Origin of the sequence: Streptomyces sp. WAC 06738, from assembly GCF_003945505.1 — a bacterium.
Lineage (GTDB): Bacteria > Actinomycetota > Actinomycetes > Streptomycetales > Streptomycetaceae > Streptomyces.
This window is the reverse complement of record NZ_CP029618.1, coordinates 113,600-228,942: the sequence shown is the minus strand read 5'-3', so window position 1 is coordinate 228,942 and position 115,343 is coordinate 113,600. Positions and strand designations below refer to the sequence as shown.

Below are 115,343 nucleotides of genomic sequence, written 5' to 3'. Positions count from 1 at the left end.
CCGAAGGTGTTCGGCATGGTGAAGAGGGCGAACCAGTAGCCGAGATAGCGGTGGAACCGCTTCTCGGGGCCGAACAGCGCCTCCCGGGTGCGCGAGTGCATGCCGTCCGCGCCGATCACCAGGTCGTACGTCCGCCGCAGCCCGCTGCGGAAGGTCACGTCGGCGCCGCCGCCGGACTGGTCCAGGCGCTCGACGGAGTCGCCGAAGCGGAACTCCACGTCGTCCCGGACGAGCGCGTACAGGCGCGCGGCCAGATCCCCGCGGCGTACCTCCAGGTCGCTGCCCTGCGCATCGCCGGTGACGGCCCGTGCGCCGACCGCGGCCACCTCGCCGCCGTCGGCGTCGAGGAAGGTGAAGCGGCGCGCGTCGATGTGCGCCTCCCGCAGGTGCGGGAGGATGCCCATCCGCCGCACCACTTCGACCGCCGTGCCGCGGACGTCGACCGGATAGCCGCCGGCCCGCAGTGCGGCGGCCCTCTCCACCACCGTGACGGCGAATCCGGCCCGGTGCAGCCAGTACGCCAGCGCGGGTCCTGACACACTCGCGCCGGAGATCAGCACCGTGCGCTTCCCGTTCGTACTCATACGCGGGCTCCCTTCTTCGTGATACGGACAGCGAGCAGCGACAGCGCGGCGACGACCCCGGCGACGGCGAATCCCGTGGTGAACGCCGACTCGGCCGGCAGACCCGCGGGGCCGGTGCCGGCGTCGAGGATCGCGCCGGCGATCTGGGCGCCCAGCGCGACGCCGATCACCCGCGTCACCACGAGCAGACCGGTGGCGATGCCGGTGTCCCGTGGGTCGACGGCCGCCGCGGTGTGGGCGACCAGCGCCGTAGTGCCGACCCCCGCGGCGAAGGCCGTCAGCACCTTCGCGAGGACGAGGTGCCACGCCGACGAATGCAGCGCGGCGAGTGCGGTCATCGTCGCCGCGGTGACGACGGCGCCCGCGAGAACCACGGCGCGCGGCCCGAACCGGCGCGCCGCGAGCCCGCCGACGGAGTCGCTCACCGCCCCGGCGATGGCGCCGGGGAGCAGGTACCAGCCGATGCCGGTGGTGTCGGCCCCGAAGCCGTACCCGCCGGCCGGCAGCGCGAACAACTGCGGCAGCAGGAAGACCACCATCCCGAGGCTGCTGGTGATGACGAACGTGAGCAGGCACGCCTGCCACATGACGGGCCTCGCCAGCATGCGCAGGTCGACCATCGGCGAGACCGCCCGGCGCTCCACGGCGACCCACCCGGTGGCGAGGACGACCACGAGCACGGCGAGGGCGCCGATCGCGTACGGCGGCAGGCTGTGCCGCGCCACCGACACGAGCCCGACCATGAAGGCGAGCAACGTGCCGCTCAGCAGCGCGACTCCGGGCCAGTCGATCCGTTCGCCCGAGGCGGCCGGCGGATCGTGCGGCAGCAGCCGGGCCACGGCCGGCGTCGTCGCGACGACCGCGATCGTCGGCAGCAGGAACATCCACTGCCACGACAGGGCGTCCGCGACCGGCCCGGCGAGCATCGTGCCCGCGATGCCGCCGCCGGTGAAGAGCGCGATGACGAAGCCGATGGCGGCCTGCGACTGCGCCGCCGGGAGGTGGGTGCGTACGAGGATGAACGAGAGCGGCAGCGCGCCGACCATGACGCCCTGGAGCACCTGGCCCAGCAGCAGCACCGGCAGGTTCGGTGCCAGACCGGCCAGCAGACCGCCGGCCGACACCAGGGCCATCAGGGCGAGCAGCACCCGCTTCCCGCCGTAGCGGTCGCCGAGCTTGCCCGCGACGGGGGTGACGACCGCGCCGGTGACGAGCAACGTGTTGGCGACCAGCGCCCCTTCGGAGGGGCTGACCCCCAACTTCCGCTGCAGCAGCGGGAGCGCGGGCTCCACCACCGACTGCAGGGTGCCGAGGGCCAGGGCCAGTAAGCCGAGGGCGCCGATCGGCAGCCACCCGATACGGGCAGGGGGAACCGCCACCTGTGGATCACTCCAGATACCGTGGGGAAGGGAGGAAGCGCGGTTTGGGCGCGCTTTCCACACTTCCTTCCGGCGCCCCGAGGGGCATCGTCAGGCGTCACCGGTTTCCCCTGGTGCCCCCGGACCAGCCCGCTGCGCGTCCTGGTCCCCACGCACCACGGCGCGGGCGCTCAGCCGGCGCCGAACGCCGCCTCGAACGCGGCCCTGTTGGCCGACCGCGGCTGCCGGTCCCAGACGGCGAACACCAGCCGCGGGAACCGCCCCGCGAAGCGTCCGCCGGGCTCCAGGTGCGTACGGAACGCCGCCGCCACCTGTGCCGGATCGTTGCGGAACACCCCGCAGCCCCACGCGCCCAGCACCAGCGCCGTCACCCCCGCGACGGCCGCCACCTCCAGCACCCGCTCCGCGCGCCCCGCCAGCGCGGCGGGGATCCGGTCCGTCTCCTCCGGCGTGCGCTGGGCGATGACGCCCGCGTTGGGGGCGGGGGAGGTGAGGAAGTAAACGGCGTACGGCTCGGGGAGGAGCGCGCCGGCGTCGTCGCGGAAGACCGGGACGGCGGGGGAGTGGATGACGCGGTCGGTGTAGAAGGGGCTGCGATCGGCGCGGTGGGCGGCGTAGAACTCCGGGGCGCGCAGCAGCGCCGGGTAGAGCGCGGAGGCGCGGCACAGCTCCTCCTCCTGCGCCCGGGCGCCGTTGACGTACCCGCCGCCGGGGTTCCGGGCGGAGGAGAAGTTGAGCACGCCGACGCGGTCGGCCCCTTCACCGGCCAGCCGCCGCGCGGCGGCCAGCGAGGTCTCGGCGGTGACTTCGGCGGGCGTGTCCCGCGGCCCGTCCGCGGGGGCGCCGCCGGCGCCCGCGACCGGCCCGGGACCGTACATCCGGGTGCCGTCCGCGGCCCTCGCGGCGGCCTCGCCCAGCGGCACCCACCGGCCCGCGGCCTCGTACCCGCCGGCGGCGAGGATCCGCTCGTTGTCGCGCGCCACTTCGCGCAGCCGTGCGCTCACCGGGCACCGCCGCGGCCGGTCCGTACCGTGCCGCGGGCCGCCGGGGCGGCGCGGTCCGCTGTCCTCGTCATGCCAGGACGGTACGCACCGGGGCCGGGCCGCGACCACCGGGTTTCCGCGGGGCGTCCCTCAGGCCGCGGCCGGCGGCTTCTTCTTCGCGGCCTCCTGCTCGGCCTTGACCTCTTGGGCGTAGCGGTCGACGTACTCCTGGTCCGACATGCTGAGGATCGCGTACATGATCTCGTCGGTGACGGCCCGCAGCACGGCCTTGTGGTCCTCCATCCCCTCGTACCGGGAGAACTCCAGCGGCTCGCCGAAGCGGATGGTGACCCGGCCGAGGCTGGGGAGCTTCTGCCCGGGCGGCTGGACTTCGCGGGTGCCGATCATCGCGCACGGGATGACCGGCACGCCCGCCCGCAGCGCCATCGCCGCCACCCCGACCCGGCCCTTGTACAGCCGGCCGTCGTGCGAGCGCGTGCCCTCGGGGTAGATGCCCAGCAACTCGCCCTTGGCGAGCACGGCCAGGCCCTCTTCGATGGCGGCCTGCGCCGCCTTGCGGCCCCGGCGGTCGACCGGGATCTGGCCGATGCTGTGGAAGAACCCGGCGGTCAGCCGCCCCTTGAGGCCGGGGCCGTTGAAGTACTCGGCCTTGGCGAGGAACGTGATGCGCCGTTTCAGCATCACGGGCATGAGGAAGTGGTCCGCGAACGACAGGTGGTTGCCCGCGACGATCGCCGCCCCCTCCTCCGGAATGTGCTCCAGGCCCTCGATCCGCGGCCGGAACAGCGGCCGCAGCAGCGGCCCGAAGAACAGGTACTTCAGCAGGTGGTAGAACACCGCGGCCTCGCCTTTCCCCCGGTCGGTCGTCGTGCGCTCGCAGAGTAGCCGCGTGCCGCCCGCCGGGGGGAGAGGGGCGGCCGAAGTCAGCGGATCGGGACACCGGCCAGGGTACGGGCGATCACCAGCCGCTGGATCTCGCTCGTTCCCTCGAAGATCGTGTAGATGGCGGCGTCGCGGTGCATCCGCTCCACCGGGTACTCGCGGGTGAAGCCGTTGCCGCCGAGGATCTGCATCGCCCGCGCGGTGACGTCCTTGGCCACCTCGCCCGCGTACAGCTTCGACATCGAGCCCTCGGCCGAGGTGAACCCCTTGCCCGCGCTGGCCATCCAGGACGCCCGCCAGACCAGCAGCCGGGCGGCGTCGATCTGGGTGCGCATGTCGGCGAGCTGGAAGGCGACGCCCTGGTTGTCGATGATCGGGCGGCCGAACTGGACCCGCGTCTTGGCGTACTCCAGCGCCGTCTCGTACGCCGCGCGCGCGATGCCCACGGCCTGCGCGCCCACCGCGGGGCGGGACGCCTCGAAGGTGGCCATCGCGGCGTTCTTGACCCGCTCGCCGCCGGACTTCGCCCGCTCGCGCGCCCTGGCCAGCCGCTCCTGGAGCCGGTCCCGGCCGCCGAGCAGGCACGAGCCGGGCACGCGCACGTCCTCCAGCACCACCTCGGCGGTGTGCGAGGCGCGGATGCCGTGCTTCTTGAACTTCTGGCCCTGCGACAGCCCCGGCGTGCCCGGCGGGACGATGAACGAGGCGTGCCCCTTGGTGCCCAGCTCCGGGTCGACGACGGCGACGACGACGTGCACGGCGGCGATGCCGCCGTTGGTGGCCCAGGTCTTGGTGCCGTTGAGCACCCACTCGTCCTTGGCCTCGTCGTAGACGGCGCGGGTGCGCATCGCGGAGACGTCGGAGCCGGCGTCCGGCTCGGAGGAGCAGAAGGCGGCCAGTTGGACGTTGTCGACGTCGCCGTACATCTGCGGGATCCAGGTGCCGATCTGCTCCTCGGTGCCGTTGGCCAGCACGCCGACGGCGGCGAGGCCCGTACCGACGATCGACAGGGCGATGCCCGCGTCGCCCCAGAACAGCTCCTCCATGACCATCGGGATGCTCAGCCCGGTGGGGTCGAAGTACTGCTGGGCGTAGAAGTCCAGTGAGTACAGGCCGATCTTGGCCGCCTCCTGGATCACCGGCCAGGGGGTCTCCTCGCGCTCGTCCCACTCGGCGGCGGCGGGGCGGATGACGTCGGCGGCGAAGCCGTGCACCCACTCCTGGACGGACCTCTGGTCCTCGTTGAGCTCGAACGTGAACTCAGACATGGCGCCTCCGCAGCCTTCGCAATTCGTTACCGTCGGTAACGTAAGTCTGTTACCCACGAGTAGACCATGTCAACTCCCGTACGCCCGCGGGGGGCCCGTCACGGGGGTGCTAGGTTGCGCAGGCATTCGGGCATCGACCAGCAGGGGAGCGGTCTCCATGGACAACCGGCGCGGCGAGAAGGAGCAGGCGGCCGAGGACCGGCGCCGCGAGCTGCTCGAAGCCGCGGACCGGGTGGTCCTGCGCGAAGGACCCGGCGCCTCGATGAACGCGATCGCCGCCGAGGCCGGCATCACCAAGCCCATCCTCTACCGCCACTTCGGCGACAAGGGCGGCCTCTACCGCGCGCTCGCCGTACGCCACACCGACGCCCTCCTCGCCGCCCTGCGCGCCGCGCTCGACGCCCCCACCGGCCGGCGCGAGCGCGTCGAGGCCACCCTCGACACGTACCTCTCCGCCATCGAGGCGCGCCCGCAGGTCTACCGCTTCCTCATGCACCCCGCCGACGGCGGCGCCGCCGAGATCCCGGAGCCGGACGCGTCCCCCGAGGCCGGCGAGCGCGGCTTCGAGGTCGGCCGCCACTCCGCGCCGCTGCTCCGCCGGCTGGGCGAGGAGCTTGCCCAGGTCATAGCCGACCGCATCGACTTCGGCCCCGGCGGCGCGGTGATCGCCCGCGCCTGGGGCCACGGCATCGTCGGCATGATGCACGCCGCCGGCGACTGGTGGCTGCACGAGCGGCCCTGCACCCGCGCGGAATTGGTGCAGAGCCTCGCCGATCTGCTCTGGGGCCGGCTCGCCGCCGCCGCGGACAAGGCCGGCGGACCCGGCCTCTAGGGGCCTCCGGGCCGCTACGGGACCGGCCCCCGACCGCCGCGACGTGCCGCGATTCGGGGCCGGGCGCGGATCTCGGTAGGCTGGCCGCTACCGCGCCGCGCCGCAGGCCGGGCAGCGGACGAAGCACACCGGAGCACCGCGGCGTACCACGCACGGGCACGCGAGGAGGAGCTACGACGATGGCAGGCAACACGGAACCGCTGTCGCCACGGTCCAAGCTGGCCGTCACGGCGGGCAGGGCGGCAGCAGCGGTGTCCCGCGCCGCGGGCAAGGGCAGCGGCTCCGTGATCGGCGGCAAGGTCGCGCTCAGGCTGGACCCCGACCTGCTCGGCCGGCTCGCCGGCCATCTCGACGTCGTCCTCGTCTCCGCCACCAACGGCAAGACGACCACCACCAGGCTGATCGCCGAGGCCCTGCGTGCCTCCGGTCCCGTCGTCTCCAACGCCCTCGGCGCCAACATGCCCGCCGGCATCACCTCGGCGCTCGCCGGCGGCTCCGACGCCCGCTACGGCGTCATCGAGGTCGACGAGAAGTACCTGGCCGGCGTCGCCCGCGACGTCACGCCGAAGGCCATCGCGCTGCTCAACCTCTCCCGCGACCAGCTCGACCGCGCCGCCGAGACCCGCATGCTCGCCGAGCGCTGGCGCGAGGGCCTCGCCGGCAACAAGGCCCTCGTCGTCGCCAACGCCGACGACCCCCTCGTGGTCTGGGCCGCCTCCTCCAGCCCGAACGTCGTCTGGGTCGCCGTCGGCCAGGAGTGGAAGGACGACGCCTGGTCCTGCCCCTCCTGCGGCGGCGTGCTCCAGCGCCCCGGCGAGGACTGGCTCTGCGCCGAGTGCGGCTTCCGCCGCCCCGTGCCCAGTTGGGCCCTCTCCGGCGAGCACGTGCTCGACCCGCACGGTGCCGCCTGGCCGATCCGCCTCCAGCTCCCCGGCCGGGCCAACCGGGCCAACGCCACCACCGCCGCCGCCGTGGCCGCCGCCTTCGGCGTGCACCCGCAGACGGCGCTGGAGCGGATGTGGGAGGTCACCGCCGTCGCCGGGCGGTACGACACGGTGCAGTTCGGCGGCCGCGACCTGCGGCTGCTGCTGGCGAAGAACCCGGCCGGCTGGCTGGAGACCTTCTCCCTCATCGACCCGCCGCCCACCCCCGTGGTGCTCTCCGTCAACGCCCGCGGCGCCGACGGCACGGACACCTCCTGGCTGTGGGACGTCGACTACACCCGGCTGACCGGGCACCCGCTGTACGTCATCGGCGACCGCAAGCTCGACCTCGCCGTCCGTCTCGAGGTGGCGAACCAGAGCTTCCGGGTGTGCGAGCACGTCGACGAGGCCGTCGCCGCCGCGCCGCCCGGCCGGATCGAGGTCATCGCCAATTACACCGCGTTCCAGGACCTGCGCCGCCGCGTCGGCAACTGACCCGCACGAGACGCCAAGGAGCCATCGCATGAACGACACCAGCCTGCGCCTCGTCTGGGTCTACCCCGACCTGCTGTCCACCTACGGCGACCAGGGCAACGCCCTCGTCGTCGAGCGCCGCGCGCGGCAGCGCGGCTACGACGTCACGCGCGTCGACGTCCGCTCCGACCAGCCCGTGCCCGCCTCCGCCGACATCTACCTCATCGGCGGCGGCGAGGACCGCCCGCAGCGGCTCGCCGCCGAGCGGCTGCGCCGCGACGGCGGCCTCAACCGGGCCGCGGGCAACGGCGCGATCATCTTCTCCGTCTGTGCCGGTTACCAGATCCTCGGCCACGAGTTCATCAACGACCTCGACCGGCAGGAGCCGGGCCTCGGCCTGCTCGACGTCACCAGCGGCCGCGGCCAGGCCGGCCGCTGCGTCGGCGACGTGCTCGCCGACATCGACCCGCAGCTCGGCCTCCCCCAGCTCACCGGCTTCGAGAACCACCAGGGCGTCACGCACCTCGGCCCGACCGCCAAGCCGCTCGCCCGGGTCCGCTTCGGCCACGGCAACGGCACCGGCGACGGTACCGAGGGCGCGTGGAACGGCAACGTCTTCGGCACGTACATGCACGGCCCGGTGCTCGCCCGCAACCCGCAGATCGCCGACCTGCTGATCCGGCTGGCGCTGGAGTCCCCGGGCCTGCCGCCGGTCGACGACCGCTGGTACGAGGCCCTGCGCAACGAGCGCATCGCCGCCGCCAGCGCCTCCCGCTGACGCCGTTGCCGGGGCCCCCGGCCCACCGCGCCGGGGTACCCCGGCGAAGAGGCGGAACGGGCCGGGTCTAGCCTGAGTGAGGGCATCACCGGCACAAGGAGCAGCACCGACATGGACCACGGCGGGCACGGCGGCCACCTGGACCTTCCGCCGTTCACCCTGGGGCGCGGGCTGGAGTGGACCGGCGAGCCGGTCTTCCTCATCGGCTCCCTCGTGGCCCTGGCCCTCTACGGGTACGGGGTCTTCCGGCTGCGCCGCCGCGGGGACGACTGGCCGATCGGGCGGACCGTCGCGTTCGCCGCCGGCGTGCTGACCATCGTCCTCGTCATGTGCACGGGCCTGAACGACTACGGCATGGTCATGTTCAGCGTGCACATGGTGCAGCACATGGTGATCAGCATGCTCTCGCCGATCCTGCTGCTCCTCGGCGCCCCCGTGACGCTGCTGCTGCGCGCGCTGCCGACGGGCCGCCCGCGCTCCGCGGTGGTCTCGGTACTGCACAGCCGCTATCTGATGGTGATCACGCACCCCGTGTTCACGATCCCGCTGTTCATCGCGAGCCTGTACGCGCTGTACTTCACCCCGCTCTTCGACACGCTCATGGAGAGCAAGGCCGGGCACGTCGGGATGATGATCCACTTCCTCGCGGTGGGCCTGGTCTTCTTCTGGCCGATCATGGGCGTCGACCCGGGGCCGAACCGGCCCACGCACGTGATGCGGATGCTGACGCTCTTCGCGGGGATGCCTTTCCACGCCTTCTTCGGCATCGCGCTGATGATGGGCAGCGAGCCCATGGTGGACGTCTACGGCAACCCGCCCGCGTCCCTCGGCATCGACGCCCTGGACGACCAGCAGGCCGCCGGCGGCATCGCCTGGGCGTTCAGCGAGATCCCGTCGGTGCTCGTCCTCATCGCGCTGGTCTACCAGTGGTACAACTCCGAGCAGCGCCGCGCCAAGCGCAGCGACCGCACCGCGGACCGTGACGGGGACCAGGAGCTGGCCGCGTACAACGCCTATCTGGCCTCGCTCCAGGCTCGCGAACAGTAGCCGCGCGGATACCCGCCGCTCTTCCGACTACCGCACCGCCCCCCGGCGAGGGACCATGGGGACAAGGTTGCGTGCGGTCGCGCGGGGACGGCCGTCGGCTGACGGCTGGTGGAGGCGGCATGGACAAGCCCGGTTCTGCGAAGGCCATGGTCGTGAGTACCGTGGCCGGTCTCGTGGTCATCACGGCGTACACGGTGTCGGTGGGCAGCAGCGGATGGCTCTGGTTCGGCTGGGTCATCCTCGGGCTGGCCGCCCTCGGCGTGGTGCTGACCGGCGGCTCCTGGCGATAGGCGGCAGCACCGCGGCCCGCGTCAGCCGGTGAGCAGGGTGCCGCAGCGGGTGCAGCGGACCGGGGGTGCGGTGTCGGCGAGCCGCCCGCACTCCGGGCAGACGCGTTCCAGCCAGCAGACGGACTCCCCGCCCTCGGGCCCGGCCGCGCCGGTGGCGGCGGGCCCGGCCGTCGTCGCGGGCTCCCGCTCGTCCTCGTCGCCCATCGGCACCCTTCCGTTCCGTACGGGATCACCTGGCGGATCCCGCTTACAGCCATTCACACCCTTCCCGTCGGAAGCGGCCGGAATTCGAGGCCAGTTCGACGTCAATTCGTTACGGTACCGTAATCTGAGGACGTATCTGCGACTGCATGCAACGACTCAGGTTGCCGAACCCCGCCGCGCGGCGGCGGGGTTCGGCTGTGGCCCGGTCCGCGGCGGCGCGCAGAGCCCAGTGCGTCGGTGTGAGACAGGGGTGACGGATGGCGGCCGGCACAGCGACTCTGGAGCGACCCACCTCCCTGCCGGTCCCGGCCGACCGGCGGGCCCCGGCGAGGCCGGTCGAGCGCAGAGCGGTGTGGTGGGCGGCCTGCCTGATCTGCGGTGGGCTCGCGGGGCTGCTCCTCGCGGTCGTCGGCACGCTGCGCGGTGCGCGTCCGTCGCGGCGGCGGGTGCTGATCGTCGTGTGGGGCACGGTGGTGCAGGCGGTGCTCGCGTGCGCCTTCGCCGTGCTCGGGTTCGGCGGCCAGATACGGCCGTGCGCGGCGCCGGGAGAGGGCGGCGGGGTGTGGCAGACGGCCCGCACGGTCCTCAACGCCCCCGTCTCCGGCGCCGCGTTGCTGTACGCGGCCGGGGAGGGCGGCGAGATGTACCGCTGTGCGGCGAACGGCACCACCGCGGTCATCCTCGACGACGGGTTCGCCCGCGCGGGCACGATGTACGGGACCGTCTTCCTCACCGACCAGCGGGCCGAGACGCAGTCGCCGCGGATGCGGAAGCTGTCGGAGCACGAGGCGCGCCACTCCGACCAGTGGGCGCTGGGGTCGCTGCTCGCGGGGCCGGCCGCGTTTCCCGCGCTGTACGCGGCGGACGAGGTGTTCTTCCCCGGCGCGTACAACCACTTCGAGCAGGCGGCGGGGCTGGAGGACGGGGGCTACGACCCGCCGCCCGACAGCCCGCCGGCCGCGGGGCGGCTCGCGGTCCTCTCGGTCGGCGTGCTCGTCGGCTACACGCTCGCGGCCAGCCCGGGGCGCCGCAGGCCGGCACCCGTCGTACGCCCCGGCCCGGTACCGGCCGCCCTGCACGACCCCGGCGCCGACCGCGGGCGGGAGACCGCGAAGCCCGCCGGGCGGCGGTGAGAGCCGGGTCGTCGCCCGTTCGAAAGTTTCGGTTCCCCGGGGGTACCGGGTGCCGTCAGCGCCCGGGCGGCGGGGCCGTGCTGTTGCGGGTGACGAGGCTCGTCGCCAGCTCGACGCGGCGCGTCACCGGCTCGTGGCCGCGGCCGATGTCGAGCACCAGCCGGGCCGCCGCCTCGGCCATCTCCGTCAGCGGCTGCCGCACGGTCGTCAGCGGCGGGCCGATCCAGCGGGCCACCGGCAGGTCGTCGAAGCCGACGACGCTGAGGTCGTCGGGGATGCGCAGGCCCAGCTCGCGCGCGGCCTCGTACAGGCCGAGGGCCTGGAGGTCGTTGCCGGTGAAGACGGCGGTGGGGCGGTCGCGCAGGGCGAGCAGCTCGCGCCCGGCGGCGTAGCCCGCCTCGTGGTGGAAGTCGCCCTCCCGGATCAGCTCGGGGTCCACCGGCAGCCCGGCGACGCCCAGCGCCGCGCGGTAGCCGTCGATACGGGCCCGGCTGCACATCATCTCCGGCGGCCCGCCGACGACGCCGATCCTGCGGTGGCCCAGGCCCACCAGGTGGCGGGTGGCGGCCAGGCCGCCCTGCCAGTTCGTGGCCCCGATGGACGGCACGTCCTCGGCGAGGTCGCCCGCCGGGTCCAGCACCGCGAACGGGATGCCGCGGCCGGTGAACTGCGCGCGCTGGTCCGCGGAGAGGTCAGAGAGCACCAGGATGACGCCCGCGGGCCGGCGCGCGAGCACGTCCTCCACCCACGTCTGCCCCGGCGTCAGCCGCCCCGCGCTCTCCGAGAGCACCACGCCGAGCCGCTCCGCCCTGGCCACGTTCTCCACGCCCCTGATGACCTCCATCGCCCACGCGCTCTCCAGCTCGTGGAAGACCAGGTCGAGCAGCGGGGCCTGGCGGGCGCCGCCGCCGCGGCGCCGGTAGCCGTGCTCGCGCAGCAGGTCCTGCACCCGGGCGCGGGTGCCGGGGGAGACGTCGGAGCGGCCGTTGAGGACCTTCGAAACTGTCGACGCCGACACGCCGGCGGCCTCCGCGATCGCCGCCAGCGTGGCGGTGGCCTGCGGCTCCTCGCCGGCCGCGGGGGCCTCTCCGTCGAACTGGACTCCAGCACCACTCATGGCGGGATGGTAGCCCCGCCACCCGCCGCCGCGCGATGTCTTGACCTTCCCATGGCCTCACCCTAGGTTGCGCTGAAACATTCGAGATGCTTTACGAAACATTGCCGCCCGCTTCTGACGGCTCGGCGAAGGAAGGCCCGGCATGGACAGCAGCGACTCCCGGCACGACCCGCCTCCCGCGTCCGACTCCCCGCCCGGCGACGGCGTCAGCAGGCGCCGCGTCCTCGGCGCCGGTCTCGGCCTCGGCGCGCTCTCCGCGACCGCCGGCGGGGTCCTCGGGCTGCCGGGCCCGGCCGCCGCCGCACCGCCGCAGGACCCGCCGCGGCCGACCGACCCCGGCGCGTACATCGCCCACGGCCCCGGCGCCGGCCGGTTCCCGCTCGTCGCCGGCGGCCGGGCCGCGCCGCTGGTCGCCGATGGCGGCGACTTCCCCGGTGTGCTGCGCGCGCTGGGCGACCTGCGCGCGGACCTGGAGCGGGTCACGGGCGTCCGTCCCGCGCTCACCCGCGACCGCGCGCCTTCCGGGCATACCGCCGTGCTCGTCGGCACCATCGGCCGCAGCCCGCTGATCGACGGCCTGATCGCCGCGGGCAAGCTCGACGTCAGCGGTATCGAGGGCCGGTGGGAGACCTCGCTGCATCAGGTCGTGACCGACCCGCTGCCCGGCCTGGACAGCGCCTTCGTCATCGCGGGCAGCGACCAGCGCGGCACCATCTTCGGCATCTACGACGTCTCCCGCGGCATCGGCGTCTCCCCCTGGCACTTCTGGGCCGACGTCCCGCCCCGCCGCCACGACGCGCTCTACGTGCTGCCCGGCCGGTTCTCGCAGGGCACGCCCGCGGTCAGGTACCGCGGGATCTTCATCAACGACGAGAACCCCGCCCTCGGCCGCTGGGCGCCCGGCTTCTTCGGCCCCGGCCACGCCGAGGGCCACCCCGGCGGCTTCAACAGCGCCTTCTTCGCCAAGGTCTTCGAGGCCATGCTGCGGCTCAAGGCCAACTACCTGTGGCCGGCCGTCTGGGGCCGCGCCTTCGCCGAGGACGACCCCGCCAACCACGCCACCGCCACCGCGTACGGCATCGTCATGGGCACCTCGCACGAGGCGCCCATGATGCGCGGCATCGAGGAGTGGAACCGGCACGCCGTCCCCGCGGTACGCGACGCGAACGGGAACATCGTCACCGAGGGCCACGACCCGTACGGCGGCACGGGGGAGTGGAGCTTCGTGCGCAACGAGGCCGCCATCCGGGCGTACTGGCGCGACGGCATCCGCCGGATGGCGGCCGAGGGCTTCGAGGGCGTGGTGACCCTCGGGATGCGGGGCAACGGCGACACCTCGCTCCCCGACGGCGACGGCATCGAGCTGATGGAGCGCATCATCGCCACCGAGCGCGGCATCCTCGCCGAGGAACTGGGCGACGCGGCCGCCGTGCCGCAGGTGTGGACCATGTACAAGGAGGTCCAGCACTACTGGGACAGCGGCATGCAGGCGCCCGACGACGTCACCGTCGTCTTCACCGACGACAACTGGGGCAACCTGCGCCGCGTACCGGACCCCTCGCTGCCGCCCCGGTCCGGCGGCTACGGGCTGTACTACCACTTCGACTACGTCGGCGGCGGCCGCAACTACAAGTGGGTCGACACCGCCAACCTCGCCAGCACGTGGGAGCAGTTGCACCAGACGTACGCGTACGGCATCCGCAACCTGTGGGTCGCCAACGTCGGCGACCTGAAGTCCAACGAGCTGCCCACCCAGTTCTTCCTGGACTACGCCTGGAACCCCGACCGCTGGCCGGCCGACGCCCTGCCCGAGTGGGAACGCCGCTACGCGGCCGAGAACTTCGGCCCCCGGCACGCCGCCGAGATCGCCGAGATCCTCCACGAGTACGGCCGCCTCCAGGCCCGGCGCAAGCCCGAACTGCTCAACCGGCGCATCACCCTCGACCCGGCCAGGGACCCCGCCACCGACCCCGCCGCCGTCGTCTACGACGACCAGGCCACCCCCTTCAGCCGCGTCAACTACGGCGAGCTGGACCGGGTCACCGACGAGTGGCAGGAGCTGGCCCGCAGGGCGGACCGCGTCGAGGCCCGCCTCGACCGCGCGGACCGGGCGGCCTACTTCCAGCTCGTCCGCTACGCCGTGCGCGGCACCGCCGTCGTCTACGCGCTGCGCCGCGCCGAGTTCACCAACCTCCTCTACGCCGCGCAGGGCCGCGCCGCCGCCAACCAGCTCGCCGCCGAGACCGACGCCCTGTTCGCCGAGGACCAGGCGCTCGCCGACTACTACAACCACACGCTCTCCGGCGGGAAGTGGCAGGGCTTCCAGACCCAGCCGAAGATCGGCTACGGCGACGTCGAGCGCTACGGTCCCAACGCCCCCTGGCAGCAGCCGGAGAAGGACAACGAGGCGCTGCCCGACGAGGTCTTCCCCGCGGTCAGGCGCATCGACCCGGTCGCCGGCGCGTTGCTGGGCGTGGCGGTGGAGGGCTCCGAGCAGTGGTGGCCGGACGCCGCGGGGCCCGCGGTGCTGCCGGAGGTCAGCCCGTACGACAGCGGCCCCGCCCCGTACATCGAGGTCTTCAACCGGGGCCGCAGCCCCTTCGGTTACGAGATCGAGCCCGCCGTGCCGTGGCTGCGCGTCGACCGTCCGCGCGGCCGGGTCACCTCCCAGATCCGCGCCACGCTGCGCGTCGACTTCGCCCGCGCGCCGCGGGGCACCACCACCGTGCCCATCGTCGTCAGCGGCGCCGGCCGCACCGTGGAGGTGCACGCCCGGGTGCACCGCCCGTCCGCGCGCCACTCCGCGCTCGCCGGCTCCGTCGAGGCGGGCGGCTGCGTCTCGGTGGAGGCCGACCGCCACACCCGCGCCGTCGCCGCCGCCGGGGTGGCCTGGCGCCGCATCCCCGGCATCGGGCGCACCGGCAGCGGCATGGCGCCGTTCCCGGTGACCGCCTCCCCGCGGCCGGCCGGCCAGGGGCCGAGGCTGGAGTACACGATGACGCTCTTCACCACCGGCACCCTGCGCGTGGCCGCGTACCTCTCGCCGCGCAACAGCGTCCTCACCCCGGACGGGCTGCGCTACGCCGTCGCCTTCGACGACGACGCCCCGCAGACGGTGAACGTCACCCGGGTCACGGGCGCCGACGACGGCCGGATGAACCGTCAGTGGGAGCGCAACACCTCGGACAACGCCACCGTCACGGTGACGGAGCACCGCGTGACCAGTCCGGGCGTGCACGTGCTGAAGCTGTGGATGGTGGACCCGACGGTGGTGGTGCAGAAGCTGGTGGTCGACACCGGCGGCGTACGCCACAGCTACCTCGGCCCGCCGCCGAGCAAGTTCGTCCAGCGGTGAGTCACGGTCCGGGCGGGGGCTGCGCGGAGCCGGGGGTGATCAGGCCCGTTTCGTAGGCGGCGATGACCGCCTGGGCGCGGTCGCGGAGCTGGAGCTTGGCGAGGATGCGGGCCACGTGCGTCTTCACGGTCGCCTCGCTGAGCCGGAATCTGGCGGCCAACTCCGCGTTGCTGTGGCCGCGCGCCAGGGACTCCAGCACCTCCAACTCGCGCCGGGTCAGCGCGGACAGGTCGCGGTGCAGCGCCACCGCGCGGTCGTCGCGGGTGGCGAAGCGCTCCACCAGGCGGCGGGTGATGGACGGCGCGAGGAGCGCGTCGCCGGAGCGGACGAGGCGGACGGCGGCGGCCAGATGCTCGGGGGTGACGTCCTTGAGCAGGAAGCCGCTGGCGCCGGCGGCCAGCGCGGCGTACACGTACTGGTCGAGGTCGTACGTGGTGAGGATGATGACCCGCGGCGCGCCCGGCCCGGAACCCGGCCCGGAACCCGGCCCGGGACCAGGGCCCGGCCCCGCCGCCGCTGCCCTGCCGTCCGCGCCGAGGAGGCGGCGGGTGGCCTCCAGGCCGTCCATCCCCGGCATGCGGATGTCCATCAGCACCACGTCGGGCAGGCTGCGGCGGACGGCGGCCACCGCCTCCTCGCCGTCGGTCGCCTCGCCGACGACGTCGATGCCGTCCGCGGCAAGGATCATCCGGAAGCCGGTGCGGACGAGCGCCTGGTCGTCGGCGATCACCACCCGCGGCGCCCGGTCCGCCCCGCCGGGCTCTGCCTGCGTGCCCACGTCCCCTCCACCGCCGTCCTCGCGGGACCGCGGACCCCGCCGCCCGCGGTCAGCGTACCCGTGCAGTCTGACAAGACGTCCGGCGCGGCGGATCGGCCCTGAGGCGCAATCCGTCTCGACTTCCCGACTACTCCGGAAGAATGACCCGCGGCACGCGACCGGATTCCGCCCGTACGAAATCGGCCGTGTGCGCCGCTCAGGGAATACAGAGGACCGCGCCGAGATGGCGTAAGAAGGTGAAATCTGCTGCCATTGCCGCCTCTTGTGGGCCGCGGAGCGCCGCTCCTACACTCGGGCCGACCCTTATCGGGGTCGCGCAGTAGTGCTCGATTCTCACACCAAGAGGAGGGCTCCCCGCATGCTGCGAAAGTTGGGTATCGGCGTTATGGCCGCTGCCGCAATCGTCACTCTGTCCTCGCCCCCGGGGCCACCGCCGCCCCCGCTCCCGCACCGGAGCGTACGGCCGTCGCCACCACGCTGTACTACGACGACAGCCAGGCCGGTGAATTCAAGGGCGCCGTCGCCGCGGGCGCGGAACAGTGGAATTCCACGGTGCAGAACGTCAAACTGGCGAAGGCCCCGGCGGGCACCCGCGCCGAGATCACGGTCATCGCCGACGACGGCTGGCCGCGGGCCACCCTCGGCCCGGTCCGCCCCGGCGGACGCGCCACGGTCTGGTTCGGCCGCCAGGCGGTGAACGAGGGGTACAACACGACCCGCATCGCCGCGCACGAACTGGGCCACAGCCTCGGGCTGCCCGACCGGAAGCCCGGTCCGTGCTCGTCGCTGATGTCCGGCTCGACGGCCGGCGTGAGCTGCACCAACCCGGTCCCGAACGCGACCGAGCGGGCGCAGGTCGAAGCCAACTACGGCGGCGGCTTCGCGAGCCTCGTGCCCATGGACGGGCGCATCGTCGTCGACGCGCCCTAACCGCCGGACCGCAGGTACGACACCTCCCGTGGCCGGGGCGGAGACTCCCCGGCCACGGGCCACGGGCCACGGGCCACGGCCGGGCCCGTACGCGCGCATTCCCGTTCGGAATGCGAGGGGAATTCACCGCGGGATACCGCAGACCGCCCGCGCGTGAATCACCCCCGTCCGCGTCCCCGCTGATCGTCGTGCGTGAGGTGGCGCCATGCAGAACACGCCGGCCTTCGTCCTCGTCCACGGGGCGTTCGCGAACTCCTTCTCCTTCGCGCCGCTCCAGGCCGGAACTCGCGCTGCGCGGACACCGCTCCCTCGCGATCGACCTGCCGGGCCACGGATTCTCCGCCACGCTCCCCGCCGCCTACCAGGCCCCGCAGGATCCCGGCGCGCTCGCCGCCACTCCCGGCGGCATCAAGGGGGTCACGGCCGGGGTGCGGCGCCCGGCCGTCACCAGCCGACGGCGACCACCATCCACTGCGGGTCCTGGACCGAGACGAACGACGACTGGTCGGCGACGTCGTCGTACGGGAAGCCGTACGCCAGGCCGCCGATCGCGCGCTGGTGCCAGAACTGGGCGTAGTAGTTGGCCGGAGCCTGCCGGTAGAAGCGGCTCGGGTCGCCCCACTGGTTCTGCGGCAGCTCGGCGACGTGCCGGTTGAGCGCCGCGCAGCCGGGGGCGTCGCCCGCGAGCGGGCCGGAGCAGCCGAAGACCTCCTGCGTCGTGACGTTCTTCCCGACCGACCTGGCGTAGTCGCTCATGTAGGCGGCGTGCTTCCCGCCGGGCTGGAAGTCCGGCACGTTGCCGGGGGAGGGGATGCGGTACGGCGCCTGCACCTGGCTCAGCGACGCGAACTCCGGCGGCATGGCGGCCGCGAACTTCTGCCACGTGGCCTCGCGGGACTCCTGGAACGTCGCGTAGTCCTCGCCGACCTGCCGGTCCGTGCCGTCGTGGCCGTGCACCCGCATGGCGAGCTTGAGCGCGAAGGCGTCGACGCGGGTGGTGTTGCCGTGGAAGGCGTCGGGGCCGACGGTGAACTCGATGAAGTCGGAGTACCGGCTGTCGGGCGAGCCGAGGTGGAAGTACATCCGGCCGGCGGAGTTGGCGGGCATGTCGACGTACCGCTGCTGGGCGATCGAGCGGGTCTGGCCGCCGAAGGACCAGAAGACCTGGTCGTCGGGGTACTGGCCGTTCGTCCTGTTGAGGATCTGCACGGTCAGCACGTTCCGCGCGGGCGGGATGGCGCCCGTGTCGCCCCAGAAGGAGGCGGGTGGCGGGTCACCCGCGGCCGCGGATGCCGCGGATGCCGGGCCGGACGCGGGCGGTACGGCGGCGTGCGCGGCCGTGCCGGCGCGGTCGGCGACCGCGTAGCAGGCGAATAACAGCAGGGCGACGACGGCCGTCAGCAGGCCGCGGTGGCGTCTGGGCCACGTCGGGTGCGCGGGGGACATGCGGAGGCTCCTTCGCTGTGGGGGCGTACACGGCCCGCGGCGGGAGCTGCCCGGCGGGCCGGGCGTACAGAGAGCGCTCTCAGAGCGTCGTGAGGTGCGGGTGCGTTGTCAAGGGGTGCGGTCGCACGACCTCCGGGAGTTGAACACCGAGCGTGCCCGCCGGACCCATTGACTGCATGACGTGAAGAGAGTTCACTCACCTCGCGCAAAGGTATGGACCATGCTCCACGCTCGACCCCACGACGCATCGAGGTGAGCTTCCATGTTCGTACGACGACGCAGACATCCGCTCCGCAAGGCCGTGCTCGTCGCCACGGCCCTCGCCGCTGTGCTGGCCGTGCCGCTGCCCGGCGCCGCCGGCTCGGCACCGGCCCCCGAAGGCGGCGGAAAGGCGGAAGCCGCGCCCTACGCCGTCACGTTCGAGGACAACTTCGACGGCCCCGCGGGCTCGGCCGTCAACGGCGGCAAGTGGCTGATCGAGACCGGCGACAACGTCAACAACCACGAGCGGCAGTACTACACCGCCGGCAACGCCAACGCCGCGCTCGACGGCCAGGGGAACCTGGTCATCACCGCCCGGCGCGAGAACCCGGGCAACTACCAGTGCTGGTACGGCCGGTGCGAGTACACCTCCGCGCGGCTCAACACCTCCGGCCGCTTCACCACCACGTACGGCCACGTCGAGACCCGGATGAAGCTCCCCCGCGGCCAGGGCATGTGGCCCGCGTTCTGGATGCTCGGCAACGACATCGGCCAGGTCGGCTGGCCGGCCAGCGGCGAGATCGACGTGATGGAGAACGTCGGCTTCGAGCCCGGCACCGTCCACGGCACCCTGCACGGCCCCGGGTACTCCGGCTCCGGCGGCATCGGCGGCGGGTACACGCTGCCCGGCGGGCAGCAGTTCGCCAACGGCTTCCACACCTTCGCCGTGGACTGGTCGCCGAACGAGATCACCTGGTCCGTCGACGGCACCGTCTACCAGCGGCGCACGCCCGCCGACCTCGGCGGCCGGCAGTGGGTGTTCAACAAGCCGTTCTTCCTCATCCTCAACCTCGCGGTCGGCGGCTACTGGCCCGGCGACCCCGACGGCAGCACCTCCTTCCCGCAGCAACTCGTCGTGGACTACGTCCGCGTCAGCACCTCCGACGGCGGCGGTAACTCCGGCACGTTCACGGGCGCCGGCGGCAAGTGCCTCGACGTCGCAGGCGCCAACCCCGCCAACGGCACCGCGGTCCAGCTCTACGACTGCAACGGCACTTCCGCGCAGCGCTGGACCGTGGGCACCGACGGCACCATCCGCGCCCTCGGCAAGTGCCTCGATGCGGCCGCCGCCGGCACCGCCAACGGCACCAGGGTGCAGCTCTACGACTGCAACGGCACGGGCGCCCAGCGCTGGTCGTACAACTCGGCCACCCGCGACATCGTCAACCTGCCCGCGGACAAGTGCCTGGACGCGGTGGGCGGCTCGACGGCCAACGGAACGCCGACGCAGCTTTGGACCTGCACCGGAGCCGCGAACCAGAAGTGGACGCTGAACTCCTAGCACTCCCGGCCCCGCAGGGGGTGCCGGGAAAGCGCTCGCGCACGCAGGGACCCCGAGTCTCGGCGCCGCTTCCCGGCGCCCCCTTACCTTCAACACGTGAAGTGGGGGCTGATGCCCCTGCCCCCACCGGGGCGTGCGCTCACGCCCCGTCGCCAGGCTGCCGCCGAGCGGGGGGGGGCGCGCCCGCGGGGGCCGCGGCCGCCGGCGCCGCCGCGACCCGCCGCCGGCGGCGTCTGCGTGCCAGGTCGGTCGGCCGCAACTGCACCGCCGTGGGGTCGAACTCGCCGGAGCGCAGCAGCGCTTCCGAGCCCGGTGCGGCGGCGGGTGCCCGGTCGCGGGGGCGGTCGCCGTCGCGGCTGCTCGTCGGCATCTGGGGCCATCCACGGGGGGGCTCGTGCGGGCGGGGCTCGTACCGCCAAACGAACGGCCCCCGGACGAGTCACGGAGCGATCGCCGCCCCGCCGGCTTCCGCCCCGCGCGGCCGCCTCAGACGGTGCCGGGCACCGGGCGGCACAGCTCGGCGATCGCCGTTGCCAGCCGGGCGAGTTCGGCGTGGTCGGCCGTACGGCCGTGCAGGTACCCGAGGCGTGCGCCCGCCCCGTCCCGGGGGTCGGGCGGGAGCGCGGCGGCGGTGGTCAGGTCGGCGAGGTCGACGCCGGGCAGGTGGCGCAGGCCGTCGAGCTGGGCGGCCTGGTCCTCCGGGCCGGCCGCGGGTCTCTGCCGGGTCCCGCGGGCGGGGGGCAGCAGCGTGTACTGGTACGTGACGCCCTCGAACCGCGGTGAGTCCGGCACCGGCAGCCCCAGCGCGAGCCGCATCGCCGCCGCCACCAGGTCGAAGCCGGATCCGCGCCGTACGACGTCGCCGACGAGGCCGCCGAGGCGCCCGTTGACCTCGATCAGCCGGGGCCCGTCCGCGGTGAGCTTCAGCTCCGTGTGCACGATCCCGTCGCTGATGTCCAGCGCCCCGATCGCCGCCTCGGCCAGGTCCTCCGCGGATTCAGCCAGCGGTGCGTCCAGGGTGTGCGGGACGAAGGAGCCGCGCTCCCGGAACGGCTCGACCAGCGGGAACTTCCCCGTCACGCAGAGCGGTTGGCACTCCTTGCGGTGCACGGCCGTCTCCACGGAGACGTAGTCGCCCCACTGTGCCCCGGCCGCCCCGGGATCGCCCGGGAGCAGCGCCTCGACCAGCAGGTCGGCACCGGGGGCTGCGTCCGCGCAGGCCGCGACGGCGGCGCGGGCGCCGGAGACGCTGTCGAGCCGGTGCACGAGCCGGCCGCCCGCACCGCGCCGCGGCTTCAGCACCGCGGGCAGGCCCACCGTGTCCAGCGCGGCGTCGAGGTCGGCGGCGTCGGCGACGAGCGCGAACGGCAGGTCGTCCAGGCCCGCTTCGGCGAACGTACGGCGCTGCTGGAGCTTGTCCACGAGCCGGCCGGTGACCGCGGGGGTGTGCCAGTAAGGGATGCCGAGCGCCGCCGCGATCACGGAGGTGAGCTCCATGCGGTGCTCGCTGAACGTCAGCAGCCCGTCGGGTACGAACACGGCGACCGCCATCGCCGCGTCATGTGCGTCCAGCCCGGTGATGTCGCACAGCGCGAACCGCCGCGTCAGCACCGGCAGCAGCTCCCGTACGTGTGCGGAGGCCCGGTCCACGACGAGGAACAGCTCCACCCCGCATAAGCGGGCGGCGGCCGCGACCTCCGCGGCACCGGCCGAGCCCGCGTCGTACAGGACGCCGACCGTCCGCTCCCCGCCCATCGTGCCCACGCCGTCGCCCGGCGGATACGGGACGGTCCGGGGCACCGGGCCCGTCCCGCCCCGCGCCGCCCGCACCTACCCGCCGTCCCCGCCGGCCCCCGCGGCCAGCGCGACGGCGGTGACGAGAAGGCCGCTGCGGCACAGCCACCGGCCGTTCATGTGCGCCAGCGAGATGCCGTCGACGGTGGGGGCGGGGACCAGGATCCGGGCGGTGAAGGTCCCCTTGTCCGGGTCGACGTCGATCCGGGCCTCGTCGAAGTCCAGCTCCCTCGCGGTCAGCGGGTACCAGACCTTGAAGACCGACTCCTTGGCGCTGAACAGCAGCCGGTCCCAGCAGACTTCGGAAGGGCCGCGCATCCGGGCGCGTACCTGCTCCTGCTCCTCCGGCAGCCCGACGGCCTCCAGGAGGCCGTCCTTCAGCGGCTCGTTGGGCTCGGCGTCGATGCCGATGCCGAGGACTTCACCGCGGCGGGCGACGGCGGCGGCGCGGTAGCCGGCGCAGTGCGTCATGGAGCCGACGATCCCGGCGGGCCACTGCGGTGCGCCGCGGCGGCCGGGGAGCAGGGGCGCGGACTCGACGCCGAGCGTGCCCAGGGCGCGGCGCGCGCATTGCCGTACGGTCGCGAACTCCGCCTGCCGGTGCGGTACGGCCCGGGCGACGGCCCGGGCCTCCTCGGGGTACAGCCGCTCCGCGGGCGGCTCGGGCGGATCGGTGAACGCCTCGGCCGCGGTCACCCCTCCGGGCAGTAACTCCTGGAGCAGCCGGGCCCGTTCGGGAGTGGTCGTGAGTTCCCTGGGCCGCCCCGCCGGGGCCGCCGCCGTGGCCGTCGACGACGGCGGCAGGACCGTGCGCAGCAGCTCGCGCGGCGGGCGGCGCTTCCACTCCCGCGGGTAGCCGAGCGAGACCTCGGTGAACTTGACCCCGTCGTACCAGGTGACGCGGGGGATGTGGAGGTGGCCGTAGACGACGGCGGCGGCGCGGAAGCGGCGGTGCCAGTCGGCGGTGAGGGTCGTGCCGCACCACTGCGCGAACTCCGGGTAGCGCAGGATGTCGGTCGGCTGGCGCACCAGCGGCCAGTGGTTGACCAGCACCGTGCGGTGCGCGGGGTCGACGGCCGCGAGCCGCCGCTCAGTCAGCGCCACCCGCTCCCGGCACCAGGCGTCCCGGGAGGGGTGCGGGTCGGGGTGGAGGAAGTACTCGTCGGTGCAGACGACGCCGGCCTCGTGGGCCAGGCGCAGCGACTCCTCCTTGGTCGCCGCGCCCGGGACGCGGAAGGAGTAGTCGTAGAGGACGAACAGCGGCGCGATCGTCACCGGGCCGCCCTCGCCGTCCCAGACGGGGTACGGATCCTCGGGCGTCACGACGCCGAGGCCGCGGCAGAGTTCGACCAGGTGCCGGTAGCGCTCCTCGCCGCGCAGGGTGACCGGGTCGTCGGGGTGGGTCCACAGCTCGTGGTTGCCGGGCACCCACACGACCTTGGCGAACCGCTCGGCGAGGAGTCCGAGGGTCCATTCGATGTCCGAGACGCGCTCGCCGACGTCGCCGGCGACGATCAGCCAGTCTCCGGGCGCGGTGGGGCGCAGCCCTGCGGTGATGTCGCGGTTCTCTTGGTAGGCGACGTGCAGGTCGCTGACGGCCAGCAGTCTTCCGTGCATCAGGGCCATTCGATCATTCGGCGGCGGCGGCTCGGGTGGTGTCAAGGGCGCGAGGGCGGCTTTCGTCCGGCAGCCGCGCATCGGGCGCTGTGCCGACAGGTTGGTACCCGTACCTAAATTCCCGCCAAAAGGCTGCTGACCGGCCCTTTCGCCGCGGCAACGCGCGCTCGCGGCGGGGGAGTTGCGGGCACCGCGGGGGCCGCGCCAGACTGGATCCTCAACGTCCGTTGAACAGAAGTGTTCTCTTTGCGAATGACAGGGAGCAGATCGTGACCACACCGGCCGCAGGGTCCCCCCACGGCGCGGCGCCGGCCCGGATGCCGACGCAAGCGCCCCCGGAAGCGCCGGAAGCCGGCGGCTCCGGCACCAACCGCGTGCTGTTCGGCCCGGTCGTACTCGGGCTCTTCCTCGTCCTCGCGTTCGCCGGGCTGATGATCCCCGGACTGCGCAACCCCGCCCCCAGCGACATGCCGCTCGGCCTTGCCGGGCCGGGTCCCGCGGTCGCGCAGGTCGAAGCCCAGCTCGACGCGGCCGCCCCCGGCGCGTTCGAGGTCAAGCGGTACGCGGACGAGGCCGAGGCCCGCACCGCCCTGCGCGAGCAGGACGTCCTCGGCGCCATCGTCGTCGGCCCTTCGCCGAAGCAGCCCCCCGCCCTGCTCGTCGCCAGTGCCGCGGGCGACGCCCCGAAGACCGCCGCCACCACGGCGTACGAGCAACTGACCGCGCAACTCGGCACCCCGCAGAAGGTCGACGACGTCGCCCCGCTGCCGGAGAAGGACTCCCGCGGGGTCAGCGCGGTGCTGCTGTGTGTCGCCCTCACCATCGGCGCGCTGATCTTCCAGCTCGTGCTCAGCCTGGCCGCCGCCCACGTCGGAGCCGCCAGGCGCTGGCTGTCCTGCCTCTGCTACGCGGTCGTCGCCGGCGTGGCCGGCGCGCTCTTCGCCGGGCCCCTCACCGGCACCCTGGACGGCCACTTCCTCGAACTGCTGGGCGTCACCACGCTGCTGTCGCTGACCGTCGTCGGCGTCGTCGCGGCGTGCCAGGCGCTGCTGGGTGCGCTCGGCATCGCCGTCGGCGCGCTGCTCGTCCTCCCGCTCGGCCTCGCCTCCTCCGGCGGCGTCGTCGACCCGCACTTCCAACCCGCCTTCTACGGTGCCGTCTCGGAGTATCTGCCGATGGGCAGCACCGTCTCGCTGCTGCGCCGCGTGCTGTACTTCGACGGCAACGCGGCCGGCGGACCGCTGCTCACGCTGGCGCTGTGGGCCGCCGGCGCCTGGCTCGTCACCGTGGCGATGGAGCGGATCCGTCCCTTCCGCCCGCTGATGGTCATCGTGCCCGCCGCCGCCGTGGCCCCGGCCCGTAGCGCCTCCGCGCGGACGGCCTGATGGCGCCGCCCCACGAGCCCGGCGGCCGGCCGGCGGACGAGCCGCCGGAAGCCGGGCAGGACCGCCGCGAGCTGATCCGGCTCGCGGCGGTCGAGCTGTTCGCGCGGCACGGCTACCGTGGCACCACCGTGCGCGCCATCGCCGAACGCGCCGGGGTGGACCCGGCGCTGGTGATGTACCACTTCGGCAGCAAGGAGAACGTCTTCTCCACGGTGATCCGGGAGACGATGCGCGCCGAGGAGCTGCTGCCGGAGCTGCCGCGGCTGCTCGACGAGGTCGCCGACACCGACAGCGCCGACGACCCCGCCGCGGACGGCAAGTGCCCCGGCGGGCCCGGCAGCCGGCTGCTGCGCGGCTTCCTCACCCGCTGGGAGGACGCCGCCACCCGCCCCTCGCTCCTCGTGGTCTTCCGCTCCGCGATGGAGCACCCCGAGGCGTCGCAGCTCTTCCGCGAGGTCGCCGGCGGCGAACTGCTGCTGCCCCTCGCCCGCCGCATCCCCGCGCCCGACCCCGAACTGCGCGCGGCGCTGGTCGCCTCGCTGCTCGTCGGGCTGGTCACCGGGCGCTACGTGGTGCCGATCGAACCGCTGGCCGGGATGGAGCTGGACACCGTCGTCGGGCTCTACGGCCCGTACGCGGACGACATGCTGCTCGGCCGGCTGGGCGGCTCCCCGCCGCCCGGCCGGCCCGATGCCTGACCCCGCGGGGCCCGTCAGGGGCTCCGCGGGGTCAGGCCCGTCGCCAGAGGATCGTCCGGTCAGGGCGACGTCTCGTCAGTGGCTCGTCGGCAGCGTGCCGTTGACGAGTGCGTCCACCACGTGGCGCCGCTGGAGCTTGCCGCTCGGGGTCTTCGGCAGCGTGCCCCGCGGCACGACCTCCACCCGGTCGGGGCGCAGCCCCGTCTCGGCGGAGACCGCCTGGATGACGCCCTCGCGGATCTGGGCGACGGCCTCGGCGTCCGCGTGGCTCTTCGACTCCACCACCAGCACCAGCGCCTCCGTGCTGCGCTCCTCGTCGGGGCAGCCCACGGCGGCGATGGAGTTCGCCCGCAGCCCCTCCACCGCGGCGGCGGCCGACTCGAAGGCGTACGGGTGGTAGTTGGACCCGGCGATGATGACGACGTCCTTGATGCGGCCGGTGACGTAGGTCTGCCCGGCGTCGGTGAAGCCCTGGTCGCCGGTGTTCAGCCAGCCGTCGTCGCCCAGGACCTTCGCGGTCTCCTCGGGCTGGCGGTAGTAGCCGGACATCATCGAGGCGGTACGGAGCAGGATGGTGCCCTGCTTGCGGTCCGGCAGGTCGGCGCCCGCGTCGTCCACGACCCGCAGCTCCATGCCCGTCAGCGGGGTGCCGGAGGAGACCAGCTCCTGCGCGTCGGCGGCGCCCGGCTCGGCCTCCACGACCTCGCCGTCCGCGGCCAGCCGGTCCCGGCTGACGGTGAGCGTGGTCAGCGGCTCGCCCGGCACGCACATGGTCGCGGCGAGGGTGATCTCCGCCATGCCGTAGCAGGGCATCATCGAACGCTCGCCGTAGCCGTACGGGGCCATGCGCTCGGCGAAGAGCCGCAGGGTGTTCGCCTGGACGACCTCCGCGCCGTTGCCCGCGACCCGCCAGGCGCTCAGGTCGAGGCCCGCCAGCTTGGCGTCGGGGATGTTCGAGGCGCACATGCGGTACGCGAAGTTGGGCGCCGAGGTGAACGTGCCCCGGTAGCGGTGCATCGCCCACAGCCACCGCTCGGGCCGGACCGCGAACGACAGCGGCGGCATGCTCGCCACCGGGAGCCCGTGCAGCAGCGGCGCGAGGTTCAGCCCGATGAGGCCCATGTCGTGGTGCATGGGCAGCCAGCTCACGATCAGGTCGCCGGCGCGGTAGGCGTGCTCGCCGATGGCCGCGGCGTTGGCGAAGATCGACTCGTGGGTCAGGGTCACGCCCCGGCTGTCGCCCGTCGTGCCGGAGGTGAACTGCAGCAGCGCGATGTCGTCGGGCTTGGCCTGCGCGGCGGCCAGGTCGAGACCGCCTTCGAAGGGCGGCTCGACGATCGCGACGCCGGCCTCCTTGCACGGCTCCGTCACCGCGTCCAGGAACTCCGGCGCGACGACCACGGCGCGCGGCTCGGCGCGGCTGATCAGCAGCCGCAGCCGGTCGGCCCAGCGCTGCCGGCGCATCGTCGCCAGCGGCGGCTCGCTGACGAACGGGATGGCGCCGAGCAGGAAGCAGCCGTGCAGCGTGGCGTACGCGTCGGCGCTGGTGTCCATGCAGACGCCGACGCGGTCACCGCGCCGTACGCCGTGCTCCGCGAGGGTGGTCGCGGCGGCGCCCGCGCGCTCGGCCAGCTCCGCCGCGGTCAGCCGTACGGGGTCGCCCGAGCCCTCGACGTACGCCAGCGGACGGTCGGGGTCGCTGTCCGCGAGATCGAGCAGCGCCGCGCCTATCGTGGCGGCCGGCGTCATCGCGACCGGGGCCGGATCCGGCTCCGGCTGAAATCCCGCGCGATCCCCGTGGATTTCCTCGGTCGAAGCGGCAATTGTCATTCCATACCCCCGAATTGACTGCCGCGGTCGCGGCATGAAAATGGGTTGGCTGAGGTAAGGTCATGATGGGCGGCGGGCAACGGCGGCGTCAAGTCGGGTAATTCCAGGTCGCGGCTTTAGCGGGCCGCTAGACGGTCCTTAGTCGGCGGGGCCACGATGGACCCGCCAGAATAGTGCTGCGCGGTCAGGGTGCGTAGCCGTAAAGTCCCCGCGGTCCCGTACCGGGATTTCACAGACGCATACTGAAGGAACGACTCGACATGTTTGCGCTTGCATTCCCAGGTCAGGGTTCGCAGCACAAAGGGATGGGTGCGCAGCTCTTCGGCAGGTTCCCGGAGGAAGTCGCCCGCGCGGACGAGATACTCGGCTATTCCATCGAGGAGCTGTGCCGTGACGACGTCGAAGGACGGCTGCAGAACACGGAGTACACGCAGCCCGCGCTCTTCGTCGTCAACGCGCTGAGCCACCTGGCCCACCGCGCCGACGGCGGCGCCGAGCCCGACTATCTCGCCGGGCACAGCCTCGGCGAGTACAACGCCCTGCACGCCGCCGGCGCGTTCGACTTCGCCACCGGACTGCGGCTGGTCGCCAAGCGCGGCGAGCTGATGTCGCGGGTGGCGGACGGCGGTATGGCCGCCGTCGTCGGACTGACCGCGGAACAGGTCGCGGAACTCCTGGCGCGGCCGGGCCTGGAGAACCTGTCGATCGCCAACTACAACAACCCGACGCAGATCGTCGTCGCGGGACCGCGCGATGACGTGGCGGGCGCTCGCGCCGTCTTCGAGGAGGCGGGCGCCGGCCTGTTCACCGTGCTGCGGGTCAGCGGCGCGTTCCATTCCCCGTACATGTCGGCGATCCAGGGCGAGTTCGCCGAGTTCCTGAGCGGATTCACGCTCGCGCCGCCCGCCGTGCCCGTCATCTCGAACGTGACCGCCCTGCCGTACGAGGACGACGTCGCCGCCGCGCTGGTGCGGCAGCTCGACCACCCGGTGCGCTGGACCGACACCGTCCGCTACCTCATCGCGCAGGGGGTCGCGGACATCAAGCCCATCGGCCCCGGCCGGGCCATGCGCGGGCTGATCAAGGCCACCCGGCGCGACGAGGAGCGCCGCGCAGAGGAAGCGCGGGAGGAGGCGGCCGCGGCGGAGGAAGCCGCGCGGACCGCGGCGGCGCCCGCCTCCGGCGGCGAACTGCGCCTGCGCCGCCCCGAGCGCGACCGCGCCCGCCCCGAGGGCACCCCCGCCGTCCAACTGCACCAGGCACTCCTGAAGGACCTGCGCACCACGGTCGCGCAGGTGCTGAAGGTCGAACCCGCCGTCGTACGCAGCGAGACGGAGCTGAGCGAGCTGGGCTTCGACTCGATCCGGCTGATCGAGTTCGCCGACCTGCTCCGCCGTGACCTCGGCGTCGACCTCACCCCTTCGGTGTTCTTCGAGCACTTCACCCTGGAGGCGTTCGCGCGCCACCTCCTCACCGAGCACCACGACCTCGTCTCCGCCCGCTACCCCGACGCGGGCGACGACGCCCCCCGCACCGGCCCCCGCGGCGCGGGACGGGCCCAGGACGACGCCCCGCTGCCGGACCCGTACCCCGTCGCCGTCGTCGGCCTCAGCGCCGTCCTGCCCGGCTCGGCGGACCTGGAGGGCTTCTGGCAGCGGCTGCTGGCGGGCGACGAACTCGTCACCGAGGTCCCCGAGGACCGCTGGCGCGACTGGGCGGGCGCGGAGCGCGCGGCCCGCGCGCACGGCGCGTTCCTCGACGAAGTCGACTCCTTCGACTGCTCGTTCTTCGGCATCTCGCCGCACGAGGCCGAGCTGATGGACCCGCACCAGCGGCTCTTCCTGCAGACCGTGTGGAAGGCCGTCGAGGACTCCGGCCGCCGCCCCGACACCCTCGCCGGCAGCCGCACCGGCCTGTTCGTCGGGCTCAGCTCCATGGACTACGCCGAGGTGCTGGGCCACAGCGCCGCCGGGCCGCAGGCGCACACCGCCACCGGGCTCTCCCACGCCGTGCTCCCCAACCGGGTCTCGTACCAGCTCGACCTGCGCGGTCCCAGCGAGGCCATCGACACTGCGTGCTCGTCGTCGCTCGTCGCGGTCCACCGCGCCGTCCGCAGCCTGCGCACGGGCGAGTGCGGGCTGGCCATCGCCGGCGGCGTGAACCTCATGCTCAGCCCCACCCCCTTCGAGTGCTTCGAACTGGCGGGGATGCTCGCCCCCGACGGCCGCTGCAAGACCTTCGACCAGTCCGCGGACGGGTACGTACGCGGCGAGGGCGTCGTCGCCGTCGTGCTCAAGCCGCTGGCCGCCGCCGAGGCCGACGGGGACCACATCCACGCCGTGATCCGCGGCAGCGCCGTCGGCCACTCCGGCCGCGCCGCGTCGCTCACCGCGCCCAGCCCCGAGGCGCAGGCCGACGTCATCGTCGACGCCTGGCGCGCGGCGGGGCTCGACCCGGCCACCGCCACCCACGTGGAGACCCACGGCACCGGCACCAGCCTCGGCGACCCCATCGAGATCGAGGGCCTGAAGCAGGCGTTCGCCCGCCTCTACGCCGCCTGGGGCCACGACGCCCCCGCCGAGCCGCACATCACCCTCGGCTCGGTGAAGACCGCCATCGGCCACCTGGAGGCGGCCGCCGGTCTTGCCGGCCTGGTCACGATGGTGCAGGCGCTGCGGTACGGGAAGCTGCCCGCCCTGCGCCACTTCGAGAAGCTGAACCCCTACATCCGCCTGGACGGCAGCCCCTTCCGCATCGGCGATCGCGCCGGCGACTGGCCGCGCCGCACCGCCCCCGAAGGACCCGTCCCACGCCGCTGCGGCGTCAGCTCCTTCGGCTTCGGCGGCAGCAACGCGCACGTCGTGCTGGAGGAGTACGAGCGCGAGCCCGCCGGCGGCGAGGCGCCGAGCGCCCCGCTGCTGATCCCGCTCTCGGCCCGTACGCCCGACGCGCTGCGCGACTACGCCCGCGAACTGGTCCGCCACCTCGACCTGCACGCGCCCGCCGGGGGCACGGCCGACTTCGCGCTCACCGCGCTCGCCGACACCCTGCAGCTCGGCCGCGAGCCCATGGCGGCCCGGCTCGCGGTCGTCGCGGAGGACGCCGACGAACTGTACGACGCGCTGGTGCACTTCCTGCGCGGCGAGGACCAGGGCGACACCTGGTGGAGCGGGCAGGCCACCGGCGCCGCGGACCTCTCGCGCGCGCTGCTCGCCGGGCCCGAGGGCAACACGTACCTCGACGCGCTCGCCGCCGCGGGCAAGACCGCGGCCCTCGCCCGGCTCTGGGCGGCCGGGGCGGACTTCGACTGGGCGCTGCTGCGCGGCGGCAGGCCCGTACGCCGCACCCCCTTGCCGACGTACCCCTTCGAGCGCCGCCCGATCCGCCCGCAGGATCTCGTGCCGCACGTCCTGCTCACCCCGGGCCAGGCGCAGCCCGCCCTCGCCGCGGCCCCCGCACCCGCGGCCCTGGCCGCCGCCCCTGCCCCCGCCGCGCTGCCGAGCGGCGCGGGCGCCGCGCAGGAGGCCGTGCTGGGGCATCTCGTGGGGCTCTTCGCCGAGGAGCTGAAGTGGCGTCCCGAGGAGATCGACCCGCGGGCCGGCTTCGACGACCTGGGCCTCAGCTCCCTGCTGGTGGAGAAGCTGCGCCGGCGGCTGGAGGAGCACTACGGGCCGGTCGACAGCGCCACGCTCTTCACGTACAAGAACCTGGACGCGCTCGCTCGCCACATGGCGGGACGGGTACGCACCCCGCCCGCCGCGACGCCCGCACCCGCGGACGTCCAGTCCGCGGCCGTTCGACCCGCCGCCGTGCAGCCGGGAGCCCTCCGGCCCGCTCCCGTGCCGCCCGCCGCCGCGGGCGCCGGCACCGCGGACATCGCCATCGTCGGCATCAGCGGCCGCTACCCCAAGGCCCCCACCGTGGCCGACTTCTGGGACCGGCTGCTCGCCGGCGACGACTGCGTGGACGAGATCCCCCTCGACCGCCCCGGCTACCGCCGCTACGCGGAGCTGGCGCGCGAGAAGTTCGGCGACCAGTGGCCGCGCTGGGGCGGCTTCCTCGACGACGTCGACGCCTTCGACCCGCAGTTCTTCCACATCTCGCCGCGCGACGCCCGGCTGCTCGACCCGCAGGAGCGGCTCTTCCTCACCACCGCGTGGGAGACCCTGGAGGACGCCGGCTACACCCCCGCCTCGCTCGCCGACCCCGAACTCGGGGACGAGCGCGGCTCGGTGGGGGTCTTCGCCGGGGTGACGTACAACAACTACCAGATGTTCGCGGGCGGCGACCTGGACGAGGGCGTCTGGCGCATCGTCGGCTCGCAGACCTTCTCCGTCGCCAACCGCATCTCCCACCTGCTCAACCTCGGCGGCCCCAGCCTGACCCTGGACACCGCCTGCTCCTCCTCCCTCTACGCCCTCCACCTGGCGGTCGCCGCGATCCGCCGCGGCGAGTGCGCCATGGCGCTGGCCGGCGGCGTGAACCTGTCCCTGCACCCGAGCAAGTACGTGATGCTCGCCGAGGCCGGGTTCCTCGCCGAGGACGGCCGGTGCCGCGCCTTCGCCGAGGGCGGCACCGGCTACGTGCCGGCCGAGGCGGTCGGCGCGGTGCTCCTCAAGCCGCTCGACCGGGCGCTGGCCGACGGCGACCGGATCCACGCCGTCATCAAGGGCTCGGCGGTCAACAGCGACGGCCGCACGTACGGTTACGGTGTCCCCAACCCCGTCGCGCAGGCCGAGCTGGTCCGCGCCGCGCTCGCCGACGCCGGGGTCGACGCCGGCTCCATCGGCTACGTCGAGGCGCACGGCACCGGCACCAGCCTCGGCGACCCCATCGAGGTCCGCGGCCTCACCGAGGCGTACGCGGACGCCGCCGTCCCGCACCGCCGTGACGGCCGCCCGGCCTGCGCCATCGGCTCGGTGAAGGCCACCATGGGCCACGCCGAGGCGGCGGCCGGCATCGCCCAGGTCACCAAGGTGGTGCTGCAGTTGCGGCACGGCACGCTCGTGCCCTCCCTGCTGCACACCCCCGATCTCAACCCGAACCTCGACCTCGACAGCACACCGTTCGCCGTGCAGCGCGAGACCGCCCCCTGGGAGCCGCCGGTGCTGTCGGGGCCCGGCGGGCCCGTGACCGGGCCGCGTCGCGCGGGCGTCAGCTCCTTCGGCGCGGGCGGCGTCAACGTCCACCTGATCCTGGAGGAGGCCCCGGCCCGCCCCGCCCCGGCCGCCGCGGGCGCCGGCCGGCCGCTGGTGTTCCCGCTGTCGGCCCGTACGCCGGAGAACCTGCGCGCGTACGCGGCCCGCATGGCGGCGTTCCTCCGCGCGCTGCCCGCGGAGCCCGGCGCCGGGGACCCGGAGGTGCCGCGGGCCGCCGACGTCGCGTACACGCTCCAGCACGGCAGGGAGCCGATGGAGTACCGCGCCGCGTTCGCGGCCCGTACGCTCGCCGAGGCCGCCGAGCGCTTCGCGCGCGTCGCCGCCGGCGACGACGGCGACGAGCGCATCAGCACCGGCCGCCGCCCCGGCCGGTCGGGCGCCGCGCCCGCGGTGCCCGCCGACGCCGCGCCGGAGCAGGCCGCCGCCCTGTGGGCGGCGGGCGGCGACGCGGACTGGGCCGCCCGGCCCACCGGCGGGCGCCGGGTGTCGCTGCCGACGTACCCCTTCTCGCAGGAGCGCTACTGGCTGGAGCCGAGCGCCACGAACCCGGCACGGCCGACCGCACCGGCCGTGCCGATCCCCGTCCCCGCGCCGCGGACCGCCCCGGAGGCGGAGGACTCCGCGGCGGCTCCCGCGGCGCGGGAGGCGGCCGCCGCGGCGGACCTGCTCGCGTCGCTGGCCGCCGCGCCCGCCAGCGAGCGCCACACCGCGCTGGCCACGCGGATGCAGCAGACGCTCGGCGAGCTGCTGGAGTTCCCGCCCGGCAGCCCGCCGGACCGGCAGCGCGGCTTCTTCGAGCTGGGCATGGACTCGGTGATGGCCGTCCGCCTCGGCAATCTGCTCGAAGAGGCGCTGGGCCTGGTCCTGTACGCCGGGGTGGTCTTCGACTACCCGTCCATCGACGAGCTCGCCGCCTACCTGCTGGACGAGCTGAGCCTCGACGACGCCCCCGCCCCGGCGGCACCGGAACCCGCCGCGGAGGCACCGGAGTCCGCGCCCGACGGCGCCCTCCAGGTCGTGCACTACACCGCGGGATGGGAGCCGGCCGCCGCCCCCGAGGGCCCCGCTTCCTGGCTCACCGGACCCGTGCTCGTCTTCGACGACGACGGCGCCCTCACCGAGCGGGTACGCGACCGCCACTCCGGCGCCGCGCCCGTCGTCGGCGTCCGGCCCGGCGAGGCGTACGAGGTGGCCGGCGACGGCCGTACCGTCCGCGCCGGGTCCGCCCAGGACCACGCCGCGCTGCTCGCCGGACTCGACGCCCCGCCGGTCACCGTGCTGCACGCATGGAGCGACCCGCGCACCGCGCTCACCTCGGTCTTCCACCTCAGCCAGGCGCTCCTGCGGCAGGGCCTGCGCGCCCCCGTGCGGCTGCTGCGCGTCACCGCCCACACCGACGGCGCGCCCGACCCGCTGGCCGAGGCGTTCGGCGGCTTCGCCCGCAGCGTCGACCACGAGAACCCGCGGCTTGTCCAGCAGGCCGTCGCCGTACGCGCCGACGCGGGCGAGGAGACCGCCGCCGCCCTGCTGCGCGCCTGCGAGGCCGAACTCGCCGCGGACGCCCGCGCCGACGCCGAGGTACGCCACGACGCGGACGGCCGCCGGGTGCGCAGGCTCCGCGAGCTGCCCGCGGTGGCCCCCGACGCGCCGGGCGGCGTCGCGGTCCGGCCGGGCGGCACGTACGTCATCACCGGCGGCGGAGGCGGCCTCGGGCTGCTCTTCGCCGAACACCTCGCCCGCCAGGCCCGGGTGAACCTGCTGCTCGTCGGCCGCTCCCCGCTCACCGGAGAGCGGCAGGAAGCGCTGGAGCGCATCCGCGCCCTGGGCGCCGACGTCCGCTACGAGCGCGCCGACGTCTCCGACCGCGGCGACGTCGAGTGGATCCTGGCCGCCGCCCGCAACCGCTGGGGCAGCGTGCACGGCGTCATCCACTCCGCGGGCGTGCTGCGCGACGGGCTGCTGCCCAACAAGACCGCCGACGAGATCGACCTGGTCCTCGCCGGCAAGGTCGACGGCGCCGTCCACTTCGACGCCGAGACCGCCGCGGACGACCTCGACTTCTTCATGGTCTTCTCGTCGCTCGCCGCGCTCGCGGGCAACCCCGGCCAGGTCGACTACGCCTTCGCCAGCCGCTTCCTGAACGCCTTCAGCCGCCGCCGCGAGGAACTGCGCGCCGCGGGCGAGCGGTCCGGCGCGAGCATCGCGCTCGTCTGGCCGTTCTGGCGCGAGGGCGGCATGCGCGTCGACGAGTCGACGGAGGGCTTCGTACGCCGCCGTCTGGGCCTGACGCCGCTGGAGAACGCGGTCGGGGTGGAGGCGTTCGACGCGGCGCTGCGGCACGCCGCGCCGGAGTTCGGCGTCGTGCACGCCGAACGGGACAAGCTGCAGCGGGTGCTGCGGATCGAGCCGCCGGCCGCCGAGTCCGCGGCGCGGCGGCCCGCGGCGGCCGCCAAGGCCGGCGGCGGCAAGCCGGCCGCCGCGAAGGGCGATTCGACGGTGGAGATAGAGCTGAAGGGCGTCCTGGCCGAGCTGGGGCTCTAGCCCACGGCCCGCGGGAGAGGAAACGGCGATGACGGACAAGGCACTGCTGAGGCGTTCCCTGGAGGCCGTGCGCACCCTGCGCGAGCAGGTCGACGAGCTGCGCGCGCGGGCCGCGGAGCCCATCGCCGTCGTCGGCCTCGGCTGCCGCTTCCCCGGCGGCGCGGACGGCCCCGAGCGGTTCTGGGAGCTGCTGCGCGAGGGCCGCGACGGGGTCGTGGACGTGCCCGGGGACCGGTGGCCCGTCGAGGGCTGGTACTCCTCCGACCGGAGCGAGCCCGGGACCTCGTACACCCGCCGCGGTGGGTTCCTCGCCGAGGGCGCCCACGCGTTCGACGCCGGGTTCTTCGGCATCACCGACGCCGAGGCCCGCGACATGGACCCGCAGCACCGGCTGCTGCTGGAGACGAGCTGGCAGGCGCTGGAGAGCGCGGGGCTGCTGTCGGGGACGACCGCCGAGCGGCGCGTCGGCGTCTTCGTCGGCGTCTCGGGATCGGAGAACACCCTGCTGCCCCGCTCGCCGCGCGCGGCGGGTCCGTACACCGCGACCGGCTCCGCGATCAGCGTCGCCGCGGGCCGCATCGCGCACACCTTCGGGCTGCGGGGCCCGGCCCTGGCCGTGGACACGGCGTGCTCGTCGTCGCTGCTCGCGGTGCACCTCGCGGTCGAGAGCCTGCGCCGCGGCGAGTGCACCGCCGCCCTGGCCGGCGGGGTGAGCGCCATGATGTCGCCCGCCGTGATGGTCGCGCTCTGCCGGATGGAGGCGCTGGCCGAGGACGGCAAGTGCAAGGTCTTCGACGCCGCCGCCGACGGCTACGTACGCTCCGAGGGCAGCGGCATGGTCGCCCTCATGCGCGCCTCGGACGCCGCGGCCGTACGCGCCCCGGTCCTCGCCCTCATCCGCGGCTCCGCCGTCAACCACGACGGCCGCACCAGCGGCCTGACCGTCCCCAACGGCCGCGCGCAGCGCGAGCTGATCGCCGACGCCGTGGCCGCCGCCGGGGTCGAGCCGCGGGCCGTGGACTACCTGGAGGCGCACGGCACCGGCACCGCGCTGGGCGACCCCATCGAGGTGCGCGCCGCCGCCGACGTGCTCTGCGCCGACCGCGACCCCGCGGCACCGCTGCGCATCGGCGCGGTCAAGTCCAACATCGGGCACCTGGAGGCCGCCGCCGGGGTGGCCGGCCTGATCAAGACCGTGCTCGCGCTCCGCCACGGCGAACTCCCCGGCGGCCTCCACCTGAACAAGCCCAACCCCCGCCTCGGCGTCGAGCGGCTGCCGGTGGCGCTGTGCGACCGGACGGCGACGTGGCCGCGCCACGGCGACGGCCGGCCCCGTACCGCGGGCGTCAGCTCCTTCGGCTTCTCCGGCACCAACGTGCACGTCGTGCTCACGGAACCGGACGCCCAACCGGCGCGCACCGCGGGCCCCGAGCGCCCCGCGCACGTCTTCGCGCTCTCCGCGCGCGATCCCGAGGGCCTGCGGGAGGCCGCCGCCCGGCACGGCCAGTGGCTCGCGACGCACCCGGACGCGACGCTCGCCGACTTCTGCCACACCGCCACCGCGCGCCGCGCGCACTTCGCCCACCGCACCGCGTTCGTCACCGCCTCACGCGACGACCTCGCGCGCAGGCTCGCCGCGCTCGCCGCGGGCGAAGGACCCGAACCGGCCGCGGTACCCCAGCAGACCGCGGCGGCCGAGGCGGTCGGCGCCCGCGACCGGGCCCCCGCGCCGCCCGTCGCCTTCCTCCTCGACGCCTCCGTGTCCGCCGCGGAGCGCATCACCGAGACGCTGTACGCCACCCATCCGGGCTTCCGCGCGCACGTCGACCGGTGCACCGCGGAACTGCGCGCTTCGGCCGGGGAGCCGGACGGCGCGCCCGCCGCGCTCGCCGCCGACGTACGGACCGTGGCCTGCCAGATCGCGCTGGTCCGCACGCTCGCCGACTGGGGCGTCGCCGCCGGCGCCGTCGCCGGCGGAGCCGCGCCCGGAGACCTCGCCGCGGCCGTCCTCAGCGGCGCCCTCGACGCCCCGGCCGCCGGCGCCCTGCTCGCCGCCCGGCACGGCGCCGCCGCCCCGCCGGCCGCGCTTCCGCAACGCCCGCGCACGCTGCGGCTGCTGCACGGGCCGGACGCCGCCGAGGCGGGCGCGGACCAGGCCGCCGACCCCGGGTTCTGGCTGCGCACGGGGCCCGGCGTCCGCCCGGAGGCCGCCGCCGCGGCGCTCGCCGCGCACGGCTACGACACCCTCGTCCACGTCGGCGGCCCCGCGGCACGGCCCGCCGGCGAGGTCCGGGGGCTGCCCGGTGACGACATCTGGCGCGAACTCCTCGGCTGGCTGGCGGACCGGCACGTCGCCGGCCTGGACGTCGACTGGTCGGCCTGCGACGACGGCTACGAGCGGGCCCGGCTGGATCTGCCGGGGCAGACGTTCCGACGCCGTACGCACCGCCCGGACGCCGCGGCAATCGATGCCGCTCCCGCGGCGTCCGGGGCCGGTGCGCCCATGGGGGCGCTCGGGCTGCGGCAGGTCGCCTCGCCGCTCGCGCAGCGCCAGTACACGACCGCCGTCAGCCGTGCGGCGCTGCCCGAAGTCGCCGACACCGCCGGGGTCCTGCACGTCGGCTACTACCAGGAACTGCTGGCCGCCGCGGCCCGCACGGGCCCCGGGCTACGGCTGGACGACGTGCGGTTCGAGCGGGCCCTGACGCTCGCGCGCGGCCAGGAGCGCACCGTGCACCTGGCGGTCGGCCCGGCGGACGGCGACGGCTGGGCGGAGTTCTCCGTCCACAGCCGGGAGGCCGGCGGCACCTCACCCGAGTCCTCCGGTGACGAGGGATGGCACCGGCACGCCGCCGGCCGGCTGCGCCCCGACGGCGGGGGAGCGGAGGCGCGCACGCTGCCCGAGGTGGCGCGGGCGGAGATCCGCGAGCGCTGCCCCGTACGGTTCGAAGGCGCCGAGTTCTACCGGCAGATGGCCGAACGCGGCGTCCCCCTGGGCCCGTCCGTCGAATGGGTCGACGAAGCGTGGCTCGGCGAGGGCGAGGTGCTGGCCCGCTTCCGCCTGCCGACGCCCGCCGAGACCGCGGCAGCCGAGGGCCGCCCGGAGCGCGCGCTCCCCGTGCCCGCCGGAATGCTGGACGCCTGTGTGCAGCTCTACGCGCTCGCCGCCGGTCCCCGACTGGCCGAGCGGGACCTGTTCATGACCGCCCGCCTCGGCGAGGTCGGCTTCGGCGCGCCCGCCGAGGGCGTCCTGTGGTGCCACGTCCGGCTGACCGCGCCGGTCGGTGAGCTGCTGGTCGGCGAACACCTGCTGTGCGCGGAGGACGGCGCGGCGGTCGGCTGGGGCCGCGGCACCGAGATCAGCGTCATCAGCCCGAGCACCGGGGCGTACGAGACGCCCGCCGACGACGTACGCGACGACGCGGCCCGGCAGCGCTTCCACGGCCCGGACGGTGCCGCGGCGCTGCGGGACCTGCTCACCGGCATGGTCGCGGAACTGCTGCAACTGCCGCCCGCCGAGGTCCCGGGCAGCCGGCCGCTCGCCGAGACGGGCCTGGATTCCCTCGCCGCGCTGGAGCTGCGCCAGCGGGTACGCGCGGAGACCGGCGCCGACCTCCCGGTCGACCTGCTCATCGCGGGCCCTTCGCTGGACGAGGTGGTGGAGCGGCTCTGCGGGTCCGTCGCGGGCGACGAGCCGGCCGCCCCCCGCCCGTACGACGTGGACGGCAGGCTCTGGCTGCCCGTCACGCCGCGGGACGACGCCGGCGTGCGGCTCTTCTGCCTCCCGTACGGCGGCCGCGGCGCGTCCCTCTACCGGGACTGGCCGGGCGCCGCGGACGCCGGTGTCGAGGTGGTGCCCGTGCAGTTGCCCGGCCGGGAGGAGCGCGCCGACGAGCGCTGCCTCGTCGACGCGGACGAGGCCGTCGACGCCGTCGCGCAGGCGCTCAAGCCGCATCTGGACCGGCCGTTCGCCTTCTACGGGCACAGCATGGGCGCCCTCCTCGCGTACCGCCTGGCCCACCGGCTGGGCGCGGAGTACGGGGAACTGCTGCGGCACCTCTTCGTCGGCGCGTTCAGCGCCCCGACCGGCGGCGAGAACCCGCTCGGCGCCCGGCTGCGGGCGGTGACCCAGCGGCTCGGCTACGAGCAGATGCCGGAGCACGAGGAGCTGGCGCGGGTGCGGCGGGCGCAGCCGCGGCTCTACGACACGGCGCTGCGCGCGGAGCTGGGCGAGCACCTGGCGGGCAAGGCGGACGTGGCCATGGACGGCGCGGGCTACTCGGACCTGCGGGTGGTGCAGAGCTACCGGCACGACCCGGCGGAGGCGCCGCTGCGGGTGCCGGTGACGGCGTTCCACGGTGCCGGCGACCCGGTGGTCGCGGAGCAGGACGCGGACGGGTGGCGGCCGTTGACGGACGCCGGGTTCGAGCTGCTGGTCGTACCGGGCGACCACTTCTTCGTCCACGGCGACCAGAGCGGCGCGCGGGTCCTGGCGGAGATGGCCGCGCGGCTGCGGCAGCCGGTACGGGCCTGACCGCGGAAGCCGCCGCCGCGGGCCCGGCCGGCGGCGGCGGGGCGGACAAGCCGAAGGGGCGTGCGAAGCCGGTTGGCTTCGCCCGCCCCTCGCCGTAGCAGGACCGGGCGGTCCGTCAGACCGCGGCCGGCAGCTCCAGCCGCTCGTCCGCGACGAGGATGGCCTGCTGCAGGTTGCGCAGCGCCCGGCAGGGCTCCAGGCCGAGTTCCTCGTTGAGGCGGGTCCTGGCCTGCTGGTACGTACGCAGCGCGTCCGCCTGCCGCTCCGAGCGGCACAGCGCGAGCATCAACTGCCGGTAGAACGTCTCCCGCAGCGGGTACTCCGCGGTCAGCGCGGACAGCCGGCCGATCAGTTCGCGATGGAGCCCGAGGCTCAACTGCGCCTCGATCAGCCACTCCAGGTACTCCAGGCGGGTCTCCTCGAGCCAGGTGGCGAAGCCCGCGATGATCGGGCCGTCGCACAGGTCCCCGAGGACCGGACCGCGCCACAGGGAGAGCCCGTCCTCGAAGGCGGTGACGGCCTGCTCGGGACGGCCCTCCTTCAGGTGCAGGCGCCCCCGGTGCAGCAGCTCCTGGAAGCGGTCCACGTCGAACTCGTCGTCCTCCAGATGCAGCAGGTAGCCGGGCGGGCGGGTGAGGATCGGGTTGTTCCGGCTGCCTGGCTCGCCGAGGAACTTGCGGAGTTGCGAGATGTAGACGTGGATGCCCGCGGTCGCGCGGCGCGGCGGGTTCTGCCCCCAGATCTCGGCTATGGCCTCGTCGATCGAGACCACCTGCCGGGCGCGGATCAGTAACAGGACGAGGAGCACCTGCATCTTCTTGGCGCTCACGAATCTGCTGCCGCGACTGTCCACCACCCGGACGGGTCCGAGTATTTCGTACTGCACTTTTCAACCCCCGATGAATTTCTCTGGGCCGAAGTGCCCAGTTTTCATGGCACTGTTGTTCAATTCTCTCGCCGCTACAGGCAGGGGAGCTTGTGTGTGACGCGGCGATGCTGTACAGGTCTTTGCAGGCTATGGAGGGGGTAGGGGGTGCCGAAACCCCTACCCACCCCTAAGTCCCCCCTACGTGTTGTCAGGGGTATTGCGCAGGGCGTGCAGCGCCGTGTGTAACGCATTCACGCCCCCCAGCCAATGCGTCGTGATCATCCGCCGTTCTCGCAAATGCCCGGTATTCACCGCAGCGTATCCGCTGCCCGATATCCGCGGGCGCGGGCCACGGGAATGCACCCGCCCGTACGGCAACGGCCGCAAGGCCCCCTGTGCGCACAGGGGGCCTTGCGGCCGTTGCGGGACTCCGGCGGACCGGCCGGAGGCCGGGAGGGGCGGGCTGAGCGGCCTCAGCGCGGGGCGTGGCCCTGGCGCATCGCCAGCAGCGAGCCGAACGTCCAGTCCACGGTCTGCTGCACGTGCGCCGGCGCACCGTGCACGTCGTCGAACTCGTTCATGCTGACCTGCTTCACGTGCTGCCGCACGAACGCCGGGTCCCCGGCCGGGATGATCTCGTCGCGCAGGCTGGCGGAGTAGCAGACGGGGATCTCCAGCGCGGCCAGCTCCTCGGGCGTCAGCGCCCAGTCGGCGAGCGTCTTGTGCAGCGCGTCGTCGTCGCCCCCGGCGGTGCGGGTGAGCCGGGCCAGCGTGTGCCGGGTGATGCCGGGCACGCCACGCAGCCAGTCGGCGTCGACGAAGAACTCGCTCACCGGCGCCCCCGACGTCACGATGCCGCGCACCCGGGCGTCGTGCCCGGCCCAGCGCAGCGCGAGGTGCCCGCCGAAGCTGTTGGCGAGGGCGTACGTGTCGGCGACGTCGGCCCGGTCCGCGATCGCGTCGAGGACGGCGGGCAGCATCCGCCAGCTCTCCCGGTCGTACGGGAGGGTGTTCTCGCCCACGCCCGGCAGCTCGGTGACGACGATGGCCATGCCCAGCGCCGCCGCCTGGAGCGTCACCGGCGCCCACTGCTCCTTGAGGCTGACGATCCCGCCCGTCACCAGCAGCACCGGCTTCGGCTCCGCCGCCGAGAGCCCGCCGGCCCACGCCACCACCTCGCCGTCGGCCAGCGGCGCGGTGATCCGCTCGATGCCCTGCTGGCCGGCGCGCCAGCGGTCGAACACCGACCGGCACTTCTCGTACGCCTCCTGCCGCGCCGGGCCGTCGACGACCGGGAAGCGCGCCATGGTGTAGCAGAGGAACGCGGGCAGCAACTGCCCGGCGCCGTCGAGTTCCGCGGCGGCCGCCGACCACTGCGCCGTCCACGAGCCGGGGGCGCCGTCCTCGTCGCTGGTGATGCGGTCGAGCACCTTCTCGTACTGCCCGGGGGGCAGTTGGAGCGCCTTGGCGTGGACGAGCGCGAACTCCTTGAGCTCCGTGACGTCGTTCATCGTGTTCCCTCCCGCGCCCAGCGCACGGTCAGGGCGAGGTGGGCCGGCACCGTGTCGATCTGCCGCAGCTCGTGACGGAAGTCGGCGGTCCCGTCCTCGGCGTGCCCGTGGGCGTCGAAGCCGTTCCGTGAATAGAAGTCCCTGACCTTGCCGTTCTTCGGCGACGGCACGTACCGTGCCGCGACTGCCTCGGCCCCCTCGGCCCTGGCGTGTTCCAGCAGCGCGCTGAGGCAGCCCTGCTCGATGCCGCGCGCGAAGACCCGGCAGCTCAGCAGGAAGTTGTCGACGTGCCACACGGGCCCGTCGGTCCGTACGAACACCGCACCGACGAGGCCGTTGTCGCCGAAGCGGTCGCCGGAGCGGATGGCCAGGACCAGGTTCCCCGGCGAGCCGGCCAGGGAGGCGACCTCGTCCTGCTGGAGCCGCCGGGTGGTCAGGTTGAACTGGTTGGTGCGCTGCGTGAGCTGGGCGACACGCGGCACGTCGGCCTCGGCGGCGGCGGTCAGCTCCACCCGTACGTCCAGCTCGCGCAGGTAGTCGTCGAGCGAGGAGAAGGAGTCGAGGAAGTCCTTGCGGACCAGCTCCTCGCGGTAGCGCTCGGGGCGGCGGACGTCGTCGTCGGTGAGGTCCCGCACGTCGAACCAGCCGTCGGCGAGCAGCCGCCCGGCGTGCAGCGCCGGGTCGCCGTCGAGGTGGAGCACGGTGACCTCGGGCAGCTCGCGGGCCACCAGGCCGCACTCGTAGGGGCTGTCGTCGGCGAAGACGAACGAGTCGAGGCCGAGGTTGAGGTCCTCGGCCAGCGCCCGCAGGTTGTCGTGTTTGGGAGACCAGTTGGCGACCACCCGGACGAAGTCGTCTTCGCGCAGGGTCATCTCGGGGTGGTCGCGCAGCACCTCGCGTACCGGCTCCACGTCGTTCTTGCTGACGGCGGCCACCAGCACCCCGCGCGAGGCGAGCTGCTTGACCACCCGCTGCATGCGCTGGAAGGCGCGCCCCGAGCGGCCGTCGGCGACCTCGATGCCCTCCCGGCCGTCGTCGCCGAGCACGCCGCCCCACAGCGTGTTGTCCAGGTCGACCGCGAGCACCTTCTTCGCCCGCCCTGACCGGCCGCGGGCGAGGTGCGCGACCTCCCGCGCGACGGCGGCGGTCAGCTCGGCCGCGAACGGCGTGCCGGCGTAGGTCGCCAGCCGGTCCTCGGCGAGGGCGGCGGGGCCGGTGAGGAGCGGGTCGAGGTCGAGGACGACGAGGCCCGGGTGCTCGTCCATGAGCCCGAGCAGCCGGGCGTTGCCCTCGCGCCAGACGGCGCCGAGGCGGGCGCGGGAGCGGTGGTCCACGAGCTGGGCGGTGAACTCCCGGGGCAGCGGCATCGTGGTGTAGACGAGGGTGCCGGAGCCGGAGGTGCCGTGGGTGGCGGCGAGCTTGCCGAGGAGGTGCACCTTCTCGGTCAGCACCCGCTCGACGTCCTCGGGCCGCCAGGGGCGCGGTACCTCGTCGAAGACGATCCCGGCGGCCAGCAGGCAGACCACGAGGTCGGTGCCGGCGGCGTAGACCTCCCCGGCGGGGTCGGCGAGGTCGAAGAGCCAGCTGTCGTAGTCCGCGACGTGGGAGCGGAGCAGCATGCCGTGCCTGGCCAGCTCCATGGTGAGCGGCGGCACGAGGCCGGCGACCGTGCCGTGCCCGGTGACCGCGACGGACACGGTCGGGATGCCGGGGTGGACGGCGAGCACCTCGTCGGGGGAGAGGCGGGACAGCAGCCGCCCGGCGCGCTGCCGTTCGTCCTCACCGAGGCCGTGCAGGAGCGCGGGGAGTCTCGGGTACTCCGCGACCAGGCTTCCGGACCGGTGCAGCTCCGCGACGGGATCCGGAGCGGATGGCGGGGGAGCGGGGGCAGCGGACACGGATCTCACACCTCCTGGTGGACCAGCGCAGCGGGCCGCCGGGCGGGCGCTACGGGAGAGGCGCGGGCGGACCGCCCCCAGGCTCGCGAGCGGGGCTTGACGGGGCCTTGGAGGGGTCTAAAGCGGTCGTACGCAGGGGTGGCGGCCCCGCGCGCCGGGCCGCCACCGCTGGGGTCTCGGGGCTCCACGGCGATGCATGCCCGCGGGCCAGAGGACCCGGGGCCGGTACGGCGCGGGCGCCGCGCTCCGCTGCGTGAACACAGCGGCGCACGGCGCCCGTTGAGTGACCTCTGCGATCCGGTCAGCCGGTCGTCTCCAGCGCGAAGCCCGACTTGATCCACTTGCTCGACTCGATGGCGACGCCGAGGGCCCGGTCGCCCGCGGCGAGCTTCGGCAGCAGCCGCTCCAACTGGAAGAACACCAGCGCGTTACCGTTGTTGCCGGTCTCGTCGACGCAGGAGACCTCCTGCGCCTCCGGCGCGCCCATCCGCTCCCGGATCTTCGCCGTCATCCGCCCGGAGAGCTGCGGCGGCAGCACGTACGCCAGCTCGTCCGGCTTCCAGTCCAGCCCGTTCAGCAGCTCCTCGGCCGACTCGGCGGCCATCTCCGGCACCGCCGCCTCGATCGCCTTGTAGTCCTCGCTGACCGGTGGGCCGTCGAACCGGCGGCTCGCGCCGTACCAGTCGAGCGTCTGCCCCGGCTGCTTGCCGAGCCCCACCAGCTTGGTGAACACCGCCCGCAGCGCGGGCCCCGGCGACGGCTCCGCGGTGAGCACCAGCGCGCCGGCACCGTCCCCGAACAGCATGAGGTTCACCAACTGCGCGGGCGGCAGCGCCGCGGCGTCCATGTCCGGATCGACGAGCTTCGCCGAGACGTCGCCGCCGAGCACCAGCGCCGTGCGGTGGCTTCCCGACAGCAGCAGCCCCGCCGCCACCGACAGTGCCTGCACCGCGCCCGAGCACCCGGACTGCAACTGGTACGTCGGCACCTGGTCGATGCCCAGCCGGTCCGCGACGACGTTCACCGTCGTCGGCATCAGCATGTCCGGCATGGCCGTGCCCATCACGACCACGTCGACGTCCGACGGCTCCAGGCCGGCCGCGGCCAGGGCCCGCCGGCCCGCCGTCTCGCCGAGGTCGGCGAGCGAGAACCGCGGCTCGCCGGTCTCCAGGTCGACCGCGAGATGGCGGTACTTCGTGCCGACGAACGCCTCCGCCCACTGCTCCCACATCGGGCCCAGGCCCATGCGGCGGCCCAGGGTCGCGTTGTCGATGGGCGGGCCCGGCGACGCCGTGCCGAGGCCGGCGACCCGCAGGCCGCTCTCCCGGTTCAGAACGAGCACGTGATCACCAGGCCACCGGGAGCGAACTCGCGGCGTACATCGTCGCCTCCGCGCGCAGCGGCACCTCTTCCGGCTCCACCGCAAGCCGCAGGTCGGGGAAGCGGCGGAAGAGCGCCGAGTACGCGATCCGCATCTCCACCCGGGCCAGTTGCTGGCCCAGGCACTGGTGGATGCCGTAGCTGAACGCCATGTGCCCGGAGGTGGAGCGGCTCACGTCGAAGCTGTCCGCGTCCTCGAACCGCCCCGGGTCGCGGTTGGCCGCCGACAGGGAGACGGTGACCCCGTCGCCCGCCTTGATCAGCTTGCCCTCCAGCTCGACGTCCTCCAGCGCGGTGCGCGGCACGCCGAACTGGGCGATCGTCAGGTACCGCATCAGCTCCTCGACGGCGTTGCCGAAGAGCTTCGGGTCCTCGCGGAGCCGCTTGACCTCGCCGGGGTGGCGCAGCAGCGCGTACGTGCCGAGCGACAGCATGCTGGCGGTCGTCTCGTGCCCCGCCATCAGCAGCAGCATCCCGATGCCGGTCAGCTCCGCGTCGTTCAGCTCACCGGTCGCGATCAACCCGCTCAGCAGGTCGTCCTCGGGCTCCTTGTGCTTGAGCTGCACCAGCTCGTGGATGAGCCCGTAGATCGCGGCGAAGGCCGCCGCGACCTCCTCGCCGGAGGAGCCGATGCGCATCACGGTCGTCGAGTGGTCCTGGAAACGCTTGCGCTCGCCGTACGGCACGCCCAGCAGCTCGCAGATCGCCAGCGAGGGAATCGGCAGCGCGAACGACGGCACCAGGTCCGTGGGCGGCCCCTGCCGCTCCATCTCGTCCAGGTGCTCCTCGGTGATCTGCTCGATGCGAGGCTCCAGCGCCTTCATCCGCCGCACCGTGAACTGGCCGGTGAGCAGCCGCCGGTAGCGGGTGTGGTCCGGCGGGTCCATGTGCATGAAGAAGCCGGGCGGCACCTTCTCCCAGGGCCGGCCGCCGGAGGGCAGCTCGAAGGGCACCTTCTTGATGTCGCCCCGGGCGCTGAACCGCTGGTCGCTGAGGACCTTCCGGGCCGCGGCGTGACTCGTCACCAGCCAGCCCACGTGCCCGTCCGGGTACAGCAGCGGGCTCACCGGCTCCTCGGCACGCAGCCGGCCCAGCTCTTCCGGCGGGTCCAGCGGGCGCGGCCGCTCGGTCGGCAACCGCCGGGGCGGCGTGGACAGCGTGTCCGACATGACGCGTTTCCTTCCTCCGCATGCGAAGCCGCGGGGCCGGCACCGCCGGTCCACGCCTTTCCCGCCCAGCCTCGGGTTATGGCCTTAAGGCGGACTTGGGCGTGCTTAAGGCGCGTCGGCCCGCTCGGCGGGCTCGGCCGCCTCCTCGAACCGGATGACCTGTGCCGGGCAGGAGCGCACGGCTTCGTCCACCGCCTCCCACTGCTCCTCGGCGGGGCGCTCTGCCAGCACCACGACCTGACCTGTCGCCTCATCCTGGTCGAAGACCCGCGGGGCCAGGAGCGTGCACATGCCAGACGCGACGCACCGCTCGATCTCGGTCTCGACCTGCATGGAGGAATCCCGCATGAGAGCATCCTTCCGGAAACTCGGATCCGTTGAACCGGCCCGTAGCGTAAGGCCATTCACCTCCGCCTTCGTAGCCGGAAAAGGCTTTAGAAACCGGCAAGTCACCCCCAAGCCGCGACCCGCATGGTGAACCGGGCGGCATACGGCAACCGCCCGGCACCGGACCATGCGGAAAGGGCGGAACAGCAAATGGCGGAAGCAACCCGGGGCCCGAACACCCGAGTTCACGGAGTCGTACTCGGGGGCGGCCTCGCCGGCGTGCTGGCCGCACGGGCACTGCGGGACCACGTCGACCACGTCACCGTGGTCGAACGCGACACGTACCCGGAGGAGCCCGAGCCCCGCAAGGGCGTCCCGCAGGGCCGGCACGCGCACATCCTCTGGTCCGGCGGCGCGGAGGCCATCGAGGCGCTGCTCCCCGGCACCCTGGACCGGCTGCGCGCCGCCGGCGCCCACCGCATCGGCGTCAAGGAGGACATGGTCCTCTACAGCGCCTACGGCTGGCAGCACCGCTTCCCCGGCTCCCACTACGCGCTCACCTGCAGCCGCCCCCTCCTCGACCAGACGGTCCGCGAGGCCGCCCTGGACCACCCGGACACCGAGGTGCTGACGAGGACGGAGGCGCACGGGCTGCTCGGCGACCGCACGTGCGTCACCGGCGTCCGCGTACGCACCCCGGACGGCGGCACGCGCGAACTGCCCGCCGACATCGTCGTCGACGCCACCGGCCGCGGCTCCCGGCTGCGGCACTGGCTCACCGACCTCGGCCTGCCGCCCGCCGCCGAGGAGAGCGTCGACACCGGACTCACCTACGCCACCCGCGTCTTCCGTGCCCCCGCCGGCGCCCCCGCGGACTTCCCCGTCGTCAGCGTCTACGCCGACCACCGCACGGGCCGGCCGGGCCGCAACGGCCTGCTCCTGCCCATCGAGGACGGCCGCTGGATCATCACCCTCTCCGGCACCCGCGGCGGCGAACCGACCTCCGACGACGCGCGCTTCGCCGAGTTCGCCCGCAGCCTGCGCGACCCGGTCGTCGCAGACCTGATCGAGGCCGCGGAGCCGCTGACGCCGGTCCGTACGACCCGCAGCACCCTCAACCGCCGCATGCACCTCGACCGCCTCGCCGACCGCCCCGAAGGGCTCGTCGCGCTCGGGGACTGCGTGGTGTCCCTCAACCCCATCCACGGCCACGGCATGAGCGTCGCCGCCCAGTCCGCCCGGGCGCTGGAGACCTCCCTGAGCCGCGCCGGCGGGCTGAAGCCCGGCCTGGCCCGTACGGCGCAGCAGGCCATCGCCGCCGCCGCCGACGCGCCGTGGCTGCTCTCCGCCTCGCAGGACCTGTGCTACCCCGACAACAAGGCCACGGTCAGCGACCCCCGCCTGACCACCCAGGCCGCGCAGCGGCAGGGGTTCGCCGACCTGGTCACCAGTGCGTCCCTGGTCAACGAGCGCGTCTGCGACGCCCTCACGGCCGTCACCACGCTCACCGCACCGCTGGGCAGCCTGGAGACGCCCGAGTTCCTGGCGTCGATGCGGCAGCAGGGCCGGCCGCCGCTGACGGCGGCGCCGCTGAAGGACGCGGAGGCGGCGGTGCTGCGGACGGCGAAGTAGCCGGAACCCGCGGCGAGAACGGCCCCGGAGAACTGCAAGGCAAAAGGCAATAAGAGAACCGCCCGCCGTGATCACGGCGGGCGGTTCTCCTGTCACCGGCCTTTCACTGTCCGGGCGTCGAAGGTGCCTCGCTGCCGTCCGTACGGCCGAGCTGCCGGTCGATGAAGTCGAAGATCTCCTCCGTGGACGACTCCTGGATCTTGTTGCTCACGTCCTCGGCCGGGGCCGGGCGCGCGTCGTTCCAGTTCGACAGCAGCGTCTGCAGCCGCAGCGTGATCCGCGAGCGTTCCGCCTCGTCCGCCGCGAGCTGCTTCAGCTCCAGCTCCAGCGCGTCCAGATCGGCGATCACCCGGCGCGACGCGCTGGCCGCCTCCGGCATCAGGTCCGCCAGGATCCGGCCGGCCAGGGCGTCGGGGGTGGGGTGGTCGAAGATCAGGGTTGCGGGGAGGCGGAGTGCGGTGGTGGTGGTGAGCTGGTTGCGGAGCTGGACGGCGGTGAGGGAGTCGAAGCCCAGTTCCTTGAAGGGGCGGTGCGGGTCGATGGTCTCGGCGGTGCCGTGGCCGAGGACCGCGGCGATGTTGCTGCGGACGACATCGAGGACCGCCTTGTGCCGCTGCTCCGGCTCGGGCAGCGCCGCGAGCTGGTCGGCCAGCGCGGTGCCGCCGGGCGCGCCCGCGGCCGGCGACGCGGCCGAGCGGCGGGAGGCCGGCACGAGGTCGCGGAGGAGCGCGGGCAGGTGGGGCGCGGTGCGCAGCGTGCTCGGGTTGAGCGGCACGCACAGGTGGTGCGACGCGGAGGTGGTCAGCGCGACGTCGAGGAGGCGCAGCCCGTGCTCCGTCGTGAGCGGCGTGCCGGTGCGGCTCTGCTGGTGGGTGGTGAGGTGGCCGGTGAGATCGGTGGTGTGCTTCCAGTAGCCCCAGGCGAGGCTGGTGGTGGGGAGGCCCTGCCGGGTGCGGTGGTGGGCGAGGGCGTCGAGGTAGGTGTTGGCGGCGGCGTAGTTGGCCTGGCCGGGGTTGCCGAGGGTGCCGGCGGCGGAGGAGTAGAGGACGAAGTGGGCCAGGTCCAGGTGCCGCGTCGCCTCGTGGAGGTGGTACGCGGCGTCCACCTTGGGCGCCAGGACGGGGTGCAGGTCGTCGGGGGTGAGTTGGGTGAGGGTGGCGTCGTTGAGTGCCCCGGCCGTGTGGATGACCGCGGTGAGGGGGTGCTGCTCGTCGACGGAGTCGACGAGGGTGCGTACGGCGTCGGCGTCGGTGACGTCGCAGGCCGCGACGGTGACCTGGGCGCCGAGTGCGGTGAGTTCGTCCCGGAGAGCCGTCGCGTTGGGGTGGTCTGGGCCGCTGCGTGAGGCCAGCAGGAGGTGGCGTACGCCGTGCTCGGTGACGAGGTGACGTGCCGTCAGGCTCGCGAGACCGCCGGTGCCGCCCGTGATGAGCACGGTGCCGTTCGGGTCGAGCGGCCGGGATTCCGTCGCGGCGTCGTCGGTGGAGCGGGTCAGGCGGGGGATGAGGACCGTGTTGTCGCGGAGGGCGAGTTGCGGTTCGCCCGTGGCCAGGGCGTCGGTGAGGTGCGGGACGTCGGCCGCTTGCGTCCCGGGCTCGACGCCGGTGGCGTCGGTGTCGACGAGGTGGATGCGGTCGGGGTTCTCGTTCTGAGCCGTACGGACCAGGCCCCACAGCGGCGCATGCGCCAGGTGGACGTCATCGGCCGGTGCGGTGGCCACCGCGCGGTGGGTGAGGACGACGAGGCGGCGGTCGGTCTCGTCGTTGTCGGCCAGCCAGTTCTGGACGTGGGTCAGCAGCGCCTCGGTCGCGACGTGCGCCGCGACCGGGGTGTCCTCGGCGGCCGGGACGGCCACGTACACGTCCACCCGGTCCGGATCCACCACCGCCGACTGATCGGCGGCGGCAGGGCTCCAGCCGAGGTGGAACAGGCTGTTGCGGGTGTCCTCGCTGCTCCGGGCGCTCAGCGCCGCGGCGTCGATGGGCCGGGTGTTGAGCGCCGAGACCGTCGCCACCGGCGCGCCCGTCGTGTCCCAGGCGCGCAGGGCGAGGTCGTGGCCGTGCTCGCCCGCGGGGGTGAGAGTGGCGCGTAGCCCGGTGGCGCCGGTGGCGTGGACCGACACACCGCTCCACGCGAACGGCAGCCGGAGCTGCCCGTCCGCGCCGTCGTTGTGTGCCGCGAGGGGGTGCAGTGCGGCGTCGAGGAGCGCGGGGTGGAGGGCGTGGCCGGAGGCGTCGGCGCCCTGCGGGAGGGCGATCTCCGCGTGCAGCGTCCCGTCGGCCTCCTTCCAGGCCGCGGTCACGCCCTGGAAGACCGGGCCGTACTCGTAGCCCGCCGCGGCCAGCTCGGGGTAGAGCGCGCCGACCTCGAAGGGCTCCGCACCCGCGGGCGGCCACTGGGTCAGGGGCTCGGCCGGGGTCGCGGGCTCGGCGGTGTGGGTGCCGGTGGCGTGGCAGGTCCACGGCTCGGGCTCGGCGTCGTCGGTGTGCGGCCGGGAGTGGACGGTGACCTGCCACCGGCCCGTACCGGACGAGTCGGATCCACCCTGGGGCGCGGCGGTGACCTGGAGGTCGCGGGCGCCGGTCTCCTCCAGCACCAGCGGTGCCTGGAGCGTGAGTTCTTCGAGGTGGGTGGCGCCGGTGTGGTCGCCGGCGTGCAGGGCGAGGTCGACCAGGGCGGTGCCGGGGAGGAGGACCGTACCGGCGACCGCGTGGTCGGCGAGCCACGGGTGGGTGCTCAGGCTCACCCGGCCCGTGAACACCGTGGTGCCCGCGCCGCCTTCGGCGCCGTCGGCGAGCTGGACCGCGGCGTGCAGCAGCGGGTGGGTCGTCGTGGCGAGGCCGAGGTCGGTGGCGCTCGCGAGCCGGGCCGGAGCGTTCAGCCAGTAGGGCTGGTGCTGGAACGGGTAGGTGGGAAGGCTCGGCAGGGAGCTCGCCGACCGCGGCAGGTGGGGGGCGAGGTCGACGGGGTGGTGGTGGGCGTGGAGGGTGGTGAGGGCCGCGAGGAAGCGGGCCTTGGTGCCGTTGTTGCGGATCAGCGTGGCGTGGTGGTGGGCGGCGGTGGGGTGTTGCTCGAAGGTGTCGGCCAGGGCCGCGGTCATGACCGGGTGGGGGCTGGATTCGATGAGGGTGTAGTGGCCGTCGTCAAGGAGTTGTTCGAGGGTGGTGTGGAAGTGGACGGGGTGGCGGAGGTTGTTGAACCAGTACTCCGCGTCGAGGTCCTGGTCGAAGGCAAGCAAGGACCCGGTGTGCGTCGAGTAGAAGGGGATGGTCGGGGCCACCGGCTCGATACGGGCGCGTTCGGCCAGGTCCGTGATGATCGTCTCGCGCAGGTCTTCGACGTGGGGGGTGTGTGAGGCGTAGTCGACGGGGATCAGGCGGGCGCGGATCTCCCGCTCCTGGTACGTGTGGACCAGGTCCGTCAACGGCTGGGTCTCGCCCGCGAGGATCGTGGTGTGCGGCCCGTTGATTGCGGCGACGTAGACACCCTCGGGCAGGTCTTGAAGCTCGTCTGCCGGCAGCGGGAACGAGGCCATCGTGCCGGTGCCTGCAAGGCGGGTGATGGCCTGCGCCCGTAGCGCGACGACCGCGATGGCGTCGGGCAGGGTCAGTGCTCCGGCGACGTACGCGGCGGCGATCTCGCCCTGGGAGTGGCCGATGACGGCGTCGGGCTCGACGCCCTGGTGGCGCAGGAGCTGCGCGATGCCGGTCATCACGGCGAAGAGCGCGGGCTGCACGATGTCCACGCGGTCGAGGGCGTTCTCGTCCTCGCTGGCCAGGACGTCGAGCAGATCCCAGTCGCACCAGCGCGACAGCTCATCGCGGCACGCGGCGAGATGCGCGGCGAAGACCGGCTCCTCGGCGGCCAGTTCGTAGCCCATACGGGTCCACTGCGAGCCCTGCCCCGGGAACACGAACGCCGTCTTCCCCGCGGCCACAGGCCCCGGTCCCGTGACCAGTGCCGGGTGTGCGGCACCTGTGGCCAGTGCGGTCAGTGCCTCGCGCAGTTCGTCGCGGTCGGCGGTGACGATGCCGGCGCGGTGCTCCATCTTCGACCGGCCGGACCACAGCCGTCCGGCCAGTGCGCCCACCTCGATCTCGGGGTGCTCCTCGACGTACGCCGCAAGCTGCTCGGCGCTCTGCGCCAGCGCGCCCGCCGTACGGGCGGAAACCACCACCGGAACCGGCGCCGCCCCCGCCTCCGGCTCAGCCTCGGCCTCCGGCAGGACCGGAGCCGCTTCCAGGATCAGGTGCGCGTTGGTGCCGCTCATGCCGAACGACGACACCGCCGCCCGCCGCGGCTCACCGTCCTCCGTCCAGGGGCGGGCCTCCGTCAGCAGCTCGATGTGGCCCGCGTCCCAGTCGACATGGCTCGTGGGCATGTCGACGTTGAGCGTCGGGGGCAGGACACCATGCCGCATGGCCTCGACCATCTTGATGACGCCGGCGACACCGGCCGCGGCCTGGGTGTGGCCGATGTTGGACTTGATGGAGCCCAGCCACAGCGGATTCTCTTCGGAGTGCGCCTGGCCGTACGTCTCCAGCAGGGCCTGCGCCTCGATCGGGTCGCCCAGCGTCGTGCCCGTGCCGTGCGCCTCGACGGCGTGGACCTGGTCGCCGGTCAGCCCGGCGTTGGCGAGCGCCTGTTCGATGACGCGGCGCTGCGACGGGCCGTTGGGCGCGGTGAGGCCGTTCGACGCACCGTCCTGGTTGACGGCGGAGCCGCGGACGACGGCGAGCACTTCGTGTCCGTTGCGCCGCGCGTCCGACAGCCGCTCGACCAGCACCAGACCGACGCCCTCGCCCCAGCCGGTGCCGTCGGCGGCGTCGGCGAAGGGCTTGCAGCGGCCGTCGGCGGCCAGGCCGCGCTGCCGGGAGAAGACCTGGAAGGTGCCCGGCGTGGCCATGATGGTCGCGCCGCCGGCGAGGGCGAGATCGCACTCCCCGTTACGCAGCGCCTGCGCCGCGAGGTGGAGGGCGACCAGCGACGACGAGCAGGCCGTGTCCACGGTCATGGCCGGACCCTCGAGACCGAAGGTGTACGCCACCCGGCCCGAGGCGATGCTCGCGGAGCCGCCCGTGGCGAAGTAGCCCTCCAGGTGGTCCGGCGCGTCGTGCATGCGCATCAGGTAGTCCTGCGAGATGACGCCCGCGAACACGCCGGTGCTGCTGCCCTTGAGGCTGGTGGGGTCGATGCCCGCCCGCTCGAACGCCTCCCAGGCGGTCTCCAGCAGCAGCCGCTGCTGGGGATCGGTGGCCAGGGCCTCGCGCGGGTTCATGTGGAAGAAGTCCGCGTCGAACCGCCCGGCGTCGTACAGGAACGCGCCCTTGCGGGTGTACATCTTGCCCGGCGCGTCCGGGTCCGGGTCGTAGAGGCCGTCGAGGTCCCAGCCGCGGTCGTCCGGCAGGTCGCCGATCGCCTCGACGCCCTCGGAGACCAGCCTCCACAGATCCTCGGGCCGCCGCATCCCGCCGGGGTAGCGGCAGGCCATCGAGACGATCACGATCGGGTCGTCGTCGGCCACGGCCGCGACCTGCTTCGCCGCGCGCAGCCGCGGCTGCTCGTCCAGCAGCTTGCCCCGCAGGAAGACCGACAGCTCGGTGAGCGTCGGGTGGTCGAAGACCAGGGTGGAGGGGAGCTGGAGCGCGGTGGCGTTGGTGAGCCGGTTGCGCAGCTCGACGGCGGTGAGGGAGTCGAAGCCCAGCTCCTTGAACGGGCGTTGCGGATCGATGGTCTCCGGGCGCGCGTGGCCGAGGACCGCCGCGACGTTGCTGCGGATCAGGTCCAGCACCAGCCGGTCCTGCTCGGCCTCGTCGAGCCCGGCCAGTTCCTCGGCGAGCCCCGAGCGCCGTACCGCGCTCGCACCCGCGGCGGTCGCGCGGCGCGCGGTGGCCGGTACGAGGTCGCGGAGCAGCGCCGGCACCTTGGGCGCGCGGCGCAGGGCCGCCGGCTCGATCGGCATGCAGACCAGCGTTGACTCGGGCCGGTCCCGGAGCGCGACGTCGAAGAGGTGCAGGCCGTGCTCGGTGGTGAGCGGCTTCCCGGTGCGGCCCTGCTGGTCGGCGGTGAGGTGCTGGGTGAGGCCGGTGGCCTGCTTCCAGTAGCCCCAGGCGAGGCTGGTGGTCGGCAGGCCGAGCCGGTTGCGGTGGTGGGCGAGGGCGTCCACGTAGGTGTTGGCGGCGGCGTAGTTCGACTGCCCCGGGTTGCCGAGGGTGCCGGCCGCGGAGGAGTAGACGACGAAGTGCGCCAGGTCGAGGTGCCGGGTCGCCTCGTGCAGGTGGTAGGTGGCGTCGACCTTCGGCGCCAGGACCGGGTGCAGGTCGTCCGGGGTGAGCTGGGTGAGGACGGCGTCGTTCAGCGCGCCCGCCGTGTGGATGACGGCGGTCAGCGGGTGGTCGTCGCCGATGGAGCCGACGAGGGCGCGTACGGCGTCGGCGTCGGTGACGTCGCAGGCCGCGAGGGTCACCTGGGCGCCGAGTGCGGTGAACTCGTCGCGGAGAGCCGTCGCGTTGGGGTGGCCGGGGCCGCTGCGGGAGGCCAGCAGGAGGTGGCGTACGCCGTGCTCGGTGACCAGGTGACGTGCGGTCAGTCCGGCGAGGACGCCGGTGCCGCCGGTGATGAGCACCGTGCCGTTCGGGTCGAGCGGCCTGGGCAGGGTGAGGATCAGCTTGCCGGTGTGCCGGGCCTGGCTCAGGTAGCGCAGGGCCTGGCGGGCCTGCCGTACGTCGAACGAGGTGGTGGGCAGCGGGGCCAGCACGCCTTCGGCGAACAGCTCGGTGAGATGCGCCAGGATCTGCTGGATCCGGTCCGGGCCCGCCTCGATGAGGTCGAAGTTCCGGTACTCGGCGCCGTGTTCGGCCTGGACCGCCTGCGGGTCGCGGATGTCCGTCTTGCCCATCTCGATGAACCGGCCGCCGGGGCGTACGAGGCGCAGGGAGGCGTCGGTGAACTCGTGGGCGAGGGCGTTGAGGACGACATCCACGCCCTGGTCCGGGCCGTGGGCGCGGAAGTGGTCCTCGAACTCCAGCGTGCGGCTGGACGCGATGTGGTGCTCGTCCAGGCCCTGCGCGTACAGCAGGTGCTGCTTGGCAGGGCTGGCGGTGGCGTAGACGTCGGCGCCGAAGTGGCGGGCGAGTTGGAGTGCGGCGGAGCCGACGCCGCCGGTGGCGGCGTGGAGCAGCAGCGACTCGCCGGCCTCCAGCCGCCCGAGGTCCTTCAGCGCGAAGTACGCCGTGAGGAAGGCGACCGGAATCCCTGCCGCCTGGGTGGAGGACCACTCCGCCGGTACGGGCGTGAGCAGCCGGTGGTCGGTGATCGCCCGGCTGCCGGCGCCCTCGGGCATGAGACCCATGACGCGGTCGCCGACCGCCACGCTCGTGACGTCGGCGCCGACCTCGGTCACCACGCCCGCGCCCTCGCTGCCCAGCGGGGCGTCGCCCGGGTACATGCCCAGGGCGATGAGCGTGTCGCGGAAGTTCAGCCCGACCGCGTGCAGTTGCACGCGGACCTGGCTGCCGGTCAGCGGCGCGTCCCACTCGGGGGCGGGCCGGCAGGCGAGCGCCTCCAGCGTGCCGTCGCCGTCGCTCGCCAGCTTCCACGTGCCCTCCGGCACGTCCAGTACGCCGCTCTCCGCGCCCGTCGCGCGCACGAGGCGCGCGACCAGCACCTGGCCGCCGCGGACGGCGGTCTGGGGCTCACCGGTGGCGAGGGCGTCGGCGAGGTGCGGGATGCCGGCGGCTCCGGCGTTCGCGTCGATGCCGGCGGCGTCGGTGTCCACGAGGCGGATGCGGTCGGGGTTCTCGTTCTGGGCGCTGCGGAGCAGGCCCCAGAGCGGGGCGTGGGCCAGGTGGACGTCCTCGGCCGGGTGGGTGGCGACGGCCCGGTGGGTGAGGACGACGAGTTGCCGGTCGGTCTCGTCGTTGGCGGCCAGCCAGTCCTGTACGTGGCCCAGCAGCGCCTCGGTCGCGACGTGTGCCGCGGCCGGGGTGTCCTCGCCCGCGGGCGCGGCGACGTACACGTCGTACCGATCCAAGTCCGCGGGCTCGTCCCCCTCCGTCCCGGCAGGGCTCCAGGAGAGGTGGAAGAGGCTGTTGCGGGTCGCGGCGCCGGTGTCGGCCGCGCTGGTCAGCGCCGAGGCGTCGACGGCCCTGGTGTTGAGGGCGCCGATGGTGGCGACGGGGGCACCCGTGGGGTCCCAGGCGCGGAGCGCGAGGTCGTGGCCCTGGTCGCCGGTGGGGGTGATCGTCGCGCGGAGGTGGGTGGCGCCGGTGGCGTGGACGGACACACCGGTCCACGCGAACGGCAGCCGCAGTTGCGCGTCCTTCTCCCCTCCGGTCTTGGCGCCGCCCTGGGCCGCCAGCGGGTGCAGGGCCGCGTCGAGGAGGGCGGGGTGGATCGTGTGCCCGTCGGGGTCGGTGTCGTCGGGCAGGGCGATCTCGGCGTGCAGCGTGCCGTCGGGCTGCGCCCACGCCGCCGTGACGCCGCGGAAGGCGGGCCCGTACGCGTAGCCGCCCGCGGCCAGCCGGGGGTAGATCTCCGACACGTCGAGCGCCTGCGCGCCCGTGGGCGGCCACTGGGTCAAGGGCTCGGCCGGGGTCGCCGGTTCGGCGGTGAGGGTGCCGGTGGCGTGGCAGGTCCACGGCTCGGGCTCGGCCTCGTCGTCCGCGTGGGGCCTGGAGTGGATCGTGACCTGCCAGCCGTCCGCGTCGGGGTGGGGCCCCGCGGTGACCTGGAGGTCGCGGGCGCCGGATTCTTCCAGCAGCAGAGGTGCCTGGAGCGTCAGTTCTTCGAGGTGGGTGGCGCCCGTGTGGTCACCGGCGTGCAGAGCGAGGTCGACCAGCGCGGTGCCGGGCAGCAGGACCGTACCCGCGACGGCGTGGTCGGCGAGCCACGGGTGGCTGCTCAGGCCGACGCGGCCGGTGAACACCACGGTGCCGGTGGCGCCGGTGCCCGTCTCGTCCGCGAGCGGGACCGCGGCGTGGAGCAGCGGGTGGGTGGTGGTGCCCAGACCGAGGTCCGACGCGCTGGTGAGCTGGGCGGAGCCGTGAAGCCAGTAGCTCTCCCGCTGGAACGGATAGGTGGGCAGCTCGGGCACCCGGTCGGCGGGCTGATCGGTCCGCGGGAAGTGAGGGGCGAGGTCGACGGGGTGGTGGTGGGTGTGGAGGGAGGTGAGTGCCGTGAGGAAGCGGACCTTGGTGTCGTCGTTGCGGACGAGGGTGGCGTGGTGCCGGGCCGGGGTGGCGCGCTGCTCGAAGGTGTCGGCGAGCGCGGCGGTCATGACCGGGTGGGGACTCGATTCGATGAGGGTGTAGTGGCCGTCGTCGAGGAGCTGTTCGAGGGTGGTGTGGAAGTGGACGGGGTGGCGGAGGTTGTTGAACCAGTACTCCGCGTCGAGGTCCTGGTCGAAGGCGAGGAGGGACCCGGTGTGGGTCGAGTAGAACGGGATGGCCGGGGCCATCGGTTCGATGCCGGCGCGTTCTGCCAGGTCCGTGATGATCGTCTCGCGCAGGTCTTCGACGTGGGGGGTGTGCGAGGCGTAGTCCACGGGGATCAGGCGGGCGCGGATCTCCCGCTCCTGGTACGCGTGGACCAGAGCGGTGAGCGGCTGGGTCTCGCCCGCGAGGATCGTGGTGTGCGGCCCGTTGATCGCGGCGACGTAGACGCCCTCGGGCAGGTCGCCCAATTCGTCCTGGGGCAGCGGGAACGAGGCCATGGTGCCGGTGCCTGCGAGTCGAGTGATGGCCTGCGCCCGCAGGGCCACCACGGCGATCGCGTCGGAGAGCGTGAGTGCTCCGGCGACGTATGCGGCGGCGATCTCGCCCTGGGAGTGGCCGATGACGGCGTCCGGTTCCACGCCGTGGTGGCGTAGCAACTCGGCGATGCCGGTCATGACCGCGAACAGCGCGGGCTGCACGACATCCACGCGATCCAGGGCGTTCTCGTCCTCGCTGGCCAGGACCTCCAGGAGGTCCCAGTCGCACCAGCGCGACAGCTCATCGCGGCACGCGGCCAGGTGCTCCGCGAAAGCGGGCTCCTCCGCGGCGAGTTGGTAGCCCATACGGGTCCACTGCGAGCCCTGTCCGGGGAACACGAACGCGGTCTTCCCCGCGTTGGCCGTGCCAGGCCCGGTCACCAGTGCCGGGTGCGCCGCACCTGTGGCCAGTGCGGTCAGTGCCTCGCGCAGTTCGTCGCGGTCGGCGGTGACGATGCCCGCGCGGTGCTCCATCTTCGACCGGCCGGACCACAGCCGTCCGGCCAGCGCGCCCACTTCGATCTCGGGGTGCTGCTCGACGTACGCGGCAAGTTGCTCGGCGCTCTGCGCCAGCGCGCCCGCCGTACGGGCGGAAACCACCACCGGCACCGGCGCCGCCTCCGGAGCCGGCTCCGCCGACGGCGCATCCGCCGCGGTCTCCACCGGCGCCGCCTCCAGCACCACGTGCGCGTTCGTGCCGCTGATGCCGAACGACGACACGGCCGCCCGGTACGGCTCGTCGCTCTCGGGCCACGGCGTCGACTCCGTGATCAGCGAGATGGTGCCGGAGCTCCAGTCGACGTGCTGGGACGGCTCGTTGACGTGGAGGGTGGGGGGCAGCATGCCGTGGCGCATGGCCTCGACCATCTTCATGACGCCCGCCACGCCCGCCGCGGCCTGGGTGTGGCCGATGTTGGACTTGATGGAGCCCAGCCACAGCGGCCGTTCGGGGCTGTGCTCGCGCCCGTAGGTCGCGAGCAGCGCCTGCGCCTCGATCGGGTCGCCCAGCGCCGTGCCCGTGCCGTGCGCCTCCACGGCGTCCACCTGACCGGGCGTCAGGCCGGCGCTGGCCAGCGCCTGTTCGATGACGCGCTGCTGCGAGGGGCCGTTGGGGGCGGTGAGCCCGTTCGACGCACCGTCCTGGTTGATCGCGGAGCCCTTCAGCACCGCCAGCACCTTGTGCCCGTTGCGCCGCGCGTCGGACAGCCGCTCCAGCAGCACCAGGCCGACGCCCTCGCCCCAGCCCGTACCGTCCGCCGCGTCGGCGAACGCCTTGCACCGGCCGTCCACGGACAGCACGCGCTGCCGGGAGAACTCGATGAACGCACCCGGGCTCGACATCACGGTGGCGCCGCCCGCGAGGGCGAGATCGCACTCGCCGTTCCGCAGCGCCTGCGCGGCGAGGTGGAGGGCGACCAGCGACGACGAGCACGCGGTGTCGATCGTCACCGCCGGGCCCTCGAGACCGAAGGTGTACGCCACCCGGCCCGAGGCCACGCTTGCCGCGCTGCCGTTGCCGAGATAGCCCTCGAAGCCCTCCGGGGCGTTCTGCATCAGCCGCGAGGCGTAGTCGCCGTAGATCACGCCCGCGTAGACCGCGGTGCTGCTGCCCCTGAGCGTGGCCGGGTCGATGCCCGCCCGCTCGAACGCCTCCCACGAGGTCTCCAGCAGCAGCCGCTGCTGCGGGTCCGTCGCCAGCGCCTCGCGCGGGTTCATCCGGAAGAAGTCGGCGTCGAACTCGTCGGCCTCGTGCAGGAACGTGCCGTAGCTGGTGTAGCTCTTGCCCGTCGCCGCCGGGTCGGGGTCGAAGAGGTTCTCCAGGTCCCAGCCGCGGTTCGTCGGGAAGCCGGAGAGACCTTCGCGGCCCTCGGCGACGAGCTTCCACAGGTCGGCGGCGGAGTGCACGTCGCCGGGGAAGCGGCACGCCATCGACACGATGACGACCGGATCGTCCGCGGTGTCGGTGCTCACGAGCTGCGGCGCCGTCGCGCGCGGCGCCGACTCCAGCACCTCGGCGCCGATGTGGTCGGCGAGGAATTGCGCGGTCGGGTAGTCGAAGATCAGGGTCGCAGGCAGCCGCAGCCCGGTGGCGGCGTCGAGCCGGTTGCGCAGCTCGACCGCGGTGAGGGAGTCGAACCCGAGGTCGTTGAACGGCGCCTGCGCGTCCACCGCGGCGGCGTCGCTGTGCCCCAGGACGGCGGCGGCGTTGGTGCGCACCAGGTCGAGCAGCAGGCGCTGCCGCTCGGCTGCCGACAGCCCGGCGAGTTGCGCCGCGAGCCCCGAGACCTCGCTCGGCGCGGCGGCCGCGGCCGCCCGGCGCCGCGCCCGCGGGGCGAGGTCGCGCAGGAGGGCGGGGACGCGCTCGCCGGTGCGGAGGGTGGCCGGGTTCAGCGGGACGCAGAGGTGGTACGGGGACGGGGTGGCGAGGGCGGCGTCGAGGAGCTTCAGGCCGTGCTCGGTGCTGAGCGCCGCGTCGCTGCGGGCCACCTCGCTGTCGCCGAGATGCTTGGTGAGGTCGGTGGTGTGCTTCCAGTAGCCCCAGGCGAGGCTCGTGGTGGGCAGGCCCTGCTGGGTGCGGTGGTGGGCGAGGGCGTCCAGGTAGGTGTTGGCGGCGGCGTAGTTGGCCTGCCCCGGGTTGCCCAGGGTGCCGGCCGCCGACGAGTAGAGGACGAAGTGGGCCAGGTCCAGGTGGCGCGTCGCCTGGTGCAGGTGGTACGCGGCGTCGACCTTCGGCGCCAGTACCGGGTGCAGCGTCTCCGGGGTGAGCTGGGTCAGGATCGTGTCGTCGAGCACACCCGGGGTGTGGATCACCGCGGTCAGCGGGTGCCGCTCGTCGACGGAGGCGATGAGGGTGTGGACGGCGTGGGCGTCGGTGACGTCGCAGGCCGCGAGGGTGACCTGGGCGCCGAGTTCGGTGAGTTCGGCGCGCACGGCGTCGGCGTCGCGGTGGCCGGGGCCGCTACGTGAGGCCAGCAGGAGGTGGCGTACGCCGTGCTCGGCGACGAGGTGACGGGCCGTCAGCCTCGCGAGGCCGCCGGTGCCGCCCGTGATCAGCACGGTGCCGTCCGGGTCGAGCGGGCGGGGGAGGGTGAGGATCAGCTTGCCCGTGTGCCGGGCCTGGCTGAGGTGCCGTAGCGCGTTGGGGGCGTGGCGTACGTCGAAGCAGGTGGTCCGCGGGGCCGTGAGGTGGCCCGCGGCGAAGAGTGCGGCCAGGTCGGTCAGCATCTCCTGGATGCGGTCGGGACCGGCCTCGATGAGGTCGAAGTTCTGGTAGCGGACCCGGTGGTCGGCCTCGACGGCCCGCGGGTCACGGACGTCGGTCTTGCCCATCTCCAGGAACCGGCCGCCGGGGCGCAGCAGGCGCAGCGACGCGTCGGTGAACTCGTGGGCGAGCGCGTTGAGCACCACGTCGACACCCTGGTGCGGGGTGTGGGCGCGGAAGTGGTCCTCGAAGTCGAGGGAGCGGCTGGACGCGACGTGCTGCTCGTCCAGGCCCTGCGCGTAGAGCAGGTGGTGCTTGCCGGGGCTGGCCGTGGCATAGACGTCGGCGCCCCAGTGGCGGGCGAGCTGGAGCGCGGCGGAGCCGACGCCGCCGGTCGCGGCGTGCAGCAGCAGCGACTCGCCGGCCGCCAGACCGCCGAGGTCCCTGAGCCCGTAGTACGCGGTGAGGTACGCCACCGGGACGCCGGCCGCGTCGGTGAACGACCACCCCTCGGGGACGGCGGTGACCATGCGGTGGTCGGTGACCGTCTGCGCGCCCACGCCGTTCGGGAACATGCCCATGACGCGGTCGCCGACCTTGACGTTGGCGACGTCGGCGCCGACCTCGGTCACGACGCCCGCGCCCTCGCTGGCCAGCAGCGCCTCGCCCGGGTACATGCCGAGGGTGATCAGGGCGTCGCGGAAGTTGAGCCCGATGGCCCGTACCGCGACGCGCACCTGGTGCGGAGCCAGTGTCTCGGGGAGGTTCGGGTTCGGCAGGAAGGCGAGGTTGTCGAACGTGCCGGAGGCGGTCTTGTCCAGCCGCCAGGACTCCTCACCGGCGGGAATCGCCAGCGCGTCGGCGGCCCCCTCGGTGGAGCGGGCCAGCCGGGGGACGAGGACCTGGTCGTGGCGGAGCGCGAGCTGCGGTTCGCCGGTCGCCAGGGCGTCGAGCAGGTGGGGGACGGCGGCGGGGTCGCCGCCGGTGACGGCATCGACGGCGGTGTCGGTGTCGACGAGGTGGATGCGGTCGGGGTTCTCGTTCTGGGCGGTACGGACCATGCCCCACAGCGGCGTGTGCGGGAGGTGCACGTCGTCGGCCGGGCCGGTCGCGACGGCGCGGTGGGTGAGGACGACGAGGCGGCGGTCGGTCCGGTCGTTGGCGGCCAGCCAGCCCTGTACGTGGGTCAGCAGTGCCTCCGTCGCGGCGTGCGCGGCGGTGGGGCCGTCGTCCTCGGCGGGAGCCGCGACGTAGAGGTCCACCAGCTCCGGTGTGACCCGCTCGGCCTCGGCGGGCTGCTCGGCGGCGGCCGCGTTCCAGGCGAGGTGGAAGAGGCTGTTGCGGGTGGCGGTGTCGGCGTGGGGGCCGCCGGTGAGCGCCGAGGCGTCGACCGGGCGGGAGTTGAGCGCGGAGACGGTGGCGACGGGCGCGCCGGAGGGGTCCCACGTGTGCAGCGTCAGATCGTGGCCGTGCTCTCCGGCCGGAATGAGGGTGGCGCGCAGGTGGGTGGCGCCGGTGGCGTGGACGGTGACGCCGGTCCAGGCGAAGGGCAGCCGGAGCCGGCCGTCGGCGCCGTCCTTGTCGTCCTTGCCGAGGTTCTCGGCCGCGAGCGGGTGGAGGGCGGCGTCGAGCAGGGCGGGATGGATGGTGTGGCCGGACGCGTCGGCGTCCTCGGGCAGGGCGATCTCGGCGTGGAGGGTGCCGTCGGCGCCGCGCCAGGCGGCGGTGACGCCCTGGAAGGCGGGCCCGTACTCGTAGCCCGCGGCCTGCAAGCGGGGGTAGAGGTCGGTGACCTCCACGGGCTCCGCGCCGGCCGGCGGCCACTGGGCCAGCGCCGGGGCCGGGTGAGCGGAGGCGTCCGCGTCGGTCGTGAGGATGCCGGTGGCGTGGCAGGTCCAGGGCTCCGGCTCGGCGTCGTCCGCGGTGTGGCGGCGCGAGTGGATCGTCACCTGCCACCGGCCGCCGTCCTCGCCCTCTGCCCCGGCGAGGGGGGCGGTGGTGACCTGGACGTCGTGCGTACCGGCCTCGTCCATCGTGAGGGGCGCGTGCAGGGTCAGCTCTTGCAGGTGGGTGGTGCCGGTGTGGTCGCCGGTGTGCAGGGCGAGGTCGACAAGGGCGGTGCCGGGGAGGAGGACCGTACCGGCGACGGCGTGGTCGGCGAGCCACGGGTGGGTGGAGAGGCTGAGGCGGCCGGTGAAGACCGTCGTACCGGCCGAGCCCGCGCCGCCCCCGGTGGTGTCCGCGAGTTGCACGGCGGCGCTGAGGAGGGCGTGGGCGGTGCCGAGTTGGCCGAGGTCGGTCGCGCTGGTGAGCGCGGCGGGCGCGTCGAGCCAGAAGGGGCGGTGCTGGAAGGGATAGGTGGGGAGGACGGGGAGCTTGGCCGCGGTCTCGGGGAGGCGGGGGGTGAGGTCGGTGGGGTGGTGGTGGGTGTGGAGTGCGGTGAGGGTGGTGAGGTGGGTGCGGGTTTCCGTCGGCAGGTGGGGGGTGCTGCGGACGCTGGAGGGGAGATGGGGGGTGAGGGTGGGGTGGGGTGCGAGTTCGGTGAAGAGGCTGATGCCGTCGGTCTCGGTGAGGTGGGTGATGCCTTGGTGGAAGCGGACGGGTTGGCGGATGTGCTGGGCCCAGTAGTGGGCGTCGTGGTGCTGGTCGCTGGCGGCGGGCTGGCCCGTGACGTTGGAGATGACGGGGATGTCCGCCTCGCCGAGGGTGTGGCGGGCGAAGAGGTCCGTCAGGTGGTCGGTGAAGGCGTCGAGGATCGGTTCGGTGTGGGCGGTGTGGAAGGCGTGCGCGACCTTCAGCGCCTTGGTACGGATACCGGCCTCGGTCAGCTCCCGGCCGAGCGCCTCCAGTGCGTCGAGGGGGCCGGCGAGGGCGGTGGAGACCTCGGAGTTGTACGCGGCGACGCCCACTTCGGGGTGATTATGCAGGTATGGGGTGAGGGTGTCGGCGTCGGTGTTGACGGCGAGCATGCCGGTGCCCTCGGGCAGGGTGTGGAGGAGTTTGGCGCGGGTGGCGACCATGTCGGCGGCGACGGCGAGGGGCAGGGTGCCGGTGAGGTGGGCGGCGGAGAGTTCGCCGATGGAGTGGCCGATCAGCGCGGTGGGCTGCACGCCCGTCGTCTGGAGCAGGCGGTAGCCGGCGACGTGGTGGGCGAAGAGAGCCGGCTGGGTGTAGAGCGTGGTCTCCAGCAGCGCGGCGTGCTCGCTGCCGGGTTCGGCGAACATCACGTCCCGTAGCGGGACTTCGGTGTCGAGGTGCCGGTCCAGCACCGCGCAGACCTCGTCCAGGGCCTCGGCGTAGGCGGGGAAGTTCTCGTACAGCTCGCGGCCCATGCCGGGGCGCTGGCTGCCCTGCCCGGAGAACATCACGGCCAACTGCCCGCCGGTCTCGACCGAGCCGGGGCCGGTGACGAGGGCGGGGTGCGTGGCGCCGGTGGCCAGGGCGGTGAGGGCTTCACGGAGTTCGTCGCGGTCGGCGGTGACGACACCGGCGCGGTGTTCCAGCTTCGCTCGCCCCGACCACAGCCCTACCGCCAGCGCGCCGACCTCGACCTGGGGGTGCTCCTCGACGTAGGTTGCCAGCCGGGCCGCGACCTCCGCGAGGGCGGCCGTCGTACGGGCGGAAACCACGACCGGCACCGGCGAGGGCTCGGCCTTCGCATCGGTATCGGCCGGCTGTGCGGGTTCCGGTGCGGCTTCGAGGATGACGTGGGCGTTGGTGCCGCTGATCCCGAACGACGAGACCGCCGAGCGCCGCGGCTCGCCCGTCTCGGGCCAGGGCTGGGTCTCGGTGAGCAGGGAGACGTGGCCCGCGGTCCAGTCGACGTGACTGCTGGGCTCGTCCACGTGCAGCGTGGGCGGCAGCACACCGTGGCGCATCGCCTCGACCATCTTGATGACACCCGCGACACCCGCGGCGGCCTGGGTGTGCCCGATGTTCGACTTCACCGCACCCAGCCACAACGGACGCTCAGCACTGTGCGCCCGACCATAGGTCGCCAGCAGCGCCTGCGCCTCGATCGGATCACCCAGCGTCGTACCCGTACCGTGCGCCTCCACCGCATCGATCTGACCCGCACTCAGCCGCGCGCTGGCCAGGGCCTGCTCGATGACCCGCTGCTGCGACGGCCCGTTCGGCGCCGTCAGCCCGTTCGACGCACCATCCTGATTGACCGCAGAACCCCGCAGCACCGCAAGAATCTCGTGCCCGTTACGCTCCGCATCCGACAACCGCTCCAGCAGCACGAAACCGACGCCCTCGCCCCAGCCCGTACCATCCGCAGCCTCCGCAAACGGCTTACACCGCCCATCCGGCGCCAACCCCCGCTGCCGCGAAAACTCCACAAACACACCCGGCGTCGCCATCACCGTCACACCACCGGCAAGCGCCAACTCACACTCACCGTTACGCAACGCCTGCGCGGCCAAATGCATACTCACCAGCGACGACGAACACGCCGTATCCACCGTCACCGCCGGACCCTCAAGACCGAACGTGTACGCCACCCGACCCGACGCCACACTCGCCGCACCACCATTGCCCAGAAAGCCCTCATAGCCCTCCGGGATCTGGTGCATGAGCCGGCCGGTGTAGTCGTCGTACATGACGCCGGCGAAGACGCCCGTCTTGCTGCCCTTGAGGGAGTGGGAGTCGATGCCCGCGCGCTCGAACGTCTCCCAGGCCGCCTCCAGCAGGAGCCGCTGCTGCGGGTCCGTGGCCGTGGCCTCCCGCGGGCTCATGCCGAAGAACTCGGGGTCGAACTCGTCCGCCGAGTGCAGGAAGCCGCCCTCGCGGGCGTAGCTCTTCCCGGTCCTGTCGGGGTCCGGGTCGTAGAGGCCCTCGACGTCCCAGCCGCGGTTCCCGGGGAAGCCGGAGATCGCGTCCGTGCCCGCGGCGACCAGTTGCCACAGGTCCTCCGGCGAACGCACCCCGCCCGGGTACCGGCAGGCCATCGAAACGATCGCAATCGGCTCCTGCCTTGCCGTCTCGGCGTCCTGCAGGCGCTGCCGCGTCTGGTGCAGCTCGGCGACTGCGCGGGTCAGGTACTCCCGAAGCTTGGCTTCGTCCGACATTGGTCGTCGCTCCTCTGTACGGAATTGCTGGGGCGGCGCCGGGCGCCGCCGGGGTCAGGAAAGGTCGAGATCGCTGTCGAGCAGGTCGAAGAGTTCGTCGTTGGACGCGGACCGGAGCTTCGTCTCGATGTCCTCGCCCTCCGGTGCCGTGCGTGCGGTCTCGTTGAGGCGGGTGAGGAGGGCCTGGAGTCGGCGGGTCACCTTCACCCGCCCGGCGTCCTCCGCGGAACGTTCGATCAATGTCAGTTCGAGCTTGTCGATCTCGGCCAGGAAGGAGTTCTCGGGGCTGGCGTCCTCGACGCCGATGCTCTCGCCGACATGCCGGGCCAGATCGTTCGGCGTGGGGTAGTCGAAGATCAGCGTCGAGGTCAGACGGAGCGCGGTGGCCTCGCTGAGGCGGTTGCGGAGTTGGACGGCGGTGAGGGAGTCGAAGCCCAGCTCGTTGAAGGGACGGTACGGATCGATCGCGTCCGCGCCGCCGTGCCCCAGGACCGCCGCGACGGCGCTGCACACGACGTCGAGCAGCAGCTTCTGCCGCCCCTCCGGCGGCAGCGCCCGGAGCCGTGCGGCCAGGTCCGTCCCCGGCGGCTGCGCGCCGTGCGTCCGCGCGGCGGTGCGGCGGGTGGCCGGCACGAGGTCGCGGAGGAGCGCGGGGAGTCGGGGGGCGGTGCGGAGGGCGCCGGGGCTGAGGGGGGTGCAGAGGTGGAGGGGGTGGGATGTGGTGAGCGCGGTGTCGAGGAGGTGAAGCGCGTGCTCGGTGGTGAGGGGCGTGGTGCCGTGGGTGAGAGAGCGGATGTCGGTAGTTGTGAGGTGGCCGGTGAGGCCGGTGGCCTGCTGCCAGTAGCCCCAGGCGAGGCTGGTGGTGGGCAGGCCGAGCCTGCTGCGGTGGTGGGCGAGGGCGTCGAGGTAGGTGTTGGCGGCGGCGTAGTTGGCCTGGCCGGGGTTGCCGAGGGTGCCGGCGGCGGAGGAGTAGAGGACGAAGTGGGCCAGGTCCAGGTCCTTCGTGGCCTGGTGGAGGTGGTACGCGGCGTCGACCTTGGGAGCGAGGACCGGGTGCAGGCCGTCGGGGGTGAGCTTGGACAGGACGGTGTCGTCGAGGACGCCCGCGGTGTGGATGACGGCGGTGAGGGGGTGGTCGTCGCCGACGGAGCCGACCAGGGTGCGTACGGCGTCGGGGTCGGTGACGTCGCAGGCGGTGAGGGTGATCTGGGCGCCGAGTTCGGTGAGTTCGGCGCGCAGAACGTCGGCGTCGGGGTGGTCGGGGCCGCTGCGTGAGGCCAGCAGGAGGTGGCGTACGCCGTGCTCCGTGATGAGGTGACGAGCCGTCAGGCGGGCGAGACCGCCGGTCCCACCCGTGATGAGCACAGTGCCGTTCGGGTCGAGCGGCCGGGGCTCCGCCGCGGCGGCGTCGGTCGAGCGGGTCAGGCGCGGGGTGAGTAGCCGGCCGTTGCGGACGGCGAGTTGGGGTTCGCCGGCGGTCAGGGCCTCGGCGAGCTGCGGGATGTCCGCGGGGCTGGGATTGGTGACCGCGGTGTCGGTGTCGATGAGGTGGATGCGGTCGGGGTTCTCGTTCTGGGCCGTACGGACCAGGCCCCACAGCGGCGCGTGCGCCAGGTGGACGTCCTCGGCCGGTCCGGTGGCCACCGCGCGGTGGGTGAGGACGACGAGCTGCCGGTCGGTCTCGTCGTTGTCGGCCAGCCAGCTCTGGAGGCGGATCAGCAGTGCCTCCGCCGCGGTGTGGGCAGCCGCGGGGGAGTCGTCCTCCACCGGGGCCGCTGCGTACAGGTCGATCTGCCCGAGGTCTGCCTGATCCTGCTCCTGCTTGAGGTCGGCGGGGCGCCAGGCGAGGTGGAACAGGCTGTTGCGGGTGGCGGTGTGCGCCTGGGCGCCGCCGGCGAGGGCGGTGGCGTCGACGGGCCGCGTGTTGAGTGCCGTGATCGTGGCCACCGGCGCGCCCGCCGGGTCCCAGGTGTGCAGAGCGAGGTCGTGGCCGTGCTCGCCGGTGGGGGCGAGGGTGGCGCGGAGCTCGGTGGCGCCGGTGGCGTGGACGGATACCCCGGTCCACGCGAACGGCAGCCGCAGCTCCTCCGCCTTGCCGTTCGCGCCGCCGTCCGCGTGGAGCGTGCGCGCCGCGAGGGAGTGGACGGCGGCGTCGAGGAGGGCCGGGTGGATGGCGTGGCCGGTCGTGTCCGTCTCCTCGGGCAGGGCGACCTCGGCGTGGAGGGTGCCGTCCGGGTGGACCCAGGCGGCGGTGACGCCCTGGAAGACGGGCCCGTACTCGTAACCCGCGGCGAGCAGGCGGGGGTAGAGGTCGGTGACGTCCACGGGCTCCGCCCCCGCGGGCGGCCACTGCGCCGGCGGCATAGCCGATGCGGCCGGTTCCGTGGTGAGGGTGCCGGTGGCGTGGTGCGTCCACGGCTCGGGCTCGGCGTCATCCGCGGTGTGGCGGCGGGAGTGGATCGTGACCTGCCGCCGGCTGACGCCTTCGTACTCGTCGCCGTCCGTTCCGCCCCGGACGGAGGCGGTGACCTGAAGGTCGTGGGTGCCGGCCTCGTCGAGCGTCAGCGGGGCGTGAAGGCTCAGCTCCTCGAGATGGGCGGCACTGGTGTGGTCGCCGGCGTGCAGGGCGAGGTCGACCAGGGCGGTGCCGGGGAGGAGGACCGTACCGGCGACCGCGTGGTCGGCGAGCCAGGGGTGGGTGCTCAGGCTCACCCGGCCCGTGAACACCGTGGTCGAGGCGTGTTCGTCGGTGCCGTCTGCGAGTGGGACGGCGGCGTGCAGCAGCGGGTGCGTGGTGGCCGCCTGGCCGAGGTCGGTGGCGCTGGTGACCTGGGCGGGGAGGTCGAGCCAGTAGGGCCGGCTCTGGAAGGGGTAGGTGGGCAGGCTCGGCAGATCGCCGCTGGGCCGGGGGAGGTGGGGGTGAGGTCGGTGGGGTGGTGGTGGGTGTGGAGTGTGGTGAGGGTGGTGAGGTGGGTGCGGGTCTCGTCTGGCAGGTGGGGGGTGCTGTGGACGCTGGAGGGGAGGTGGGGGGTGAGGGTGGGGTGGGGTGCGAGTTCGGTGAAGAGGGTGATGCCGTCGGTCTCGGTGAGGTGGGTGATGCCTTGGTGGAAGTGGACGGGTTGGCGGATGTGCTGGGCCCAGTAGTGGGGGTTGTGGTGGTGGTCGCTGGTGGCGGGCTGGCCGGTGACGTTGGAGATGACGGGGATGTCCGCCTCGCCGAGGGTGTGGTGGGCGAAGAGATCCGTCAGGTGGTCGGTGAAGGCGTCGAGGATCGGCTCGGTGTGGGCGGTGTGGAAGGCGTGCGCGACTTTGAGCGCCTTGGTGCGGATGCCCGCCTCGGCCAGCTCCCGGCCCAGCTCTTCGAGTGCGTCGAGGGGCCCGGCGAGGGCAGTGGAGTCCTCGGAGTTGTACGCCGCGATCTCCACCCCTGCGCGCCGGTCCAGGTACGCGGCCAGGGGCTCGGGTGCGGACTGCACGGCGAGCATGCCGGTGCCCTCGGGCAGGCTGTGGAGCAGCTTCGCTCGCGTGGCGACCATGTCGGCGGCGGCTTCCAGGGGCAGGACACCGGTGAGGTGGGCGGCGGAGAGTTCGCCGATGGAGTGGCCGATGAGCGCGGTGGGCTGCACGCCCGTGGTCTGGAGCAGGCGGTAGCCGGCGACGTGGTGGGCGAAGAGAGCGGGCTGGGTGTAGAGCGTGGTCTCCAGCAGGGCGGCGTGTTCGCTGCCGGGTTCGGCGAACATCACGTCCCGTAGCGGGACCTCGGTGTCGAGGTGCCGGTCCAGCACCGCGCAGACCTCGTCCAAGGTCTCGGCGTACGCGGGATAGTTCTCGTACAGCTCGCGGCCCATGCCGGGGCGCTGGCTGCCCTGCCCGGAGAACATCACGGCCAGGCGCCCGCCGGTCTCGACGGAGCCGGGGCCGGTGACGAGGGCGGGGTGCGTGGTGCCGGTGGCAAGCGCGGTGAGGGCTTCGTGCAGTTCGTCGCGGTCGGCGGTGACGATGCCCGCGCGGTGCTCCAGCTTCGCCCGCCCCGTCCACAGGCCGACCGCCAGCGCGCCGACCTCGACCCGGGGGTGCTCCTCGACGTACGCCGCCAGCCGGCCCGCGACCTCCGCGAGCGCGGCCGTCGTACGGGCCGAGATGACAACGGGCACGGGCGCCGGCTCTGCCGCCGGCTCGGCGTCGGCGCTCGGCTCCGGCTGCGCCGCGGAGGGCTGCGCCGGGCCGGCCTCCAGGATCACGTGCGCGTTGGTGCCGCTGATCCCGAACGACGAGACCGCGGCGCGCCGCGGCTCACCCGTCTCCGGCCAGGGCCGCGCCTCGCTGAGGAGGGCGACGTGGCCGGTGTCCCACTCCACGTGGCTGGAGGGCTCGTCCACGTGCAGCGTCTGCGGGAGGTGCCCGTGGCGGAGGGCCTCGACCATCTTGATGACACCCGCGACACCGGCCGCGGCCTGCGTGTGGCCGATGTTGGACTTGATGGAGCCCAGCCACAGCGGGCGTTCCTCGCTGTGTGCCTGGCCGTACGTGGCGAGCAGCGCCTGCGCCTCGATCGGGTCGCCCAGCGTCGTACCCGTACCGTGCGCCTCCACGGCGTCGACCTGACCCGCACTCAGCCCGGCGTTGGCCAGCGCCTGTTCGATGACACGCTGCTGCGACGGGCCGTTGGGTGCGGTGAGGCCGTTGGAGGCGCCGTCCTGGTTGACGGCCGAGCCGCGCAGGACGGCGAGCACCTGGTGCCCGTTGCGCTGGGCGTCGGACAGGCGCTCCAGGAGGACGAGGCCCGCGCCCTCGCCCCAGCCGGTTCCGTCGGCGGCGTCGGCGAAGGGCTTGCAGCGGCCGTCCGCGGCCAGGCCGCGCTGGCGGGAGAACTCCAGGAACGCGGAGGGCGTGGACATCACGGTGACGCCGCCGGCGAGGGCGAGATCGCACTCGCCGTTGCGCAGCGCCTGCGCGGCGAGGTGCATGCCCACCAGGGACGACGAGCAGGCGGTGTCGATGGTCATGGCCGGGCCTTCGAGGCCGAAGGTGTACGCGACCCGCCCCGAAGCCACACTCGCCGCGCTGCCGTTGCCGAGATAGCCCTCGAAGCCCTCCGGGGTGCGGTGCATCAGACGCGGGCCGTAGTCGGCGTAGATGACGCCGGTGAAGACACCGGTGTTGCTGTCCCGCAGGCTCGTGGGGTCGATACCGGCCTGCTCGAAGGCCTCCCAGGCGGTCTCCAGCAGCAGCCGCTGCTGGGGGTCCGTGGCCAGGGCCTCGCGCGGGTTCATGTGGAAGAAGTCCGCGTCGAACCTGTCCGCGTCGTGCAGGAAGGCGCCGTGGCGCGTGTACGTCTTGCCCGTCGCGTCCGGGTCCGGGTCGTAGAGGTTGTCGAGGTCCCAGCCGCGGTTGACGGGGAACTCCGAGACCGCGTCCCTGCCCTCGGCCACCAGCCGCCACAGGTCGTCCGCGGAGCGGACCTCGCCCGGGTACCGGCAGGCCATCGAGACGATCGCGATGGGGTCGTCGTCGGTGACGGTGCGGGTGGCGAGCGTGCGGGGCGTGGCGGGCGCGGTGTCGAGGAGCCGGCCGAGGAGGTGACGCGTGAGGGCGTCGGGGGTGGGGTGGTCGAAGATCAGGGTTGCGGGGAGGCGGAGTGCGGTGGTGGTGGTGAGCTGGTTGCGGAGCTGGACGGCGGTGAGGGAGTCGAAGCCCAGCTCCTTGAAGGGGCGGTGCGGGTCGATGGTCTCGGCGGTGCCGTGGCCGAGGACCGCGGCGATGTTGCTGCGGACGATGTCGAGGACGACCTTGTGCTGCCGCTCCGGCTCGGTGAGCGAGGCGAGCTGTTCCACGAGCGCGTTGCCGTCGGCCGCGGCCGCGGAGGCGGCGGTGCGGCGGCTCTGCCGGACGGCCAGGCCGCGGAAGAGGACGGGGAGCCGGTCCGGGGTGCGGAGGGCGGACGGGGTCACCGGGAGGCAGAGGTGGTGGGACTGGGGGGTGGTGAGCGCGGTGTCGAGGAGGTGGAGGGCGTGGTCGGTGTCGAGCGGGGTGGTGCCGTGGGTGACGTTGCGGACCTCGTTGTCGCTGAGGTGGCCGGTGAGGCCGGTGGCCTGCTTCCAGTAGCCCCAGGCGAGGCTCGTGGTGGGGAGGCCCTGCCGGGTGCGGTGGTGGGCGAGGGCGTCGAGGTAGGTGTTGGCGGCGGCGTAGTTGGCCTGGCCTGGGTTGCCGAGGGTGCCGGCGGCGGAGGAGTAGACGACGAAGTGCGCCAGGTCCAGGTGCCGCGTCGCCTGGTGGAGGTGGTACGCGGCGTCCACCTTGGGAGCGAGGACCGAGTGCAGCGTCTCCGGGGTGAGTTGGGTGAGGGTGGCGTCGTTGAGTGCCCCGGCCGTGTGGATGACGGCGGTGAGGGGGTGCTTTTCGTCGACAGAGTCGACGAGGGTGCGGACGGCGTCGGCGTCGGTGACGTCGCAGGCCGCGAGGGTGACCTGGGCGCCGAGTGCGGTGAGTTCGTCGCGGAGAGCCGTGGCGTTGGGGTGGTCGGGGCCGCTGCGTGAGGCCAGCAGGAGGTGGCGTACGCCGTGCTCGGCGACGAGATGACGTGCCGTCAGGCTGGCGAGACCGCCGGTGCCGCCCGTGATCAGAACGGTTCCCTGGGGGTTGAGGGGCCGGGGCTCGGCGTCGGTGGCGGTGGACCGCGTCAGGCGCGGGGTGAGCAGTTGCCCGTCGCGCAGGGCGAGTTGCGGTTCGCCGGTGGCCAGTGCTTCGGCGAGGTGCGGGACGTCGGCGGCGTCGGCATCGATGTCCGCGATGTCGGTGTCGATGAGGCGGATGCGGTCGGGCTGTTCGTTCTGCGCGGTACGGACCAGGCCCCATAGCGGCGCATGCGCCAGGTGGATGTCCTCCGCCGGTTCTGTGGCGACGGCCCGGTGGGTGAGGACGACGAGTTGCCGGTCGGTCTCGTCGTTGGCGGCCAGCCAGTTCTGGACGTGGGTCAGCAGTGCCTTGGTCGCGACGTGGGCCGCCGCGGGGTCGTCCGCGGCGGCCGGCGCGGCGACGTACACGTCCACCTGGCCGAGATCCACCTGCTCCACCGGAGCGGCCGCGGTCGGGTTCCAGGCCAGGTGGAAGAGGCTGTTGCGGGTCGCGGCGCCCGCCTGGGCGCCGCTGGTCAGGGCGGTGGCGTCGACGGGCCGGGTGTTGAGGGCGGCGATGGTGACGACGGGCGCGCCGGTGGGGTCCCAGGCGCGGAGGGCGAGGTCGTGGCCGTGCTCGCCGGTGGGCACAAGGGTGGCGCGGAGCCGGGTGGCGCCGGTGGCGTGGACGGACACACCGCTCCACGCGAACGGCAGCCGCAACTCCTGTGCCGCCTCGCCATCTTCGCCCAGGGTGCGGGTGGCGAGCGGGTGGAGGGTGGCGTCGAGCAGGGCCGGGTGGATCGTGTGGCCGGCGGTTTCGGCGTCCTCGGCGAGGCTGATGTCCGCGTGGAGGGTGCCGTCCGGGTGCGACCAGGCGGCGGTGACGCCCTGGAAGGCGGGCCCGTACTCGTAACCGGCCGCCGCCATCCGGGCGTGGAGGCCCGCGATGTCGAGCTGCTCTGCCCCGGCGGGGGGCCACTGCGTGAGCGGCTCGGATGCCTCGGCCGGTTCGGCGGCGAGGGTGCCGGTGGCGTGGCACGTCCAGGGCTCGGGCTCGGCGTCGTCGGTGTGCCGCCGGGAGTGGATGGTGACCTGCCAGCGCCCTGGGTCGCCGCTCTCGGCTCCCGCCTCGGGGCTCACGGTGACCTGGAGGTCGCGAGTACCGGTCTCGTCCAGCACCAGCGGCGCCTGGAGCGTCAGTTCTTCGAGGTGGGTGGCGCCCGTGTGGTCGCCGGTGTGCAGGGCGAGGTCGACGAGGGCGGTGCCGGGGAGGAGGACGGTACCGGCCACGGCGTGGTCGGCGAGCCACGGGTGGGTGCTCAGGCTGACCCGGCCCGTGAACACGGTGGTGGCGTACGAACCTTGCGCGCCGGAGGCGGAGTCCTCGCCGCCGTCGGCGAGCTGCACGGCCGCACTGAGGAGCGCGTGGGCGCTGCTGATCTGGCCGAGGTCGCCGGCGCTAGTGAGCTGCGCCGAGGTCTGGATCCAGTAGCTCTCGCGCTGGAAGGGGTACGTGGGCAGCTCGGGCAGCAGCTCGGCGGTGTCCTCGGCGCCGGGCAGGAGCGGGCTGAGGTCGATCGGGTGGTGGTGGGCGTGGAGGGTAGTGAGAGCGCCGAGGAAGCGGGTCCTGGTCCCGTTGTTGCGGATCAGTGTGGCGTGGTGTCGAGCCGGGGTGGCGTGCTGCTCGAAGGTGTCGGCCAGGGCCGCCGTCATGACCGGGTGAGGGCTCGACTCGATGAGGGTGTAGTGGCCGTCGTCGAGCAGGTGGGCGAGGGTGGTGTGGAAGTGGACGGGGTGGCGGAGGTTGTTGAACCAGTACTCCGCGTCCAGCAGTTGGTCCGGCGCGAGCAGGGCGCCGGTGTGGGTGGAGTAGAACGGAATGGCCGGGGCCACGGGCCGGATCGCGGCCCGCTCGCTCAGGTCGTTCAGGATGGTTTCGCGCAGGTCTTCGACGTGGGGGGTGTGCGAGGCGTAGTCGACGGGGATCAGGCGGGCGCGGATCTCCCGCTCCTGGTACGCGTGGACCAGATCGGTGAGCGGCTGGGTCTCGCCCGCGAGGATCGTGGTGTGCGGCCCGTTGATCGCGGCGACGTAGACGCCCTCGGGCAGGTCTTGAAGCTCGTCTGCCGGCAGCGGGAACGAGGCCATCGTGCCGGTGCCCGCGAGGCGGGTGATGGCCTGCGCCCGCAGGGCCACCACGGCGATGGCGTCGGGCAGGGTCAGTGCTCCGGCGACGTACGCGGCGGCGATCTCGCCCTGCGAGTGGCCGATGACGGCGTCCGGTTCCACGCCGTGGTGGCGTAGCAACTCGGCGATGCCGGTCATGACCGCGAACAGCGCGGGCTGCACGACATCCACGCGATCCAGAGCGTTCTCGTCCTCGCTGGCCAGGACCTCCAGCAGATCCCAGTCGCACCAGCGCGACAGCTCATCCCGGCACGCGGCGAGATGCGCGGCGAAGACCGGCTCCTCGGCGGCCAGTTCGTAGCCCATACGGGTCCACTGCGAGCCCTGCCCCGGGAACACGAACGCGGTCTTCCCCGCGCCCACCGAACCTGGTCCGGTCACCAGTGCCGGGTGTGCGGCACCCGTGGCCAGCGCGGTCAGCGCCTCCATCAGCTCGTCCCGGTCGGCAGTGACGATGCCCGCGCGGTGCTCCATCTTCGCCCGCCCGGACCACAGCCCCGCCGCCAGCGCACCCACCTCGCTCTCGGGGTGCTGCTTGACGTACGCCGCAAGCTGCTCGGCGCTCTGCGCCAGCGCGCCCGCCGTACGGGCGGAAACCACCACCGGAACCGCAACGCCCGAGCCGGACCTGGCCTCCTCGGACACCGCCTCGTCCGCTGCCGTAACCGGTGCGGCCTCCAGGATCAGGTGGGCGTTCGTCCCGCTCATGCCGAACGACGAGACCGCCGCCCGCCGCGGCTCGCCCGTCTCCGGCCACTCCCGCGTCTCCGTCAGCAGCGCGACGTGGCCGGTGTCCCACTCCACGTGCGTCGAGGGGCGATCCACGTTCAGGGTCTGCGGGAGCCGGCCGTGCCGCAGTGCCTCGACCATCTTGATCACGCCCGCGACACCTGACGCGGCCTGGGTGTGCCCGATGTTGGACTTCACCGAGCCCAGCCACAGCGGCCGCTCCTCGGTGTGTGCCTGGCCGTACGTGGCGAGCAGCGCCTGCGCCTCGATCGGGTCGCCGAGCGTCGTACCCGTACCGTGCGCCTCCACCACGTCGATCTGCTCCGGGGCCAGCCCGGCGTTGGTCAGGGCCTGCTCGATGACACGCTGCTGCGACGGGCCGTTGGGCGCGGTGAGGCCGTTCGACGCGCCGTCCTGGTTGATCGCCGAGCCCTTGAGTACCGCCAGGACCGTGTGCCCGTTGCGCTGCGCGTCCGAGAGGCGTTCGAGCAGGATGAGGCCCGCGCCCTCGCCCCAGCCGGTGCCGTCGGCGGCGTCGGCGAAGGGCTTGCAGCGGCCGTCGGCGGCCAGGCCGCGCTGCCGGGAGAAGACCTGGAAGGTGCCCGGCGTGGCCATGATGGTCGCACCGCCCGCGAGGGCGAGATCGCACTCCCCGTTACGCAGCGCCTGCATCGCCAGGTGGAGGGCGACCAGCGACGACGAGCACGCCGTGTCCACCGTCATGGCCGGACCCTCGAGACCGAAGGTGTACGCGATCCGGCCGGACGCCACGCTGCCCGAGCTGCCGGTGGCGATGTAGCCCTCAAGACCCTCCGGGTTCTGGTGCAGCCGCAGCAGGTAGTCCTGGGAGATCACACCTGCGAACACGCCGGTGTTGCTGCCCTGGAGCGTGGCGGGCTCGATGCCCGCCCGCTCGAACGCCTCCCAGGAGGTCTCCAGCAGCAGCCGCTGCTGCGGGTCCGTCGCCAGCGCCTCGCGCGGGTTCATGTGGAAGAAGTCCGCGTCGAACAGATCGGCGTCGTGCAGGAACGCCCCGTGGCGGGTGTAGACCTTGCCCGTCGCGTCGGGGTCCGGGTCGTACAGGTTCTCCAGGTCCCAGCCGCGGTTGACCGGAAGGTCGCCGATGGCGTCGCGGCCGGTGCTGACGAGGTCCCAGAGCGCCCGCGAGTCGCGGACGCCGCCGGGGTAGCGGCAGGCCATCGAGACGATCGCGATCGGGTCGTCGCTCGCGGCCACGGCGCCGGGGCGGCTCGGGGCCCGCGCGGTGAGGGACCCGGTGTCGAGGAACTGGCCGAGGAGGTGGCGGGTCAGTGCCTGGGGCGTCGGGTGGTCGAAGATCAGGGTGGCCGGGAGGCGCAGCGACGTGGCGTTCGTGAGGCGGTTGCGGAGCTCGACGGCGGTCAGCGAGTCGAAGCCCAGTTCCTTGAACGGCCGCTGCGGGTCGATGGCGTCGGGCGTGCCGTGGCCGAGGACCGCTGCCACGTTGCTGCGTACGAGATCCAGCAGCCTGCGCTCCTGCTCCGCCTCGGGGAGCGCGGCGAGCTGCCCGGCGAGCGCGTTGCCGTCGGCCGCGGCCGAGGAGGCGGCGACGCGGCGGGCCGACCGCGGAACGAGGTCGCGCAGGAGGGCGGGGAGGCGGGGGGCCGTGCGCAGCGCGGCGGGGTTGAGGGGGAGGCAGAGCTGGTACGCCTCGGGGCCCGCGAGCGCCGCGTCGAACAGGCGGAACGCGTGGTCCGCTTCGAGCGGGGTGGTGCCGTGGGTGACGTTGCGGACCTCGTTGTCGCTGAGGTGGCCGGTGAGGCCGGTGGCCTGCTTCCAGTAGCCCCAGGCGAGGCTGGTGGTGGGGAGGCCCTGCCGGGTGCGGTGGTGGGCGAGGGCGTCCAGGTACGCGTTGGCGGCGGCGTAGTTGGCCTGGCCGGGATTGCCCAGGGTGCCGGCGGCGGAGGAGTAGACGACGAAGTGGGCCAAGGGCAGGTGGCGGGTCGCTTCGTGCAGGTGGTGCGCGGCGTCGACCTTGGGGTCGAGGACGGGGTGCAGGTTTTCGGGGGTGAGCTGGGTGAGGACGGTGTCGCTGAGGGTGCCGGCGGTGTGGATGACGGCGGTCAGCGGGTGCTGCTCGTCCACGGAGCCGACGAGGGCGCCCACGGCGTCGGCGTCGGTGACGTCGCAGGCCGTGACGGTGACCTTGGCGCCGAGTGCGGTGAGTTCGTCGCGGAGAGCCGTGGCGTTGGGGTGGCCGGGGCCGCTGCGTGAGGCCAGCAGGAGGTGGCGTACGCCGCCCTCGGTGACCAGGTGACGTGCCGTCAGGCCCGCGAGGACACCGGTCCCCCCGGTGATGAGCACCGTGCCGTCCGGGTCGAGCGGCCGGGGAAGCGTCAGGATCAGCTTGCCCGTGTGCCGGGCCTGGCTGAGGTGGCGTAGCGCCTGCGGGGTGCGCCGGATGTCGAACGAGGTGGTGGGCAGCGGCGTCAGGACGCCTTCGGCGAACAGCTCGGTCAGGTGCGCCAGGATCTGCTGGATCCGGTCCGGGCCCGCCTCGATGAGGTCGAAGTTCCGGTACTGGACCTGGTGCTCCGCCTGCACGGTGTCGGCGTCGCGTACGTCCGTCTTGCCCATCTCGATGAACCGGCCGCCGGGGCGTACGAGGCGCAGGGAGGCGTCGGTGAACTCGTGGGCGAGGGCGTTGAGGACGACGTCCAGGCCCTGGTCCGGGCCGTGGGTGCGGAAGTGCTCCTCGAAGTCCAGGCTCCGGCTGGACGCGATGTGCGTGTCGTCGAGACCCTGGGCGCGCAGGAGGTGGTGCTTGCCGGGGCTGGCGGTGGCGTAGACGTCGGCGCCGAAGTGGCGGGCGAGTTGGAGCGCGGCGGAGCCGACGCCGCCGGTGGCGGCGTGGAGCAGCAGCGACTCGCCGGCCTCCAGCCGCCCGAGGTCCTTCAGCGCGAAGTACGCCGTGAGGAAGGCCACCGGGATCCCGGCCGCCTGGGTGAAGCCCCACTGCTCGGGGACGGTGGTGAGCAGGCGGTGATCGGTGACGGCGTGGGAGCCCGCGCCGTCGATCATCACGCCCATCACCCGGTCGCCCACGGCGACGTCGGTCACGTCGTCGGCGACGTCCGTAACGACGCCGGAGCCCTCGCTGCCCAGCGGGGCGTCGCCCGGGTACATGCCCAGGGCGATGAGCGTGTCGCGGAAGTTGAGGCCGATCGCGTGCAGTTGGACGCGGACCTGCCCGGCGGCCAGCGGCTCGTCCCACTCCGGCATCGGCCGGCAGGTGACCGCCTCCAGCGTGCCGTCGCCCCCGGTGGCCAGCTTCCAGGTGCTCTCCGGCACGTCGAGCGCGCCGCCGGCACCGGTCGCGCGCACGAGCCGGGCGACGAGGAGCTGGCCGTGACGCAGGGCGAGTTGCGGCTCGCCGGTGGCGAGGGCGTCGGCGAGGTGGGGCACGTCGGCGAAGCCGGCCGCGGCGTCGACGGCGGTGTCGGTGTCGAGCAGGTGGATGCGGTCGGGCTGTTCGTTCTGGGCGGTACGGACCATCCCCCACAGCGGCGCGTGGGCCAGATGGACGTCCTCCGCGGGACCCGTGGCGACGGCGCGGTGGGTGAGCACGACGAGGCGGCGATCGGTCTGGTCGTTGGCGGCCAGCCAGCCCTGTACGTGGGTGAGCAGGGCTTCGGTCGCGGCGTGGGCCGCGGCGGGGGTGTCGTCGGCGGCCGGGGCGGCGACGTAGAGGTCGACCTGCCCGGGATCGATCCGGTCGGAGGCGTCCTGAGGGGCCTGGGCCGGGGTCCAGGCGAGCTGGAAGAGGCTGTTGCGGGTCGCGGCGCCGTCGTCGGCACTCCCGGTGGTGAGAGCGGTGGCGTCGACGGGCCGGGTGTTGAGGGCGGCGATGGTGGCGACGGGCGCGCCGGTGGGGTCCCAGGCGCGGAGGGCGAGGTCGTGGCCCTGGTCGCCGGTGGGGGTGATCGTCGCGCGGAGGTGGGTGGCGCCGGTGGCGTGGACGGACACACCGCTCCACGCGAACGGCAGCCGCAGCTCCCGCGCCTCGTCCTCCGCGGCGTCACCCGTGCCGAGGGCACGGAGGGCGAGGGGGTGGAGGGCGGCGTCGAGCAGCGCCGGGTGGATGGTGTGCCCGTCGGCGTCTGCGTCACCGGGGAGGGCGATCTCGGCGTGGAGGGTGCCGTCGGCGTGCTGCCAGGCCCTGGTGACGCCGCGGAAGGCAGGCCCGTACCCGTAGCCGGCTGCGGCCATCCGCGGGTACAGCTCGGTGACGTCGAGCGCCTGTGCCCCGGCGGGCGGCCACTGGCCCAACGACTCGGCCGCGTCGGCCGGTTCCGCGGTGAGCGTGCCGGTGGCGTGGCAGGTCCAGGACTCGGACTCCGCCTCGTCGTCGGTGTGGGCACGGGAGTGGATGGCGACCTGCCGTCCGGCGTGGCCGTCGTCGAGCGGCGTGGTGGTGACCTGGAGGTCGCGGGCGCCGGTCTCTTCCAGCACCAGCGGGGCGTGCAGGGTCAGTTCTTCGAGGTGGGTGGCGCCGGTGTGGTCGCCGGTGTGCAGGGCGAGGTCGACGAGGGCGGTGCCGGGGAGGAGGACCGTACCGGCGACGGCGTGGTCGGCGAGCCACGGGTGGGTGGAGAGGCTGAGGCGGCCGGTGAACACCATCGTGCCGGCGCCGGTCTCGTCGGCGCCGTCCGTGTCGGCGAGTTGGACGGCGGCGCTGAGGAGGGGGTGGGTGGTGCTGCTCAGGCCGAGGTCGGTGGCGCTGGTGAGCTGGGCGGGGGCATCAAGCCAGTAGGGCTGGTGCTGGAAGGGGTAGGTGGGCAGCTCGGGCAGCAGCTCGGCGGTGTCCTCGGCGCCGGGCAGGAGCGGGCTGAGGTCGATCGGGTGGTGGTGGGCGTGGAGGTGCGCCAGGGCGACGCGGAAGCGGGTCTGCGTGCCGTTGTTGCGGATGAGGGTGGCGTGGTGCCGGGCCGGGGTGGCGTGCTGCTCGAAGGTGTCGGCCAGGGCCGCCGTCATGACCGGGTGAGGGCTCGACTCGATGAGCGTGTAGTGGCCGTCGTCGAGCAGGTGGGCGAGGGTGGTGTGGAAGTGGACGGGGTGGCGGAGGTTGTTGAACCAGTACTCCGCATCCAGCAGTTGGTCCGGCGCGAGCAGAGCGCCGGTGTGGGTGGAGTAGAAGGGGATGGCGGGGGCCACCGGCCGGATCGCGGCGCGTTCGGCCAGGTCCGTGGTGATCGTCTCGCGCAGATCCTCCACGTGCGGCGTGTGCGAGGCGTAGTCCACGGGGATCAGACGGGCGCGGATCTCCCGCTCCTGGTAGGAGTGGACCAGATCGGTGAGCGGCTGGGTCTCGCCCGCGAGGATCGTGGTGTGCGGCCCGTTGATCGCGGCCACGTAGACGCCCTCGGGCAGGTCGCCCAGTTCGTCCTGGGGCAGGGGGAACGAGGCCATGGTGCCGGTGCCCGCGAGGCGGGTGATGGCCTGCGCCCGCAGGGCCACCACGGCGATGGCGTCGGAGAGCGTGAGTGCTCCGGCGACGTATGCGGCGGCGATCTCGCCCTGGGAGTGGCCGATGACGGCGTCGGGCTCGACACCGTGGTGGCGCAGGAGCTGCGCGATGCCGGTCATGACCGCGAACAGCGCGGGCTGCACGACATCCACCCGGTCCAGGGCGTTCTCGTCCTCGCTGGCCAGGACCTCCAGTAGATCCCAGTCGCACCAGCGCGACAGCTCATCCCGGCACGCGGCCAGGTGCTCCGCGAAAGCGGGCTCCTCGGCGGCCAGTTCGTAGCCCATACGGGTCCACTGCGAGCCCTGCCCCGGGAACACGAACGCCGTCTTCCCCGCCTCCACGGACCCCGGACCCGTGACCAGCGCCGGGTGGGCCGCACCCGTAGCCAGCGCGGTCAGCGCCTCCAGCAGCTCGTCCCGGTCGGCGGTGACGATGCCCGCGCGGTGCTCCATCTTCGCCCGCCCGGACCACAGCCCCGCCGCCAGCGCACCCACCTCGACCTGCGGGTGCTCCTCGACGTACGCCGCGAGACGCCCGGCCGACTGCGCGAGCGCCGCCGCCGAACGCCCGGAAACCACGACCGGCACCGGCAGAGACGACGCCGATTCGGCCGCCGCCGTCTCCGGCGCCGCCTCCCCGTCGACCGTCGCCGCCTCGTCCGCTCCCGCAACCGGCGCGGCCTCCAGGATCAGGTGCGCGTTCGTGCCGCTCATGCCGAACGACGAAACCGCCGCCCGCCGCGGCTCGCCCGTCTCCGGCCATTCCTGCGTCTCCGTCAGCAGCGCGACGGTGCCCGACTCCCAGTCCACGTGGCTTGACGGCTTGTCCACGTGGAGCGTGGGCGGCAGCACGCCGTGCCGCATGGCCTCGACCATCTTGATGACGCCCGCCACCCCGGCCGCGGCCTGCGTGTGCCCGACGTTCGACTTCACCGAGCCCAGCCACAGCGGCCGTTCGGCGGAGTGCTCGCGCCCGTACGTCGCCAGCAGCGCCTGCGCCTCGATCGGGTCGCCCAGCGTCGTACCCGTACCGTGCGCCTCCACCACGTCGACCTGGCCCGCGCTGAGCCGGGCGTTGGCCAGGGCCTGCTCGATGACCCGGCGCTGCGACGGGCCGTTCGGCGCCGTGAGCCCGTTCGACGCACCGTCCTGGTTGATCGCGGAGCCCTTCAGCACCGCCAGCACCTTGTGCCCGTTCCGCTGGGCGTCGGACAGCCGCTCCAGCAGCACCAGGCCGACGCCCTCGCCCCAGGCCGTACCGTCCGCCGCGTCGGCGAACGCCTTGCAGCGGCCGTCCGCGGCCAGCCCGCGCTGACGCGAGAAGACCGTGAAGGCCGAGGGGCTGGACATGACGGTGGCGCCGCCCGCCAGCGCGCTGTCGCACTCGCCGTTGCGCAGGGCCTGGACCGCCAGGTGGAGCGCGACCAGGGACGACGAGCACGCCGTGTCCACCGTCACCGCCGGGCCTTCGAGGCCGAAGGTGTACGCCACCCGGCCCGAGGCGACGCTGCCGGCGCTGCCGGTGGCCGCGTAGCCCTCCAGGTCGCCGGTCGCGCGGTAGAGGCGCAGCAGGTAGTCCTGGGAGTTGAGCCCCGCGAAGACGCCCGTCCTGTTGCCCTTCACCCCGGCCGGGTCCAGGCCCGCCCGCTCGAACGCCTCCCAGGCCGTCTCCAGCAGCAGCCGCTGCTGCGGGTCCATGGCCAGCGCCTCGCGCGGCGAGATGCCGAACAGCTCCGCGTCGAACTGCTCGGCGCCCTGGAGGAAGGCGCCCATCCGCGTGTAGCTCTTGCCGCTCGCCGCCGGGTCCGGGTCGTACAGGTCCTCGGCCCAGCCGCGGTCGGCCGGGAACTCCACGATCCCGTCGCGGCCCTCGGCCACCATCCGCCACAGGTCCTCGGGGGATGCCACGCCGCCGGAGTAGCGGCAGGCCATCGACACGATGGCGATGGGCTCCGTGGACTTCGACTCGACCTCGCCGAGGCGCCGGCGGGCCTGGCGGAGCTCCGCGGTCACCCACTTCAGGTTGTCCAGAAGCTTCTGCTCGTTCTTCATCAGCGCAAGCTCCTTGTCGAGGCGCGGAGTGGTACCGGGTGGTTCAGTGGCGTACGGGCGGGGGGCGTCATGACTTGCCGAACTCCGTCTGGATGATGTCGAGGAGGTCGTCGACGGACGCGGACTCCAGGTCGCTGTCCGCTTCGCCGCCGGCGGCGCCGTCCGGGCCGCCGCCCGCCGCGTGGCCGTTCTCCGCCCCGTACGGCGCGGATCCGTCGAGCCGCTGGAGCATCGTCCGCAGCCGCTCCCCGGCCTGGCGCCGTACCTCCTCGTCCGCCAGCGCCGCGCCGCTCAGCGCACCGTCGAGCCGCGCCAGGTCGGCGAGGACCGACTGTCCGGCGGCGTCGGGGCCGCCGAGTTCGTCGCGCAGGCAGGCGGCGAGGGCGTCCGGCGTCGGGTAGTCGAAGACGACGGTCGTCGGCAGCCGCAGCCCCGTCCTGGAGTTGACGCGGTTGCGCAGCTCGACGGCGGTGAGCGAGTCGAAGCCCAGATCGTTGAAGGGCTTCCCGGGCCGTACGCCGTCGGCCGACGCGTGCCCGAGCACGCCCGCGACCTCCGTACGCACCAGGTCCAGCAGCTCGCGCTGCTGCTCCTCGCGGGTACGGCCCGCCAGCAGCGACCGCAGCCGCGCGGCGGCGTCGGTGCCCGCGGCCTCCGGCTCGGCCTCCTCCCGCACGTCCAGCACCGCGCGCGCCTCCGGGAGCTCGCCCAGCAGCGGGCTGGGCCGCCGGGACGTGAACGCCAGGGTGAACGCCGACCAGTCGATGTCGGCGATCGTCGTCGGCGCCTCGTCCGCCCGTACGGCCTCGGCCAGGGCCGCCACCGCGGCGCCGGGGTCGAGGCCGCGGATGCCGCGGCGCAGGAGCCGCCGGGAGTTCTCCCCGTCGCCGGCCATGCCCTCGCCGCTCCACGCACCCCAGGCCACCGCGGTGGCCGGGAGGCCGCGGGCGCGGCGGTGCTCGGCGAGCGCGTCGAGGTAGGCGTTGCCCGCGGCGTACGCGCCCTGCGCTCCGCTGCCCCACACGCCGGCGGTCGACGAGAAGAGCACGAAGGCACTGAGCCGGCTGCCGCCGTCCGCGTCCTGGGTCAGCTCGTGCAGGTGGCGGGCGGCGAGGGACTTGGGGCCGAGGACTTCGGCGAAGTGCTTGGCGTCCAGATCCGCGAGCCCGCGGTCCACGCTGACGCCGGCCGCGTGCAGCACGGCGGTGAGCGGGGTCTCCTCGGGTACGCCGGCCAGCAGCGCGGCGAGGGCCGCCCGGTCGGTGACGTCGCAGGCGGCGATCGTCACCTCGGCGCCGAGTCCGGTGAGTTCGGTGCGCAGCTCGCCGGCGCCGGGGGCGGCGGGGCCGCGGCGGCTGACGAGGAGCAGGTGCTCCGCGCCGTTCGCCGCCAGCCAGCGGGCGGCGTGGGCGCCGAGCCCGCCGGTGCCGCCGGTGACGAGGACGGTGCCGCGGGGCGGCCACTGGGCGTCCGCCTTGCGGGCGGGCGTCGTACGCCTCAGCCGCCGCGCCCGCGGCCCGTCGGCCCGTAGCGCGATCTGGTCTTCCGCGGGCGCGCCGGAACCGTCCGGCGCGCCGCCGAGCAGCGCGGCCAGCTCGGCGCGCCCGTGCGCGTCGAGGCCGGCGGGCGTGCCCGGAAGGTCGATCAACCCGCCCCAGCGCGCGGGCTCTTCGAGCGCCGCGGCCCGGCCGAAGCCCCACACCAGGGCGGCCTCCGGGTTCCCGAGCGGGTCGCCGTCGCCCACCGACACGGCTTGGCTGGTGGCGGCCCAGAGGGGGGCGGTCACGCCTGCGTCGCCGAGCACCTGGCTGAGGAGGACGGTCGCGGTCAGCTCCTCCGGTACGCCGTCGGCGGCCGGGTCCGCGGCCCCGGCGGCGGTGCCAGAGCCGCCTGCGCTGTCGGCGCGTACGGCCAGCAGCGACAGGATCCCGCGCGGCCGCCCGGTCTCCTCGATCCGGCGGGCGAGCCGCTCGGCGAGCGCCGCGCGCTCCGTGCCCGCGGCGATCTCGACGGTGGCGACCTTCGCCCCGGCATCCCCGAGCGCCGCGGCGCAGAACTCCGGCCATCCCCCGGCCCGTCCGTCGGCGGGCACCGCGAGCAGCCAGGTGCCGTCCAGGACGGCACCCCCGCCCCGGGGCAGGCGCGCCCAGGACGTCCGGTAGTGCAGGCCGGAATCCGCTTGGGCCGCGGCGGCCGGCTCCACCGGGTCGATCCAGTAACGGCGGCGCTGGAAGGCGTACGTGGGCAGCTCGACCGTGCGCCCGCGCGGCAGCACGTCCGTCCACCGCGGGCCCGCACCGACCGCGTGCAGCTCGCCCATGGCGTGCAGGAGCGCGGTGGGCTCGTCGGACGGGGGCGCCGGCGCATCGCCGTCCCCGGCCTTGCGGGCCGGGCGCAGCGACGGGATCGCCGCGGCATCGCCGTCCTCCGGCAGGACCGCCCGGGCGAGCGCGGTCAGGGTGGCGCCGGGGCCGATTTCCAGGAACGTCGTGGCGCCCTCACCGACGAGGTGGGCGAGGCCCTGGTGGAAGCGGACGGGGCGGCGGATGTGCTCGGCCCAGTACGCGGCGTCGGTCAGCTCGTCGGCCGTGGCCGCCGCTCCGGTGAGGTTCGACACCACCGGGAGGTCGGGCGCACGGTAGGTGAGCCCGCCCGCGATGCTCGTGAACTCGGCCAGCACGGGATCCATCTGCGCGGAGTGGAAGGCGTGGCTCACCTTCAGCCCGCGGGTGCGGATCCCGGCCGCGCCCAGCTCCCCGGCGAGCGCGGCCAGCGCGTCGGAAGGACCGGCGAGCACCGTCGCGGCGGGGGAGTTGTAGGCGGCGATCTCCGCCCGCCGGTGCCGCTCCAGGTGCTCGGCAAGCGCCTCGGGACCGGCCTGCACGGCGAGCATGCCGCCGGTGCCGTGGGGGAGTTCGTTCATCAGCCGCGCGCGGGCCGTGACGAGCCGGGCCGCGTCGGTGAGGGACAGCACGCCCGCGACGTGCGCGGCGGTCACCTCGCCGATGGAGTGGCCGATGAGATGGTCCGGCTGCACGCCCCACGCCCGGAGCTGCCGGGTGAGCGCCGTGTGCAGGGCGAAGAGGCCGGTCTGGGTGTAGAGGGTCTGGTCGAGCAGCGAGGACCCGTCGTCGGTCGCGTCCGCGAACATCACGTCCCGTACGGGGAGGTCGAGGTGGACGTCGAGCGCCGCGCAGACCTCGTCCAGCGCCTCGGCGAACACGGGAAGCGCCTCGTACAGCTCGCGCCCCATGCCGGGACGCTGGCTGCCCTGCCCCGAGTACATGAACACCAGCCCGCCGGGCCGCTGCTCGCCCCGGGTCCGGATCACGCCCGGCGCGCTCCGGTCCTGCGCCACCTCGCGCAGGCCGTCGAGGAGTTCCGTACGGTCGCGGCCGAGGACGGTGGCGCGGTACGGCAGGGCGGTGCGCCGCGAGGCCAGCGACCACGCCACGTCGGGCGCGCTCAGCTCCGGCCGCGCCTGGATGCGCTCGGCGAGCCGGGCGGCCTGGGCGCTCAGGCCCTCCGGGGTCGCGCCGGAGACCAGCCAGGGCAGCGCCGCGCCGGCCGGCTTCGGCGGCTCGGCCGGCGCCTCCTGCGCGACGGCCGGCGCCTCCTCCAGGATGACGTGCGCGTTGGTGCCGCTGATGCCGAACGCGGACACGCCTGCCCGCCGCGGCCGGTCGGCCCCCGCGCGCGGCCACTCCCGTTCCTCGGTGAGCAGCGAGACGACGCCTGCGTCCCATTCGACGTGCTGCGACGGCTCGTCGACGTGCAGCGTGCGCGGCAGCACGCCGTGCCGCATGGCCTGGATCATCTTGATGACCCCGGCGACGCCGGCCGCGGCCTGCGTGTGCCCCAGGTTGGACTTCACCGAGCCGAGCCACAGCGGCCGTTCGGCCGAGTGCTCACGCCCGTACGTGGCGAGCAGCGCCTGCGCCTCGATCGGGTCGCCGAGCGTCGTGCCGGTGCCGTGCGCCTCGACGGCGTCCACCTCGGCGGCGGTGAGCCGGGCGTTGGCCAGGGCCTGCCGGATGACGCGCTGCTGGGCGGGGCCGTTGGGGGCGGTGAGGCCGTTGGAGGCGCCGTCCTGGTTGATCGCGGAGCCGCGGAGGACTGCGAGCACCTGGTGCCCGTTGCGCTCGGCGTCCGACAGCCGCTCCAGCAGCAGCACGCCGGCGCCCTCGCCCCAGCCCGTGCCGTCGGCGGAGTCCGCGAAGGACTTGCAGCGGCCGTCGGGGGCGAGGCCGCGCTGGCGGGAGAACTCCACGAAGACCGCGGGCGTCGACATCATGGTCGCGCCGCCGGCCAGCGCCAGCGTGCACTCGCCGTTGCGGAGGGACTGCGCCGCGAGGTGGAGCGCGACCAGCGACGACGAGCAGGCCGTGTCGACGGTGAGCGCGGGCCCCTCGAAGCCGAAGGTGAACGCGATCCGCCCCGAAGCCACGCTCGGCGCGCTGCCGTTGCCGACGTACCCCTCGTACTCCGCCGGGGTGCGCAGCAGCAGCCGGCCGCCGTAGTCGCTGTACATGATCCCCGCGAACACGCCGGTCGCGGAGCCGCGCAGCTCGTCGGCGGGGATGCCGGCGCCCTCGACGGCCTCCCAGCACAGCTCCAGCAGCAGCCGCTGCTGCGGGTCCATCGAGGCCGCCTCGCGCGGCGAGATCCCGAAGAACTCGGCGTCGAACCGGTCGGCGTCGTGCAGGAAGGAGCCGGCGCGCGTGTACGTGGTGCCCGGGCGCTCCCCGCTCGGGTCGTAGATCGCGTCGATGTCCCAGCCGCGGTTCTCGGGGAACGTGCTGGTGCCCTCGGCGCCCCGGCTGAGGAGGTCCCACAGGCCGGCGGGGGAGTCCACGCCGCCCGGGTAGCGGCAGGACATGGCGACGACGGCGATCGGGTCGTCGTCGTCGGCGCGGGCGGCGGTCGCCGGTACGGCCGGGGCGGCGGCACCCTCGGACTCCAGCAGCTCCGCGCGCAGATGGTCGGCGAGCGCCTGGGGCGTGGGGTGGTCGAAGACCGCGGTGGCGGGCAGCCGGCGGCCGGTGGCGGCGCTGAGCTGGTTGCGCATCTCGACCGCGGTGAGCGAGTCGAAACCGAGGTCGCGGAAGGTCTGCCCCGGGCTCACCGACTCGCCCTCGGGCAGGCCGAGCGCGAGCACCGCGGTGCGGCGGACGAGCGCCAGCAGCGTGCGGTCCTGCTCGGCGCGGCCCAGCGCGGCGAGCCCGGCGAGCGGGTCGGCGGCCGGGGCCGCGGTGCTCGCGGTGCCCTCGGCGGCAGCGGCGGGCGCGGGTGCCTGCGCGCGGAGTATGGCGGGCAGCGTCCCCGCGCGGGACTGCGTACGCAGCGCGCGGCGGTCGAGGACCACGGGGGCGGCCAGCGCGACGGGGCTGCGCAGCGCCGTGTCCAGCAGCGCGAGCGCCCGGCTCGCGGACATGGCGCGTACGCCGGCGCGGGCGATGCGCGCACGGGCCGCGCGGTCCAGGCCCCCGCCCATGCCGCCCTGCTCCCACAGGCCCCAGGCGAGGCTGACGGCGGGCAGCCCGCGGGCACGGCGGTGCTGCGCGAGCGCGTCCAGGAAGCTGTTCGCGGCGGCGTAGTTGGCCTGTCCTGGGGTGCCGACCACCGACGCGAACGACGAGAACAGCACGAAGGCCACCCGCGGCAGGTCCGCGGTGAGCCGGTGCAGGTGCCAGGCGCCGTCCGTCTTCGGCCGCAGCACGGCGTCGAGCTGAGCGGGCGTCAGCTCGCCGACGGTCGCGTCGTCCAGCACGCCCGCCGCGTGCACCACGGCGGTCAGCGGGTGTTCCGACGGGATCCGGGCCAGCGCCTCGCGGAGGGCGTCCGCGTCGGCGACGTCGCAGGCGGCGAAGGCCACCTCGGCGCCCAGCCCGGTGAGTTCGGTGCGCAGCTCGCCGGCGCCGGGGGCGGCCTCGCCGCGGCGGCTGACGAGGAGCAGGCGGCGTACGCCGTGGGCCCTGACGAGGTGTGCGGCGACCTGCCCGCCGAGCGTGCCGCCCGCGCCCGTGACCAGAACGGTGCCCTCGGGGCCGAGGGCCGCGGGGCCTTCCGGCGCGATCCGGGTGAGGCGTGGCGCGAGGAGGGCGCCGCCGCGGATCGCGAGCTGCGGTTCGCCGGCCGCCAGCGCGACCCGTACCGCCTCCGCGACGGGAAGCGCCGACCGCTCCGCCGGGTCGTCGTCGACGAGCACGATCCGGTCCGGGTGCTCCGACTGCGCCGAGCGCAGCAGTCCCCACACCGGTGCGGACTCCAGCGCGGGTACGTCACCGGCCGCGTCCGCGCCGACCGCGCCGCGGGTGACCACGGCGAGCCGGCTGTCGGCGAAGCGGTCGTCGGACAGCCACCGCTGCACGGCGGTCAGCACCCGGGCGACGGTCGTACGCGCCCTCTCCGCCGTCGCGTCGTCGGCGCCGTCCGCGGCGGGGCACCGTACGACGACCACGCCCGCCCGCTCGGGAACGGTCCCCGCGGCGAACGCGTCGAGGTCCGTCTCCCACAGCTCCGCGCCGTCCGCGGTCTCAGGCGCCGCGTCGAGCCGCCGCCATTCGACCCCGTACAACGGGTCGGCGGACACCGCGCCGCGGCTGTCGGCCGGGACCGGCCGCAGCGCCACCTCGTCCACCCGCAGCACCGGCGTGCCGGCGGCGTCGGCGAGGTCCAGGGCGACGGTCTCCGGTCCTGTGGGCGTCACCCGGGCGCGCAGCGCCGCGGCCCCGGGCCGCGCCAGCAGCCGCACGCCGGACCAGGCGAACGGCAGCCGCAGCTCGGTGCCCGACTCGTCCAGGAGCGCGACCGTGTGCAGCGCGGCGTCGAGCAGCGCGGGGTGGATGCCGTACTCGTCGAGATCCGCGTGCTGCGCCTCGGGCAGCGCCAGGTCGGCGTAGAGGTGCTCGCCGTCGCGCCACACCGTGCGCAGCGAACGGAAGGCCGGGCCGAAGCGCATTCCGCGCTCGTGCAGCCGGTCGTAGAGGTCGTCCACGACCGCGGCGGGCTCACCCGGCGGCGGCCAGGCCGTGCCGTCCCAAACACCCGGAGCCGCCCCCGCGTCGGGCGCCACGACGCCCGTCGCGTGCAGTGTCCACGGGGAGTCCGCTGCGAGACCGGCGGCGTCCTCGGCGGTCTCGGCGGCGTCCGGCTCGGGGCGGGCGTACAGCGAGAGGGCCCTGCGGCCGTCGGCGTCCGGGGCGTCGACCGCCACCTGGAGCTGCAGCGCGCCCTCCGCCGGGAGCACCACCGGCCGGCGCAGCGTCAACTCCTCGACACGCGCGCAGCCCACGTGCCGAGCCGCGCACAGCGCGATCTCCACCGCGCCCGTGCCCGGCAGCACCACGGTGGTGCCCAGCACGTGATCCGCCAGCCAGCCGGGCGTCCGCGCGCTGATCCGGCCGGTGCACACGGCTCCCGGCCGCTCGGCGTCCGCAGTCTCCAGCACCGCGCCGAGCAGCGGGTGCCGGGTGACCCGTACGCCCGGCTGGTCGGCGGCCGGACGCGCCGGCCGCAGCCAGTACGGGCGCCGCTGGAAGGCGTACGTCGGCAGCTCGGCCGGCCGGCCCTCGCCGTGCAGCGGGCGCCAGTCCACCTCGGTGCCGTGCACGTGCAGCCGGGCGACCGCGGCGAACAGGGCGGGGACCTCGGGGTGGTCGCGGCGCAGCGCAGCGGTGACCACGGTCGGCTCGGCGCCCGGCTGTGCCGGGTCCGCCTCGTCGAGCACCGCCTGCGCGAGGGTGCTGAGGGTGGCGTCGGGGCCCAGTTCCAGGTACGTCGTGGTGCCCAGTCCCGCGAGGCCGGAGACGCCCTGGTGGAAGCGGACGGGCCGGCGGATGTGCTCGGCCCAGTAGGCGGGGTCGTGGTGCTGCCCGTCCGTCGCGGGCAGACCGGTGACGTTGGAGACGACCGGGATCTCCGCCTCGCCCGGGGCGTGCCGCTCGAAGAGGTCCGTGAGATGGCGCGCGAAGGAGTCGAGGACCGGCTCGGTGTGCGCGGTGTGGAAGGCGTGCGCCACCTTCAGCCGCCGGGCGCGGATCCCGGCGTCCGCCAGCTCCGGTGCCAGCGCGTCCAGCGCGTCGAGCGGCCCGGCCAGCGTGGTCGCGGCGGGGGAGTTGTACGCGGCGATCTCCACCCCCGCGTGCCGCTCCAGGTGCCCGGCCAGCGGCTCGGGCCCCGACCGTACGGCGAGCATGCCGGTGCCCCCGGGGAGCGAGTGCATCAGCTTCGCCCGGGTGGCGACCATGTCGGCGGCGACGCCGAGCGGGAAGACCCCGGCCACGTGCGCGGCCGACAACTCGCCCACGGAGTGGCCGATGAGGTGGTCGGGCCGCACGCCCCACGACCGGAGCAGCCGGGCCAGCGCGGTGTGCACGGCGAACAGCGCGGGCTGGGTGTAGAGCGTGTGCTCCAGCAGCTCCGCCCGCTCGGTGCCCGCGGCGGCGAACATCACCTCGCGTACGGGGACGTCGAGATGCGCGTCGAGCGCCGCGCACACCTCGTCCAGCGCCTCGGCGAAGACCGGGAACGCCTCGTACAGCTCGCGCCCCATACCGGGGCGCTGGCTGCCCTGCCCGGAGAACATCAGCGCCAGCCGCCCGCTCTGCTGCACACCGGTGACCAGCCCGGCGGCGGCGTCACCGCGGGCGAGGGCGTCGAGCCGGCCCAGCAACTCCCCGCGGTCGGTGCCGAGGAGCACCGCGCGGTGCCCGAGCGTGGCCCGGGAGATCGCCAGCGCGTGGCCCACCGCGTCGACGGAGAGCTCCGGACGGGCGCGGAGGTGGCCGGCCAGCCGGGCGGCCTGCGCGCGCAGCCCGTCCGCGGTCGCGGCGGAGACCAGCCACGGTCCCGCGGGACCGCCGGCGGGCGCTGCCGGCGCCGGCTCCTGCTCGTCCGCCGGGGCCTGCTCCAGGATCACGTGCGCGTTGGTGCCGCTGATCCCGAACGCCGACACCGCGGCCCTGCGGGTACGTTCCCCGCCGCGCCACGGCAGCGCCTCACCGAGCAGCGCGAGCGTCGCCGGGTCCCAGTCGACGTGCGGGCTGGGCGCGTCGGCGTGCAGCGTACGGGGCAACTCCCCGTGCTCCAGCGCCAGAACGAGCTTCATCAGCCCGGCCACGCCCGCGGCGGCCTGCGTGTGCCCGATGTTCGACTTGACCGAGCCGAGACGGAGCGGCGCCCCCGCGGCGGCCCGGCCGCGGCCGTAGACCTCCAGCAGCGCCTGCGCCTCGATCGGGTCGCCCAGCTCCGTGCCCGTGCCGTGCGCCTCGATCGCATCGACGTCGGCCGCGCCGAGCCCCGCGTCGGCGAGGGCCGCGCGGATCACCTTCTCCTGGGCCTGCCGGCTCGGCGCCGTCAGCCCATTGGAGGAGCCGTCGGAGTTGACGGCGCTGCCGCGGATCACGGCGAGCACGCGGTGGCCGTTGCGGCGGGCCGCGCTCAGCGGCTCCAGCAGCACCACGCCGCCACCCTCGGACATGCCCATGCCGTCGGCGCCGGCGCCGAACGCCTTGCAGCGCCCGTCGGCGGCCAGCACCCGCTGCCGGCTCATCTCGGTGAAGGGACCGACCGTGGAGAACACCGTCGCCCCGCCGGCCAGCGCCATCGTGCACTCACCGCGGCGCAGCGCCTGCACCGCGAGGTGCACCGCGGTCAGCGACGTGGAGCACGCGGTGTCCACGCTCACGGCCGGGCCTTCGAGACCGAGGGTGTACGCGAGCCGGCCGGAGAGCACGCTGAGCACCGTGCCGGTGAGCAGGTGCCCGCCCACCTGCGCCGCGGCGTCGCCGAGCAGCCCGCCGTACTCGGTCGGGTTACTGCCCACGAACACGCCCGTACGGGAGCCGCGCAGCGCGTGCGCGTCGATCCCGGCCCGCTCCACGCTCTCCCACGCCAGCTCCAGCAGCAGCCGCTGCTGCGGGTCCATGGCCAGCGCCTCGCGCGGCGAGATGCCGAAGAACGCCGCGTCGAAGCCGGCGATGTCGTCCAGGAAGCCGCCCTCGCGCACGTACGAGGTGCCGGGCCCGCCGAGGTCCGGGTCGAAGTGGTCGTCCAGGTGCCAGTCCCGGTTCGCGGGCATGGCGGAGATGGCGTCCCGGCCGTCCCGCAGCAGCTCCCACAGCCCCTCGGGGCTCTGTACGCCGCCGGGGAGGCGGCAGGCCATGCCGACGACCGCCACCGGCTCCCGTCGCTGCTCCTCCACCTCGCGCAGCCTGCGCGTGGTGCGGCGCAGGTCCACGGTGAGCCGCTTGAGGTAGTCGCGCAGCTTGTCTTCCTCGGCCATGGCCGGAACTGCTCCTCTCCGTGTGCCGCTCCGGCGCTGGTCAGCCGGTGGTCGATGCCGTCGGTCCCGGCTCCGCCGGGCCGAACTCGTCGTCGATGATCTTCAGTAGGTCGTCGGTGCTGGCGTCGTCGAGGTCCACGTCGTCGTCGCCCGGCCCGGCCGCCGCCGTGCCGCCTCCGGCCAGCGCGGCGGCGAGCGCCTGCAACCGGTCGCGTACGGCCGCGCGTTCCGCACCCTCGACGGGCGCCGCGTCCAGGGCCGCGGCCAGCCGGTCCAGCTCCTCGTGTACGGAGCCGGGCGCCGCCTGCTCGCCGGCCGCGCCCAACTGCCCGGTGAGGAACCGGGCGAGCGTCTGCGGGCTGGGGTGGTCGAAGACCAGCGTCACCGGCAGCGACAGGCCCGTGGCCGCACGGAGCCGGTTGCGCAGCGCCACCGCGGTCAGCGAGTCGAAGCCCAGCTCCTTGAACGTCCGCATCGGCGCGGGCCGGTCGGCCGGGCCGTGGCCCAGCACCGCGGCCACCTCGGCGGTCACCACGTCCAGCACCTCGCGCCCGCGCGCCGCCTCCGGCAGCCCGGCCAGCTTCCGCAGCCGCTCCCCGGCGTCGCCGCCGTCCGCCGCGCCGGTCCCGCCCGCCTCCGCGGAGCGCCGCAGCGCGCCCCGTACCGCGGGGATCTCGTCCAGCAGCGGCCGCGGCCGGGCCGAGGCGAAGACCGGGGCGAACGTCTCCCAGTCCACGTCGACCAGCGTCACCGGCCTCCCGCCGCCCGCGCCCGCCACCTCCCGGCCGAGGCCGGCGAGCGCCAGCTCCGGGTCGAGCAGCGGCAGGCCCTGCCGCTCCAACTGCGCCTCGTCCAGACCCTCCGGCAGCACCTCGCTGCGCCACGCGCCGAAGGCGACCGACGTCACCTTCCGGCCCCGGCCGCGCAGTTGCTGCGCGTACGCGTCGAGGAAGGCGTTCGCCGCCGCGTACGCGCCGTGCTCGCCGCTGCCCCAGACGGCGGCGATGGAGGAGAAGAACACCAGCTCCGCGGGGCCGTCCGGATCCATCGACTCGGCCAGGTGCACCGCGCCGAGCGCCTTGGCGGCCAGCACCTCCGCCACCCCGGCGGCGGTGGCGTCGGCAAGCGGTTCCAGCCGGGTGGAGGTCGCGGCGTGCACGACGGCGCGCACCGGCCCGCCCAGTTCCGCGGCCCGCCGCAGCAGGGCGCGTACGGAGTCGCGGTCGGTCAGGTCGCAGGACATCGCCGTGACCCCCACGCCCCGCCCGGCGAGTTCGGCGGCCAGCGCCTCGTGGCCGGGCGCGTCGGGGCCGCGGCGGCTGGCCAGCACGATGTGCTCCGCGCCGCCGTCGGCCAGCCAGCGCGCCAGGTGCGGTGCCAGCGAGCCCGAGCCGCCGGTGACGACGACCGTGCCGCCCGGCTGCCAGGCCGGGCTGTCCGCGGGCGCCGGCGCGGGCAGCAGCCGCCGTACGCGCGGGCCGCCGGGCCGGATCGCCACCTGGTCCTCGTCGCCCGCCCCGCCCGCGAGCACCGCGCACAGGCGCAGCCAGTCCTCGTCACCCGGCCGCTCCGGGAGGTCGACCAGGCCGCCCCACAACTGCGGCTGCTCCAGCGCCACCACCCGGCCGAGACCCCATGTCTCCGCCTGCTCCGGGTGCGCGAGCACGTCGTCGTCCAGGGCTTTCACCGCGGCGCACGTCAGCGACCAGACGGGCGCGGCGAGGCCCAGCCCCGCCAGCGCCTGCACGAGCCCCAGCAGCCCGCCGACGCCCGACGGAAGTGCCGCGTGCCCGGGGTGCGGGCGCTCGTCCAGGGGCAGCAGCGACAGCACGCCGTCGACCGCCTCGCCGGCCAGCGCGGCCGACAACCGCCGGGCGATGTCGGCACGTTCGTCGTCGGCCCGCTCGTCCAGCTCGACCACGGTCACCCTGGCGCCGCGGGCGGAGAGCGCGGCACCCGCCGCGTCGGCCCAGTCGGCGAGCCGCCCGGCGGCCCCCGTCCGGGTCACCAGCAGCCAGTGCCCGTCCGGCCCCGGCGTCCGCCGCTCCGCGGCCGGGCGCCATCCGATCTCGTAGCGCTGGCCGGCGAGCGCGGCGTCCGTACGGGTCCGGGAGCGCCAGCGGTGCAGCGCCGGCACCACCGCGCGCAGCGCGTCCTCGCCGACCTCTGGCAACTCCCGGCGCAGCGCCTCGGTGTCGGCCTGCTCGACCAGCGCCCAGAACGCCTCGTCGGACCCTCCCGCGCGGGCCTCCGCCGCCCGCGGAGCGCGGTCGTCGCGGTCGGCGAGCCAGTAGCGGCGGCGCTGGAACGGGTACGTGGGCAGCGGCACCGTACGGGCATCGGGGAAGAGCACCTGCCAGTCCGGCACCACACCGGCCGCGTACGCCTCCGCCAGCGCCTGCTTGAAGCGCGGCTCGCCGTCCTCGTCGCGGCGCAGCGTGCCCAGCGCCCGGCCCTCGGTCTCCGTCGCGTCGAGGACCTGCTCGATCGCGGGCACGAGCACCGGGTGCGGGCCCATCTCCAGGAACACGGTGTGCCCCGCGTCCGTCAGCCGCTCCACGGTCTGCGCGAAGAGCACGGGGGAGCGCAGGTTGCGGTACCAGTACGCGGCGTCCAGCGACTCGGTCGGCATCGGCTCGCCGGTGACGGTGGAGTAGAACGGCACCTCCCCGGCCCGCGGGGTGATGGCCGCCAGCTCGCGCAGCATCTCCTCGCGCACCGGCTCGACGAGCGGCGAGTGCGAGGCGTAGGCGATGGGCACGGTCCGCGTCCGCACGCCCCGCTCCTCGCAGTCGCGCATGAACGCCCGCACGTCTGCGTCGACGCCCGCGACGACCGTCGCCGACGGGCCGTTGACGGCCGCGACACCGACGTCGCCGCCGGTCTCCGCGAGCCGCTTCTCCACCTCCGCCACGGGCAGCGACACCGAGGCCATCGAGCCGTGCCCGGAGAGCGCGTGCACGACCCGGCTGCGTACGGCCACCAGACGGGCGCCGTCCTCCAGCGACAGCGCCCCCGCGGCCACGGCCGCCGCGAACTCGCCCTGCGAGTGGCCCACGACCGCCGCCGGCGTCACCCCGTGGTGGCGCCACAGCTCGGCGAGCGAGACCATCACCGCCCACATCAGCGGCTGCACGACGTCGTCCCGCTCCCACGCGGCGTCATCCGCGGGTGCGGTCAGCTTCTCGCGCAGCGCGTAGCCCGTGTACGGGGCGAGGGCGGCGGCGCAGCGCTCCATCGACGCGGCGAACACCGGCTCGGAGTCCCAGAGCCCCACGGCCATGCCCGGCCACTGCGCGCCCTGCCCGGAGAAGACGAACACCGGGCGCGCCGCGCCGGACACCGCGCTGCCGCGCACCACGCGCGGGGAGCCGCGGTCCGCGGCCAGCGCCGCCAGGCCCTCGGCCAGCTCCGCGGTATCGCCGCCCAGCACCACGGCCCGCTCGTCGAACGCGGCCCGCGTGGTCGCCAGCGACCAGCCCACGTCCCCGGCGGCGGGCGGCTGTTCGGTGCGTACCGCCTCGGCAAGCTCCGCGGCCCGCGCCCGCAGCGCCTCGCCCGTACGGGCCGACAGCGTCCACAGCGCCGTACGCGGCCCGCCCTCGCCGGTGCGCTCCGCGGGCTCCGCGGGCTCCGCGGGAGGCGGGCCTTCTTCCAGGATGACGTGCGCGTTGGTGCCGCTGATGCCGAACGCGGAGACCGCCGCCCGCCGCGGCCGGTCCGACTCGGGCCAGTCGACCTCCTGGGCCAGCAGCGCGACGCCGCCCCCGGCCCACTCGACGTGCCGGGACGGGGTCTCGGAGTGCAGCGTGCGCGGCAGCCGGCCGTGCCGCATGGCCTGCACCATCTTGATGATCCCGGCCACGCCCGCGGCGGTCTGGGTGTGCCCGATGTTGGACTTCACCGAGCCGAGCCACAGCGGCTGTTCCGCGCTGTGCTCCCGGCCGTACGTCGCCAGCAGCGCCTGGGCCTCGATGGGGTCGCCCAGCGACGTGCCCGTGCCGTGCGCCTCCACCGCGTCGACCTGCCGCGCGGTGAGCCGGGCGTCGGCGAGGGCCTGGGCGATGACCCGCTGCTGCGCCGGGCCGCTGGGCGCGGTGAGGCCGTTGGAGGCGCCGTCCTGGTTGACCGCGCTGCCGCGGATCACCGCGAGCACCGGGTGCCCGGCCGCCCGTGCGTCGGAGAGCCGCTCCAGCACGAGCATGCCCGCGCCCTCGCTCCAGCCGGTGCCGTCGGCGTCGTCCGAGAACGACTTGCACCGCCCGTCGGACGCCAGCCCGCGCTGCCGCGAGAACTCCACGAACATCCCCGGCGTCGACATCACCGTCGCGCCGCCCGCCAGCGCCATCGTGCACTCCCGCGCGCGCAGCGCGCGCGTGGCCAGGTGCACCGCCACCAGCGAGGACGAGCAGGCCGTGTCGACCGTCAGCGCCGGGCCCTCGAGACCGAGCGTGTACGCGATCCGCCCGGAGGCGACGCTCGGCGTCGTCCCCGTCAGCATGTAGCCCTCCGCGCCGGCGGTCGCCTCGTGCAGCCGCGGCCCGTAGTCCGCCGCCGAGGTGCCCGCGAACACGCCCGTGGCGGAGCCGCGCAGCCCGTCGGCCGCGACCCCCGCCCGCTCCAGCGCCTCCCAGGCCAGCTCCAGCAGCAGCCGCTGCTGCGGGTCCATCGCCGCGGCCTCCCGCGGCGACACCCCGAACAGAGCGGCGTCGAACTCCGGCAGGTCGTAGAGGAAGCCGCCGCGGCGCGCGTAGCTCGTGCCCGCCTTGTCCGGGTCCGCGTCGAAGACCGCCTCCAGGTCCCAGCCCCGGTCGGCGGGGAACTCGCCGATGGCATCCCCGCCCGCCGACACCAGCTCCCACAGCGCGTCCGGCGACACCGCACCGCCGGGGTAGCGGCACGCCATCCCGACGACCGCGATCGGCTCGTGGTCGCGCTCCTCCAGCGACTGGAGCCGCTGCCGGGTCTGGCGCAGATCGGCGGTGACCGCCTTCAGGTAGTCGCGGAGCTTTTCCTCGTTGCTGCTGGCCATCGAACGCCTTCGTGGAGACGGCGCCGGCGGCGCCTGCGGGCAGGGACCGCGCGGCGGGTACGTACCGGCGGAGCTACAGGGACGGGGGACGACGAACGCCCGCGGGTGCCGACCGGGCTGCGCCCTCCCGGGGCGCGGGGCCGCGGGAGGGCGTGACGGGCGGCTGCGGACCGATGGCGTGGCCGCTCGGCCGCCGCGCCCTTGGCCGGTCGCCGGCTACGGCTTCTGCGGCTTGCGGGCCGCGGACACCACGTAGTCCAGGGACTTCAGCTCGTCCTTCAGCAGGTCCTGGTCGCGGTGGGCGACGGCCACCATCTTGTAGAAGAGCTTGCTGGACCGGCGCTTGAACGTCGGGTCCTGGAGACGGCGCACGTGGTACTCGCGCCACGGCTCGTAGACCTCGTCGCGGATCGACCTGACCTCGACGCTCTCGAAGCCCGCGGACTCCAGGATCTCGCCGTACCGCTTCCGCGGGTACCAGTTGGTGTCGTCGATCATGACGCGGATCCACTTGATGGCGTGCGAGCGGATGTCGGCCTTCGGCTTGCCGCCCTCCATCGGGATGATGTCGGCGGTCACCAGCACGCCGCCCGGGCGCAGCACGCGGTGCGCCTCGGCGAAGAAGTCCGCGCGGGTGGCGAAGTGGAACGCCGACTCCAGGGCCACCACCTTGTCGACGCTGTTGTCAGGCAGCGGGATCGCGGTCGCGGAGCCCTCGCGGAAGTCGATCCGGTCCGTCAGCCCGCGCTCCTTGGCGCGGTCGGTGGCGATCCGGATGTGCGTCTTGGTGATGTTGATGCCGATGATCTTGCTGGGGCCGTACTTGTCGATCCAGTGGAAGTCCTGGTCGCCGTAGCCGAAGCCGACGTCGAGGATCGTGTCGTCGGGCTTGAACTCGGCCGTGTCGGCCACCTCGTCGGCGAGGGCCTGCGCCGCCTCGTCCAGCTTCGTGCACCCCGGCCAGTAGCCGAGGTTGTAGTAGTTGGTGTCCTCGACGACCAGCCGGTCCGGCGGGTACATCTCGTACAGCCGTGCGGTCTTCTTCTCGGGGTCGGAGATCATACGGACCAGGGCGAGGTTTCCCAGCATCCGCAAGTCTTCCCACAGTGACAGCTTCACAACGGCAATCCCTTTCTGCGATCGGTCGCCGACCGAGACGGCCGCGGAATCCACATCTGACGAAAGGCGAAACTAGGAGCGCCGTCTAAAGACCGCCTTGGTCCGAACTAGGCCGGGGCCAAGCGCTTTGGCGGGGCTTTGGCGGCGGCGTCGAACATGCTCTCCCCGGCACGGGCAGGCCCGCGCCGCCGTCGTGAAGGAGCACCACCGATGCTGGACGAGGACGCGCGCAAGCAAGTCGCCCTGGAGTACTGCCGGCGGATCAACGAGGGCGACGTCGACGGCGTCCTCGGCCTCTTCGCCGACCCGCTCCACGTCGAGGACCCGGTCGGCGACAAGACCTTCATCGAACGCGCCGCGTACCGCGCCCACATCGCCCGACTGGTGTCGTACGGCGTGCACGAGCTCCCCGGCGCGCCGGTCGCGGGACTGGACCGCGAGCACGTCGCCCTGCCCATCACCGCCGAGCTGCGCCCGGAGGGCGTGCCGCGGGGCAAGTTCGTCCGCATCTCGCTGATCGCGGTCATGCGCATCGGCGCCAACGGTCTCATCCGCCACATGCGGGTCATCAGCGGCCGCACGGACATGGCCGTCCACGACGCCGCCGAGGCCGCGGACGCCGCGCGGTTCGGTTGAGGCGCCGTCCCGGAGGGGGCGGCCGGGCTTCGGAGATTCTTAGGGACCCCTTTAGCCGCCGTGCCGAGACTCCCCGAAAGTGCGCCATCGCCTTTCGTCACAACGGGATCGAGAGCGGATGTCCAAGGAAGAGAAGCTCGTCGAGTACCTGAAGTGGGTCACCGCCGAGTTGCATGAGGCCCAGCAGCGGCTGTCCGTCCTGGAGACCGGGGACCGGGAGCCGGTGGCGATCGTCTCGATGGCCTGCCGGTACCCGGGCGGCGTGCGTTCACCCGAAGACCTGTGGCGGCTGGTCGCCGACGGGACGGACGCGATCTCCGGATTCCCCCTGAACCGCGGCTGGGAGCTGGACGGGCTCTTCGACGCCGACCCCGACAGATCCGGTACGAGCTACGCCCGCGAGGGCGGCTTCCTCCACGACGCCGCCGCGTTCGACGCTGCGTTCTTCGAGATCAGCCCGCGGGAGGCGACCGCGACGGACCCGCAGCAGCGGCTGCTGCTGGAGACCGCGTGGGAGGCCTTCGAGCGCGCAGACCTCGACCCGCACAGCCTGCGGGGCAGCAGGACCGGCGTCTTCGCCGGCGTCATGTACAGCGACTACGTCGCCCGGCTCATGGACCGGCTGCCCCCGGGGTTCGACGGTTTCCTGGGCAATGGTGGTGCGGCGAGTGTGGCGTCGGGTCGGGTGGCGTACACGTTCGGTCTTGAGGGTCCGGCGGTGACGGTGGATACGGCGTGTTCGTCGTCGCTGGTGAGTATGCATTTGGCTGCGCAGGCGTTGCGGAACGGTGAGTGTGAGTTGGCGCTTGCCGGTGGTGTGACGGTGATGGCGACGCCGGGTGTGTTTGTGGAGTTTTCGCGGCAGCGGGGGTTGGCGCCGGATGGGCGGTGTAAGCCGTTTGCGGAGGCTGCGGATGGTACGGGCTGGGGCGAGGGTGTCGGTTTCGTGCTGCTGGAGCGGTTGTCGGATGCGGAGCGTAACGGGCACGAGATTCTTGCGGTGCTGCGGGGTTCTGCGGTCAATCAGGATGGTGCGTCGAACGGGCTGACGGCGCCGAACGGGCCGTCGCAGCAGCGGGTCATCGAGCAGGCCCTGGCCAGCGCGCGGCTGAGTGCGGGTCAGATCGATGTGGTGGAGGCGCACGGTACGGGTACGACGCTGGGTGATCCGATCGAGGCGCAGGCGCTGCTGGCGACGTATGGTCGGGCGCACAGTGCTGAGCGTCCGTTGTGGCTGGGTGCGGTGAAGTCGAACATCGGGCATACCCAGGCCGCCGCGGGTGTCGCGGGTGTGATCAAGATGGTCGAGGCGATGCGCCACGGTGTGCTGCCGCCCACGCTGCATGTGGACGAGCCGAGCAGTCACGTCGACTGGACCGCGGGCCACGTCTCCCTGCTCACCGAGACCCAGCCGTGGCCCGAGACGGGTGAGCCGCGGCGCTCGGCGGTCTCGTCGTTCGGGATCAGCGGCACCAACGCCCACGTCATCCTCGAAGCCGCGCCGGAGCCCGCACAGCCGGCGGAGGCCGGGGGGTCACCTCGGCAGGTCGACAAGTCGATCCCGGTGCCCGTGGTCGTCTCGGCCCGTACGGCGGCCGCGCTCGCTCAGTCGGCCGAGCGGCTGGCGGCGTACGTCGAGAAGCACCCGTCGGTCGAGGTCGGCGCGTTGGCGGCGGGGCTGTGGTCGGGGCGGGCGAAGCTGGAGCACCGCGCGGGCATCGTCACCGCCGACCGCGACGAACTCCGCAAAGCGCTCTCCGCGTTGGCTACCGGCGCCACGCATCCGGCCCTGGTCACCGGCTCGGTCGAGACCGGCGGGCGGCTGGCCGTGATGTTCTCCGGGCAGGGCAGCCAGCGCCCCGGCATGGGCCGCGAGCTGTACGAGACCTTCCCGGTCTACGCCGAGGCCCTGGACGAGGTCTGCGCGGCGCTCGACGAGCACCTGGGGACCGGGACGCCGCTGCGCGAGGTGATGTTCGCCGAGAAGGACAGCGAGCCGGCGGAGCTGCTGGGCACCACGCTTTACACCCAGCCCGCGCTCTTCGCCCACCACGTCGCCGGCTACCGCCTGCTCCAGACCACCGGCGTCCAGCCCACCGCGCTGATCGGCCACTCCATCGGCGAACTCTCCGCCGCCCACCTCACCGGCACCCTGCCCCTCGCCGTCGCCGCCGACATGGTCGCCACCCGCGCCAAACTCCTCCACACCCTCCCCGAGGGCACCGGCATGCTCGCCGTCAACACCGACGCCGACACCCTCACCCCGTACCTCAAGCGCCACGACGAGGTGGCGATCGCGGCGTACAACTCCGTCACCTCCCTCGCCGTCGCCGGCCCGCACCAGCCGCTCCAGGAACTCGCCGCGGAGCTGACCGAGGCCGGTATCCGCACCAAGGCGCTGAAGGTCGCGCACGCCTTCCACACCGCCCACACCGAACCGATCCTCGACACCTTCACCGACCACCTGACAGACCTCTTCACCCACCACACCCTCGGCAACGCCGACATCCCCGTCATCTCCAACGTCACCGGCCAACCCGCCACCACCGACCAACACCACAACCCCCACTACTGGGCCCAGCACATCCGCCAACCCGTCCACTTCCACCAAGGCATCACCCACCTCACGGACAACGACGGCATCACCCTCTTCACCGAACTGGCCCCGCACCCCACGCTCGCCCCCCACCTGCCGTCCGGTACGAAGCGCACCCCCCACCTGCGATCGGAAACCCTCACCCACCTCGCCACCCTGGCCAGCCTCCACACGCACCACCACCCCCTCGACCTCGCCCCCGCTCTCCCCGAGACCGCGGCCAAGCTCCCCGTCCTCCCCACCTATCCCTTCCAGCACCGCCCCTACTGGCTGCGCGCCGACCCCGCCAAGGCGACCGACGCCCGCCCCGGCGACGCCGCGCTGTGGGACGCGCTGGAGCGTGAGGACCTGGACGGTGTGCTGTCCGCGATGGGCGTGCGGGACGCCGACGTCACGGCGTGGAAGACCGTCCTGCCCGCGCTCGTCACCTGGCGGAGGCAGCGCGGCTGGGGCCACCGCCTCGACTGGGAGGCCCTGGACGGCGGCACGCCGCCTCCGCTGGACGGCGCCTGGGTCGTCCTGGTCCCCGAGGGCGCCGAGGAGCAGCCGGCCGTACGGACCGTGCTGACGGCCCTGGACGAGGGCGGGGCCGAGGCCGAAGTCGTCACCGTCGCACGGGAGATGGCCCGTACGACGTTCGCCGGCCGGCTGCGCGCCGCCCTGGGGGCCTGCGGGCCCCGGCTCGCCGGTGTGCTGTCGCTGCTGGCGTTCGCCGACCCGGCGCGGCCGGGCCCCGACGGGCTGGAGCTGTCCGCCGCACTGCTGCACGCGCTCGATGACGCCGCCGCGCGGACCCCCGTGTGGTTCGTGACCGCGGGCGGCGCCGCGGCGGGTCGCCAGGACCCGCCCGCCGACCCCGCGCAAGCGGCGGTCTGGGGGCTGGCGCAGGCGTTCGCCGTCGAACACCCCGAGCGGTGGGGCGGCTTGGCCGACCTGCCCGCGGGCGGCGCCGGCGACCGGGACGTGCGCGACCGGCTCCGGGCGGCGCTGGCAGGCCGGGCGGATCGCTCGGGCGCCCGCGAGGACCAGGTCGCCGTCCGGCCCGGGGCGCTCTTCGCCCGCCGGCTGCGGCCCGCGGACCTCGCCGCCGCCACCGGGCCGTGGCTGCCCGCCACGGACGGCACGGTACTGGTGACCGGAGCGTCCGGCGCGCTCGCCGGCGAGGTCGCCGTCGAGCTCGTACGCGAAGGGGTGCGCCATCTGCTCCTGGCCACCGAGCCCGGGACGGACGGGGCGGACGGCGATGCCGCCGCGCTGGTCGCGCAGTTGCGCGCGGCGGGCGCGGACGCGACGGTCGCCCCCGTCGACCTCACCGACCGCGACGCCGTCGCCGCGCTCCTCCGCTCCGTCGCACCCGAGCACCCGCTGACCGCGGTGGTGCACACGGCCGCCGAGCTCGACGACGCCGTCGTCGGCGCCGTGGACGGCGACGACATCCGCCGGCTGCTCGACCCGGCCGCGGCGTCCCTTGCGCACCTCTGCGAACTGACCCTGGACCGCGGGCTGCAAGCGTTCGTGCTCTGCTCCTCCGCGGTCGGCGTCCTCGGCGCGGCCGGGTTCGGCGCCCAGGGCGCCGTGCACGCCCACCTGGACGCGCTGGCCCAGACGTACCGCGCACGCGGCCTGCCCGTCAGCTCGCTGGCCTGCGGCCCCTGGCAGGCCCCGGAGGCGGCGGAGACCGCGGCCGGAAAGCACCTGCGCTACCAGGGCATCCGCCCCATGGCGCCCACGCCCGCGGCCCGGCTGGCGGTACGTGCCCTCGCCGGCCGGTCCGCCGCGCCCGTCCTCGTGGACGTCGACTGGGACCGCTACGTCGGGCAGTCGGAACAGGGCGCCGTCGGCTCCCTGTTGCGCGTGATCCCCGGGGCCGGCGGCGCCGGCGCCGCGGAGAGCGGCGCCCGGGAGCCGGACGCCGACGGCGCCGGACCTCTCGGCGAGGCCGCCGCGCGACTGCGCCACCGGCTGGACACCGCCCCCGCCGCCCAGCGCGCCGAGCTGCTGCTCGAGCTCCTGCGGGACGCCGCGGCCCAGGTCCTCGGGCACGCGGACACCGCGGAGATCCCCGCCGACGCCCAGTTCACCGAGCTGGGGTTCTCCTCCTTCACGGCCCTCGAACTGTGCAACCGGGTCGCGGCCGTGTCGGGCCTCCAGATCCCGCCGATGGCCATCTTCGACAACCCCACGCCGCAGGCGCTGGCGGGCTATCTGATGACCACGTTCGAGGGGGAGACCTCCCCCGCACCAGCGGCCGGGGCCGCGGCCCGGTGACGCGCCGAGCGCCGACCCGGGCAACGCGCCCCGTACCGACGTACGTTCGTACCTTCCGAAGGAGCCTTTATGAGTGAGCCGGTCGTCGTCGTGGGCGCCGGGCCCGCCGGTCTGATGCTCGCCTGCGAGCTGGCGATGCGCGAGGTGCCCGCCGTCCTTGTGGACGTCCACCCCGCGCAGCGTGCCGAGGCTCCGGCCATGGCGATCAACGCGGGCACGCTGGAGATGCTGGACCAGCGCGGCCTGGCCGCCGGGCTGCGGGAAGGCACGGTGACCTTCCCCGAGGTGCGGTTCGCGGACCTGCGCCTCGCCTTCGAGAAGGTCCAGGGGCCGCGCGAGCCCACCCACATGGTGCTGCAGTCCCGGCTGGAGAAGGTGCTGATCGACCGCGCGGTCGAACTCGGCGTCGACCTGCGCTGGGCCACCCGCCTGACCGGCTTCGAGGAGGCCGCCGACGGGTCCGGTATCACCGTCACGCTCGCCTCCGATGCCGGCGAGGAGACGCTGCGCTGCCGGTACCTCGTCGGCTGCGACGGGCGGGACAGCGTCGTCCGCGAGGGCGCGGGGATCGACTACGTCGGCGACGACTGGGTGATCGTACGCGGCATCGTCGGCGACGTCGCGATCAACCGCGAGGACGTGGCCCGCGAGCAGTACGGCCTGTCCTACACCGAGAACGGCGACCAGTTCCTCGGCGCCCCGCTGAGCCCCGACGTCATGCGCGTCTTCAGCGCCGAGTTCTCCACCGAGCCGCCGGAGTTCGAGGACGGCCCGGCGACGCTGGAGCAGCTCGGCGACGCCGTCGAGCGGCTCACCGGCAAGGAGCTGAAGGCCACCGAGGCGCACTGGCTGCGGCACTACTCGATCGTCACCCGCAACGCCGAGCAGTACCGCAAGGGCCGGGTGTTCCTCGCCGGCGACGCCGCGCACGTCCACTACCCGTACAACGGGCAGGGCATCGGCACCGCCATCGGCGACGCGGTCAACCTGGGCTGGAAGATCGCCGCCGAGGTGCACGGCTGGGCGCCGGAGGGCCTGCTCGACTCGTACCACGACGAGCGGCACCTCGCGGGCCGGCTGGCCTGCATGAACATCCAGGCGCAGCTCGCCCTCCTCTACCCGCGCCCGCTCGCCCGCTACATGCGGGAGATGATGGCCGAGTTCCTGAAGTTCGACGACGTGAACGTGTTCCTCGCCGAGCTCGTCACCAATCTCGGCCCGGCCGTCCCCATCGCCTACGACGGCGTGCCGAAGAGCGACGAGGAGGACCGGCTCCTCGGCCGGCGGCTGCCGCAGGTGCGCATCAAGACCGCCGCCGGCGACATGGGCGTCGCCGAGACCCTGCAGTCCGGCCGCGGCGTGCTGCTGGACCTGTCCGGTGACGCCTCGGCGCAGGAGGAGAGCGGCTGGGCCGACCGGGTCGAGGTCGTCCGCGCCCAGCCCGTACCGGAATTGCCCCGCACCCTGCTGCTGCGCCCCGACGGCTGCGTCGCCTGGCACGACGGCGACGGCTGGGGCCAGGACGAACTGCGCATCGCTCTCCGGGCCTGGTTCGGCGCCCCCACCGCCTGACCGGATCCGGTACGCGCCCGGAGAGCGCGCGCGGCCTCGCGCCCCGCGCTCTCCGGGCGGCCCCGCGGCCCGTACTCCGAAGGTGAGAACCGGGCAAGGGCGGCTTTAGGCCAACGGACCAGCATGACCGCGTCGGCGCCGGTGCCTGCTCTGCTGAGCGGGCCCGGCGCTTTCGCCCAGCAGTATCACCACCAGAAGGGACAGCAGTGCGCCCGACAGAGATCCCCTCCCGGCTGACCGCCGCCGGGGCCGCCGCCATCGTGCTCACCGTGCCGATCGGCGCGAGCCAGGCCCACGCCGCGGACACTCACAAGGCCGAGTGCATGACCATCTCGTTCATCGAGCAGTTGGTCACCACGGAGACCAAGGACGCGGCTCCGGTCGGTCCGAGCGTCGGCGACGTCGTGATCACCGAGGACGCGGTGCTGGACGACCAGCGCAACCGCATCGGCACCAACGACATCAAGGGCATCATCATCAAGAAGGACGCCGAGACGGGCGAGCTGTACTCGTTCTCGGCCTCCGAGTACACCCTCGACGACGGCACCATCCACGTCGCGGGCCTGGTCAACCTCACCCAGCTGGCCGCGGGCAAGGAGCAGAAGCTCCCGGCCTACGGCACCGGCGGCCGCTACGCCGGCAAGGTCGGCGAGCTGACGTGGACCCTCGTCAGCGAGACCGAGTCGCTCAACTCCATCGCGCTCTGCGACTGACGTCGCGGTCCGCAGCCGAACGACGGGCTGAGACCGGCGGGCACACCCCCGCCGGTCACTCCTGCCCGACCCCGACCAGCAGAGCCCGGGAAGTGCGATGATCCTCGAACCTCAGGTGTGGGCCGCCGCCCCCGCGGACAGCTCAGGCAACTGGGCCACCGACCTCATGGAGAGCCTCGGCTCGCCCGGGGTCGCGATCGCCACCGGCCTGGAAAGCCTCTTTCCCACCGTGCCCAGCGAACTGGTGCTGCTCCTCGGCGGGTACACGGCGCGCCTCGGCGACCTCAACTTCTTCGCGCTCGTCTGCTGGAGCACCCTCGGGTCCGTCATCGGATCCGTCCTCCACTACTACGTCGGCGCGCTCCTCGGCAGACGCCGTACCCGCGCCATCTTCATCCGCTTCCCGCTGGTCCAGGAGTCCGATCTCGACCGTGCCGAGGGGTGGTTCGGCCGCTACGGCGCCAAGGCCGTGCTGGTCGGCCGGCTGATCCCCATCGTGCGCAGCTACGTCTCGCTCCCCGCAGGGATCGAGCGCATGGCGATGCCGCTCTTCGTGGCGTACACGGCGATCGGCTCGCTGGTGTGGAACCTCGTGCTCCTCACCGTCGGCTACGCGGTCGGCAGCAGCCACGACACCGTGGAGCAGTACGCCAACGGGTTCACCGCCGTCGTCGGCGCCGTCCTCCTCGTGCTCGTCGCGCGGTTCGTCGTCGTCCGGCTGCGGGCCCGGCGCCGGGAGCGCCGCGAGGCCCCGGCGGAGTCCGCGTGACCTGCCCGTAAGCACTCAGCCCACGGTTAGGCCCTCTTTAGCCCGGCCGCCCAGCATGAGCCAGTACCGCGCCCGGTATCGCCTCCGCGCGCCCGCCGGGCCCCCGACGGATCGGAGTGTGGACAGTGTCGGAACCGGCGGCCCAGGCCCCCGCGCGACCGGAAGGCCCGGCATCCATCGCCGTGGTCGGGACGGCCTGCCGTCTCCCGCAGGCTGACACGCCCGAGGCGTTCTGGGAGCTGCTGCGCGACGGCCGCGACGCCGTCACCGGACTCCCCGAAGACCGTCCCGACCTGCACGCACCGGGGGAGGCGCGGCAGGAGGAGCGCCGCGGCGCATTCCTCGACCACGTCGACCTCTTCGACCCCGCCTTCTTCGGCATCGGCCCGCGCGAGGCCGCCGCCATGGACCCGCAGCAGCGCCTCGTGCTGGAGCTGGCGTGGGAGACGCTGGAACGGACCGGCATCGTGCCCGCGACGCTCGCCGGCACCCGCACCGGGGTGTTCGTCGGTGCCATGGCCGACGACTACGCCCGGCTCACCCAGCAGCTCGGCCCGGCCGCCGTCGGCCAGCACACCGCCACCGGCCTGCACCGCGGCATCATCGCCAACCGCGTCTCGTACCTCCTCGGCCTCACCGGCCCCAGCATGTCCGTCGACACCGGGCAGTCCTCCTCCCTCACCGCCGTCCACCTCGCCTGCGAAAGCCTGCTGCGCGGCGAAGCGGACCTCGCCCTGGCCGGCGGCGTGAACCTCAACCTCACCGCCGACGGCTACGAGATCACCGAGAGCTTCGGCGCCCTGTCGCCCGACGGCCGCTGCCACACCTTCGACGCCCGCGCCAACGGCTACGTACGCGGCGAGGGCGGCGGGCTCGTGCTGCTCAAGCGGCTCGCCGACGCCCTCGACGACGGCGACCGCGTGCTCGGCGTCATCCTCGGCAGCGCCGTCAACAACGACGGCACCACGGACACCCTCACCACCCCGGGCGGCCGGGGCCAGACCGACCTGCTGCGGCTGGCCTGCGAGCGCGCCGGCATCGCCCCCGGCGACGTCCAGTACGTCGAGCTGCACGGCACCGGCACCCGGCTCGGCGACCCCGTCGAGGCGACGGCCCTCGGCGAGACCCTGGGCGCGGGACGCGGCGACGGGGACCGGCTGCGCGTCGGCTCCGCCAAGACCAACGTCGGCCACCTGGAAGGCGCGGCCGGCATCACCGGCCTGATCAAGACGCTGCTGAGCCTGCACCACCGGGAGCTGCCCCGCAGCCTCCACTTCCGCTCCGCCAACCCCGCGATCCCGCTCGCCGGCCTCGGGCTGCGGGTGCAGGAGGAGCACGGGCCGTGGCCGCACGCCGACCGGCGGCTGATCGCGGGGGTCAGCTCGTTCGGGATGGGCGGGGCGAACGCCCACGTGGTGGTGGCGGAACCGCCGGCCCCGGGCGAGGACGCCGCGGCCGGTCCCGCAGGAGCCGAGCACGAGGAGAACGCCGCCACGGAGTCCGCGGCGCCCGTCACCGGCGCCGGCGTGCTGCCCTTCCTCCTGTCCGCCCGCAGCGCCGCCGCCCTGCGGGCCCAGGCGCGCCGGCTGCACGACCACCTGACCGCGCGAGGCGACGTCGCCCCTCCCGTCGACGTCGCCCGCGCCCTCGTCACCACCCGCGCTTCCTTCGAGTACCGGGCCGCCGTCCTCCCCGCCCTCACCCCCGCGGAGGCGACGGCTCCGGCCGCAGGGGGCACGCTCGACGCCCTGCTCGCGGGACTTGCGGCGCTCGCCGACGACACCCCCGCCTCCGGCGTCCTGCGCGGCACCGTCCGCGACGGCCGCGTCGCGCACCTCTTCGCCGGCCAGGGCAGCCAGCGCGCGGGCATGGGCCGCGAACTGCACGCCACCTGGCCGGTCTTCCGCGCCGCACTCGACGAGCTGTGCACCGCGCTCGACGTCGCGCTCGCGCCGTACGTCGACCGCCCCCTGCGCGACGTGATGTTCGCCGACGACGACCCGGAGCTGCACCGCACGGTCTACGCCCAGCCCGCGCTCTTCGCCTTCGAGGTCGCCCTCTTCCGGCTGCTGGAGAGCTGGGGCATGCGCCCGGACGTGGTGGCAGGACACTCCATCGGCGAACTCGCCGCCGCCCACGTCGCCGGCGTGCTCACCCTGCCCGACGCCTGCCGCCTGGTCGCGGCGCGCGGCGGGCTCATGCAGGCGCTGCCGGAGGGCGGCGCGATGATGTCCGTGCGCGCGCCGGCCGACGAGGTCGAGGCGCTGCTCACGGGACCCGACGCCCTCTCCGGGCTGGACGTCGCCGCCGTCAACGGCCCGGCGGCGACGGTCGTTTCCGGCGACGCCGAGGCGGTCGAGCGGCTGGCCGCGGTGTGCGCGGAGCGGGACTGGAAGACGCGCCGGCTGCGGGTGAGCCACGCCTTCCACTCCGCGCACATGGACGGCATGCTCGCCGACTTCGCCGCCGTCGCCGCAGAGCTGGACTTCCGGCCGCCGCGCATCCCGATCGTCTCCAACCTCGACGGCCAGGAGATCGGCGCCGACGAGGTCTGCGACCCCGGCTACTGGGTGCGGCACGTCCGCAGGACCGTCCGCTTCCACGACGGCGTGCGCTGGCTGGGCGCGGCCGGCGTCACCACGCTCGTGGAGATCGGCCCGGACGGCGTCCTGTCCGCCATGGCCAAGGACTGCCTGCCCAGCGCCGTGACCGTACCGCTGCGCCGCGGCGGCACGCCCGAGGTGCGCGAGGTGCTGACGGCGGTCGTACGGGCCCATCTGCACGGCGTGGCCGTCGACTGGTCCGCCGTGTTCCAGGGCGCGGGCGCCGGACATGTCGACTTGCCGACGTACGCGTTCCAGCGCGAGCGCCACTGGCTGACGGGGGAGCGGCAGGCCCCGGCGGTGCCCCCGGCCGAAGGCCCCGGCGGGGCGCGTACTGACGCGCCGGCTTCCGCCGCTCCCGCGGCCCCCGCCCCCGGTGCGGGCGGCGACCCGGCGGAGACCCTGGCGCTCGTCGTGGGCGAGACCGCCGGGGTCCTCGGGTACGCCGACGCGTCGGCCGTCGAGGTCCGCCGCGCCTTCCGCGACCTGGGCTTCGACTCGATCTCCGCCGTCACCCTCCGGGACCGGCTGGCCGACGCCACCGGCCTCGACCTGCCCAGCTCCGTCCTCTTCGACCACCCCACCCCCGAACGCCTCGCCGCCCACCTGCACGCCCGGCTCACCGGCGCCGACGACGGCGTCACGACGACGGCCACCGCCGTGGACGCGGACGATCCGGTCGTGGTGGTGGGGATGGCGTGCCGCTATCCGGGCGGTGTGACGTCGCCGGACGAGCTGTGGGACCTGGTGTGGTCGGGGCGCGAGGGGATCTCGGAGTTCCCGGTCGATCGCGGCTGGGGCGCCGATCTCTTCGATGCGGATCCGGGTAAGTCGGGGAAGTCGTATGCGCGTCATGGCGGGTTTCTGCATGATGCGGGGGATTTCGATGCGGAGTTCTTCGGTGTGTCGCCGCGTGAGGCGCTGGCGATGGATCCGCAGCAGCGGTTGGTGCTGGAGGCGTCGTGGGAGGCGTGTGAGCGCGCGGGTGTGGACCCCGACAGCCTGCGCGGCAGCCGCACCGGCGTCTACATCGGCGCCACCGCGCAGGAGTACGGTCCCCGGCTCGCCGACGGGCACGACGGCCACGACGGGCATCTGCTCACCGGCACCACGGTCAGCGTGCTGTCGGGCCGGGTGGCGTACGCGTTCGGTCTCGAAGGCCCGGCGGTGACGATCGACACCGCGTGCTCGTCGTCGCTCGTCGCCGTCCACCTCGCGGCCCAGGCGCTGCGGAACGGCGAGTGCGACCGGGCGTTCGTCGGCGGTGTCACGGTCATGGGCTCGCCCGGGATGTTCCTGGAGTTCTCGCGGCAGCGGGGTCTCTCGCCGGACGGCCGCTGCAAGGCGTTCGCGGAGGGTGCGGACGGCACGGGCTGGGCCGAGGGTGTCGGGCTGCTGCTGGTGGAGCGGCTGTCGGAGGCGCGGCGGCGGGGGCACGAGGTGCTGGCTGTGCTGAAGGGCTCGGCGGTCAACCAGGACGGTGCGTCGAATGGGCTGACCGCGCCCAACGGGCCGTCCCAGCAGCGGGTCATCCAGCAGGCGCTGGCCAGTGCGGGACTCGGTGCCGGGCAGGTCGACGCGGTGGAGGCGCACGGGACCGGGACCAAGCTCGGCGACCCGATCGAGGCGCAGGCGCTGCTGGCGACGTACGGGCGTGAGCACTCGGCGGAACGGCCGCTGTGGCTGGGGTCGTTGAAGTCCAACATCGGTCACACCCAGGCCGCGGCCGGCGTCGCGGGCATGATCAAGATGGTCGAGGCGATGCGGCGCGGGGCCCTCCCGCAGACGTTGCACGTCGATCAGCCCACCACGCACGTGGACTGGGATGCGGGTGCGGTGTCGCTGTTGACGGAGGCGCGGGAGTGGCCGGAGACGGGTGAGCCGCGGCGGGCGGCGGTGTCGTCGTTCGGGATCAGCGGCACGAACGCGCACGTGATCCTTGAGGCGGCACCGGAGGAAGAGCGGACGCCTGCCGAGCGGTCCGGAGTGCTTCCGGTGGTGCCGTGGGTGGTGTCGGCGCGTAGCGCGGAGGCGTTGCGGGAACAGGCATCGCGGCTGGGGGAGTTCGTCGCGGCGGCCGGGGGAGAGGTGTCTCCGGTCGACGTGGGGCTTTCGCTGCTGTCCCGGTCGACGGGCGACTACCGGGCCGTGGTGGCGGGCTCCGACACCGAGGAGTTGCAGAGCGCGCTGGCCCGGGTGGCGGCGGACGACTCCGAGCGCTCCCCCGCATCGCCGGGCGGCGGTGTGGGTCTTCTCTTCACCGGTCAGGGTGCGCAGTGGCCGGGGATGGGTGCGGGGCTTACGGGTTTTGGGGTTTTCCGTGAGGTGTTCGAGGAGGTCTGTGCGGGGTTCGACGGGCTGCTGAGTCGGCCGTTGGGTGAGGTGCTGGCCGATGCGGGCGCGGGTGGGTTCATTCATCGGACGGAGTTCACGCAGCCGGGGTTGTTCGCGTTCGAGGTGGCGATGTTCCGCCAGCTCCGTGCCTGGGGTGTGGAGCCGGGTGTTCTCGTGGGCCACTCGGTCGGTGAGCTGGCCGCTGCGCACTGCGCGGGGGTGTGGTCGCTGGAAGATGCGTGCCGTCTGGTGGCTGCCCGCGGGCGGTTGATGGATGCGCTGCCGCCGGGTGGTGCGATGGTGTCGCTGCGCGGCAGTCTGGATGAGGTCCGTGCTCTGGTGGAGGGCAGTTCCCAGGTCGACGTGGCGGCGGTGAACGGACCGCGGTCGGTGGTGATCTCCGGCGATGAGCGGGAGATCGAGGGGCTGGTGTCGCGCTGGGAGGCGGACGGCGGCCGGGCCCGGCGGCTGCGCGTCTCCCACGCCTTCCACTCGCCGCTCATCGAGCCGATGCTTGCCGACTTCCGCCGAGTCGCCGAGGACGTCGAGTACCACCGGCCCTCCCTGACGCTGGTCTCGAACGTCACCGGCCTGCTTGCTGACGCGGAGACGGTCTGCGATCCCGAGTACTGGGTCCGCCACGTACGCGAGGCAGTCCGCTTCGCGGACGGCGTGGAGTCGGCAGCGCGTACGGGCGTCTCCGTTTTCGTGGAGGTGGGGCCCGCTCCGGTCCTGATCGCCATGGGACAGGAATGTCTCCCGGACGAGCCCGTCAAGTGGGTCGCCCTCTCCCGCGCACCCCGGGAAGAAAAGAAGGAATCGCGGGTCGAACAATCTGCGAAGGCAAACGAAGAATTTGCGCGCGAAGATGTGCGTGCGGCCGGTGTACTGATGTCCGGCGTCGGTGCCGCATTCTCTGCGGGAGCGCGCGTGGATTGGCGCGCGGTGTTCGGCGGCATCGACGGAAAGCCGGTCGCGCTGCCCACGTACGCCTTCCAGAGGCGCCGCTACTGGCTGTCCGGGCCGGCGTCGGGCGGCGATCCGGCGGGTCTCGGTCTCGGTGCGTTCGGGCATGGGCTGTTGGGTGCGGCGGTGACCGTGGCGTCGTCGGGTGCGGTGGTGCTGACCGGTCGTATTTCGCGTGCCGAGCACGGCTGGCTTGCGGGGCATCGGATCCAGGGCCGTGTGCTGGTCCCGGGGGCCGCGTTGGTGGAGATGGCGCTGCGGGCAGGGGACGAGGCCGGCTGCCCCGTTCTCGAAGACCTCACCCTCGAAGCCCCGTTGGAGCTGCCGGAGACCGGAGGCGTGCAGATCCAGGTCACCGTCGATCCCCCCGAGGGCGACGGATCGGCTCGTACGGTCACGGTGCACGCCCGTCCGGATGACGACCCTGATCGCCCGTTCACCCGGCACGCCACCGGCCGCCTCACCCCCGCCAGCGACGACGCGACCGGCGAACCGTGGCAGGGCGCATGGCCGCCCGCCGGGGCCGCAGGCGCAGACCTGGCGGGCGCGTACGACCGCCTGACCGAGTTCGGTTACGACTACGGCTCCGGCTTCCAGGGCCTGACCGCGCTCTGGCGGGACGGCTCGACCCGCTATGCCGAGGTCGTACTGCCGGAGGAGCACACGGGAGAACACGGACCGGACGCTTTCGGGCTTCACCCCGCTCTCCTCGACGCCGCCCTCCACACCCTCCTTGTCGACAGCGGCGACAGTCCCGACGCCGGTATCCGCGTGCCGTTCTCGTGGTCCAAGGTGGCGCTGCACGCCACCGCCGCCAGCCACCTGCGCGTCAGGGCCACCACCGTCGGCCCCGACACCGTCGAGATCACCCTCTACGATGCCGAAGGCGGGCCGGTCGCCGAGATCGGCGAACTGACCCTGCGTACTCTCGCGGCCGAGCCCCAGGCCACCGCAGAGCTGTACACCCTGCGCTGGACCCCGCAGCAACTCCCGGCCGACGCGACGGACCTCACCGGCTGGGC

44 protein-coding genes and 3 pseudogenes (2 of these 47 running past the window's edge) are annotated in these 115,343 nt (G+C 74.1%); 21 read left to right on the top strand and 26 right to left on the bottom strand.

Annotated elements, in window-relative coordinates:
- From DMB38_RS00755 to DMB38_RS00735, 5 genes are all read right to left on the bottom strand, one after another.
- Nucleotides 1–584, bottom strand: partial view of an FAD-dependent monooxygenase gene (locus DMB38_RS00755; protein WP_125933486.1) — the 5' end (the start) only. It extends 613 nt beyond the left edge of the window; 584 of the gene's 1,197 nt are visible here — the first part of the coding sequence; the start codon lies at nt 582–584; its stop codon lies beyond the left edge, outside the window.
- Entirely contained in the window at nt 581–1,963 is a 1,383-nt protein-coding gene (locus DMB38_RS00750) for an MFS transporter (protein WP_240661881.1), read from the bottom strand. Before DMB38_RS00750 ends, DMB38_RS00755 begins: the two co-directional genes overlap by 4 nt.
- A 170-nt stretch (nt 1,964–2,133) precedes the next feature.
- Complete coding sequence (locus tag DMB38_RS00745; RefSeq protein WP_240661879.1) at nt 2,134–2,967, bottom strand: TIGR02452 family protein; 834 nt, start codon at nt 2,965–2,967, stop codon at nt 2,134–2,136.
- A gap of 129 nt (nt 2,968–3,096) precedes the next feature.
- Complete coding sequence (locus DMB38_RS00740) at nt 3,097–3,804, bottom strand: lysophospholipid acyltransferase family protein (RefSeq protein ID WP_047014318.1); 708 nt, start codon at nt 3,802–3,804, stop codon at nt 3,097–3,099.
- Between the two features lie 86 nt (nt 3,805–3,890).
- Complete coding sequence (locus DMB38_RS00735; RefSeq protein ID WP_047014317.1) at nt 3,891–5,117, bottom strand: acyl-CoA dehydrogenase family protein; 1,227 nt, start codon at nt 5,115–5,117, stop codon at nt 3,891–3,893.
- Nucleotides 5,118–5,274: 157 nt separating this feature from the next.
- Here DMB38_RS00735 and DMB38_RS00730 point away from each other — a divergent pair, with 157 nt between their 5' ends.
- From DMB38_RS00730 to DMB38_RS36020, 5 genes are all read left to right on the top strand, one after another.
- Nucleotides 5,275–5,949, top strand: coding sequence for a TetR family transcriptional regulator (locus DMB38_RS00730; RefSeq protein WP_125933484.1), 675 nt, complete (start codon nt 5,275–5,277; stop codon nt 5,947–5,949).
- 179 nt (nt 5,950–6,128) lie between these two features.
- Complete coding sequence (locus DMB38_RS00725) at nt 6,129–7,367, top strand: MurT ligase domain-containing protein (RefSeq protein WP_047014315.1); 1,239 nt, start codon at nt 6,129–6,131, stop codon at nt 7,365–7,367.
- Between the two features lie 28 nt (nt 7,368–7,395).
- The gene (locus DMB38_RS00720; RefSeq protein ID WP_047014314.1) at nt 7,396–8,124 is read left to right on the top strand and encodes a glutamine amidotransferase; all 729 of its coding nucleotides are present in this window, start codon (nt 7,396–7,398) and stop codon (nt 8,122–8,124) included.
- Nucleotides 8,125–8,235: 111 nt separating this feature from the next.
- A complete protein-coding gene (locus DMB38_RS00715) occupies nt 8,236–9,171 on the top strand; it encodes a cytochrome c oxidase assembly protein (RefSeq protein ID WP_125933483.1) in 936 nt (311 codons plus the stop codon).
- A gap of 119 nt (nt 9,172–9,290) precedes the next feature.
- A complete protein-coding gene (locus DMB38_RS36020) occupies nt 9,291–9,461 on the top strand; it encodes a hypothetical protein (protein WP_164715901.1) in 171 nt (56 codons plus the stop codon).
- 21 nt (nt 9,462–9,482) lie between these two features.
- On the opposite strand, the gene DMB38_RS00710 is transcribed toward DMB38_RS36020, so the two are convergent.
- The gene (locus DMB38_RS00710) at nt 9,483–9,665 is read right to left on the bottom strand and encodes a hypothetical protein (protein WP_125933482.1); all 183 of its coding nucleotides are present in this window, start codon (nt 9,663–9,665) and stop codon (nt 9,483–9,485) included.
- 257 nt (nt 9,666–9,922) lie between these two features.
- Between DMB38_RS00710 and DMB38_RS00705 the strand changes: the two genes are divergently transcribed.
- Entirely contained in the window at nt 9,923–10,798 is an 876-nt protein-coding gene (locus tag DMB38_RS00705; RefSeq protein ID WP_125933481.1) for a hypothetical protein, read from the top strand.
- 55 nt (nt 10,799–10,853) lie between these two features.
- Here DMB38_RS00705 and DMB38_RS00700 read toward each other — a convergent pair whose 3' ends face one another.
- The gene (locus DMB38_RS00700) at nt 10,854–11,915 is read right to left on the bottom strand and encodes a LacI family DNA-binding transcriptional regulator (RefSeq protein WP_125933480.1); all 1,062 of its coding nucleotides are present in this window, start codon (nt 11,913–11,915) and stop codon (nt 10,854–10,856) included.
- A 142-nt stretch (nt 11,916–12,057) separates the two neighbouring features.
- Here DMB38_RS00700 and DMB38_RS00695 point away from each other — a divergent pair, with 142 nt between their 5' ends.
- The gene (locus DMB38_RS00695; protein ID WP_125933479.1) at nt 12,058–15,270 is read left to right on the top strand and encodes a glycosyl hydrolase 115 family protein; all 3,213 of its coding nucleotides are present in this window, start codon (nt 12,058–12,060) and stop codon (nt 15,268–15,270) included.
- Between the two features lies 1 nt (nt 15,271).
- Here the strand turns inward: DMB38_RS00695 and DMB38_RS00690 are convergent, their stop codons facing one another.
- The gene (locus DMB38_RS00690; RefSeq protein WP_125933478.1) at nt 15,272–16,048 is read right to left on the bottom strand and encodes a response regulator transcription factor; all 777 of its coding nucleotides are present in this window, start codon (nt 16,046–16,048) and stop codon (nt 15,272–15,274) included.
- Nucleotides 16,049–16,433: 385 nt separating this feature from the next.
- Here DMB38_RS00690 and DMB38_RS00685 point away from each other — a divergent pair.
- Both DMB38_RS00685 and DMB38_RS36555 read left to right on the top strand, forming a co-directional pair.
- Nucleotides 16,434–16,978, top strand: a pseudogene (locus DMB38_RS00685) (snapalysin family zinc-dependent metalloprotease).
- Between the two features lie 205 nt (nt 16,979–17,183).
- A pseudogene (locus tag DMB38_RS36555) lies at nt 17,184–17,400 on the top strand (alpha/beta fold hydrolase); the annotation flags it as partial.
- A gap of 22 nt (nt 17,401–17,422) precedes the next feature.
- Here DMB38_RS36555 and DMB38_RS00675 read toward each other — a convergent pair.
- Nucleotides 17,423–18,424 (bottom strand): glycoside hydrolase family 64 protein, encoded by a 1,002-nt coding sequence (locus DMB38_RS00675; RefSeq protein ID WP_125933477.1) that lies wholly within the window; start codon nt 18,422–18,424, stop codon nt 17,423–17,425.
- Between the two features lie 301 nt (nt 18,425–18,725).
- Here DMB38_RS00675 and DMB38_RS00670 point away from each other — a divergent pair, with 301 nt between their 5' ends.
- Entirely contained in the window at nt 18,726–19,967 is a 1,242-nt protein-coding gene (locus DMB38_RS00670; protein ID WP_125938728.1) for a glycoside hydrolase family 16 protein, read from the top strand.
- A gap of 139 nt (nt 19,968–20,106) precedes the next feature.
- On the opposite strand, the gene DMB38_RS00665 is transcribed toward DMB38_RS00670, so the two are convergent.
- From DMB38_RS00665 to DMB38_RS36545, 4 genes and pseudogenes are all read right to left on the bottom strand, one after another.
- Nucleotides 20,107–20,337, bottom strand: coding sequence for a hypothetical protein (locus tag DMB38_RS00665; RefSeq protein WP_125933476.1), 231 nt, complete (start codon nt 20,335–20,337; stop codon nt 20,107–20,109).
- Nucleotides 20,338–20,453: 116 nt separating this feature from the next.
- Entirely contained in the window at nt 20,454–21,767 is a 1,314-nt protein-coding gene (locus tag DMB38_RS00660) for an ATP-grasp domain-containing protein (protein ID WP_240661877.1), read from the bottom strand.
- 30 nt (nt 21,768–21,797) lie between these two features.
- Nucleotides 21,798–22,457, bottom strand: a complete 660-nt coding sequence (locus DMB38_RS36550) for a 4'-phosphopantetheinyl transferase superfamily protein (protein ID WP_240662658.1) — start codon at nt 22,455–22,457, stop codon at nt 21,798–21,800.
- A 102-nt stretch (nt 22,458–22,559) separates the two neighbouring features.
- Nucleotides 22,560–23,387: pseudogene (locus tag DMB38_RS36545) on the bottom strand (metallophosphoesterase); the annotation flags it as partial.
- Nucleotides 23,388–23,647: 260 nt separating this feature from the next.
- Here DMB38_RS36545 and DMB38_RS00650 point away from each other — a divergent pair.
- Both DMB38_RS00650 and DMB38_RS00645 read left to right on the top strand, forming a co-directional pair.
- Nucleotides 23,648–24,763 carry a hypothetical protein gene (locus DMB38_RS00650; protein WP_125933474.1) on the top strand — a complete coding sequence of 372 codons (1,116 nt, stop codon included), beginning with the start codon at nt 23,648–23,650 and terminating at the stop codon, nt 24,761–24,763.
- Nucleotides 24,763–25,461: a TetR family transcriptional regulator gene (locus DMB38_RS00645; RefSeq protein WP_125933473.1), complete on the top strand. Its 699-nt coding sequence runs from the start codon at nt 24,763–24,765 to the stop codon at nt 25,459–25,461. The genes DMB38_RS00650 and DMB38_RS00645 overlap by 1 nt, the downstream gene beginning before the upstream one ends.
- Before the next feature lie 75 nt (nt 25,462–25,536).
- Here the strand turns inward: DMB38_RS00645 and DMB38_RS00640 are convergent, their stop codons facing one another.
- Nucleotides 25,537–27,210, bottom strand: coding sequence for a fatty acyl-AMP ligase (locus DMB38_RS00640; protein ID WP_047014301.1), 1,674 nt, complete (start codon nt 27,208–27,210; stop codon nt 25,537–25,539).
- 341 nt (nt 27,211–27,551) lie between these two features.
- Between DMB38_RS00640 and DMB38_RS00635 the strand changes: the two genes are divergently transcribed.
- Both DMB38_RS00635 and DMB38_RS00630 read left to right on the top strand, forming a co-directional pair.
- On the top strand, nt 27,552–34,991 hold the full coding sequence (locus tag DMB38_RS00635) for a type I polyketide synthase (RefSeq protein ID WP_125933472.1): 7,440 nt from the start codon (nt 27,552–27,554) through the stop codon (nt 34,989–34,991).
- 28 nt (nt 34,992–35,019) lie between these two features.
- The gene (locus DMB38_RS00630; protein WP_125933471.1) at nt 35,020–39,525 is read left to right on the top strand and encodes a beta-ketoacyl synthase N-terminal-like domain-containing protein; all 4,506 of its coding nucleotides are present in this window, start codon (nt 35,020–35,022) and stop codon (nt 39,523–39,525) included.
- A 115-nt stretch (nt 39,526–39,640) separates the two neighbouring features.
- Here DMB38_RS00630 and DMB38_RS00625 read toward each other — a convergent pair whose 3' ends face one another.
- From DMB38_RS00625 to DMB38_RS00600, 6 genes are all read right to left on the bottom strand, one after another.
- Entirely contained in the window at nt 39,641–40,411 is a 771-nt protein-coding gene (locus DMB38_RS00625) for an AfsR/SARP family transcriptional regulator (protein WP_101426009.1), read from the bottom strand.
- 455 nt (nt 40,412–40,866) lie between these two features.
- Nucleotides 40,867–41,904, bottom strand: a complete 1,038-nt coding sequence (locus tag DMB38_RS00620) for an alpha/beta fold hydrolase (RefSeq protein WP_125933470.1) — start codon at nt 41,902–41,904, stop codon at nt 40,867–40,869.
- Nucleotides 41,901–43,802: an HAD-IIIC family phosphatase gene (locus DMB38_RS00615; protein WP_125933469.1), complete on the bottom strand. Its 1,902-nt coding sequence runs from the start codon at nt 43,800–43,802 to the stop codon at nt 41,901–41,903. Before DMB38_RS00615 ends, DMB38_RS00620 begins: the two co-directional genes overlap by 4 nt.
- Before the next feature lie 301 nt (nt 43,803–44,103).
- Nucleotides 44,104–45,144 carry a 3-oxoacyl-ACP synthase III family protein gene (locus DMB38_RS00610; RefSeq protein WP_125933468.1) on the bottom strand — a complete coding sequence of 347 codons (1,041 nt, stop codon included), beginning with the start codon at nt 45,142–45,144 and terminating at the stop codon, nt 44,104–44,106.
- 4 nt (nt 45,145–45,148) lie between these two features.
- Nucleotides 45,149–46,351: a cytochrome P450 gene (locus DMB38_RS00605; protein WP_125933467.1), complete on the bottom strand. Its 1,203-nt coding sequence runs from the start codon at nt 46,349–46,351 to the stop codon at nt 45,149–45,151.
- 105 nt (nt 46,352–46,456) lie between these two features.
- Entirely contained in the window at nt 46,457–46,699 is a 243-nt protein-coding gene (locus DMB38_RS00600) for a ferredoxin (protein ID WP_125933466.1), read from the bottom strand.
- Between the two features lie 189 nt (nt 46,700–46,888).
- Between DMB38_RS00600 and DMB38_RS00595 the strand changes: the two genes are divergently transcribed.
- On the top strand, nt 46,889–48,310 hold the full coding sequence (locus DMB38_RS00595; protein ID WP_125933465.1) for an FAD-dependent monooxygenase: 1,422 nt from the start codon (nt 46,889–46,891) through the stop codon (nt 48,308–48,310).
- Nucleotides 48,311–48,413: 103 nt separating this feature from the next.
- Here the strand turns inward: DMB38_RS00595 and DMB38_RS37420 are convergent, their stop codons facing one another.
- The 6 genes from DMB38_RS37420 to DMB38_RS00510 form a co-directional block, all read right to left on the bottom strand.
- Nucleotides 48,414–66,335: a type I polyketide synthase gene (locus DMB38_RS37420; RefSeq protein WP_276314940.1), complete on the bottom strand. Its 17,922-nt coding sequence runs from the start codon at nt 66,333–66,335 to the stop codon at nt 48,414–48,416.
- A 54-nt stretch (nt 66,336–66,389) separates the two neighbouring features.
- On the bottom strand, nt 66,390–69,116 hold the full coding sequence (locus DMB38_RS36010; protein ID WP_346429534.1) for a type I polyketide synthase: 2,727 nt from the start codon (nt 69,114–69,116) through the stop codon (nt 66,390–66,392).
- Nucleotides 69,044–83,428 (bottom strand): type I polyketide synthase, encoded by a 14,385-nt coding sequence (locus tag DMB38_RS00525; RefSeq protein WP_125933464.1) that lies wholly within the window; start codon nt 83,426–83,428, stop codon nt 69,044–69,046. Before DMB38_RS00525 ends, DMB38_RS36010 begins: the two co-directional genes overlap by 73 nt.
- A 67-nt stretch (nt 83,429–83,495) precedes the next feature.
- The gene (locus tag DMB38_RS00520) at nt 83,496–93,713 is read right to left on the bottom strand and encodes a type I polyketide synthase (RefSeq protein ID WP_125933463.1); all 10,218 of its coding nucleotides are present in this window, start codon (nt 93,711–93,713) and stop codon (nt 83,496–83,498) included.
- Between the two features lie 40 nt (nt 93,714–93,753).
- Complete coding sequence (locus tag DMB38_RS00515) at nt 93,754–98,745, bottom strand: type I polyketide synthase (protein WP_125933462.1); 4,992 nt, start codon at nt 98,743–98,745, stop codon at nt 93,754–93,756.
- A gap of 216 nt (nt 98,746–98,961) precedes the next feature.
- On the bottom strand, nt 98,962–99,807 hold the full coding sequence (locus DMB38_RS00510) for a class I SAM-dependent methyltransferase (RefSeq protein WP_240661873.1): 846 nt from the start codon (nt 99,805–99,807) through the stop codon (nt 98,962–98,964).
- A gap of 267 nt (nt 99,808–100,074) precedes the next feature.
- On the opposite strand from DMB38_RS00510, the gene DMB38_RS00505 reads away from it, so the two are divergent.
- The 6 genes from DMB38_RS00505 to DMB38_RS00480 form a co-directional block, all read left to right on the top strand.
- Nucleotides 100,075–100,500, top strand: coding sequence for a nuclear transport factor 2 family protein (locus tag DMB38_RS00505; RefSeq protein ID WP_047014287.1), 426 nt, complete (start codon nt 100,075–100,077; stop codon nt 100,498–100,500).
- 118 nt (nt 100,501–100,618) lie between these two features.
- Nucleotides 100,619–105,364: a type I polyketide synthase gene (locus DMB38_RS00500; RefSeq protein WP_125933461.1), complete on the top strand. Its 4,746-nt coding sequence runs from the start codon at nt 100,619–100,621 to the stop codon at nt 105,362–105,364.
- A 69-nt stretch (nt 105,365–105,433) separates the two neighbouring features.
- Nucleotides 105,434–106,936, top strand: a complete 1,503-nt coding sequence (locus DMB38_RS00495; protein WP_125933460.1) for an FAD-dependent monooxygenase — start codon at nt 105,434–105,436, stop codon at nt 106,934–106,936.
- A 206-nt stretch (nt 106,937–107,142) separates the two neighbouring features.
- Entirely contained in the window at nt 107,143–107,649 is a 507-nt protein-coding gene (locus DMB38_RS00490) for a hypothetical protein (protein ID WP_047014285.1), read from the top strand.
- 97 nt (nt 107,650–107,746) lie between these two features.
- On the top strand, nt 107,747–108,418 hold the full coding sequence (locus DMB38_RS00485; RefSeq protein ID WP_047014284.1) for a DedA family protein: 672 nt from the start codon (nt 107,747–107,749) through the stop codon (nt 108,416–108,418).
- Nucleotides 108,419–108,543: 125 nt separating this feature from the next.
- A protein-coding gene (locus tag DMB38_RS00480; protein WP_240661871.1) for a type I polyketide synthase crosses the window boundary here: on the top strand, nt 108,544–115,343 show its 5' portion. It continues 8,053 nt past the right edge of the window; 6,800 of the gene's 14,853 nt are visible here — the first part of the coding sequence; its start codon is at nt 108,544–108,546; its stop codon lies beyond the right edge, outside the window.

What these genes read in the sequence shown, in the direction of transcription:
- DMB38_RS00735 (WP_047014317.1), bottom strand. Translation starts at nt 5,117, where the DNA reads ATGTCTGAGTTCACGTTCGAGCTCAACGAGGACCAGAGGTCCGTCCAG.
- DMB38_RS00630 (WP_125933471.1), top strand. Translation starts at nt 35,020, where the DNA reads ATGACGGACAAGGCACTGCTGAGGCGTTCCCTGGAGGCCGTGCGCACC.
- DMB38_RS00715 (WP_125933483.1), top strand. Translation starts at nt 8,236, where the DNA reads ATGGACCACGGCGGGCACGGCGGCCACCTGGACCTTCCGCCGTTCACC.
- DMB38_RS00485 (WP_047014284.1), top strand. Translation starts at nt 107,747, where the DNA reads ATGATCCTCGAACCTCAGGTGTGGGCCGCCGCCCCCGCGGACAGCTCA.
- DMB38_RS00510 (WP_240661873.1), bottom strand. Translation starts at nt 99,807, where the DNA reads ATGATCTCCGACCCCGAGAAGAAGACCGCACGGCTGTACGAGATGTAC.
- DMB38_RS00605 (WP_125933467.1), bottom strand. Translation starts at nt 46,351, where the DNA reads ATGTCGGACACGCTGTCCACGCCGCCCCGGCGGTTGCCGACCGAGCGG.
- DMB38_RS37420 (WP_276314940.1), bottom strand. Translation starts at nt 66,335, where the DNA reads ATGTCGGACGAAGCCAAGCTTCGGGAGTACCTGACCCGCGCAGTCGCC.
- DMB38_RS00635 (WP_125933472.1), top strand. Translation starts at nt 27,552, where the DNA reads ATGTTTGCGCTTGCATTCCCAGGTCAGGGTTCGCAGCACAAAGGGATG.
- DMB38_RS00705 (WP_125933481.1), top strand. Translation starts at nt 9,923, where the DNA reads ATGGCGGCCGGCACAGCGACTCTGGAGCGACCCACCTCCCTGCCGGTC.
- DMB38_RS00665 (WP_125933476.1), bottom strand. Translation starts at nt 20,337, where the DNA reads ATGCCGACGAGCAGCCGCGACGGCGACCGCCCCCGCGACCGGGCACCC.
- DMB38_RS00495 (WP_125933460.1), top strand. Translation starts at nt 105,434, where the DNA reads ATGAGTGAGCCGGTCGTCGTCGTGGGCGCCGGGCCCGCCGGTCTGATG.
- DMB38_RS00720 (WP_047014314.1), top strand. Translation starts at nt 7,396, where the DNA reads ATGAACGACACCAGCCTGCGCCTCGTCTGGGTCTACCCCGACCTGCTG.
- DMB38_RS00505 (WP_047014287.1), top strand. Translation starts at nt 100,075, where the DNA reads ATGCTGGACGAGGACGCGCGCAAGCAAGTCGCCCTGGAGTACTGCCGG.
- DMB38_RS00695 (WP_125933479.1), top strand. Translation starts at nt 12,058, where the DNA reads ATGGACAGCAGCGACTCCCGGCACGACCCGCCTCCCGCGTCCGACTCC.
- DMB38_RS00645 (WP_125933473.1), top strand. Translation starts at nt 24,763, where the DNA reads ATGGCGCCGCCCCACGAGCCCGGCGGCCGGCCGGCGGACGAGCCGCCG.
- DMB38_RS00730 (WP_125933484.1), top strand. Translation starts at nt 5,275, where the DNA reads ATGGACAACCGGCGCGGCGAGAAGGAGCAGGCGGCCGAGGACCGGCGC.
- DMB38_RS00520 (WP_125933463.1), bottom strand. Translation starts at nt 93,713, where the DNA reads ATGGCCGAGGAAGACAAGCTGCGCGACTACCTCAAGCGGCTCACCGTG.
- DMB38_RS00700 (WP_125933480.1), bottom strand. Translation starts at nt 11,915, where the DNA reads ATGAGTGGTGCTGGAGTCCAGTTCGACGGAGAGGCCCCCGCGGCCGGC.
- DMB38_RS00710 (WP_125933482.1), bottom strand. Translation starts at nt 9,665, where the DNA reads ATGGGCGACGAGGACGAGCGGGAGCCCGCGACGACGGCCGGGCCCGCC.
- DMB38_RS36020 (WP_164715901.1), top strand. Translation starts at nt 9,291, where the DNA reads ATGGACAAGCCCGGTTCTGCGAAGGCCATGGTCGTGAGTACCGTGGCC.
- DMB38_RS00525 (WP_125933464.1), bottom strand. Translation starts at nt 83,428, where the DNA reads ATGAAGAACGAGCAGAAGCTTCTGGACAACCTGAAGTGGGTGACCGCG.
- DMB38_RS00675 (WP_125933477.1), bottom strand. Translation starts at nt 18,424, where the DNA reads ATGTCCCCCGCGCACCCGACGTGGCCCAGACGCCACCGCGGCCTGCTG.
- DMB38_RS00595 (WP_125933465.1), top strand. Translation starts at nt 46,889, where the DNA reads ATGGCGGAAGCAACCCGGGGCCCGAACACCCGAGTTCACGGAGTCGTA.
- DMB38_RS00600 (WP_125933466.1), bottom strand. Translation starts at nt 46,699, where the DNA reads ATGCGGGATTCCTCCATGCAGGTCGAGACCGAGATCGAGCGGTGCGTC.
- DMB38_RS00620 (WP_125933470.1), bottom strand. Translation starts at nt 41,904, where the DNA reads ATGAACGACGTCACGGAGCTCAAGGAGTTCGCGCTCGTCCACGCCAAG.
- DMB38_RS00515 (WP_125933462.1), bottom strand. Translation starts at nt 98,745, where the DNA reads ATGGCCAGCAGCAACGAGGAAAAGCTCCGCGACTACCTGAAGGCGGTC.
- DMB38_RS00640 (WP_047014301.1), bottom strand. Translation starts at nt 27,210, where the DNA reads ATGACGCCGGCCGCCACGATAGGCGCGGCGCTGCTCGATCTCGCGGAC.
- DMB38_RS00500 (WP_125933461.1), top strand. Translation starts at nt 100,619, where the DNA reads ATGTCCAAGGAAGAGAAGCTCGTCGAGTACCTGAAGTGGGTCACCGCC.
- DMB38_RS00725 (WP_047014315.1), top strand. Translation starts at nt 6,129, where the DNA reads ATGGCAGGCAACACGGAACCGCTGTCGCCACGGTCCAAGCTGGCCGTC.